102 protein-coding genes and 1 pseudogene (2 of these 103 running past the window's edge) are annotated in these 113,530 nt (G+C 66.8%); 49 read left to right on the top strand and 54 right to left on the bottom strand.

The window, feature by feature from the left end; genetic code table 11:
- Both ABRP17_RS17875 and ABRP17_RS17870 read right to left on the bottom strand, forming a co-directional pair.
- Positions 1 to 473 carry the beginning of a GMC family oxidoreductase gene (locus ABRP17_RS17875; protein WP_349984262.1) on the bottom strand. The gene continues 1,081 nt to the left of window position 1, outside the view, so only the first 473 of its 1,554 coding nucleotides appear in the window; it begins with the start codon at positions 471 to 473; its stop codon lies beyond the left edge, outside the window.
- Positions 470 to 1,819, bottom strand: coding sequence for an alpha/beta hydrolase (locus ABRP17_RS17870; RefSeq protein ID WP_349984263.1), 1,350 nt, complete (start codon positions 1,817 to 1,819; stop codon positions 470 to 472). The genes ABRP17_RS17875 and ABRP17_RS17870 overlap by 4 nt, the downstream gene beginning before the upstream one ends.
- A gap of 299 nt (positions 1,820 to 2,118) precedes the next feature.
- On the opposite strand from ABRP17_RS17870, the gene ABRP17_RS17865 reads away from it, so the two are divergent.
- Together ABRP17_RS17865 and ABRP17_RS17860 are read left to right on the top strand one after the other, a co-directional pair.
- The gene (locus ABRP17_RS17865; RefSeq protein WP_349984264.1) at positions 2,119 to 3,345 is read left to right on the top strand and encodes an MFS transporter; all 1,227 of its coding nucleotides are present in this window, start codon (positions 2,119 to 2,121) and stop codon (positions 3,343 to 3,345) included.
- 296 nt (positions 3,346 to 3,641) lie between these two features.
- Positions 3,642 to 5,693 carry a TonB-dependent receptor domain-containing protein gene (locus ABRP17_RS17860; RefSeq protein ID WP_349984266.1) on the top strand — a complete coding sequence of 684 codons (2,052 nt, stop codon included), beginning with the start codon at positions 3,642 to 3,644 and terminating at the stop codon, positions 5,691 to 5,693.
- Positions 5,694 to 6,004: 311 nt separating this feature from the next.
- Here ABRP17_RS17860 and ABRP17_RS17855 read toward each other — a convergent pair whose 3' ends face one another.
- The 4 genes from ABRP17_RS17855 to ABRP17_RS17840 all read right to left on the bottom strand — a co-directional run bounded on the left by ABRP17_RS17855 (position 6,005) and on the right by ABRP17_RS17840 (position 10,857).
- Complete coding sequence (locus tag ABRP17_RS17855; protein ID WP_349984267.1) at positions 6,005 to 7,273, bottom strand: carbohydrate porin; 1,269 nt, start codon at positions 7,271 to 7,273, stop codon at positions 6,005 to 6,007.
- Entirely contained in the window at positions 7,273 to 8,667 is a 1,395-nt protein-coding gene (locus ABRP17_RS17850) for a cytochrome c (protein WP_349984268.1), read from the bottom strand. The genes ABRP17_RS17855 and ABRP17_RS17850 overlap by 1 nt, the downstream gene beginning before the upstream one ends.
- Positions 8,664 to 10,304 (bottom strand): GMC family oxidoreductase, encoded by a 1,641-nt coding sequence (locus ABRP17_RS17845; RefSeq protein ID WP_188323994.1) that lies wholly within the window; start codon positions 10,302 to 10,304, stop codon positions 8,664 to 8,666. Before ABRP17_RS17845 ends, ABRP17_RS17850 begins: the two co-directional genes overlap by 4 nt.
- 64 nt (positions 10,305 to 10,368) lie before the next feature.
- On the bottom strand, positions 10,369 to 10,857 hold the full coding sequence (locus tag ABRP17_RS17840; protein WP_372486837.1) for a sugar dehydrogenase complex small subunit: 489 nt from the start codon (positions 10,855 to 10,857) through the stop codon (positions 10,369 to 10,371).
- Positions 10,858 to 11,455: 598 nt separating this feature from the next.
- Here ABRP17_RS17840 and ABRP17_RS17835 point away from each other — a divergent pair.
- From ABRP17_RS17835 to ABRP17_RS17820, 4 genes are all read left to right on the top strand, one after another.
- Positions 11,456 to 12,322, top strand: coding sequence for an SDR family oxidoreductase (locus ABRP17_RS17835; protein ID WP_349984270.1), 867 nt, complete (start codon positions 11,456 to 11,458; stop codon positions 12,320 to 12,322).
- A gap of 36 nt (positions 12,323 to 12,358) precedes the next feature.
- On the top strand, positions 12,359 to 13,258 hold the full coding sequence (locus ABRP17_RS17830) for an SDR family oxidoreductase (protein WP_349984271.1): 900 nt from the start codon (positions 12,359 to 12,361) through the stop codon (positions 13,256 to 13,258).
- The gene (locus ABRP17_RS17825) at positions 13,255 to 15,072 is read left to right on the top strand and encodes a glycoside hydrolase family 15 protein (protein WP_349984272.1); all 1,818 of its coding nucleotides are present in this window, start codon (positions 13,255 to 13,257) and stop codon (positions 15,070 to 15,072) included. Before ABRP17_RS17830 ends, ABRP17_RS17825 begins: the two co-directional genes overlap by 4 nt.
- A 502-nt stretch (positions 15,073 to 15,574) precedes the next feature.
- Positions 15,575 to 15,961 carry a DUF2628 domain-containing protein gene (locus tag ABRP17_RS17820; protein ID WP_192079546.1) on the top strand — a complete coding sequence of 129 codons (387 nt, stop codon included), beginning with the start codon at positions 15,575 to 15,577 and terminating at the stop codon, positions 15,959 to 15,961.
- A gap of 47 nt (positions 15,962 to 16,008) precedes the next feature.
- Here the strand turns inward: ABRP17_RS17820 and ABRP17_RS17815 are convergent, their stop codons facing one another.
- Both ABRP17_RS17815 and ABRP17_RS17810 read right to left on the bottom strand, forming a co-directional pair.
- Positions 16,009 to 18,558 carry a glycoside hydrolase family 3 N-terminal domain-containing protein gene (locus ABRP17_RS17815; RefSeq protein ID WP_349984273.1) on the bottom strand — a complete coding sequence of 850 codons (2,550 nt, stop codon included), beginning with the start codon at positions 18,556 to 18,558 and terminating at the stop codon, positions 16,009 to 16,011.
- Positions 18,559 to 18,769: 211 nt separating this feature from the next.
- Positions 18,770 to 19,435: a thermonuclease family protein gene (locus tag ABRP17_RS17810; RefSeq protein WP_223203060.1), complete on the bottom strand. Its 666-nt coding sequence runs from the start codon at positions 19,433 to 19,435 to the stop codon at positions 18,770 to 18,772.
- A gap of 219 nt (positions 19,436 to 19,654) precedes the next feature.
- Here ABRP17_RS17810 and ABRP17_RS17805 point away from each other — a divergent pair, with 219 nt between their 5' ends.
- From ABRP17_RS17805 to ABRP17_RS17770, 8 genes are all read left to right on the top strand, one after another.
- A complete protein-coding gene (locus tag ABRP17_RS17805; RefSeq protein ID WP_188323987.1) occupies positions 19,655 to 20,218 on the top strand; it encodes a fasciclin domain-containing protein in 564 nt (187 codons plus the stop codon).
- A 145-nt stretch (positions 20,219 to 20,363) separates the two neighbouring features.
- Positions 20,364 to 20,828 carry a DUF4126 domain-containing protein gene (locus ABRP17_RS17800; protein WP_188323986.1) on the top strand — a complete coding sequence of 155 codons (465 nt, stop codon included), beginning with the start codon at positions 20,364 to 20,366 and terminating at the stop codon, positions 20,826 to 20,828.
- Between the two features lie 242 nt (positions 20,829 to 21,070).
- A complete protein-coding gene (locus ABRP17_RS17795) occupies positions 21,071 to 22,663 on the top strand; it encodes an SDR family NAD(P)-dependent oxidoreductase (protein WP_372486836.1) in 1,593 nt (530 codons plus the stop codon).
- Positions 22,664 to 22,869: 206 nt separating this feature from the next.
- Entirely contained in the window at positions 22,870 to 23,151 is a 282-nt protein-coding gene (locus ABRP17_RS17790; RefSeq protein WP_188323984.1) for a hypothetical protein, read from the top strand.
- A 92-nt stretch (positions 23,152 to 23,243) separates the two neighbouring features.
- Entirely contained in the window at positions 23,244 to 24,395 is a 1,152-nt protein-coding gene (locus ABRP17_RS17785) for an SPFH domain-containing protein (RefSeq protein ID WP_349984275.1), read from the top strand.
- A gap of 21 nt (positions 24,396 to 24,416) precedes the next feature.
- Positions 24,417 to 25,751, top strand: a complete 1,335-nt coding sequence (locus ABRP17_RS17780; protein ID WP_349984276.1) for a TFIIB-type zinc ribbon-containing protein — start codon at positions 24,417 to 24,419, stop codon at positions 25,749 to 25,751.
- Entirely contained in the window at positions 25,748 to 25,999 is a 252-nt protein-coding gene (locus tag ABRP17_RS17775; protein WP_188323982.1) for a hypothetical protein, read from the top strand. The genes ABRP17_RS17780 and ABRP17_RS17775 overlap by 4 nt, the downstream gene beginning before the upstream one ends.
- A gap of 86 nt (positions 26,000 to 26,085) precedes the next feature.
- Positions 26,086 to 27,660 (top strand): carboxylesterase family protein, encoded by a 1,575-nt coding sequence (locus ABRP17_RS17770; RefSeq protein ID WP_349984278.1) that lies wholly within the window; start codon positions 26,086 to 26,088, stop codon positions 27,658 to 27,660.
- 6 nt (positions 27,661 to 27,666) lie between these two features.
- Here the strand turns inward: ABRP17_RS17770 and ABRP17_RS17765 are convergent, their stop codons facing one another.
- A complete protein-coding gene (locus ABRP17_RS17765; RefSeq protein WP_349984279.1) occupies positions 27,667 to 27,798 on the bottom strand; it encodes a hypothetical protein in 132 nt (43 codons plus the stop codon).
- A gap of 233 nt (positions 27,799 to 28,031) precedes the next feature.
- On the opposite strand from ABRP17_RS17765, the gene ABRP17_RS17760 reads away from it, so the two are divergent.
- On the top strand, positions 28,032 to 29,345 hold the full coding sequence (locus ABRP17_RS17760) for a VCBS repeat-containing protein (RefSeq protein ID WP_349984280.1): 1,314 nt from the start codon (positions 28,032 to 28,034) through the stop codon (positions 29,343 to 29,345).
- Here ABRP17_RS17760 and ABRP17_RS17755 read toward each other — a convergent pair.
- On the bottom strand, positions 29,324 to 29,818 hold the full coding sequence (locus ABRP17_RS17755) for a hypothetical protein (RefSeq protein WP_349984281.1): 495 nt from the start codon (positions 29,816 to 29,818) through the stop codon (positions 29,324 to 29,326). The genes ABRP17_RS17760 and ABRP17_RS17755 overlap by 22 nt on opposite strands.
- Before the next feature lie 210 nt (positions 29,819 to 30,028).
- Here ABRP17_RS17755 and ABRP17_RS17750 point away from each other — a divergent pair, with 210 nt between their 5' ends.
- The 3 genes from ABRP17_RS17750 to ABRP17_RS17740 all read left to right on the top strand — a co-directional run bounded on the left by ABRP17_RS17750 (position 30,029) and on the right by ABRP17_RS17740 (position 34,418).
- Complete coding sequence (locus tag ABRP17_RS17750; protein WP_349984282.1) at positions 30,029 to 30,637, top strand: TetR/AcrR family transcriptional regulator; 609 nt, start codon at positions 30,029 to 30,031, stop codon at positions 30,635 to 30,637.
- A 102-nt stretch (positions 30,638 to 30,739) separates the two neighbouring features.
- Positions 30,740 to 31,420 (top strand): type 1 glutamine amidotransferase domain-containing protein, encoded by a 681-nt coding sequence (locus ABRP17_RS17745; protein ID WP_349984283.1) that lies wholly within the window; start codon positions 30,740 to 30,742, stop codon positions 31,418 to 31,420.
- A 199-nt stretch (positions 31,421 to 31,619) separates the two neighbouring features.
- A complete protein-coding gene (locus ABRP17_RS17740; RefSeq protein WP_349984284.1) occupies positions 31,620 to 34,418 on the top strand; it encodes a PAS domain-containing protein in 2,799 nt (932 codons plus the stop codon).
- Between the two features lie 86 nt (positions 34,419 to 34,504).
- Here the strand turns inward: ABRP17_RS17740 and ABRP17_RS17735 are convergent, their stop codons facing one another.
- The 4 genes from ABRP17_RS17735 to ABRP17_RS17720 all read right to left on the bottom strand — a co-directional run bounded on the left by ABRP17_RS17735 (position 34,505) and on the right by ABRP17_RS17720 (position 37,596).
- Positions 34,505 to 35,803, bottom strand: a complete 1,299-nt coding sequence (locus ABRP17_RS17735; protein WP_192093584.1) for a sorbosone dehydrogenase family protein — start codon at positions 35,801 to 35,803, stop codon at positions 34,505 to 34,507.
- Complete coding sequence (locus tag ABRP17_RS17730) at positions 35,800 to 36,216, bottom strand: DUF2231 domain-containing protein (protein WP_349984286.1); 417 nt, start codon at positions 36,214 to 36,216, stop codon at positions 35,800 to 35,802. Before ABRP17_RS17730 ends, ABRP17_RS17735 begins: the two co-directional genes overlap by 4 nt.
- A gap of 119 nt (positions 36,217 to 36,335) precedes the next feature.
- Entirely contained in the window at positions 36,336 to 37,148 is an 813-nt protein-coding gene (locus tag ABRP17_RS17725; protein WP_192079571.1) for a glucose 1-dehydrogenase, read from the bottom strand.
- Between the two features lie 67 nt (positions 37,149 to 37,215).
- Positions 37,216 to 37,596, bottom strand: coding sequence for a response regulator (locus tag ABRP17_RS17720; protein ID WP_192079573.1), 381 nt, complete (start codon positions 37,594 to 37,596; stop codon positions 37,216 to 37,218).
- A gap of 454 nt (positions 37,597 to 38,050) precedes the next feature.
- Here ABRP17_RS17720 and ABRP17_RS17715 point away from each other — a divergent pair, with 454 nt between their 5' ends.
- Positions 38,051 to 38,737, top strand: a complete 687-nt coding sequence (locus ABRP17_RS17715) for a hypothetical protein (RefSeq protein WP_349984288.1) — start codon at positions 38,051 to 38,053, stop codon at positions 38,735 to 38,737.
- 1 nt (position 38,738) lies between these two features.
- Here ABRP17_RS17715 and ABRP17_RS17710 read toward each other — a convergent pair whose 3' ends face one another.
- Together ABRP17_RS17710 and ABRP17_RS17705 are read right to left on the bottom strand one after the other, a co-directional pair.
- Entirely contained in the window at positions 38,739 to 39,791 is a 1,053-nt protein-coding gene (locus tag ABRP17_RS17710; protein ID WP_349984289.1) for a nitronate monooxygenase, read from the bottom strand.
- 79 nt (positions 39,792 to 39,870) lie between these two features.
- On the bottom strand, positions 39,871 to 40,218 hold the full coding sequence (locus ABRP17_RS17705; protein WP_349984290.1) for a hypothetical protein: 348 nt from the start codon (positions 40,216 to 40,218) through the stop codon (positions 39,871 to 39,873).
- Positions 40,219 to 40,367: 149 nt separating this feature from the next.
- Here ABRP17_RS17705 and ABRP17_RS17700 point away from each other — a divergent pair, with 149 nt between their 5' ends.
- Together ABRP17_RS17700 and ABRP17_RS17695 are read left to right on the top strand one after the other, a co-directional pair.
- Entirely contained in the window at positions 40,368 to 40,862 is a 495-nt protein-coding gene (locus ABRP17_RS17700; protein WP_188323970.1) for a TspO/MBR family protein, read from the top strand.
- Between the two features lie 224 nt (positions 40,863 to 41,086).
- Positions 41,087 to 41,296, top strand: a complete 210-nt coding sequence (locus ABRP17_RS17695) for a DUF378 domain-containing protein (RefSeq protein ID WP_223202831.1) — start codon at positions 41,087 to 41,089, stop codon at positions 41,294 to 41,296.
- 99 nt (positions 41,297 to 41,395) lie between these two features.
- On the opposite strand, the gene glgX (ABRP17_RS17690) is transcribed toward ABRP17_RS17695, so the two are convergent.
- Positions 41,396 to 43,525 (bottom strand): glycogen debranching protein GlgX, encoded by a 2,130-nt coding sequence (gene glgX / locus ABRP17_RS17690; protein ID WP_349984291.1) that lies wholly within the window; start codon positions 43,523 to 43,525, stop codon positions 41,396 to 41,398.
- Between the two features lie 162 nt (positions 43,526 to 43,687).
- On the opposite strand from glgX (ABRP17_RS17690), the gene ABRP17_RS17685 reads away from it, so the two are divergent.
- Positions 43,688 to 44,098 (top strand): DUF350 domain-containing protein, encoded by a 411-nt coding sequence (locus ABRP17_RS17685; RefSeq protein ID WP_188323968.1) that lies wholly within the window; start codon positions 43,688 to 43,690, stop codon positions 44,096 to 44,098.
- A 60-nt stretch (positions 44,099 to 44,158) separates the two neighbouring features.
- Here the strand turns inward: ABRP17_RS17685 and cho are convergent, their stop codons facing one another.
- Positions 44,159 to 45,019, bottom strand: a complete 861-nt coding sequence (gene cho, locus ABRP17_RS17680) for an excinuclease Cho (RefSeq protein ID WP_349984293.1) — start codon at positions 45,017 to 45,019, stop codon at positions 44,159 to 44,161.
- A 160-nt stretch (positions 45,020 to 45,179) separates the two neighbouring features.
- Between cho and ABRP17_RS17675 the strand changes: the two genes are divergently transcribed.
- Both ABRP17_RS17675 and ABRP17_RS17670 read left to right on the top strand, forming a co-directional pair.
- Positions 45,180 to 46,457, top strand: a complete 1,278-nt coding sequence (locus ABRP17_RS17675) for a putative DNA modification/repair radical SAM protein (protein ID WP_349984294.1) — start codon at positions 45,180 to 45,182, stop codon at positions 46,455 to 46,457.
- Positions 46,458 to 46,459: 2 nt separating this feature from the next.
- A complete protein-coding gene (locus ABRP17_RS17670; RefSeq protein ID WP_349984552.1) occupies positions 46,460 to 47,905 on the top strand; it encodes a UdgX family uracil-DNA binding protein in 1,446 nt (481 codons plus the stop codon).
- On the opposite strand, the gene xth is transcribed toward ABRP17_RS17670, so the two are convergent.
- On the bottom strand, positions 47,883 to 48,686 hold the full coding sequence (gene xth / locus ABRP17_RS17665) for an exodeoxyribonuclease III (protein WP_349984295.1): 804 nt from the start codon (positions 48,684 to 48,686) through the stop codon (positions 47,883 to 47,885). The genes ABRP17_RS17670 and xth overlap by 23 nt on opposite strands.
- An 86-nt stretch (positions 48,687 to 48,772) precedes the next feature.
- On the opposite strand from xth, the gene ABRP17_RS17660 reads away from it, so the two are divergent.
- Positions 48,773 to 49,201 carry a YqaA family protein gene (locus ABRP17_RS17660; RefSeq protein ID WP_188323965.1) on the top strand — a complete coding sequence of 143 codons (429 nt, stop codon included), beginning with the start codon at positions 48,773 to 48,775 and terminating at the stop codon, positions 49,199 to 49,201.
- A 24-nt stretch (positions 49,202 to 49,225) separates the two neighbouring features.
- On the opposite strand, the gene ABRP17_RS17655 is transcribed toward ABRP17_RS17660, so the two are convergent.
- The gene (locus ABRP17_RS17655) at positions 49,226 to 50,317 is read right to left on the bottom strand and encodes an alpha/beta hydrolase fold domain-containing protein (RefSeq protein WP_349984297.1); all 1,092 of its coding nucleotides are present in this window, start codon (positions 50,315 to 50,317) and stop codon (positions 49,226 to 49,228) included.
- A 336-nt stretch (positions 50,318 to 50,653) separates the two neighbouring features.
- Between ABRP17_RS17655 and ABRP17_RS17650 the strand changes: the two genes are divergently transcribed.
- The 11 genes and pseudogenes from ABRP17_RS17650 (at position 50,654) to ABRP17_RS17600 (ending at position 63,871) form a co-directional block, all read left to right on the top strand.
- Positions 50,654 to 51,166, top strand: coding sequence for a biliverdin-producing heme oxygenase (locus ABRP17_RS17650; RefSeq protein WP_372486834.1), 513 nt, complete (start codon positions 50,654 to 50,656; stop codon positions 51,164 to 51,166).
- Positions 51,163 to 53,394: an ATP-binding protein gene (locus ABRP17_RS17645; RefSeq protein ID WP_349984299.1), complete on the top strand. Its 2,232-nt coding sequence runs from the start codon at positions 51,163 to 51,165 to the stop codon at positions 53,392 to 53,394. Before ABRP17_RS17650 ends, ABRP17_RS17645 begins: the two co-directional genes overlap by 4 nt.
- The gene (locus tag ABRP17_RS17640; RefSeq protein ID WP_349984300.1) at positions 53,391 to 53,864 is read left to right on the top strand and encodes a response regulator; all 474 of its coding nucleotides are present in this window, start codon (positions 53,391 to 53,393) and stop codon (positions 53,862 to 53,864) included. Before ABRP17_RS17645 ends, ABRP17_RS17640 begins: the two co-directional genes overlap by 4 nt.
- Positions 53,857 to 56,256, top strand: a complete 2,400-nt coding sequence (locus ABRP17_RS17635) for a PAS domain-containing protein (RefSeq protein ID WP_349984301.1) — start codon at positions 53,857 to 53,859, stop codon at positions 56,254 to 56,256. Before ABRP17_RS17640 ends, ABRP17_RS17635 begins: the two co-directional genes overlap by 8 nt.
- 351 nt (positions 56,257 to 56,607) lie before the next feature.
- Positions 56,608 to 57,069 (top strand): annotated as a pseudogene (locus ABRP17_RS17630) (M23 family metallopeptidase); the annotation flags it as partial.
- A gap of 142 nt (positions 57,070 to 57,211) precedes the next feature.
- Positions 57,212 to 58,351, top strand: coding sequence for a catalase family protein (locus ABRP17_RS17625; protein WP_349984302.1), 1,140 nt, complete (start codon positions 57,212 to 57,214; stop codon positions 58,349 to 58,351).
- 117 nt (positions 58,352 to 58,468) lie between these two features.
- On the top strand, positions 58,469 to 59,113 hold the full coding sequence (gene paoA / locus ABRP17_RS17620) for an aldehyde dehydrogenase iron-sulfur subunit PaoA (protein ID WP_188323960.1): 645 nt from the start codon (positions 58,469 to 58,471) through the stop codon (positions 59,111 to 59,113).
- Positions 59,110 to 60,060 (top strand): xanthine dehydrogenase family protein subunit M, encoded by a 951-nt coding sequence (locus ABRP17_RS17615; RefSeq protein ID WP_192079606.1) that lies wholly within the window; start codon positions 59,110 to 59,112, stop codon positions 60,058 to 60,060. The genes paoA and ABRP17_RS17615 overlap by 4 nt, the downstream gene beginning before the upstream one ends.
- A gap of 3 nt (positions 60,061 to 60,063) precedes the next feature.
- Entirely contained in the window at positions 60,064 to 62,262 is a 2,199-nt protein-coding gene (gene paoC / locus ABRP17_RS17610) for an aldehyde oxidoreductase molybdenum-binding subunit PaoC (RefSeq protein ID WP_349984304.1), read from the top strand.
- Positions 62,259 to 63,260 (top strand): XdhC family protein, encoded by a 1,002-nt coding sequence (locus tag ABRP17_RS17605; protein WP_349984305.1) that lies wholly within the window; start codon positions 62,259 to 62,261, stop codon positions 63,258 to 63,260. Before paoC ends, ABRP17_RS17605 begins: the two co-directional genes overlap by 4 nt.
- Positions 63,257 to 63,871 (top strand): nucleotidyltransferase family protein, encoded by a 615-nt coding sequence (locus tag ABRP17_RS17600; protein WP_349984306.1) that lies wholly within the window; start codon positions 63,257 to 63,259, stop codon positions 63,869 to 63,871. Before ABRP17_RS17605 ends, ABRP17_RS17600 begins: the two co-directional genes overlap by 4 nt.
- 552 nt (positions 63,872 to 64,423) lie before the next feature.
- On the opposite strand, the gene ABRP17_RS17595 is transcribed toward ABRP17_RS17600, so the two are convergent.
- The 4 genes from ABRP17_RS17595 to ABRP17_RS17580 form a co-directional block, all read right to left on the bottom strand.
- Positions 64,424 to 66,781, bottom strand: a complete 2,358-nt coding sequence (locus tag ABRP17_RS17595) for a GH92 family glycosyl hydrolase (protein WP_349984307.1) — start codon at positions 66,779 to 66,781, stop codon at positions 64,424 to 64,426.
- An 86-nt stretch (positions 66,782 to 66,867) separates the two neighbouring features.
- The gene (locus ABRP17_RS17590; protein WP_349984308.1) at positions 66,868 to 67,194 is read right to left on the bottom strand and encodes a thioredoxin family protein; all 327 of its coding nucleotides are present in this window, start codon (positions 67,192 to 67,194) and stop codon (positions 66,868 to 66,870) included.
- A gap of 4 nt (positions 67,195 to 67,198) precedes the next feature.
- A complete protein-coding gene (locus ABRP17_RS17585) occupies positions 67,199 to 67,618 on the bottom strand; it encodes a host attachment family protein (RefSeq protein WP_192079614.1) in 420 nt (139 codons plus the stop codon).
- 105 nt (positions 67,619 to 67,723) lie between these two features.
- Positions 67,724 to 68,416, bottom strand: coding sequence for a YjjG family noncanonical pyrimidine nucleotidase (locus tag ABRP17_RS17580; RefSeq protein ID WP_349984309.1), 693 nt, complete (start codon positions 68,414 to 68,416; stop codon positions 67,724 to 67,726).
- Positions 68,417 to 68,647: 231 nt separating this feature from the next.
- On the opposite strand from ABRP17_RS17580, the gene proP reads away from it, so the two are divergent.
- The gene (gene proP / locus ABRP17_RS17575; protein ID WP_349984310.1) at positions 68,648 to 70,135 is read left to right on the top strand and encodes a glycine betaine/L-proline transporter ProP; all 1,488 of its coding nucleotides are present in this window, start codon (positions 68,648 to 68,650) and stop codon (positions 70,133 to 70,135) included.
- A gap of 414 nt (positions 70,136 to 70,549) precedes the next feature.
- Here proP and ABRP17_RS17570 read toward each other — a convergent pair whose 3' ends face one another.
- The gene (locus ABRP17_RS17570; protein ID WP_349984311.1) at positions 70,550 to 72,544 is read right to left on the bottom strand and encodes an HWE histidine kinase domain-containing protein; all 1,995 of its coding nucleotides are present in this window, start codon (positions 72,542 to 72,544) and stop codon (positions 70,550 to 70,552) included.
- 7 nt (positions 72,545 to 72,551) lie between these two features.
- Complete coding sequence (locus tag ABRP17_RS17565) at positions 72,552 to 73,007, bottom strand: response regulator (protein WP_349984312.1); 456 nt, start codon at positions 73,005 to 73,007, stop codon at positions 72,552 to 72,554.
- 149 nt (positions 73,008 to 73,156) lie between these two features.
- On the opposite strand from ABRP17_RS17565, the gene atpC reads away from it, so the two are divergent.
- Positions 73,157 to 73,612, top strand: a complete 456-nt coding sequence (gene atpC / locus ABRP17_RS17560) for an ATP synthase F1 subunit epsilon (protein WP_349984313.1) — start codon at positions 73,157 to 73,159, stop codon at positions 73,610 to 73,612.
- 68 nt (positions 73,613 to 73,680) lie between these two features.
- Here atpC and glgX (ABRP17_RS17555) read toward each other — a convergent pair whose 3' ends face one another.
- The 16 genes from glgX (ABRP17_RS17555) to moaA form a co-directional block, all read right to left on the bottom strand.
- Complete coding sequence (gene glgX, locus ABRP17_RS17555; RefSeq protein WP_188327133.1) at positions 73,681 to 75,786, bottom strand: glycogen debranching protein GlgX; 2,106 nt, start codon at positions 75,784 to 75,786, stop codon at positions 73,681 to 73,683.
- Positions 75,773 to 75,991, bottom strand: a complete 219-nt coding sequence (locus ABRP17_RS17550) for a DUF2934 domain-containing protein (protein ID WP_192079624.1) — start codon at positions 75,989 to 75,991, stop codon at positions 75,773 to 75,775. The genes glgX (ABRP17_RS17555) and ABRP17_RS17550 overlap by 14 nt, the downstream gene beginning before the upstream one ends.
- The gene (gene treY, locus ABRP17_RS17545; RefSeq protein WP_349984315.1) at positions 75,981 to 78,548 is read right to left on the bottom strand and encodes a malto-oligosyltrehalose synthase; all 2,568 of its coding nucleotides are present in this window, start codon (positions 78,546 to 78,548) and stop codon (positions 75,981 to 75,983) included. Before treY ends, ABRP17_RS17550 begins: the two co-directional genes overlap by 11 nt.
- Positions 78,545 to 80,434, bottom strand: coding sequence for a 4-alpha-glucanotransferase (gene malQ, locus ABRP17_RS17540; protein ID WP_349984316.1), 1,890 nt, complete (start codon positions 80,432 to 80,434; stop codon positions 78,545 to 78,547). The genes treY and malQ overlap by 4 nt, the downstream gene beginning before the upstream one ends.
- Complete coding sequence (treZ, locus tag ABRP17_RS17535) at positions 80,431 to 82,173, bottom strand: malto-oligosyltrehalose trehalohydrolase (protein ID WP_349984317.1); 1,743 nt, start codon at positions 82,171 to 82,173, stop codon at positions 80,431 to 80,433. The genes malQ and treZ overlap by 4 nt, the downstream gene beginning before the upstream one ends.
- Positions 82,170 to 84,404 (bottom strand): 1,4-alpha-glucan branching protein GlgB, encoded by a 2,235-nt coding sequence (gene glgB, locus ABRP17_RS17530; protein ID WP_349984318.1) that lies wholly within the window; start codon positions 84,402 to 84,404, stop codon positions 82,170 to 82,172. Before glgB ends, treZ begins: the two co-directional genes overlap by 4 nt.
- Complete coding sequence (gene glgA, locus ABRP17_RS17525) at positions 84,401 to 85,837, bottom strand: glycogen synthase GlgA (RefSeq protein ID WP_192080108.1); 1,437 nt, start codon at positions 85,835 to 85,837, stop codon at positions 84,401 to 84,403. Before glgA ends, glgB begins: the two co-directional genes overlap by 4 nt.
- 429 nt (positions 85,838 to 86,266) lie before the next feature.
- Positions 86,267 to 86,749 (bottom strand): DUF421 domain-containing protein, encoded by a 483-nt coding sequence (locus ABRP17_RS17520; protein ID WP_188327126.1) that lies wholly within the window; start codon positions 86,747 to 86,749, stop codon positions 86,267 to 86,269.
- A 75-nt stretch (positions 86,750 to 86,824) separates the two neighbouring features.
- Entirely contained in the window at positions 86,825 to 87,493 is a 669-nt protein-coding gene (locus tag ABRP17_RS17515) for an ATP-binding cassette domain-containing protein (RefSeq protein WP_349984319.1), read from the bottom strand.
- Positions 87,483 to 88,166, bottom strand: a complete 684-nt coding sequence (modB, locus tag ABRP17_RS17510) for a molybdate ABC transporter permease subunit (RefSeq protein WP_349984553.1) — start codon at positions 88,164 to 88,166, stop codon at positions 87,483 to 87,485. The genes ABRP17_RS17515 and modB overlap by 11 nt, the downstream gene beginning before the upstream one ends.
- A 3-nt stretch (positions 88,167 to 88,169) precedes the next feature.
- Positions 88,170 to 88,910, bottom strand: coding sequence for a molybdate ABC transporter substrate-binding protein (modA, locus tag ABRP17_RS17505; RefSeq protein WP_349984321.1), 741 nt, complete (start codon positions 88,908 to 88,910; stop codon positions 88,170 to 88,172).
- A 25-nt stretch (positions 88,911 to 88,935) separates the two neighbouring features.
- Positions 88,936 to 89,457, bottom strand: coding sequence for a molybdenum cofactor biosynthesis protein MoaE (locus ABRP17_RS17500; protein WP_349984322.1), 522 nt, complete (start codon positions 89,455 to 89,457; stop codon positions 88,936 to 88,938).
- 2 nt (positions 89,458 to 89,459) lie between these two features.
- Positions 89,460 to 89,720, bottom strand: coding sequence for a MoaD/ThiS family protein (locus ABRP17_RS17495; RefSeq protein WP_188327122.1), 261 nt, complete (start codon positions 89,718 to 89,720; stop codon positions 89,460 to 89,462).
- Positions 89,717 to 90,988 carry a gephyrin-like molybdotransferase Glp gene (glp, locus tag ABRP17_RS17490; RefSeq protein WP_349984323.1) on the bottom strand — a complete coding sequence of 424 codons (1,272 nt, stop codon included), beginning with the start codon at positions 90,986 to 90,988 and terminating at the stop codon, positions 89,717 to 89,719. The genes ABRP17_RS17495 and glp overlap by 4 nt, the downstream gene beginning before the upstream one ends.
- Positions 90,985 to 91,983: a bifunctional molybdenum cofactor biosynthesis protein MoaC/MoaB gene (gene moaCB, locus ABRP17_RS17485; protein WP_349984324.1), complete on the bottom strand. Its 999-nt coding sequence runs from the start codon at positions 91,981 to 91,983 to the stop codon at positions 90,985 to 90,987. Before moaCB ends, glp begins: the two co-directional genes overlap by 4 nt.
- An 8-nt stretch (positions 91,984 to 91,991) precedes the next feature.
- Complete coding sequence (gene moaA, locus ABRP17_RS17480) at positions 91,992 to 93,011, bottom strand: GTP 3',8-cyclase MoaA (RefSeq protein WP_349984325.1); 1,020 nt, start codon at positions 93,009 to 93,011, stop codon at positions 91,992 to 91,994.
- A 321-nt stretch (positions 93,012 to 93,332) separates the two neighbouring features.
- Between moaA and ABRP17_RS17475 the strand changes: the two genes are divergently transcribed.
- The gene (locus ABRP17_RS17475) at positions 93,333 to 94,118 is read left to right on the top strand and encodes a DeoR/GlpR family DNA-binding transcription regulator (RefSeq protein WP_349984326.1); all 786 of its coding nucleotides are present in this window, start codon (positions 93,333 to 93,335) and stop codon (positions 94,116 to 94,118) included.
- A gap of 22 nt (positions 94,119 to 94,140) precedes the next feature.
- Complete coding sequence (locus ABRP17_RS17470; protein WP_349984327.1) at positions 94,141 to 95,301, top strand: MFS transporter; 1,161 nt, start codon at positions 94,141 to 94,143, stop codon at positions 95,299 to 95,301.
- A 147-nt stretch (positions 95,302 to 95,448) separates the two neighbouring features.
- Here ABRP17_RS17470 and ABRP17_RS17465 read toward each other — a convergent pair whose 3' ends face one another.
- Positions 95,449 to 95,736 (bottom strand): DUF3817 domain-containing protein, encoded by a 288-nt coding sequence (locus tag ABRP17_RS17465; RefSeq protein ID WP_349984554.1) that lies wholly within the window; start codon positions 95,734 to 95,736, stop codon positions 95,449 to 95,451.
- A gap of 162 nt (positions 95,737 to 95,898) precedes the next feature.
- On the opposite strand from ABRP17_RS17465, the gene mdcA reads away from it, so the two are divergent.
- The 9 genes from mdcA (at position 95,899) to ABRP17_RS17420 (ending at position 104,143) form a co-directional block, all read left to right on the top strand.
- Entirely contained in the window at positions 95,899 to 97,542 is a 1,644-nt protein-coding gene (gene mdcA / locus ABRP17_RS17460; protein ID WP_349984328.1) for a malonate decarboxylase subunit alpha, read from the top strand.
- A 12-nt stretch (positions 97,543 to 97,554) separates the two neighbouring features.
- The gene (mdcC, locus tag ABRP17_RS17455) at positions 97,555 to 97,878 is read left to right on the top strand and encodes a malonate decarboxylase acyl carrier protein (RefSeq protein ID WP_188327114.1); all 324 of its coding nucleotides are present in this window, start codon (positions 97,555 to 97,557) and stop codon (positions 97,876 to 97,878) included.
- Positions 97,875 to 98,771 (top strand): biotin-independent malonate decarboxylase subunit beta, encoded by an 897-nt coding sequence (locus ABRP17_RS17450; protein WP_349984329.1) that lies wholly within the window; start codon positions 97,875 to 97,877, stop codon positions 98,769 to 98,771. The genes mdcC and ABRP17_RS17450 overlap by 4 nt, the downstream gene beginning before the upstream one ends.
- On the top strand, positions 98,768 to 99,472 hold the full coding sequence (mdcE, locus tag ABRP17_RS17445) for a biotin-independent malonate decarboxylase subunit gamma (protein ID WP_188327112.1): 705 nt from the start codon (positions 98,768 to 98,770) through the stop codon (positions 99,470 to 99,472). Before ABRP17_RS17450 ends, mdcE begins: the two co-directional genes overlap by 4 nt.
- Positions 99,473 to 99,475: 3 nt before the next feature.
- Positions 99,476 to 100,129 carry a malonate decarboxylase holo-[acyl-carrier-protein] synthase gene (gene mdcG / locus ABRP17_RS17440; RefSeq protein ID WP_349984330.1) on the top strand — a complete coding sequence of 218 codons (654 nt, stop codon included), beginning with the start codon at positions 99,476 to 99,478 and terminating at the stop codon, positions 100,127 to 100,129.
- Positions 100,126 to 100,986: a triphosphoribosyl-dephospho-CoA synthase MdcB gene (gene mdcB / locus ABRP17_RS17435; RefSeq protein ID WP_349984331.1), complete on the top strand. Its 861-nt coding sequence runs from the start codon at positions 100,126 to 100,128 to the stop codon at positions 100,984 to 100,986. Before mdcG ends, mdcB begins: the two co-directional genes overlap by 4 nt.
- Entirely contained in the window at positions 100,983 to 101,900 is a 918-nt protein-coding gene (mdcH, locus tag ABRP17_RS17430; protein ID WP_349984333.1) for a malonate decarboxylase subunit epsilon, read from the top strand. Before mdcB ends, mdcH begins: the two co-directional genes overlap by 4 nt.
- Positions 101,901 to 101,988: 88 nt before the next feature.
- Positions 101,989 to 103,335, top strand: a complete 1,347-nt coding sequence (locus ABRP17_RS17425; protein ID WP_192079667.1) for an SLC13 family permease — start codon at positions 101,989 to 101,991, stop codon at positions 103,333 to 103,335.
- Between the two features lie 88 nt (positions 103,336 to 103,423).
- Positions 103,424 to 104,143: a GntR family transcriptional regulator gene (locus ABRP17_RS17420; RefSeq protein WP_349984334.1), complete on the top strand. Its 720-nt coding sequence runs from the start codon at positions 103,424 to 103,426 to the stop codon at positions 104,141 to 104,143.
- Positions 104,144 to 104,204: 61 nt separating this feature from the next.
- On the opposite strand, the gene ABRP17_RS17415 is transcribed toward ABRP17_RS17420, so the two are convergent.
- The 11 genes from ABRP17_RS17415 to ABRP17_RS17365 all read right to left on the bottom strand — a co-directional run.
- The gene (locus tag ABRP17_RS17415; RefSeq protein WP_223203022.1) at positions 104,205 to 106,121 is read right to left on the bottom strand and encodes a response regulator; all 1,917 of its coding nucleotides are present in this window, start codon (positions 106,119 to 106,121) and stop codon (positions 104,205 to 104,207) included.
- Positions 106,108 to 106,980: a sensor histidine kinase KdpD gene (locus ABRP17_RS17410; RefSeq protein ID WP_188327106.1), complete on the bottom strand. Its 873-nt coding sequence runs from the start codon at positions 106,978 to 106,980 to the stop codon at positions 106,108 to 106,110. Before ABRP17_RS17410 ends, ABRP17_RS17415 begins: the two co-directional genes overlap by 14 nt.
- The gene (locus ABRP17_RS17405) at positions 106,980 to 107,996 is read right to left on the bottom strand and encodes an ATP-binding protein (protein ID WP_349984337.1); all 1,017 of its coding nucleotides are present in this window, start codon (positions 107,994 to 107,996) and stop codon (positions 106,980 to 106,982) included. The genes ABRP17_RS17410 and ABRP17_RS17405 overlap by 1 nt, the downstream gene beginning before the upstream one ends.
- The gene (locus tag ABRP17_RS17400; RefSeq protein ID WP_192079675.1) at positions 107,987 to 108,388 is read right to left on the bottom strand and encodes an ATP-binding protein; all 402 of its coding nucleotides are present in this window, start codon (positions 108,386 to 108,388) and stop codon (positions 107,987 to 107,989) included. Before ABRP17_RS17400 ends, ABRP17_RS17405 begins: the two co-directional genes overlap by 10 nt.
- Entirely contained in the window at positions 108,385 to 108,747 is a 363-nt protein-coding gene (locus ABRP17_RS17395) for an STAS domain-containing protein (protein ID WP_188327103.1), read from the bottom strand. Before ABRP17_RS17395 ends, ABRP17_RS17400 begins: the two co-directional genes overlap by 4 nt.
- A 1-nt stretch (position 108,748) precedes the next feature.
- A complete protein-coding gene (locus ABRP17_RS17390) occupies positions 108,749 to 109,609 on the bottom strand; it encodes an STAS domain-containing protein (RefSeq protein WP_188327102.1) in 861 nt (286 codons plus the stop codon).
- Positions 109,610 to 109,777: 168 nt separating this feature from the next.
- Positions 109,778 to 111,322 carry a TerC family protein gene (locus tag ABRP17_RS17385; protein ID WP_349984338.1) on the bottom strand — a complete coding sequence of 515 codons (1,545 nt, stop codon included), beginning with the start codon at positions 111,320 to 111,322 and terminating at the stop codon, positions 109,778 to 109,780.
- A 44-nt stretch (positions 111,323 to 111,366) separates the two neighbouring features.
- Positions 111,367 to 111,594: a helix-turn-helix transcriptional regulator gene (locus ABRP17_RS17380; RefSeq protein WP_188327100.1), complete on the bottom strand. Its 228-nt coding sequence runs from the start codon at positions 111,592 to 111,594 to the stop codon at positions 111,367 to 111,369.
- Positions 111,594 to 112,064 (bottom strand): DUF2975 domain-containing protein, encoded by a 471-nt coding sequence (locus ABRP17_RS17375; protein ID WP_188327257.1) that lies wholly within the window; start codon positions 112,062 to 112,064, stop codon positions 111,594 to 111,596. Before ABRP17_RS17375 ends, ABRP17_RS17380 begins: the two co-directional genes overlap by 1 nt.
- Before the next feature lie 211 nt (positions 112,065 to 112,275).
- Positions 112,276 to 113,010 carry a copper homeostasis protein CutC gene (locus tag ABRP17_RS17370; protein WP_349984339.1) on the bottom strand — a complete coding sequence of 245 codons (735 nt, stop codon included), beginning with the start codon at positions 113,008 to 113,010 and terminating at the stop codon, positions 112,276 to 112,278.
- Positions 113,007 to 113,530: the 3' portion of a N(4)-(beta-N-acetylglucosaminyl)-L-asparaginase gene (locus tag ABRP17_RS17365; protein ID WP_349984340.1), read on the bottom strand. Its footprint extends 481 nt past the window's final position; only the last 524 of its 1,005 coding nucleotides appear in the window; its start codon lies off the right edge, out of view — the gene reads right to left on this strand; it ends in the stop codon at positions 113,007 to 113,009. The genes ABRP17_RS17370 and ABRP17_RS17365 overlap by 4 nt, the downstream gene beginning before the upstream one ends.

Genomic DNA, 113,530 nt, shown 5'->3' with positions numbered 1-113,530 from the left:
GAGGCATTGCGCAAGGGCGGCGGATAGGCATAGTGACGCGTGGTGTCCCACGGATAGTGGGCAGGTCCAGCCACGCCGATGAACGATTCCACGCGCTGGATGTAGGCGCTGAGGTCCGCGTGGGCGATGGGCCAGTCTTCGCCCTGTCCGGTCAACGTCTTCAGCTGCATGTCGCGGGCATCGGGTCGCGGACAGAACGCGCCCCAATGCAGCGTCGAACCCCCCAGTCCGGTGCCGGAATTGTTGGGGCCGAACGCGGTGGGCGTACTGCCGCCGCTCAGCCGTTCTTCCATCCAGTAGATGCCGGTGGTGAGTTCATCTGCCAGATGATCTTCAGAGTCGAATGCGGCGCCGGCTTCCAGCACGACGACCGACAGCCCGGCTTCCGCCAACCGTGCGGCCAGCGGCGCGCCCCCTGCCCCACTGCCGATGACCACTACATCGACCGGGTGCAACGGCGTGGCTTGCATCATGGGCGTGCTCCCCGCAGTTGCCAGTCCTCGCCGTGGTCGGCCTCGGTATGCGTGTAGCCCAGGCTGTGCCGGCCGTCGCCGCCCACCGCAAAGCCGTCGTAACCCATCAGCGCAAAGGTGGATGGCAGGCTGGTCCAGGTGCGCACAACGGTGGCGCGCGCGTCTTCGAACCAGTGCGCAAGCTGCGCCGTGCTGAACGCGCTGTCCGGCGCAAGAGGATGCGCACCCCGTGCTATCGCCGTCAGCAGCGCGGCCTGGCCGCTGGTCGGCAGGTCGCCGAAATCCATCTGCTGCAGCATGTCCAGCCCGGTTTTCCATGCGGCCACGTCGGCGGGCAGGTCGGCGAAACGCCAGCCGTCGCCTTCCTCGTTGGCCAGGGCGATGTCGATCCGGCGCGCCAGATCCAGGCCATCGGCCTGCCCATCCAGTACGGCCGCCGCCAATGCGCCAAGCACGGCACGCTGCCCGTCGGAGAGCACTCCGCGGGCATCCGGCGCTGGCCCGGCATGACGCTGCAACAGCCGACTGCGCATGCGCGGGACCACCCGGTTGCTGTTGAGCAGGCGCATGAAGTCATCGGGCAGGCGCCGTGCCTGGCTGTGCTCTACCTGCAGGGTGATCAGCCGCGCCACGTCGTGCGGAGCTTCATAGGGCAACAGGTGCGCCGCACCGGGGATGCACTCCAACGTGGCCGCTGGGTAGTGCGGTAGGTTGAGCCGACGTTGCGCGTCGGCACCCAGGTCACCGTCCTCAGCGCCGGCCATGATCAGTGCGGGTACGTGAAGCGTTCCTGCCGCATCGGCGACATCCTGGCGGCTGCCACGTAGCAGCCACGCCGCCCACGCCTCCGGCTGCGACCGCAGCACGTCGGCGATGGCACGTTCGCGCAACGCGGGCGGCAGCATGGATGCCGCGTTGTTGTCCACGAACGTCTCCGCATGCTGACGCTGGGGCGCACCGCTGCCAAACCAGGCCAGCATCTCCGCGCGCCGCGCCGGATCCATCGGCTCAGGCGACGGCGGGGAGGCTGCGATCAGGATCACACCTCCCAGTCCGGCCAATCCCAGCAGCCCATCGCGTGACCTCGCCGCCGCAAGCGTGGCGATCTTTCCGCCCATGCTGTGACCGATGGCGAACCAGCAGGGCGGCGCACGGTCTGCCACTTCCGCACAGAACCAGTCCGTCAGCGCAATCACATCCAGGCGCCCTGCGCTTGGCGTGGTTCCAAAACCGGGTACGTCCAGGGCCACGCACTCGAACTGTGGCTCCAGGGTGGCGATCACATCCCGCCATTCGTCTCGGCTTGCGCCCAATGAGTGCAGAAAAAAAAGAGTGGGCCGCTGCATGAAAAATCCGCCATATCCGGTTCCGGAGCATGCGTGGCATCGCGTCTTCTTTGCGTGCAGGAAAGCGTGTACGCGTTGCATGCGCAGCGGCTCGCCACCCTGCCGGAATCGAGCAACCGCATCACGCTCCACGGGCGCTCGTCGTAGGCCCTGCAAAAGTAGAACCGGTGCCTGCGGGCGAGGCGTAAGCAGATGCGGGGAGCGCTTGCCGAACACGCCACGCAGCCGTCACAGGCGTACGCGCATAACGTGCCAATGCCGTTGCAGCCGGGCAACCTGCCCCTCCCCGCGAGTCCCCCGTGACCCCAACGCCCTCTGCTCCCTCTGCTTCGCAAACGCCCGCACGGGCGCTCGATGGGCTGAACTTTTTCCTTGCCGACGTCCGCGACGGACTAGGGCCGTATCTGGCCATCTATCTGCTGGCGGTGCACAAATGGGAGCCGGCCAGCATCGGCGTGGTGATGACCGTTGCAGGGCTTGCTGCGTTGCTGACGCAGACGCCCGCCGGGGCGTTGATGGACCGGATCAACGGCAAGCGCGCGGCGGTAGTGATCGCCGCCTTGGTGGTGACGGTCAGCTGCGTGGTCTTGCCGTGGATCACCTCTTTCACGCTGGTCGCGCTTACCCAGGCAATCAGCGCGGTGGCCGGGACGATCTTCGCACCGGCCATTGCCGCGCTGTCGCTGGGCATTGGCGGCCAACGCGCGTTTGCCCGCCGCATGGGCCGGAACGAAACCTTCAACCACGCCGGTAACGCGGTCGCGGCCGTGCTGGCCGGTGGCCTGGCGTATGTCGGTGGGCCGGTGGTGGTGTTCTATCTGATGGCGGTGATGACACTGGCCAGTGTCGGCGCCGTGCTGATGATTCCGGCCGCCGCCATCGACCATCAGCAGGCGCGCGGCCTGTCAGCCGCGACGTCCGAGCCGGCTGCGCCCGCTGGGATCATGCAGCTGTTGCACAACCATACGCTGGTGATTCTTTCAGCGTGCTGTGCGCTGTTCCATCTGGCCAACGCGGCGATGCTGCCGCTGGTCGGGCAGAAGTTGTCGCAGTCCAGCCCGCACCTGGCCACCACCCTCACCGCTGCCTGCATCGTGGCGGCGCAGCTGGTGATGGTGCCGGCTGCCCTGCTGGTCGGCGCCCGCGCCGACCGGTGGGGCCGCCGCCCTCTGCTGCTGATCGCCTTCTTCATCCTGCCGATCCGCGGCGTGTTGTATCCCCTGTCCGATGCACCGTACTGGCTGCTGGGCGTGCAGCTGCTTGATGGCATTGGCGCCGGGATCTTCGGCGCACTGCTGCCGGTGATCGTCAGCGACCTGACCCAAGGAACCGGTCGCTTCAACGTCACCCTCGGCGCTGTCTCCACCGCGTTCGGCGTGGGTGCGGCCTTCAGCCCCGGTCTGGCGGGCGTGATCGTGCAGTTCGCCGGCTACGATGCCGCCTTCCTCAGCCTGGCCGCGATTGCAGCATTGGCGTGCGTGCTGGCCCTTGCGATGCCAGAGACCAGCCGGGTGGGTTCCGGGTAGCGCCGAGCCAGGCTCGGCGAGCGAGGCGGGCCGTTAGCGGGTAGCGCCGAGCCGTGCTCGGCGAGCGAAGCGGGCCGTCCGCGGGGAGCAGTCGAATGCGAAGAGCAGCCGGCTGAAGCCGGCTCTACCGTTGGCGCCGCCGTTGAGACCACCATCGCATTGCCGCACATGACAACGTAACGCTACGTGTCAAATGCGAATGGGTCGTGATACGATTGTTAAGGAAGCTTGAAATACCCCACACGGATGTCCCAGCCATCGCCAGCGGACCCCTTTCTTTCAGGAGTACTGCGTCGATGTCGTCCCCCTCCCCCCTTTCCCGCTTCACGGTGGCCGCCCTGTCGGTGGCCGTCGGTCTTGTCATCACCGCCCAGGCCCATGCCGAGGCCAGCGCCGACGCCGCGTCGGCCAAGCAGATGGACACCGTGGTGGTCACCGCTACGGGCGCCCAGCAGTGGATCCGCGATGCGCCCGCCAGCATCAGCGTGATCACCCGCGAGGAGATCGAACGCAAGCCGGTCAGCAGCATCGGCCAACTGCTCAGCACCGTCCCCGGGGTAACCGGTGGCTACGCGCTGTCGGGTGCGCAATCGAAGATCAAGCTGCGCGGCCTGCCCGAGCAGTACACCCTGATCCTCATCGACGGCCGCCGCCAAGGCAATTCGTCGGGCGTGAACTATCGTGACGACCTCGGACCGCAGGATCTCAACTGGCTCTCGCCGGACATGATCGAGCGCATCGAAGTGGTACGCGGGCCGATGTCCTCGTTGTACGGCTCCGATGCCATGGGCGGGGTGATCAACATCATCACCCGCAAGATCGCCAACGAATGGGGCGGCTCGGTCACCTACAACTACAGCAAGCCCGACTCGGACACGCGCGGCAACACGACCCAGATGGGCGCGCTGTTCAGTGGTCCGCTGACGCCGAACCTCGGCCTGCGCGTGGGCGCCAATGTCACCAACCGTGAATCCGACACCGGCGCGCGGCAGACACCCGGCAACAAGGCGCAGAACTACAACGCCCTGCTCAACTGGCGCATCAACGATGACCACACGGTGGGCGTCGAGGCATCGCGTGGCGAGCAGCGCAATACCGGGGCCGGTGCCGTCGGCGCATGGGGCTTGTCCAAGCTGGTGCAGACCGGCTACGTGGTGATGCACGACGGTCGGTACGGCGATGCGTCCACGTCCAAGACCACGCTGGTGCAGAACGACTACGAAGACAAGGGCAGCACAGTCGGCAACCATGCCAAGGAGACCGTGTTCGATACCGCTTTCACCCGCAGCTTCGACTGGGGCTTCGAACAGAACATCAACGTCGGGGGCCAGTGGAAGCGCGAGCAGCTTGAGAACAACAACACCATCGGCACCGTGCCGGTGACCTGGACCGGTACGGGACGTATCAGTCCGACCGCAGAAGCCGATTCGTGGGCGTTGTTCGCCGAAGACCACATCACCCTGCACGAGCGCTTCATCCTGACGGTGGGGCTGCGCTGGGACAACACCGACAACTACGACGACAACCTGAGCCCGCGCATCTACGGCGTGTGGCATCCGGCGGATGCGTGGACGATCCGCGGTGGTGTCTCGGAAGGCTTCCGCGCGCCCACCTTGAAGCAGGGCACGGCCGGTGCGGCGACCCAGAGCGGCGGCAATGGCTGCACCGCGCTGACCGCAGAGGGCTGGACCAACCGCTCGGTCAGTGCCGATGGCACTACCGGCTGCTATATGGCCGGCAACCCGGACCTGGAACCTGAGACCAGCACCAACTACGAGATCGGCGTGGGCTTCGACCAGGGCGGCTGGTCCGCATCGGCAACCTACTTCCTGACCGATTTCGACGACAAGATCCAGCAGGTACCGCTGCGCGAGATTCCCGGCCAGTCCACCAGCTTCGTCAACGGATTCTGGTGGACGGTGGCGCAGAACGTGCAGAAGGCACGCACCCGTGGCGTGGAAGCCAGCGTCACCGTGCCCCTGCATGAGCGCCTGAGCTGGACCACCAACGCCACGCGCATGTTGGAATCGAAGAACCGCAGCACCGGCGCCAGCCTGCTGGTGGTGCCCAGGATCACCGGCAACACCTCGTTGGACTGGCAGGTCACCGATGCGTGGTCGTTGAACCTGAGCGCGCAGCACATCGGCGAGCAGCTGGTGTCGGCCACCAGTGCGACCTTCGCCAAGGCCTATACCACGGTGGACCTGGTGACCGGGTTCGACGTCAATGAGAGTCTGACCCTGCGCGCCGGCGTACTGAACGTCGGCGACGTATCGACCATCGAAGAAGGCAACAACTACGACGGTGGCGCACGGACGTTCTTCGTGGGTGCCACGGCGCGCTTCTGACCGGGATCGGTGCCGCGCATGCGGTTTGGGTAGCGCCGAGCCACGCTCGGCGAGCGCACAGCGCGGCGCCTTTGCTTTCCCGCCGAGCACGGCTCGGCGCTACAACGGCAACGTGCGCGGTCGGGTAGCGCCGAGCCACGCTCGGCGAGCGCACAGCACGGCGCTTCTGTTCTCCCGCCGAGCACGGCTCGGCGCTACGACGGCAGCGTGCGCGTTCTGGTAGCGCCGAGCCACGCTCGGCGAGCGCGCAGCGCGGCGCCTTTGCTCTCCCGCCGGGCAACGCGGTGTCACGCCATCCGTGGCGACGACGACTACAGCGTGGCCTGCGCCTGCAGGGTGAACACCCAGGCATCGGGCCGCTCGGACAGGCCGGAAGGCCGGGTCACGTACTGCGCCGCCGGCCGCAGGATCAGCCACGGCGCAACCTGCACGCCGTAGTTCACCTCCAGCATCTGCTCACGGGTCTGCACGGGCTCACCGCTGCTGCGTTGCTGCGCCTGCAGCCGGTCGGAGAAATCCAGCCGGGTCCACCCGACACTGACGATATCGTCCTCGCGTGCGCGGAACGGGCCGCGCCAGCTTACGCCGAGCTCCCACGAACGCCGCAGCGACCCCGTCCGCACATCGGCCTGGGTGGCGATGACAAACGCGGACACGCCACGCACCGTCTCTGCTTCCGGCTTCCAGATGCGCTGTGCAAGCTGGATGTATTCGCCGCTGCGGTGCGAGGCCTCGCGTGCCGCAGGGTCGCCCAGCTGCACGGCGTTGGACGTGTCCCGGTAATAGCCGACCTTATAGGTGCCGCCGTAACCGCGCTGGCCGGGATCATGGACGAAGCCCAGCTCCACCGGGAAGAACAGGCCCGTGTTGCCATCCAGCGCGAGCTTGAACCCATTGTCGGCCTGCTTGCGCGAGGGGTTTACATCGAACACACCGGTCTGTGCGTACCAGCCGGAGGGGTCGGTCCATTTGGCACGCAGCCCCCATTGGCCGGTGGGATTATCCAGCCAGCCCGAGCTGTAGATCGGCCCCAATGGGTGGCCACACTGTCCGTTGTTGTTGAAATTGCAGGTATACGGCAGGCCACCGAAATCGTTGCCCATCGAGAAGAAGCCACCCTTCAGGCTGAGCCGCTTGTCCAGCAGCGAGCGTTCGTAGGACACCTCGTTGAGGCGGAAATTCTGGCCCTGTCCCCAGAACGCCTGGTTCTGGATGTAGCTGCCGGTGTAGCGGTCATGCACTGCCTGGCCGAAGCGGTCGGACAGCACGATCCTGACCGTGCCGTCGACGCCCAGGGCCTTGCCGGTATCGATGATGGCGCCAAGATCAAGATGCGTGGCCGTCGCGCTGCCCGAACCACGGTAGCCGCCATCCGCATACGCCGATGACACCACGGCGCGGGCAGTGGGAGTGATGCCGGCATCCTGCAGCCATGCACGCAATGGCAGGCCCGTGCTGAGCGGCACCTGCTTTACCGTGTCGACCGGCTTGGCGGCGGGCTCAAGGCGCGCCTCGGCGGCAGCGGCCTGCTGCGCGGCGAGCAGCGCAGCCAGCGACAGCACCACAGACGATGCGCGCATCACAGCCCCCTCTTCCTGCGCGCGGCGCGACGACGCCACAGCCAGTACACCAGCCCGATGAACAGCAGTCCGGCTGCCGGCAGGCCGTAGGTGGTGAGCGTCATCAGCAACGGCGCTGGACCGCCCGCGCGTGCGCGCTTGACGTCGTCCAACGATACGCTGTCACCGGGACCGAACTGCTGTCGTACGTAGGTCGCGACGTTGGCGATTTCCGTGTCGGTCAGCGGTTGCACGTACGAGCCCGTGGAGAAGTGCGGCATCAGCACGTGCTCACCCGCCACCTCGCGGTCTACGCCGCTCAGGATGGTCGCCAGCAGGTTCTGCGGGGTCGCTGCGCCCACCGTGCTGTTATGGGTTAAGGACGGGTAGTACTGATCCGTGCTGCCCTCGCCGCGACTGCCGTGGCAGCTGGCGCAGGAGCCGTCGTAGACCACCTGGCCGTTGTCCAGCGGCAGCGAGGTGCCGCGCAGGCGGGCCTCTCCGGCAGTCGTGGCGCCGCCCTCCCGCAGCGACCAGGAAGAGGCGCTGCGGGTCATGCCCGCGTCCGCCACCGGGGGCACCGTGCGCAGGTAGGTGACGATTGATGCGATGTCGTCATCGGTAAGGTGGGACAGGCTGTGGGTGATGGCCTCTGCCATGCCGCCGCCGGCCTGCGCCTTGCCGCTCACCTTGCCGGTTTTCAGGTACTGGGTGATCTCCTGATCGGTCCACGCCCCGATACCGCTCACCGGGGCAGAGGTGATGTTGGGGGCGTACCACAGCCCCAGCGAGCCTCCTGCCAACGGCTGGCTGGACTTTTCCTGCATCAGCAGCCCGCGCGGCGTATGACAGCTGCCGCAGTGCTCTAGGCCTTCGACCAGATAAGCGCCACGATTCCACTGGGCATCCTTGGCGGGCTCGGCGACGAACGGCGCGTCATCCAGGAACAGCAGGTTCCAGCCCGCCATCGAAAAGCGCATGTTGAACGGGAACGGCAGGTCGGTGGACGGGGACACCTCATCGACCGGTTTCACCTCGGCCATGAAGTAGGCGTACAGATCGTGGATGTCCTGCTCGCTCAGCTTGGCATACGCGGTGTACGGCATCGCCGGATACAGGCGGGCGCCATCCTTGCGGATGCCTTGGCGTACGGCGCGTTCGAAGTCGGCTTCGCTATAGCTGCCGATGCCGAACTTCACCGAAGGGGTGATGTTGCTGGCCCATATCTGCCCCATCGGCGAGGCGATGGCGTAGCCGCCGGCGTAGGCTTTGCCGTCGGTCGGCTTGGTGTGGCAGGCCATGCAGTCACCGGCCGTGGCCAGGTAACGTCCCCGCTCCACCGCATCGTCTGCATGGGCCGCGGGCACGCATAGCGCCCACACCGCCGCCAGCAGGACCAGCGCAGCCGCCCTCACAGCGCACGCTCGATGGCATCGGCCGTCTTCAGACCCAGCGCGGCCATGGTCAGGGTGCTGTTGACCACGCTTGCCGACACCATCGCACTGCCGCCGGGCAGCCACAGGTTGGCGTGGTCATGCGCGCGGCAGTTTTCATCCACCACCGAATCGCGCGGGTCGCTGCCCATGATGGTGGACCCCATGATGTGGTTGTTCGCATTGAGCGCGGTGGTGATGTTGAATTCTTCGGCGTTGAACAGCGAGCCGATGTGCCGCAGCTGCTCGCATGCCTTGTCATACCCCTTGCGGGCGTAGTCGCCGAGCGAATAGTGGATGTCCGGGCAGGCAAGGCCCAGCCCATCCACCCGGGATGTGGACAGGGTGAGGCGGTTGGTCGGGTCCGGCAAGGGTTCCAGGCTGATGGACAGATCCACGCCATACACGGCCCGTCTGCGGATTTCCGCGTCCAGGGCATCGCCGACCAGCCCCATCGCAAGCGCTTGTTGGGTCGCGACAGGCACGCGGCTGATGTTGTTGAGGATGATCTTGTTGGCCGAGTAGTCCGCCCGGAAACTGCCGTCACGCGGGCCGACCATGCAGCTGGACTGCGCAGGTCCCCGGCCAAGCCAGATCGGGCGGTCGGCAATGAAGGAGCAGTGGAAACCGGAGTGATCCATCATGTTGCGTCCGACCTGATCAGATCCATTGGCGATGCCGGTCGGGTTCTGTTCGTTGGCCGCCAGCAGCAGCAGACGCGGCGTTTCCAGGGCGTTGCAGGCGATGACGAACTGGCGGCCGGTGGCCTTGTGGCTGACCCGGTCACGGTCGTACCAGTGCACGGCGGTGACGGTGTTCTGCGCATCGGTGTCGATGCGGTAGACCACGGCCTCTTCCAGCACGACCGCGCCTTTCTTCTCGGCCGCGTCGACGGTGTGGATGCCGTTGTACATGGCACCGATCGGGCAGATGGGTTGGCAGTTGTTGTTGCCACAACAGGCGGGCCGCTCGTTCCAGGGCTGGATGGTGCGGCCCTGCGGGATCGGCACCAGGTTGTAGCCGTGCGGGTTGACGACCTCGGCGAAGGTGGCGTCGCCGTGCCCCCAGGGAATCATGTCTGCCACATAGGGCCGGGATCGTTCGCGCGGGCTCTGCCGCGTCGGATCATTGGGCCCCGATACGCCTAGCGCTTCTTCTGCCCGGCAGTAGTAGTCCTCGATGTCCGCGTAGGCGATGGGCCAGTCGCGGCCAACCCCATAGGCCGATTTCATCTTGAAATCCACCGGTAGGTGGCGCCAGCACGACGCCGCCCAGTGCCAGGTAGTGCCGCCGACCGCCTTGATGAAGCCTTGGCGGAAACTGCTGGCATCGGGGCCGCTCAGGGCGACGTAGTCGTTGGCTGGAAAGTACAGCGGTGCGGTGGCGTGCGGCGACTGCGGGTACGGGCCCTGGAAGTCACTGCCCAAGCGGCGTTCGAAGCTGGCGTTACGCCAGTTCTGCACGACCTCGGCCCGTTTCAGGCGCGGGCCTGCCTCCAGCATCACCACGCTGTGACCGGCGGCGACGAGCTGGTTGGCCACCAGCGCGCCAACGACGCCGGAACCGACCACGATGACGTCTGCCTCGACGTCACCGTTGTTGAATGTAGGTTTCTTCACGGAACAGCACTCCGGAGGCGCGGTGCATCAGCGCCGCGCGGCTATCGACAGGATCAGGATGTTTTCAGCGTGCGGCGACGGCCGGCGGAGGCGTAGCAACCCACCACGCAGGGCCACCTTTGGCGTAGGTTGCCGGGAAGATGCCGTCGGCGACCGGATGCTGCATGAGCGCATCACGGTAGCCCACGGTGACTGCGTCGGTGCCCTTGCCTACCGTGCCGGTGTACCAGGCCGCGACGATCACCAACGCAGCGTCGCGGACAGCCGGGATGGCAATGAACTCCTCCGGTGAGTCCACTGTGCCGGCCAAGCGCTGGAGCGCATCCAGCGTGGACGTGGCGGCCGGCTCATGGACGGCCATCGCAGCGCGGATGCGCCCGGACACGTAGGGGTCCAGATCGTGCTTGCCGGTCAGGGCACTGGACAACGCCAGGAACCTGGCATCTGCGGCCGCATCAGCGTCTGACGGGCCGGAGTCGGCTTGCTGGTTGGCGCTTGGCTGGGTGCCGACAGCAGCGGTATCGCTGCGACGGCAGGCTGCGAACAGCGCCATCGAGGCCGACGCCAGAAGAAATCTCCGACGTGACCACGCATGCGGTTGTTCAGAGCCCGCATCACCGTTGCTATCGTCCACGGAAACGTTCCAATGCGGCATGTGAGGGGGAAGCTCCGCATGATTGCAGGCTGCGGAGACACCATCAATTGGCGGAGCTATTAATTCAAATATGCAACTAATAGCGCTACCGACGCTTTAATTGATCGCATTCAACAACTTGATTGCGGATTGCACCGCCAGGTGAGCGTGGAGTGAAGCGCAGAACGATCTGTTTACACCGTCAACACGGTGTGCCGCGTGAAGTCAGGATCCCGCCGAGCACGGCTCGGCGCTACAACGGCTGCATGCACGGCCTGGTAGCGCCGAGCCACGCTCGGCGAGCGCGCCGCGCGGCGCCTTTGCTCTCCCGCCGAGCACGGCTCGGCGTTACAACGGCTGCGTGCACGGTCTGGTAGCGCCGAGCCACGCTCGGCGAGCGCGCAGCGCGGCGCTTCGTCCCGTGCCCTCTCCACATCACGCAGACATCCCGGGGCCACGCGCTTTACCGTCGCCCCGCCACACTCCGGCTTCCCTGCTGCCCCCGGAGTAAATGCTGATGCCAGTCCCCAACTACCCCAAGCCCCCGTTCAACACCCCTCAGCAGTCCTTCCCCGGCAAGACGGACAAGATGGAGCCGCGCCCCGACCACGGTGAGGACAGCTATGTCGGCCACGGGCTGCTGAAAGGCAAGAAAGCCCTGATCACCGGCGGCGACAGCGGCATCGGCGCTGCCGTCGCCATTGCCTACGCACGGGAAGGGGCCGATGTGGCGATCGCTTTCCTCAAGGGTGAGGAAAAAGATGCGGAGAGCATCGCCGCGCTGATCGAAAAAGCCGGCCAGAAGGCCGTGCTCTGCCCTTGTGACGTGAGCGATGACGCGCAGGCCGAAGCGCTGATCAAGCGCGTGACCGACGAGCTGGGTGGACTGGACATCCTGGTCAACAACGCCGCCTACCAGCGCTACTACGAATCCTTCGACGAGATCACGCTCGAAGACTGGCGCAAGACGTTTGAAACCAATGTGCACGCGGTATTCAACCTCACGCGTCTGTCGGTGCCGTACCTGAAGGACGGCGGTTCGGTCATCAATACCGCGTCGGTGAACTCGAAAAAGCCCACTCCGAACATCCTCCCCTACTCCAGCACCAAGGGCGCGTTGGCCAACCTCACCATCGGGCTGGCAGGACTGCTGGCCGAAAAAGGCATCCGCGTGAACGCGGTGCTGCCGGGCCCGATCTGGACCCCCTTCATTCCTGCTGGCATGGCCGCCGACGAAGTGGCGCAGTTTGGCAGCCAGACGCCGTTTGGTCGCCCGGGCCAGCCGGCGGAACTCGCCTCGGCGTACGTGATGTTGGCGGCTGACATCTCGAGCTACACCTCGGGCGCACTGCTGACGATCTCCGGCGGTGCCGCAACGCTGTAACGCTTTGGCTCACTCCCTCCCCCCAAAGGAACCGCAATGACCACCCGCAATCAGTACGACATGCAGAATCCGCTTACCCAGTTCCCGCAGCCGACCTATCCCGCGCAGGTGCAGACGGCGCCGGGCACCGTGCATGCACTTTCCCCCTCAGCCGATCATGGCGAAACGTCGTACGTCGGATTTGGCCGCATGAAGGGACGAAAGGCCTTGGTCACGGGCGCCGACTCGGGCATCGGACGCGCCGTTGCGATCGCGTTCGCACGCGAGGGGGCCGATATCGTGCTGAACTACCTGCCGGAGGAAGAACAGGACGCCGCCGAGGTGGTGGCGTTGATAAAGGCCGAGGGGCGCAAGGCCGTTGCGGTGCCCGGTGACCTGCAGGACGAGCAGTTCTGCAGCGCGCTGGTGGCCAAGGCGGTGGAGGCCCTTGGCGGTCTGGACGTCGTGGCCAACATTGCCGGCAAACAGGTCGCGGTGGAAAAAATCGAAGACCTGAGCACAGAACAGTTCGACGCGACCTTCCGCACCAACGTCCATGCGCTGTTCTGGGTGTGCAAGGCCGCGCTGCCGCATCTGCCGGCGGGCGCCACCATCATCAACACCGCCTCGATCCAGGCGTATCAGCCCTCCCCCAACCTGCTCGACTATGCGCCGACGAAAGCGGCCATCGTCAACTTCACCAAGGCGCTGGCGCAGCAGGTCGCGGAGCGCGGCATCCGGGTCAACGCGGTTGCGCCGGGTCCGGTCTGGACGCCGCTGCAGCCTGCTGGCGGACAGCCACCGGACGCGATCCCGGAGTTTGGTTCACAGACCCCACTGAAGCGTGCGGGCCAGCCGGTCGAGATGGCATCGGCGTACGTGCTGCTGGCAACGCAGGAATCGAGCTACATCACCGGCGAAGTGATCGGTGCAACGGGCGGGATGCTGCTGCCGTGACGTCTGCCGACGTTGCGGGCATCGACACCCGGCGCGATGCGGACGGCTATGCACCGATCAACGGGTACGCCGCCATCGGGGATGGCCGGTCCAGTGCGCTGATCGCACCCGACGGCAGCATCGACTGGTGGTGTGCACCGTGCATGGATGCCCCGCCGCTGCTGGACCGGCTGCTGGATGCACCGGAGGGCGGGCGCTTCGTCCTGCAGCCACGCGACAGCCAGCACGTGCAGCGACGTTACCGGCATAACAGCAACGTGCTGGAAACCGAGGTGCGGACGGCCAGTGGCACGGCGCGTATCACCGAATCGTTGAACAGCGGCCCGGCAGGTCGGCTGCCGTGGTCGGAACTCGCCCGCCGTGTCGACGTACTGGACGGCAGCGTCGCGTTCGATCTCTTGTACCAACCCGGTAACCGGGGCGGCACCTGCACGCCGTGGATGAGCGAAACGCCGAACGGCTGCGTGCACCACGTCGGCCCGGTGATGACCATGCTTCATTATTCTCCACGACTGCAGGTGGAGACCTGCGATGACCGACAGGTGCGCGGCGTTCTGGTCCTCGACGCGGGCGAGCAGGACATCGTCGCCCTGCTCGCCTCGCAGGATGAAGTCTTGCCGGTGCCGCCGCTGCAGGAGATCGACACGCGCATCGACCGCTCCGACCGGGAGTGGCGACAGTGGGTGGCGGATCTGAAGTGCACGAGCACCTACCGGGAAGAAGTGATCTGCTCCGCGCTGGCGCTGAAGTTCCTCTGGTTCGCGCCCACCGGTGCCATCGCCGCGGCGGTCAGCGCGTCCTTGCCGGAGCGCATCGGCGGTGACAAGAACTGGGATTACCGCTATGCCTGGGTACGCGATGCGGCCTATGTGATCAAAGCTTTCCTGCGCGTGGGCGCAACGCCAGATGCGAAGGCGGGTTTCAGTTGGCTGATGACCACCATCGGCCGCCACCGGCCTGGCTTGGCACCCTGTTTCACGCTGCGCGGCGAACGGGTGGAAGAGGAGCGTTACGTGGAGGTGCCCGGTTATCGCAACAGCCAGCCGGTGCGCGTGGGCAATACCGCAACCGACCAGTTGCAGACCTGTGGCTACGGTGACGTCATGGAGATGGCCAGCCGCATGATCGATGCTGGCCATATCTTCGACCCTTCCACCGCGCGTCTGCTGTTCGAGCTGGCCGAAGAGTGTGCCGACGGCTGGATGCGCAAGGACAGCGGATTCTGGGAGCTTGAAGACATGCAGCACTACACGATGTCCAAGGTCGAGTGCTGGATGGCGTTGCGACGTGCCTGCGAACTGGCCGAAAAAGGCCATATCACCACCGCGCGCTTGCCGCGATGGCAGCGGGAAAAAGAGCGCATCCTGGAATGGATCGATGCGCATTGCTGGGATGAAGCGCGCCAGTCGTATGTGATGCATGCCGGCAGCGATCGGCTGGATGCGAGCCTGATGCTGGCGTGCCGTTTCGGACTGGCAGACGTTCGGCGGGAGCGCTTCATCGCCACCCGTAATGCGATGCGGCGCGAGTTGTGCGATGCCAGCGGTGACCTGCTGTGGCGTTACAGCGGGATGCAGGAGTGCGAAGGCACGTTCATCAGCTGCGCGTTCTGGATGGTGGAGGCGTACGGGCTGCTGGGCGAGCCGGAAGAGGCCAAGCGGTTGTTCGAATCGCTGCTGGCACGGGTCCGCAACGATGTCGGGCTGATGCCCGAAATGTGGGACCCGGCGACCGAGCAGGGCCTGGGCAACACCCCCCAGGGATTGAGTCATCTGGCCCTTATCCATGCCGCCTTCGCCGTGGACTGCAAGTAACAGCATGGTCCGTGGTAGCGCCGAGCCACGCTCGGCGAGCGCACCGCGCGGCGCCTTTGCTCTCCCGCCGACCATGGGTCGGCGCTACAACGGCAGCGTGCACGGTCTGGTAGCGCCGAGCCACGCTCGGCGAGCGCACCGCGCGGTGCCTTTGCTCTCCTGCCGACCATGGGTCGGCGCTACAACGGCAGCGTGCGCGGTCTGGTAGCGCCGCGCCATGCTCGGCGAGCGCACCGCGCGGCGCCTTCGCTCTCCCGCCGACCATGGGTCGGCGCTACAACGGCAGCGTGCGCGGTCTGGTAGCGCCGAGCCACGCTCGGCGAGCGCACCGCGCGGTGCCTTTGCTCTCCTGCCGACCATGGGTCGGCGCTACAACGGCAGTGTGCACGGTCGGGTAGCGCCGAGCCATGCTCGGCGAGCGCACCGCGCGGCGCCCTCCAGCCCTACCCATTGGCGCAGACTATCGCTAACATGTAAACGATTACATGGAGCCTGAGAGTCAATGGAAACACGTACTACCTCCCCCGTCAGCCCGAAGTGGCAGTTCCGCTTCGACTTCTTCCAGCAGCACGGCGCGCCGAAGACCAAGGAATACCGCGAGGCCCTGAAGGCCCTGCCCTTCGGTGACAAGCTCAAGGTCAACGTCAACCTGTTCGCCCTGTTCTTCGGCTGGATCTACCTGGCCATCCTGGGCATGTGGCGCAAAGCCCTCGTGGTGCTCGGCCTCAACGTGATTCTGGTCGTGCTGTCGTTCGTGATGCCGGACATCGTCGCCCGTGCGCTGTGGGCTGCGCTCAACATCGCCGTCGGCATGAGCACCAACTACAGCTTCTTCATGGAGCGCGTCAAGGGCAAGGAAAGCTGGAACCCCTTCGAAGGGCTGTTCTAAGCAGCGCGCTGCGTCGACCCGGACCACCAGGTCGACGCAGCACCCGCTCAACCGGCGCAGTCGACCTTCTGGTCGTACTCCGTACCCACGGCCACTTTGGCCAATGACAGCTTCACGCCCTTGCTGGCACGCAGGCCCATCGGCACTTCCAGTCCTTTCATGTCCACGCCGACCTTCGCCAGGCAGCGCAGTGGCACGCCCATGCGGGTCCACTCGCCGGGGGTCGCCCGTGCCAGCGCCGTGGCGATCGGCACTTCACCGCGCGACGCCTTGCCGCTTGCCGCAACGTAGCTGACCGACGCCTTGGCCGGCAGCGCGTCAACGCGAAGCGTGGCGATGACCAGCACGTCACCATTGGTTTCCCGCAGCAGGTCCAGCGGCGTGTTGGAGCGCAGTTCAACCAGGCCCTGTCCGCTGAAATCAAACTGGCGCGCCCCCTCCTGCACATCGGTGTTGATCGCCGTCATGGTGATCGACGCGTCCGGTGTCGCCGCGTTGGGATGCACGATATCCACCGGCGCGCCATCGCTGCCGGTCAGGCGCAAGGTCAGCCCGGTGCTGGCAGCGCCGCGGTCGAACCATGTGCTGGTGCGGGTCTTGGTCGGGTCGATGCCGGGCTCTTCGGACAGCGCCTTCAGGTCGCCGTTGTCGGCGTAGCTGAGCCCATGGCCGAACGCGAACTGCGGGTCATAGCCGGGCTGCCCCACATTGTTGACGTACTGATCCGCACGACGGGGCCACGAGAAGCTGAGCTTGCCGCGGAAGTCATGCTGAGGCTTTTCGTCACGCCCGCGCAGCAGCACATCGGCAACGCCCTCGCCTTCCGAGCCCGGCAGCCAGGCCGCCACGAACGCATCGGCGGCGTTGATTTCGCGGTTCATCCACAGCGGCCGGCCGCTGATGAACACGGCAACTACGGGGATGCCATCGGCCTTCAGCTTCTTGATCAACTCCAGGTCGCCGGAACGGCCGCCCTTGAACATCAGGTCCGGCAGGTCGCCCTGGAATTCGGCATACGGCTCTTCGCCGAACACGACCACGGCAACGTCCGGCCTGGTTTCATACGACCCGTCCACCGAGAGGTGTGCCTTGCCGCCGGCCGCCGTCACCTGCGTCCTGATGCCATCCCACACGGTGTCGGCATGCGGGAAGTCTTCGCGCTTCGTGCCGTCGCCCTGCCAGGTCAGCGTCCATCCGCCGGTCTGCTTTGTCATGTTGTCCGCGCCATCCCCGGCCACCAGGATGGTCTGCTTCGGGGACAGGGGCAGCACCGCGTTCTGGTTTTTCAGCAGGACCAGCGACTCACGCACGGCCTGCCGCGCTACCGCACGATGCTCGGGCGATCCCAGCAGTTCGAACTTTCCGCCCAATGCGCGCGCCGACGGTTTGGGCTTTTCAAACAGCCCCATGCGCATCTTCGCCAGCAGGATCCGATGCACCGCATCGTCCAGCCGCGCCATGGGCAGCGTGCCGTCCTTTACATGCTTGACGGTGGACTCATACAGGCCTTTCCAGGTATCGGGGGCCATCGCCATGTCCATGCCCGCGATGAAGGTCTGCGCGCAATCGGTATTGGTGCAGCCCTTCACCTGGCCGTGGCCGTTCCAGTCGCCCACCACGAAGCCCCCGAAGTTCATCCGCTCTTTCAGTACGTCGGTGAGCAGCGGCTTGTGGCCGTGCATCTTTTCACCGTGGAAACTGTTGAACGAGGCCATGACCGATTGCGCGCCCGCCGCGATCGCCGGAATGTAGCCCGCGGCGTGGATGTCACGCAGCTGTGCTTCGGTCACCGTGGTGTCGCCCTGGTCCTTGCCATGGGTGGTGCCACCGTCGCCGAGGAAGTGCTTGACCGTCGTCATGACATGGTGATCGTCAAGGAAGTCCGCTGCCCCGGCTTTGCCCTGCAGCCCTTCGACGAACACGCCGGCATAGCTGGCCACCAGTGCCGGATCTTCCGAATAGCCTTCATAGGCACGGCCCCAGCGATCGTCCTGCGGCACTGCCACGGTCGGCGCGAAGGTCCACTCCATGCCGGTGGTGCGGGTTTCTGCCGCGGTGATGCGGGCGATCTCGCGCAGCAGTTCCGGGTTGCGCGTAGCGCCCAGCCCGATGTTGTGGGGAAACAACGTGGCGCCGACCACGTTGCTCTGACCGTGCATCGCGTCGATGCCCCAGATGATGGGGATCGCATGACCGCCCGCGCTGGTATCCATCGAGGCTTCCCAGTAGGCATCGGCCAAGGCCAGCCATTCGGCGGGCTTGGCGTTGTAGCGTCCACCAGGATCGGAGCCGCCGCCGGCCAGCACCGAGCCCAGCCGGTACTTTTTGACCTCCGCGGGCGTGATGCTGCCGATGTCGCCCTGCACGATCTGCCCGACTTTCTCTTCCACACTCATCGATGCCATCAGCGCGCGGATCCGCTGTTCCATGGCGGCATCGGTGGGCAACGGCCAGCTCGGCTGCGGCCACTGCGCGGGGTGGATCCGACCCTCGGCCGGCGCCGCAGCGGCGCTGGACATGCAGGCCAACGCCAGCGCAACGGACAACAGCACAGGCGTCAAACGACCGGCAGCGGGTGGGACGAAACGGGTAGTCATGCGCATCGGATTCCTGGTCGGATCAGAACGGGTCGCCTGGATGCAGGCCAGACGAGTGCGTCGCGTGCAGCAGCGATGCTGAACCGTTTCTAAGCCGGGTTTGACAGCGCTGTCAATGCCATGACGCCACCAGGTGCGAAAAGGCTTGCGCTACGGGGAAGCTGTTGGGGAATTCGCCCGATACGCGTTGCGGCGCAGCACGAAAGCGGCGCTACCGCTTTGCGGCGCGCCAGCCGGCTGCCCTCGCCTCTTCAGGCGAACAGAAGTAACGCTCGCCGTCCTCCAACTGGATCCGCGTCTGCGCGTAGTCGCGCTGGCCCGGCTGGTGGAAGATTTTCGCGCCGCCGCTGGAAATGTTTCCCTTGATCCGGCACCCCGTGGCAGGCGCCGATTCGGCCTGGGCGGGCCGTGCATGGGCGGCACGCTGCGCACGACGGTAATCGGCCGGCATCTGGAAGGCCCCTTGCCAGATGTTCCGCTTCTGCGCCTTGGCCCGTTGCTCGTCCTCGACATACCGGGTGGCGTACTCACGGTAGGCCACTGCCCAGCCGGACCGGACCATCCAGGCGTTCACCGATTCGTTCTGCACGAAACACTCACCGACCGACCTGCCGTAGCGGTCCACGTCGCGCTGCACGCAGCGCACGGTCCTGCCCTGCAGATGTGCATCCAGCGCATTGGCAGCGCGGCGTCCGCAGGGCCATCGCGCGCCCTGCGCGGTGCTGCAGTGCTGCGCGCTTTCAGGCGCATCCATCCCCCACAGCCGTACCCGTTTCTGGTTCACCGCCAGCGTGTCACCGTCCACCACGGTGGCACGGCCGACGATCTCAAGGGGGGCCGCCACGCTCAACGGCGACACAACCAGTGCTACACACATCACAACAGTCCGGCGCATACAGCGAACAACACCTTCGATCTCACAAGCGGCGCCTATTCTCGCTTACGCGTCGCGCTGAGGTCGCGCACCGACGACCGATGCGCGCCGTTTGTTCACGCCACCCTCATGCAGAAAAATAAATGCACTGCCCTGCATCCAGCCCGCTGCCGGCTGCGTACCTTCAGTACCCTCATCCGAGGGACGAACAGGAGATGCACCGTGCAAGCTACTTTCAAGAAGATTGCCCTCGCTACCAGCCTCGCCGTTCTGGGCGCCGTCGCGGCCCCCAGCTTTGCTGCCAACCCGCCGATGGTGGGTGGCGCGCCGATGTATCCGGCCAAGACCATCGTTGAGAATGCCAGTGCGTCGAAGGACCACACCACGCTGGTCGCGGCAGTCAAGGCGGCCGGGCTGGTGGACACGCTCAACAGCGCAGGTCCGTTCACCGTGTTCGCCCCCACCAATGCCGCCTTCAACAAGCTCCCGGCGGGCACGGTCGATACCCTGGTCAAGCCGGAGAACAAGGCCGCGCTGACCAAGATCCTGACCTATCACGTGGTGCCGGGCGTGCATACGGCTGCCCAGCTGACCGCTGCGGCCACCAAGCAGGGCGGCACCGCCACGATGAAGACCGTGGAAGGCGAGCCGCTTACTTTCAAGCTGCAGGACGGCAAGTTGTGGATCGTGGATGCCAAGGGCGGCAAGGCATCGGTCACTACTGCGGATGTGATGCAGTCCAACGGCGTGGTGCACGTCGTCGATTCGGTGTTGATGCCTAAGTAAGCTGGAAAAACCGGGCGGACGTCCAAGCGACGTCCGCTTTGGCCGAGTGACTGCACCTTTGCCCGACGTTCGCATTTTCTTGCCACGCTGCCTACGGGCGCGTGTCTAGCGTGGGGGTACACCTTCTCCGCTCAAGGACGCTCGCATGGCACTGATCCATTCCTTTCTGATGGGCGCCGTCGCGGGCATGCGCGCCATGACCCCGCTTGCCGCCGTCACCAACGCGGCGCGCAGCGGCAGGTTGCCCGCGGGCACTGCGGCGACGCGCCTGCTGGCCAATCGCGCCGCTGCGGCAGGCATGCTGGCATTGGCGGGCGGCGAGCTGATGGGCGACAAGATGAAAACAGCGCCGGACCGCATCGTACCGGCGGGCATGGTGGCCCGTGTAGCAACCGGACTGATTGTCGGCGCCGCGTTGGCGCCGCGTTCGCAGCGCGGTCTAGGGGCAGCGCTGGGCGCCGGCACCGCCGTGGCAGCGTCTTATCTGGCCTTCAACCTGCGCATGCGGGCCCTGCGGCGTTATGGGCAGACACCCACCGGCCTGGCGGAAGACGCGATCGCGGTGGGCAGTGCGGCCCTGATCACGCGCAGCGCCCTGGCTGGCCGCTGAAAAACCATTGCCTGATGGGGCTCCGCCGCTTCCTGTCGCGGGGCGAGGGCCAGCGCGTGCGCAACGGGGGTGAACGGGTCCCAGGCCACCGCGTGCCGCCCATCTAGCACAGGCCCGGCTGGATCAGGGACAATGGCGGCTCGTCCGGGTCCTGCCCGGCCCGTTACAGCATGGACCCGCATCGAGCCGGTCATCGCTCTGCTGTCCACTCCAGGCTTCATGCCGTTTCTTCCGGATCTGATGTGACTACCACTGCCCCTTCCTCTGTCGCCGTGGCCGACGATGCGCCCCTGACCGACCGCCTGCGCGCCGCGCTGGACCTGCTGGAATCCATCGAAGCGGACCGCAGCGTGCTGGACACCCTGCCCGAGGCCGACCGCGTGCGGCTGCACCAGGTCGTGGCCAAGGTCTACCATCCCGAGCCCAAGGCGCGCCGGCAGATGCTCAAGCAGCAGGCCAAGGTCCGCCACCAGGAGAAGGTCCGCAAGGCCGAAGCGTTGCTGGAACAGACCGGCATCCGTGCCCTGCGCCGCAAGCCGGTGTTCAGTACGCCGAACTACTTCCCGCCGCACGCGGCCGGCCTGCATGACGCCCGTAACGGCGAAGGCGCTGATGCCGGCCCGGAGCCGGTGCACTCACCCGAGCTGCGCCACTGTTACGTGTGCAAACAGAAGTTTACCCAGCTGCATCATTTCTATGACCAGATGTGCCCGGACTGCGCCGCGCTGAACTTCACCAAGCGCACGGAGACGGCCGACCTGCGCGGGCGCGTCGCGCTGCTGACGGGCGGCCGGGTCAAGATCGGTTATCAGGCCGGGTTGAAGTTGCTGCGCGCGGGTGCCGAATTGATCGTGACCACGCGGTTCCCGCGCGATTCGGCTGCCCGCTATGCCGAAGAGCCCGACTTTGCCGTATGGGGCCATCGCCTGCAGGTATACGGGCTGGACCTGCGCCACACGCCCAGCGTGGAGGCCTTCTGCACCGAGCTGCTGGCCACGCGCACGCGGCTGGACTTCATCATCAACAATGCCTGCCAGACCGTGCGGCGTCCGCCGCAGTTCTACGCGCACATGATGGCCGGCGAGACCGCTGCGCTGCACGACGTGCCGGAAACCCTGCGCAACCTGATCGGTGACTACGAGGGCCTGCGCAGCGCCGAACTGCTGGGTGCGACCCCGGCCACGGTGTTGCAGGTGACGCAGGAACAAGGCTTCAAGGGGGCCAACGGCCTGGTGCGTGCCGCCGAGCTTTCGCAGGTGCCGCTGCTGGCCGACGAACTGGTGGGCCAGCAGCATCTGTTCCCGGATGGCCGCCTGGACCAGGACCTGCAGCAGATCGACCTGCGCGACCGCAACTCCTGGCGCATGCAGATGGCCGAGGTGCCGTCGGTGGAACTGCTGGAGACCCAGCTGGTCAATGCCATCGCCCCGTTCATTCTCAATGCGCGCTTGAAGCCGTTGATGCTGCGTACGCCGGAGCGTGACAAGCACATCGTCAACGTATCGGCGATGGAAGGTCAGTTCTACCGCAACTTCAAGACCACCCGTCACCCGCATACCAACATGGCCAAGGCCGCGTTGAACATGATGACGCGCACCTCCGCGGCGGATTACCAGAACGACGGCATCCACATGAACAGCGTGGACACCGGCTGGGTGACCGATGAGGATCCGGCCGACCTGGCAGCGAAGAAGGTGGAGCAGGAGCGGTTCCACCCGCCGCTGGACATCATCGATGGCGCCGCGCGCATCGTCGACCCGATCATCCATGGGATCAACACCGGCGAGCACGTCTGGGGCCAGTTCCTGAAGGACTACGCACCCACCGACTGGTGAGCCCGCAGCCCACCCGGTAGCGCCGAGCCACGCTCGGCGAGCGCGCAGCGCGGCGCCTTCGCCTTTCGCCGAGCACGGCTCGGCGCTACCCATGCATTGCCTCCCGATCACCGTCGCCAGCCGGCCCACCCGGCCGGCACCCGCACGGCTTCTTAACCCTGCGTTCTTATCCTGTGGTTTCTTCCAGAAAGCACAGGATGTCGCACATGAAGAAGCTGCACGCCATGGTGTTCACCGTCTGCCTGCTGGGCCTGAGCCCGCTGGCATTCGCCGAGACCGTCAACCTGACCAACAGCGCCGACGGCGCAGATCGCGACGCCGGCATCGCGGCGGTGAAGAAGAAGCTGCAGCAAGCCTGCACGGACCGCCAAGGCACCGCAGACACCGGTTCGTTCGAAGTCGTGTTCGAAAAGACCAGTGCGAATCCGGATGTGCCCAAGCCGTATTACGTGGACGGGAAAATGCAATGCGAGCTGCCCGGCGCCTGATCCGCGGCAGCGCGGCCGGCCTCACCCGGCTGCTATAGTCGGCCGGGCATGGCAGGCACAGTGCCTGTCCACGAAATCACAGGGAGTGCGTCATGGGTCTTCGTCAGGCGGTGGCAGGTGCGGTGGGCGGTGTGCTGGCCGATCAGTGGAAGGATTTCTACACCGTTCCGGTTGGACTGCCTGCCACGGCTGCCCTGTTCGCGGCGGTCCCACGCGGCACCAACGCCGGGCGCGGCTCCAACACCAGCGCGTCGTCCAACATCATCACCAACGGTTCGAAGATCGTGGTGCCGGAAGGCTACGGCCTGCTGCTGATGCAGGACGGTGCAGTCACCGCGTTCGTCGCCGAGCCCGGCGGCTACGAATGGCGATCCGACGATGCCAACTCGCAGTCGATCTTCGCCGGCGACGGCCTGGTGACGCCGCTGATCCGCCAGACCTGGGAACGCTTCAAGTTCGGCGGCCAGCCCGGCTCGCAGCAGGCTGCGTTCTTCGTATCGCTGAAGGAACTGCCGGACAACCGCTTCGGCACCCAGTCGGAGATCTACTGGGACGACGGCTTCCTGGGCACGCAGGTGGGCGCGGTGACGCGTGGTTCCTATACGCTGAAAATCGTGGACCCGATCCTGTTCGTCAAGAACTTCGTGCCGGCCCGCTATCTGCAGCCGGGCGAGGTCTTTGATTTCACCGACCTGGACAATGCGGCCGCCAGCCAGTTGTTCAACGAAGTCGTGGGCTCGCTGGCGCCCGCTTTCAGCCTGTATACCAACGATCCCGGCAAGGGCAATCGCATCACCAAGCTGCAGCAGGACTCGCTGGGCTTCGCCAAGAGCCTGTCCGACGCAGTGGAGCAGGCGTACCAGTGGAACTCCGATCGCGGGCTTGCCATCGTCAAGACGGCCATCGTGTCGATCGAATACGACGCCAACACCCGTGAACTGCTGAAGACGGTGCAGCGAGCCGATGCCCTGTCCGGTGCGCGCGGCAATTCCAACCTGCAGGCCAGCATGGCCCAGGGCATCCAGTCGGCAGGCGAAACCGGCGGGGCAGCAGGCCTGGTTGGCGTGGGCATGGCATCGGGGATGTTCGGCGGGGTCGGCAGCATGCAACAGCCGGTCGCGCCGGCAACCCCGTCCGCCGACGATCCGATCGCCAAGCTGACGAAGGCCAAGGAGATGCTGGACCTCGGCCTGATCACCCAGGACGACTACGACAAGCTCAAGGCCAAGGCGCTGGGTCTGTAAGGCCAGGGACGCGCCGACCTCATGTCCGACTCCAGAACACCCCCGCCGCTGCCGCCCGCAGCCGCGGCCCCGACGCCTCCGCTGACCGGTCCGGGATCGCCGCGGGATGTGCCGCCCCTTCCCGGCAGCCTGCCCGTGGACGCGACCACCCTGCCCCCGCCGATCCGTGACGAACTGCTGGCACCGGATCCGGTGGCGCTGGATACGGCTGCCGCCGAACTGAAGGATGGCCTCAACCGCTGCCCCAGGTGTGGGTCGACCGACGTCCGGCTCAAGCTGGGCACGGACGTACTGGTGTGCCAGTACTGCCGCAACGAATGGCATGGCACGCGGGTCGAAGAAGCCTTCGGCCTGGGCGCCGGCATCGACCAGCTGCGCGGCCATGTAATCGCCTCCGGCGCCCGTGACATCGCCGCCGACAGTGCCAGCCTGATGAGCTTCAAGTGCACCGGCTGCGGCGCCGAGGTGACCATCAACACCGAAAGCACGATGACCGCACGCTGCCACTGGTGCCGTCATGTGTTCGGGGTCAATGAGCAGGTGGCCAACGGCGCCGTGCCCGATGCCGTGCTGCCGTTCCGGATCACCAAGGACGACGCGGTAGCGCGCATCCGCCAGTTCGTCGACAAGCGTCGCCTGTTCGCCCTGAAGGCGTTCAAGGACGAGTTCACGCCGGAGAATGTCATCGGCGTGTACCTGCCCTACATGATCGTGGACAGCAATGTCAGTGCGACGGTGTCGGGACGCGGCGAGATCAAGACCCGCGAGTACACACGAGGCACCGAGAAGAACAAGCAGACCTACTACGACGCCGATGTCTACGCCGTGGACCGCCACGTTTCGTTCACCGTGGACGACCTGCCGCTGGAGTCTTCCGTGGAGCGCGGCAACCTGGATACGCAGGCCAACACCAACAACATCATCAACACGATCCTGCCGTTCGATACCAAGAACGCGCTGCAGTGGAATGCCTCCTTCCTGACCGGATTCACGTCGGAAAGGCGCAACCTGGACGTGGACAAGATGCTGCCGCGCCTGGAGGACCAGCTCCTGTCGATCGCGCGGGCAAAAGTGGAAAGCTCGGTGCGTCGCTATGACCGCGGCGTCCGCTGGGAACAGGAACGCCTGGACGTGCATGGCACCCGCTGGGTATCGATGTACCTGCCGGTGTGGTTGTACTCGTACCACCAACCGGGCAAGAAGGGCGGCATGCTGCATTACATCGCGGTGAACGGGCGCACCGGTGAAACCATGGGCAGCGTGCCGGTACAGCAGTGGAAGCTGCTGCTGGCCGCGCTCACCACCGGCAGCGTCGTTGAAGCCATCGCACTCTGGATACTGGTGGCCGGATCATGAGCGAAGACAGTGGACTCTGGTTGTTGGCGGCTGGCCCTGCTGCGGCGACGGCGCTGTATTGGGGGCTGTACCGCTACTACCGCAACACGGACAAATCCCATGCGTTCGAGCGCGAAACGGCAGTCGATGCGAAGCCGGTGACCGGGTCGGACCGCAAGGTGGATACGGTGACCGGCACGCGGGAGCGGCAGATACGCGGCGACAACGTATCTGCGTATCGCAATCGGGTAAAGCGCGACATGGGCTGAGCGCCGCGCGTGGCGGTGTGGCGCCTCACATGGCTGTGCGCACGCGCGGCCTATCGTGGCGCGGACTGCCTTGATGAGTGCCGCCTGTGCCGCAGACCGACCTGGAGACACGCCGCCGCTTTCTGCGTGCGGGTGCGATGACGATGGCCGCTGCGCCGTTGCTGGCCTGTTCGACACGGCTGGGTGGGCGCGCCTCCAGCAGCGTGACGCCACCCGACGAAACGCGCAGGTCGGTTACCACTGCGGGCCTGCAGGCCGGCCCCTTTACCGGCCACCGCGACAATGGCGTGGCGGCGTGGCGGGGTATCCGCTACGCACGCGCGACGCGCTTCGGCTTGCCCGTCGTGGAGCCGCTGCCGGCCGCCCCCGTGGCCTGCACCACGTTCGGCGCGGCTGCCGCGCAGGAGAAAGGCGCGGGCGGCGCGCGCAGTGAATCCGATGACCCGTTCTTCCTCAACGTCTGGTCACCCGCAGCGGACGGCAAGCAACGCCCGGTGATGGTGTGGATCCACGGCGGTGGGTTCCGCACGGGTGCAGGGTCGGTGTATCCGGGCCACGAGTTGGCCGCTGGCGGCGATATCGTGGTGGTTACGCTCAACTACCGGCTGGGTGCGATCGGCTTCGCGGATTTCTCGGCACTGGGCATCCCCAACAACCGTGGGCTGCACGATCAGATCGCCGCCTTGCGCTGGGTGCAGGCCCATATCGCGCTGTTTGGTGGTGACCCGGCGCAGGTGACCGTGGTCGGTGAGTCGGCGGGGTCGACGTCGGTTGCCTTGCTGATGGTGGCCCGGGGGATCGAGCCGTTGTTCCGCGCTGCCATCATGCAGAGTGGATCGCTCAACCTGCTTCACGACCAGCAGATAGCAGCACGCCTGGCAGCGCGCTACCGCGAACTGCTGGGCACTGCGGCCGAGAGTCGTGCGGCGTTGGAGGCCGTGCCGGTCGCCCGCCTGCTCGACGCGCAGGCGCAGGTCGCCGACGCGTTCCCCGGCATGATCCCAGCCGCGCCGATCTATGACGGCGACCTGCTGCCCGCTTCGTTTGAATCGGCCTTGCTGGCTGAGACGCCCGACATCCCGCTGCTGGTGGGTGCGATGCGGGATGAAATACGTTTCTTCGAGATTCCGGGTGCACGCACCATGTTGCTGCGCGAGCGCGGTGAGCTGCTGGCCCAGGTGGGCTGGCTGCTGGGAAAAACCGCTGCTGGCCGCATCGCGGCCACCTATCCGGACACGCGGGCCGGCAACCGTGACCTGGGCACCGACGCCAACTTCCAGATGCCCACGCGGCATTTCGCCGAGCGGCACGTCGCTCGCGGACGCCGCGCATGGGTGTATCGCTTCGACTATGGCGGGCTTTTCCTTGGGGCCGCGCATGCAGTGGACCTGACGTTCCTGTGGCCGTTGGACGGTGTGGTGTTCGGTGCGCTCCGGGGTGGCCCGCTGACAGGCCGACGGCGGGCGCTCGCCGAGCGGATGCGTTCGCGCTGGATTGCGTTCGTCCGCGAGGGGGACCCTGGCAGCGAGTGGCCAACCTACGTGCTACCTCAGCGCCCTACCCTGATCATGGACCGGACCGATCGCGTGGAGCAGGATCCTGACCGTGCGCGTCGGGAAGCCTGGGGCGGGCAGGAAATCGAAATCGCGCGTCGCCCCTGATTGAGGTTATTTATGTGATGCGTCACGGGTGGCGGGTCGTCTGGCCTGCCGCCGCGCACGCAGCACGGCCCAGGTCACCACGATCACCTTCGGGATCACCACCAGCACTACCACCCACAACCATCCCGTGCTGCTCATCATGCGTGCTCCCGGTCCGTGCCCCATGGTAGCGCCGAGCCACGCTCGGCGAGCGCAGCGGGGTTTTCCGCTTGGTAGCGCCGAGCCGTGCTCGGCGAGCGCAGCGGACGTTCCGCAAGAAGCCGCCGAGCACGGCTCGGCGCTACCAGTGCCCGTCAGCCCTCACCCGCGGCCTTTCGCCTGCTTCCGTGACGCGTTACGGTGAACCCTGATTCCGCTACTGGAGAGCTGCCTTGCTCCGGATCGCATCCCCGTTCCATCTCGCGCCGTGCGTCGCCACCCTGCTCTTCACCGCGACCGCTGTGGCGCAGGATCGCCCCGATCACGCGCCGGCCACCCACGCCTTCAGCCTGATCCACGAAGCACCCTCGTCGGTCTTCGTCGACGCCACCGCGACCCACGTACCGCTGGCACCCGCGCTGCACTCCACCGACTCGGTCTTCGTGGACGTCGACAACGACGGCGACCTGGATGCGGTCGTATCGGTGGAGCACGGCGTCAACCGCCTGTACCTCAATGACGGAGGCGGCCGCCTGCGCTACGTGCCCGATGTGTTCGGCACGCGCAGGGCGGACAACGAGCATGTGCGCGCCGCTGATTTCAACGGCGATGGCCAGGTCGATGTGGTGTTCGTTGCCGAAGACGAAGCACGGCATCAACTGTTCTTTGGCAATGGCAAAGGCGGCTTCACCGAGGCCAGTGATCGCTTGCCCACCGGCCGCCAGGGCAATGGCCTGGCCGTGGGGGACCTCAACGGGGATGGCCTGCCGGACATCTTCATCGGCAGCACCGCCGAAGGCGGCTCCCGTGCCGAGGCTGCGCGTTCGCGCAACGTGCTGCTGCTCAACGATGCCAAGCGTCCCGGACATTTCATCGATGCCAGTAAAAGCCACCTGCCGCAGCGCGAAGACCAGACAGAAGGCGTGGCGTTCGCCGACATGGATGGCGACGGCGACCTCGACATCGTGCTCGCAAGCCCCGCCCACCCGAACCGCCTGCTGATCAACGATGGCAAGGGGCGTTTCAGCGATCAGTCGCAGCGCCTGGATCTACGGGTCCCGATGGAGACACGCGAGGTCCACGTGGCGGATGTCAACGGCGACGGGCGCCCGGACATCGTGTTCTTCAACATCACCAGCAACAATGCGGCGTGGGAGAAAGATCCGCAGACCCGCTTGCTGATCAACGACGGCAAGGGGCGGTTCTTGGATGAAACGGCTGTGCGGTTGCCCACGCATACGTTCTCCAGCTGGGCCGGCACGGTCGTGGATTTCAACGGTGATGGCCATCCGGACCTGCTGGTCGGCGCCATCCAGGTTCCGGGCTTCGTGCCGCTGCAGTTGCGTGCGTGGCAGAACGACGGCAAAGGCACCTTCACGGATGTCACGCTGGACGTGGTGCCAGGCATCACCGTGGGCCGCAGCTGGAGCATGGGACAAGGCGATCTGGATGGCGATGGGCGCACCGATGTGCTGATCGGCGGCTGGGGTACGCAGGCCCGCCTGCTGCTGACCGACACGCAGGGCTATGCGCGAGGATCCAGATAGCCGCGGATGGCCGCCTCCACCGCAAGGAAGCGGTGCCGTTGCACCAGATAGCTTGCAGCGAAAATCAGCGCAACCACCACGACGCCGCCGGGGGCCACCGCCAGCGCAGGAATGAAGCTGGCGACCACGAACAGGACCGTCCAGCTGGAGCGCCCCACGATCCGCAGTTCACGCCGCTGCACGTCGACGAGAATCAGTCCGCGCATCATCGGCGGATAGCGCCAGCCGAAATGGAATCCGAAGCTTTCGCGGAACGCAAAGGACCGTCGATCCAGTCGGCGCACCAGCAGGTCTGGCCATTGCTCAGACTGCAGGTCGGCCTGCAGCCGCGTGTCGGGGAAGTCGAGCAGCAGCGAGGGCGGCACCGGTATGCGTCGGCTGAACAGGGTCACGCCCCACGACCACCACGGTCGGCACCAGAGCACCAGCAGTACGCCTTCAAGCAGCACCAGCGCGAGCAGCGTTTGATACATCGTGAATCCCCCACTCTGGCGCCTGCACGCGTCTCGCTGCCGCAGGCAGGCATGAATGCGGAGTGCCCGGAGCGTAGCCTGCCGCTTTGTCTTTGTGCAATGTCGTCGGCATCGAGGGTGCTGACGGTGTCCGCCGAGCGTGGCTCGGCGCTACCGTGGCGCACAGAGTGCGACTAGACGACCGGTCTAATGTGGCGTAAGGTGGGTCCCATGAACTCCGCGCCCTCCCCTGCCAGTGTCGATGTCCGTGAAAAGATCCTGACCACAGGCAGGCGGATCATGGGTGGGAAAGGCTTCTCCGCAGTCGGACTGAATGAGGTATTGGTCGCTGCCGGTGTGCCGAAGGGCTCGTTCTATCATTACTTCGGGTCCAAGGAAGCCTTCGGCGAAGCGATGCTGGAGGATTATTTCAGCGCCTATCTGGGCGAAATGGATCTGATCTTTCATCAGCCGGGCCAGAGCAAGGCGCAGCAACTGGCGTCCTATTTCCAGGCGTGGCGGGCCAGCCAGGCGTCCGATGACTGCCAGGGCCGATGCCTGGCGGTGAAGCTTGGCGCCGAAGTCGCGGATCTGTCCGAAAGCATGCGGTCTGCCCTGTTGCGTGGCACCGCGGGCATCATCGAGCGGCTTGCTGCAGCGCTTGAGGCGGGTGTTGCGGACGGCTCACTCACCATCGATGGCAGTCCGCACTCGGTCGCGCAGGGCCTCTATCAGCTATGGCTCGGCGCCAGCATCATGGTGAAGATCGTGCGCACGGACCGCCCATTCGACGAGGCACAGGCCCTGACGGATCAGCTGATACATCGCCCCGCTTCCTGAGTCCGGCGATGGACTTCTTTGACGCTGCACGGTGCAGCGTTTTTTTCACGCCAGCGTACAAGACGACTGGTCTACTTTGCACATCTACAGTAGGAGATACGCATGAACGTTTTGATGGTTCTCACCTCACATGACCAGCTCGGCGATACCGGCAAGAAGACCGGCTTCTGGCTGGAAGAGCTGGCCGCGCCCTATTACACCTTCAAGGACGCTGGGGCAACGATCGTGCTCGCCTCACCGAAGGGGGGTCAGCCGCCCCTGGATCCGAAAAGCGACGAGCCGGATTCCCAGACCGATGACACCCGCCGCTTCCACGCCGACGCAGAGGCCAAGGCGCAGCTGGCCGCGACGGTGCGGCTGGACAGCGTGTCTGCGGCCGAGTTCGATGCGGTGTTCTACCCGGGTGGCCATGGCCCGCTGTGGGATCTGGCCGAAGATACCCACTCCATCGCTTTGATCGAATCCTTCATCGCAGCGAACAAGCCGGTTGCCCTGGTCTGCCATGCGCCGGGCGTGCTGCGCGAGGTCAAAGCAGCCGACGGACAACCATTGGTGAACGGCAAGCGCGTCACCGGCTTCACCAACACCGAAGAGGATGGCGTCGGGCTGACCGATGTAGTGCCGTTCCTGGTCGAGGACATGCTCAAACAAGCCGGTGGTGACTACTCCAAGGGTCCGGACTGGGGCTCCTACGTGGTGCGTGATGGGCTGCTGATCACCGGCCAGAATCCGGCATCGTCCGCAGAAACCGCAGCGGTGCTGATCAAGCAGCTCGGCAAATAACGCCCTCCCGGAAAACCGCGGCGACCTGGCTGGACAGCCAGCAAGGTCGCCGCGCCGGTCGCCCCGCGTGGCTACCGAAAACAGTTCCATCGCAGGGGGCGGCGGCGCTAATCTAGGCAGCCTGATTGCGACACCCCGGCCGGTCTGGCCGCAGGTGGGTGCGCGGGTCCCTGACGACAGCTGCCAGCGCGAGACCTTCTTGAATCCTTCCGACTCCCCCCAGCGCCGAAGCGAGCGCGACGCCGAGCATGTGAGGTTGGCACTGGCCGCCGGCGCCATCATCGGCACCTGGTTCTGGGATGTGCAGCGTGACCGGTTGACCGTCGACGCCGCGCTTGCGCAGGCCTTTGGCCTGGATGCTTCGTTGGCCGGCAGCGAGTTGCCGCTGCAGCAGATGGTGGAGCGCGTGCATCCCGACGATCAGGCCGGTCTGGAAGCTGCAGTCGCCGATGCGCTCGAGCGCGGCGGACGTTACATCCACCAGTACCGCACGCGCGGCGTGGACGGCACGTACCGCTGGATCGAAGCGGCGGGCCGTGTGGAGACGGACGCCGACGGCCGGCCCGTGGGATTCCCCGGCGTGCTGATCGACATCGAGGACCGCCGCCGGATGGAAATCGAGCGTGACCAGGCACAGACCCTGTTGCGTTCGTTCGTCGAAGCAGCGCCCGGTGTGGTGTACGCAAAGGACCGCCAAGGGCGGATCCTGATCGGCAACCGAGGCACGACCGAGTTGATCGGCCTGCCCCCGGAGCAGTACATCGGCCGCACCGACGCCGAGCTGTTGAGCGACCCGGCGCAGGCGGCCGCGCTGATGGCGACCGACGAGCGCGTCATGCGCAGTGGCCGCTCCGAGCAACTGGAGGAGGCGGTCAGTTTCCCCGACGGTCGGCGTGCGTTCTGGCTGTCGACCAAGGCCCCCCTGCGCGATGCGGACGGCGCGGTGGTGGGGCTCATCGGCACCTCCCTGGATATCACCGACCGCAAGGCGGCAGAGGAACGCCACCTTGAAGTCGAGGAGCGTTACCGCTTGGCTGCCCAGGCCACCAACGATGCGATCTGGGACTGGCGCATGCGCGATGGCCAGGTGATCTGGAACGAGGCGCTGGTGACGCTGTTTGGCCATGTGCTGAGCGAGACCACGGCGCAGTGGTGGATCGACCACATCCACCCCGATGACCGGGCGCGCGTCGATGCGGACATCCATGCGGTGATCGACAGCGATCGCTCCGCATGGTCCGGCGAGTACCGTTTCCAGCGAGCCGATGGCACGTATGCCTCCGTGCTGGACCGGGGCACGGTGCTGCGTGATGCCGCTGGCACGCCGCAGCGCATGATTGGCGCGATGCTCGATCTGACCAGCCGCAAGGCGGCAGAGGCCGCGCTGGCCGAGAGCGAGGAACGTCTGCGCTTCGCCACCGAGGCCGGCGACATGGGCTTCTGGGACGTGGACCTGATGCACGATCAACTGATCTGGCCACGACGGACCAAGGCGATGTTCGGCATTTCCGCCCACGTCGAGGTCACCCTGCGTGATTTCTACGAGGGCATCCACCCGCAGGACCGTGAAGCGACAACCGCGGCGTTCCACGCTGCCGCTGATCCCGAGAGACGCGCCCTGTACGACGTGGAGTACCGGACGGTTGGCAAGGAAGACGGCGTCGTCCGCTGGGTGGCCGCCAAGGGACGCGGCATGTTTGAGGGCAACCGCTGCGTGCGGGTGCTGGGCGTGGCCATCGAAGTCACCGCGCGCAAGCATGCCGACGCACAGCTGAAAGAACTGAACGAAGAACTGGAAAGCCGTGTGCTGGCGGAAGTGGCCGAGCGCACGCGGGTGGAGGATGCGCTGCGGCAGAGCCAGAAGATGGAAGCCGTGGGCCAGTTGACCGGCGGCATCGCGCACGATTTCAACAACATGCTGGCCACCGTGATCGGCCCCTTGGACCTGCTGGCGATGCGGGTGGGCGATGAGGATGAGCGCTCCAAGCGCTACATCGACATGGCGATCGAAGGGGCGCGCCGCGCGGCGCTGCTGACCCAACGGTTGCTGGCCTTCTCACGCCAGCAGCCGCTGCAGCCGGTGCCGGTGGACGCCAATCGACTGGTGGCGGGCATGTCGGACCTGCTGGTGCATTCGCTGGGCAGCAGCATCCGCCTGCAGACCGTGCTTGCCGCCGAGCTGTGGAGCACCTTCGCCGACGTCAACCAGTTGGAGAACGTCGTCCTGAACCTGGCCGTCAATGCGCGCGATGCGATGCCAGGCGGTGGCCGACTGACCGTGGAGACGTCCAACTGCACATTGCCGGACGATTCGTCGCAAGTGCATGCCGGCATACCTGCAGGCGACTACGTACTGATCAGCGTGGCGGACAACGGCAGCGGCATGTCGCCGGAGGTCATCGGCAAGGCATTCGATCCGTTCTTCACCACCAAGAAGGTCGGCCAGGGCACAGGGCTCGGGCTGTCCCAGGTGTACGGCTTCGTCAAGCAATCGGCTGGACACGTGCGCATCGTCTCGGCGCTGGGTGAAGGTACGACGGTGCGGGTGTACCTGCCCCGGCTTTCGGCGGTCGTCGATGCGGCGCCAGCTTCGCCTGTGCTGGTGAAGCCGCCGATGCCCGCTGGGCAGCAGCAGCGGGTGCTGGTGGTCGATGACGAGCCCGGCGTGCGCCAGTTTTCCATCGACGCGCTGACCGAGCTCGGTTATCAAGTGCTGGCCGCTGACGGCGCGAGCGCGGCGTTGAAGCATCTGGACGCGCACCCGGACATCGCGTTGCTGTTCACCGATGTGCTGATGCCGGAAATCAACGGACGGCAGTTGGCCGATGAAGCGCGCCGGCGGCGGCCGGCGTTGAAAGTCCTGTTCACCACCGGTTACAGCCGCAACGCACTGGTGCATGACGGCGTGTTGGATTCGGGGGTGCACCTGATCGGCAAGCCGTTCACGCTGGACGAACTGGCCACCCGGCTGCAGACCGTGCTGGACAGCCCGCACTGAGCGGACGGGCTGGCCAGGGTGTGGCGCCGAGGCGTGCTCGGCGGTATCCGGTTTCCGCGTCGCCGAGCATGGCTCGGCGCTACCGCTTACTGGGTCGGGGTGATGCGCCAGATGGTGTTGGCCAGATCATCGGCGACGATCAGTGCGCCGCGCGGATCCACCGTCACCCCTACCGGGCGACCGCGGGTCTTGCCGTCTTCGCCGAGGAACCCGGACACAAAGTCGATCGGCTCACCGGCCGGGCGGCCATCGCGGAACGGAACGAACACCACCTTGTAGCCGACCGGCGGGTTGCGGTTCCAGCTGCCGTGCTCACCCACGAACACACCGTCCGCAAACTTCGCGCCCATCGTGGCAGTGGAGAACGAGACGCCCAGCGCCGCGACATGCGAGCCCAGTGCGTAATCCGGTGTAAGCGCAGACGCGACCTTCTCAGGATTCTGCGGCATCACCCGGGTGTCCACGTTCTTGCCCCAGTAGCTGTAGGGCCAGCCGTAGAAGCCGCCTTCGCGCACGGACGTCAGGTAATCAGGCACCAGGTTCGGTCCGATCTCATCGCGCTCGTTGACCACCGCCCACACCGTGCCGGTGCCGGGCTGCACGGCCAGCGCCGTGGGGTTGCGAATGCCGGTCGCGTAGGTCTTGTGCGCGCCGCTCTGCGCGTCGATCTGCCACACCACCGCCCGGTCCACTTCGGCGGCCATGCCGCGTTCGGTGATGTTGCTGTTGGAGCCGATGCCCACGTACAGATACCGGCCATCGGCACTGGCGGTGAGTGACTTGGTCCAATGATGGTTGATCGCTGACGGCAGGTCGGTGACCTTGGTCGGCGCTCCGCTGGCCTGGGTCTGGCCTTCGCTGTACTCGAACCGCACCAGGGCATCCTGGTTGGCCACGTACAACGCGTTGCCGATCAGCGCCAGGCCATACGGCGCATTGAGCTTGTCGGCGTAAACGGTCTTGGTTTCGTAGACGCCATCACCATCGGCATCGCGCAGCAGCGTCAGGCGGTTTCCGCTCTTGACCTGGGTGTTGCCCTTCGCCTTGATCTTACCGGCGATCACGTCCTTCGGTTTCAGGTTGGGCGCACTGCCGCCGCGCCCTTCGGCCACCAGGATGTCACCGTTGGGCAGCACCAGCGTCTGCCGCGGAATATTCAGATCGGTCGCGATGGCGGCGATGCGATATCCCGCCGGCACGGTCGGCACGCGATCCCCCCACTGTGCCGGCTTGGCAATGGTCATGTCCGGCATCAACGTGCGGTTGGGCTTGGGCAGCTCAGGATTCTGGCCGTACTGGTCCATCTGCGGGGCTTTGCCACTGCAGGCGGCCACTGAAGCGGCAAGCACGGACACGCTGAGAATCTTCACGATCTGGCGGCTCATCGGACATCTCCCGCGCGCAGGGTGGAAAAGCCGATCCAGGTGGCCACGAAGGCCAGCAGGGTGGCGATGACGGTCATCACCAGAGCGCCGGGCATGATCGCCCACGCATCGCGCGCATGGTGCAGCGAATCGAAGAAGCCCACCAGCCAGGTCACCACCAGCACGATCACATAAGGCAGCTGGCGGCTGCCGCGAACCAGGCCGACGATGCCGGCCAGCAGTGCCAGGGTGGTCATCACCATCGCGCCCACCAGCAGCCACGCCGCGAAGTTGCTCCACTGGATCTCGTAAGTGCTCCAATAGGCGTAGTCGGCCAGCAAGGCGCCGAGGAACAGCGGAAAGACCCCGCCGAGCACGGCAGCGTGGACAGGATGGATGACCCGGGTTCGGGTCACGACGACGGTTGATTCCATGGCAGGCTCCTTGGGGAGAGGGTCTGGGAAGGTGCCCCATGCTGCCACTGCAGTTGTGACGGCAATGCCCTCTTCCGCGCCAACGTCCATCGCCAGCGCCGCGCCCTGCCCCATCGGTCTCAGCCGTTGTCGCGGAACTCCGGATACAGCGACATGCCACCGTCGACGAACAGCGTGGTGCCGGTGACATAGTCGGCGTCGTCCGACGCCAGCCAGACCGCTGCACGGGCGACGTCTTCCGGCTCGCCGATGCGACCGTAGGGCACCAGGCGCAGCAGTTTCTCCAGCGCGGCTTCGGTTTCCCACGCCTCTTTGTTGATCGGGGTGCGGATCGCGCCCGGCGCGATGGCATTGATGCGGATACCATCCGCGGCCACCTCCTGTGCCAGCGAACGGGTGAGCATCCGGCTGCCGCCCTTGGCGGAGGCGTAGTTGATATGACCCGCCCACGGGATGATTTCATGCACCGAACTCATGGCGATGACCGTGCCCGCACTGCGCGCCGGCCTGCCGCTGCGGGGCTGCCGACGGAAGTGCCGGACTGCTTCGCGCGCACAGAGGAATTGCCCCGTCAGGTTGACGTCGATGACCGTGTTCCAGTCCTCGAGCGTCATGTCCGCGATCGCCGCGTCTTTCTGCACGCCCGAATTGCACACCACGATATCCACGCGTCCGTACACGTCCACGGTCTCGTTGAACAGCCGTGCCACATCGGCTTCATCGGCGACGTCGGCCTGGATCACCGTGGCTCGTCCGCCTGCGGCGATGATGCGCTCGGCCAGGTCGTCTGCCGGCGCTTCCTGCGAGTGGTAGTTGATCACCACGGCGGCACCGGCGGCTGCCATGGCCTCGGCCACGGCGAGTCCGATGCCGGAACTGGCGCCGGTGACGATGGCCACGTGCTGGGCAAGCGGAGTGTGGGTTGCAGGCATGGGGGCACGTTCCAGGGAGATGGACTGATCGTGCCCGAGCCGATGTCTGCTGCGTGTGCGGGTGCTTTCAGTTGACGCCGCTGAGGCTTTCGGCGACGTAACGCTTCAGCTCTTCGATCTCATACGGCTTGCTGAGGAACCGCGCATCGCGATGTGCGCGCGGCACAAGGCCTTTGTAGACAGCCGACAGGAAAAAGTAGGGGATTCCGCGCGCTTTCAATGCATCCGCTACCGAAAACACGACGCCATCGCGCAGTTCAACGTCAAGGATCGCCGCATCGAAGGCTTCGTCATCGATGGAATGCAGCGCGTCTGAGAGCGAGTAGGCCTGCTCTACACCGTAACCCTCACCGGTGAGGATGGTCTGCATCAAGATCGAGAGCTCGATTTCGTCCTCGACCACCAGGATGCGCGGCGCATCGGGGCTTAGCGAAACATGTGTGTCCATGCGGACGAGTGTCCCGCATTGCGGTAGTTCATGGCGTGATGGCGTGCGGGAGTATCTTCACGCCTCGTTGTCGCTGGGTTCGGCGGTTGAACCGACGTGCGCCGGGTGCGTTTGCTTCCGCTCGGCTGCTTTCGCGCCCTGTTTCCGCGCTCGTTCGCGCTCTTTCGCGGTCTAGCGCGCTCTGGTGGAGCCGACTTCAGTCGGCTGCTTTTGCTCTCTGGTAGAGCCGACTTTAGTCGGCTGCTTTTGCGGTCTGGTAGAGCCGACTTCAGTCGGCTGTTTTTGCACGCAGCCGACTGAAGTCGGCTCTACCAAGGCGAGAGCAGCCGACTGAAGTCGGCTCTACCGTCGGTTCAACCCACGCGCGGACGCCGCCATCGGCGCTTTCTCCCTGCGAGCACGCCTGCCCTGCGTAGGATGTGGCTCTGCATCAAAATCAAGGTGGACGCTTCTGATGATGGGACAATCGCACACGGTGGCTGCCGGCCTGTTGATCGCCACGGCAACGGCGCTTGCCGGCTGCAACGCAGCGCCGGACCGCGTCAACGAGGAACCGGGCGATCAGGCTGCAGCGGCAAACGCCTCAACCCCCGCTGCGCCGGTTCCGGCAGTACGTCCGGCTGTCGTGCAGCCTGCGTTCGTCGATGAGGCGTCCGGGCTCGCGCTGCGCCCGGTGCCTGGCGCCCGCGTCGGGGCCGACGTGGAGTCCGGCGCGCTCACACCTGGCAGCTGGAAGCTCTTCGCCGAACCGGGAAGCGAAGGTCGCCGCGTGGTCGCGGTCGTACTGGATGGGTCCAACGAGGTCACTACCGCTGCCATGCGCATCGGCGTCAGTGCCGATCCATCATCGATGGCGGCCTGCCTGCAGCTGCCCGCCGAATCCACCGGCCCTGCCGCTGGGCAGGTCGAGATCGGCGGCGTCCCGTTCACCCACTTCCGCGCCGGTGATGCGGCGATGAGCCACTACGTGTCCGCTGACAGCTACCGTGCCGTGCACGGCGGACAGTGTGTTGCCATCGACCTGCTGGTCAAGGGGACCCGTCCGGAGGTGTACGATCCGCCCCTCACGCCACCGTTCACGATCGAGGAGGCGCAGCAGAAACTGCAGGCGCTGTTGCCTGCGGTGTACTGGCAGCGCTGAGTCAGCGTGTCATTTCCTCGGCCAGCAGGCTGACCAGGGCCTGCGCAGGCAGTTCGCGCGCCAATGGAGCCCCCCGCCCGGCCCAGAACGCGCCGACGTCCGTCCGTCCTTGGGCGGCGTAAGCAGCAAACAGCTGTTTTGCGATGTCGTAGGCCAGCGGGTAGTCCGCCGGGTCGGCGTCGGTGAGGGTGTCGGCGTAGTCGATGAGCGGGTTGACGATGCCGCGCGCCGGGCGCCCTGACAACGCCCGCGTCATCCGCGTGTGCGCGTTGCCCGGACCCTTCATCGCCGTCCGATAGCCTTCCGCAGCCGCACTCTCCGGGCACAGTACGAACGCGGTGCCGAGCTGCGCCGCCACCGCGCCGAGGTCGAGCGCCGCGCGGATGCCCTGCCCGTCCATGATGCCTCCGGCCGCGATGACCGGCCGTGTCGCGTCGCGCACCAGCCGGCGGACCAGCACCGGCATGCTGAGCGCTTCATCCAAGGCGTCAGGATCGAACATGCCGCGATGACCGCCGGCTTCGTGGCCCTGGGCCACCAGCACATCCACACCCGCGGCTGTCGCCTGCGCTGCTTCCTCGACACATGTCACCGACGCAAAGGTAATGATGCCTGCAGCGCGCAGCGCGCCGACCTGTGCGGGCGGGGGTACATTGAAATGGAAGCTCACCACGGCCGGCTTGAGGTCCAGCAGCAGCTGGAAGCTCTCCTCGTCGCCCAGGAAAGATCGATAGATCTCGCGCAACTGCGTGGGCGGCTCGCTCGACTGCTGCTTGAACAAGGGCGTCAGCGCGGCAATCCACGCCGCATCGCGCGCCGAGCCCGGCGTGGCCGGCGCATGACAGAACACATTGACGTTGAAGGGGCGCGAGGTCAGTTGCCGGGTAGCCTCGATGGCTTCGCGGGCCTGCGCCACGGTGCTTGCGCCGATCCCCAGTGAGCCCAGGCCGCCCGCGTTGCTGACTGCGGCGGCAAGCTGCGGCGTCGACACGCCCGCCATGGGGGACTGGATGATGGGATGGGTGAGGCCGAGCTGCGCGATCAGATCAAGCATGGGCGTCGGGTCCTTCGCTGCGTTGCGTTACGAAGGTCCTATTATTTCGCAGATGCGTCGCCGCCGCGACGTAGTCCCCTCAGCCTGCCATGGCCAGAGCGGGCTGCGTCGACGCGGCGCTGCGTGGGCGCGCTGACGAGGTCGAGCTGCTCGCGAAGCGCACCAGCTCGGTGTTCGCAACGGCCTGGCTGGCGGCACACTGCGGGCAACGAAGGACGCGCGCCCCGGTGACCGTGCTGATGCCGTGGCCATCACGGGCATCGAAGCCGTGCTGGCACTCCATGCACTGCACCTGCAGCGCGTACAGATGCACGATGCGCTGCGATGCCGGTTCCTGCAGGCAGGAGATGTCGAGGATATCGAAGGTTCCGGAATTGGGCCTGACGAACGTGCCCCAGCTCTTGCGCCAGTAGGAGGTGGGGATCATGGTCGGTCGGCCGCTGCGGTGGGTGTGGACAGAGCATAGGCAGCGTGCTGTGTAGTGCAGGTGGACACAGGCGTGCAGGCGGGGTGGAGGCGCCGCGCTGGCGCACGTGCGATGCTGCGCTGCCCTGCCCTCCTGATATTCGGTGCACCATGCGTCGACCGCCGAAACGTCCATTGCTGGCCCTGCTCGGCTGGCTCCTGCTGTGCTTCCTTGTCGCCGCCGTGGGCGCGGCCGCCTCGGTGTCGGCCAGTGAATTCTATGCGGCGCTGGCAAAGCCGTCGTGGGCGCCGCCCGCCGGTGTGTTCGGACCGGTGTGGTCGGTGCTCTACCTGCTGATGGGCCTCTCGGCGTGGCTGGTGTGGCGCCGAGGGGGCTGGCGTGCACAGCGTGGCGCCCTGCAGTTGTTCGTCGTGCAGTTGGCACTGAATGGGTTGTGGAGCTGGTTGTTCTTTGGCTGGCGGATGGGCGGTCCTGCCTTCGCCGACATCGTGCTGCTGATCCTCGTGCTGCTGGCGACCATGGCGGGCTTCTGGCGGGCAAGCCGGTTTGCTGCCCTGCTGCTGGTGCCTTACCTGGCGTGGATTTCGTTTGCCTCGGCCTTGAACTGGGCGGTCTGGCGCGCCAATCCGGGTCTGCTCGGCTGAGCAGAGGGTAGCGCCGAGCCACGCTCGGCGAGTGCGCTGCGCGGTCGGTGTCGGGTGTGCGCGGTGCCTGGATCGAAAGGCCGCCGAGCGTGGCTCGGCGCTACCGGTGCAGCGCGCTGCCCTGACCCCCCTGCGTTGGCAGCACGTGAAGCCCGGCTCACGACCCTGAGACATCCTGCCCACCACGATGGCCCCATCACACTGACATAACCGGGGACCCTGCCGTGCGAGCGTTCAACATCGCGACCTTGATCATGGTGCTGTTCGGCGCCATCTGCCTCGGCCTGCAGGGCCAGTTCCAGGTGGATCTGGTCGGGATGGTGTGCGGTGCGGAAAGTGCCTGGCCGCGCGCGGTGTATGCGCTGATCGGCCTGTCCGGGCTGTGGCAGACGGTGTGGCTGGCCACGCACAAACCGAAGGCGCAGCTGGTCTGAGACAGATCCGCCGAGCGTGGGCTCGGCTGTGATGGGGTTGCCGGTTCCGCTGCGCTCGCCGAGCGTGGCTCGGCGCTACCGGGTTCCGCGATGGTTTTTTCAGCTGCGGCACTCGAACACGGTGACGCTGCGCGGCGGGGCGAGGAATTCGGTCGAACCCTTCGGCACTGATGACCGGTCCAGCGCATCGTCGGTGGACAGCTCGAGTTTCCAATGCAGGGGCGTGGCCTCGTCGTCCGGCAGTTTGAAGGTCACCCCTTCGTGCCAGGCGTTGATCAGGATCAGCAGGGTGGCGTCGTGGGCATGCTCCCGTACGCCGGAATGCTGTGCCTTGCCTTCGAGAACAAGCCCGACCGAACGCGCACCCGCGTCTTCCCAGTTGCCCGGCTGCATTTCTTCGCCGCTCGGATTGAGCCACGTCAGGTCCTTGACCCCTGCCTGCTCGCTGTACTGACCGTTGAGGAATCGACCACGGGTCAGAATCGGGTAGCGCCTGCGCAGAGCGGTCAGTTCGCGTACGAAGTCAGCCAGGCGTCCGTCGCTCGCGTCCCGCTCCCAGTCGATCCACGCCGTCTCGTTATCCTGGCAGTACGTGTTGTTGTTGCCGCCCTGCGTCTGCGCGCGCTCGTCGCCGGCGAGCAGCATCGGCGTGCCCTGCGCCAGCAACAGCGTGGCGAGCAGATTCTTCATCTGCCGCTCGCGCACCGCATTGATGCCCGCATCGTCGGTCTGGCCTTCCGCGCCGTAGTTGCAGGACGCATCGTTATTCGAGCCATCGTTGTTGTCTTCGCCGTTGGCGACGTTGTGTTTTTCGTTGTAACTGACCAGGTCGCGCAGGGTGAAGCCATCGTGGGCGGTGATGAAGTTGACCGAGGACCACGGTCGGCGGCCGCGTCGGTCGAACAGATCCGCCGAGCCGGTGAAGCGCGTGGCGAACTCCGCCAGCATGCCCTCGTCGCCCTTCCAGAAGCTGCGTGCATTGTCGCGGAACTTGTCGTTCCACTCCGCCCAGCCCGGTGGGAAGCGGCCAACCTGGTAACCGCCCGGCCCGCAATCCCACGGCTCGGCGATCAGCTTGACCTGCGACAGCACCGGATCCTGCCCGCAGGCATCGAGGAAGCCGCCGCGCTGGTCGAATCCACTGGGTTCCCGCCCCAGGATGGTGGCGAGGTCGAAACGGAAGCCGTCCACGTGCATGTCTTCTGCCCAGTACCGCAGCGAGTCGTTGACGAAGCGCATGGCCTGCATGTTGCTCAGGTTGAACGTGTTGCCGGTGCCGGTGTCGTTGATGTAGAAACGCTTGTCATCGGCAAGGCGGTAGTACGTTGCGTTGTCGATGCCCTTGAACGACAGCGTGGGGCCCAGTTCGTTGCCTTCGGCGGTGTGGTTGTAGACCACGTCCAGCACCACCTCCAGGCCCTTCCGGTGCATCGCCTTGACCATGTCACGGAACTCATCGCGATGGCCGCTGGCGAGGTAGCGGCTCTTCAGGGCGAAGAATGCCAGTGTGTTGTAGCCCCAGTAATTGCGCAGCCCTTTGTCCAGCAGATGCTGGTCATCGAGGTAAGCCTGCACCGGCAGCAGCTCCACCGCGGTGACGCCCAGGCCCTTGATGTAATCGAGCACCGCCTCCGATGCGAGCCCGGCGCAGGTGCCCTGCAGCTCGGCAGACACGGCGGGATGGCGTTTGGTGAAACCGCGCACGTGGGTCTCGTACACCAGCGTCCTGTTCCACGCCGTCAGCAGCCGCTGGTCGTCTTCCCAGTCGTAGTCGTCGTGCACCACGACCGCCTTGGGCATGAACGGCGCGCTGTCACGCTCGTCGAAGCTCAGGTCCTTGTCGGGGTGTCCAATGGTGTAACCGTACAGTTCATCGGCCCACGTCAGGTCGCCGTCGATCTCGCGTGCGTACGGATCAAGCAACAGCTTGTGGTGGTTGAAACGATGTCCCTCGGCAGGCGCATAGGGTCCGTGCACACGGTAGCCGTAGCGCTGCCCCGGCTTCACGTCGGGCAGGTAGCCGTGCCAGGTTTCGTTGGTGAACTCGGGAAGCTCGATGCGTTCTTCGTTGCCGGATTCATCGAACAGGCAGAGCTCGACACGGGTTGCATGGGCACTGAACAGCGCGAAATTGGTGCCCTTGCCATCGAAGGTGGCGCCCTGTGGAAAGGGCCGGCCCTCACGGACACGTGATGGGGTGGCGTAACGGGCGTGGACGGTATCGCGCATGGGCTGCTCGCTGGGCAGGCGGCGGAAGTGCGGCCTGGGAGGCGCAAGATTCTGCTGTCGCGCGTGCAGGCTGCGTCATCGGTCGATGGCGCGCCGATCACGTGCTGCGTTGAAATACGGTAGGTTGGTTGCCTGCCTTTTCATCACCTCCCAAGGATATCCATGCCCTACGTCATCACCGGCCAGTCTTTCCTCGCGTTCGCCGCCTTCATGGGCATGGGGCTGTTGATCCTGCTGCTGGCCATCGCGCTGGTTGCGCTGATCACCCCGCACAAGGAAATCACCTTGATCCGCCAAGGCAACAAGGCGGCAGGCATCGGCCTGGCCGGCGCGCTGATCGGGCTGGCGCTGCCGATCAACTCGGTGATCAGCAATTCGGTGTCGTTGGTGGATGCCGCCATCTGGTGTGCGATCGCCGTCGTGATGCAGATGTTGGCCTTCGGCATCTCCCGCGCGATCATCACCCGCCGTGGCCCGGATCAGATCGATGCCGGCAACGAGAGTGCCGGCTGGTTCTCCGCTGGTGTTGCCATCGCGGTGGGGCTGGTCAATTCCGCTGCGATGGTGCCCTGAGCACCGCGGATCCGTGCGAGCGCCTGCTTGTCCAGCGGGCGCAGCGTGCGGCATCCGGTGTCACGCCAGCGGATGGACCGCCATCGTGGCACCTTCCAACCCCTGCTTGATGATGCGGTAGGTGTCCCGGTCGAACTCGCCGGGCTCCGCGCGAAGTCGCTTGGCCTTGGCCAGGCTGGGTGCACTGCCGTGGTAGCGCCACCCCTCGACGACGTGGAACTGGGTCATGGTCTCCCCCCTTTCTTCCACGGCCACCTTCCCGCCATACGGCCACGCCGATACTTCCAGCCGCTCCAGTGCGCCCCGCAGCCGCTGTTCGTGCGCGTCCAGCGGCTCGCGTCCACTGCACGCGCCCAGGCATTGCCCCAACATTGACCGGAAACAGGCGCGGCCGGCCGGCAACCGTTCCAGGCCCAGTAGTGCATAGCAGAGGCGGTGATCGTCGGCGAGCCGGCGCAGGGATTCCTTGGCGGCCCGTTCGCTGGAATACAGGCCATGCAGCATCGGTGCCGTGGCCAGATCGTGATCACCGGAGTGCACCACGCTCACCGTTCCGCGGTACAAGCGCAGGCTGAACTGGCGACGCAGCCGACGCAGCAGCCGGTTGTACAGCGGAAGGTCGCGCTTGATCAGATGGGCCTCCAGCAACCGCGCGCCGAAGTCGCCGGCCGTGGGCAGCGCGGTGACGTGCCGGGTCTGCCGCAGCAGATCGGCCTCTTCGGTCGTGCGCAGATGGTCCATCACCCGCCCACGGATATTGATGCTCTTGCCGATGTACAGCGGCAGGCCGCCGTCCTGTCCGTGGAAAACGTATACCCCCGGGGTCCGCGGCAGTTGCTGCACGACGTCGCGCAGGTGCTCGGGGTAGAGATAGGTGGCGGCGCGGGAGGCGCGGCGGGCGGTGGAAGCGGAGGTCGGCATATTGTATTGCGGTGATTTAGTAGGAATACTAACACCTGCCGGGTATTCGTGTTCCGATCAAAACGCGTGACGCCGGCATGGCGGCTGGTCAGCTGAAATATTCAGATTCATTGGTTCATCCGTCTCATCTGATGAGACCGGCCATTACTAGCGTGGTGTCATGGAAACCCTCCGCAAACTCGAGATTCTCGCCGACGCCGCGAAATACGATGCGTCCTGCGCCTCCAGTGGCGCGGGCAAGCGGGATTCGCGCAAGTCCGGCGGCATCGGCAGCACGGAAGGGTCCGGTATCTGCCACAGCTATACCCCTGATGGCCGCTGTGTGTCGCTGCTGAAGATCCTGCTGACCAACTTCTGCATCTACGACTGCGCGTACTGCGTCAACCGCGTGTCCAGCAACGTGCCGCGTGCGCGTTTCCGGGTGGCCGAAGTGGTGGCGCTGACCCTGGATTTCTATAAACGCAATTACATCGAGGGGCTGTTCCTTTCCAGCGGCATCATCCGCAGCGCGGACTACACGATGGAACATATGGTGGAGGTGGCGCGGCAGCTGCGCGAAGAGCACCGTTTCGCCGGCTATATCCACCTGAAGACCATTCCCGAAGCATCACCGGAGCTGCTGGCGGCAGCAGGAAAATATGCCGACCGCCTGTCGATCAACATCGAATTGCCCACCGAAACCGGGCTGGCCGCTTTCGCGCCGGAGAAAACCATGCCGTCCATCCGCGGTGCGATGGGCGAACTGCGCTGGCGGATCGAGGAATCCAAGGAAGAGCGCGCCCGCCCTGCCCTTGCGGCGGCAACGCGCAGCGTGCAGAAGAGCGCGCCGCGGTTCGCGCCGGCCGGGCAAAGCACGCAGATGATCGTCGGCGCGGATGGTGCCAGTGATCGCGACATCCTGACCACGTCCGACCAGCTGTACGGCAACTACCGCATGCGCCGGGTCTATTACTCCGCCTTCAGCCCCATCCCCGATGCCAGCAAGGCGCTGCCGCTGCAGCCGCCGCCGATGCAGCGCGAGCACCGGCTGTACCAGGCCGACTGGCTGCTGCGGTTCTACGGGTATGGGATCGAAGAGATCACCGATACCACGCAGGACGGGATGCTCGATCTGGACATCGACCCGAAGATGGCCTGGGCGCTGCGGCATCCGGATCGGTTTCCAGTGGATCTGAACATCGCCCCGAAAGAACTGCTGCTGCGCGTGCCCGGCCTGGGCGTGCGCAATGTGAAGCGGGTGCTGATGGCCCGCCGCCATGGCCGCCTCCGCGTGGCCGACGTGGCCCGGCTGCGCGCGCCGATGCGCAAGCTGCTGCCGTTCGTGCAGCTGCTGGACCACCACCCGCACCGGCGGCTGGACGATCCGGCCAGCCTGCGCGCAAGCCTGGCCCCGCCGCCTCGGCAGGGTTCGCTGTTCGGCGAGAATCTGGTCAGTTGAACGTGCAACGCTGGACCGCGCGCATCGATCCGCCGTGGTCGCTGGATGCATGGCGTGCGGCGGCCCGCATCGGGCTGGCGGCGGGGGTGGCACCGGAGCAGATCGACTGGCTGGAAGGCGGCGATGCCTCGTTGTTGGATGCCCCTGATCTTGCCGGGGCGCTGCCGTCGCATGACCCGGCCGCCGCCCCGGTGCTGCGCGTCTCGAAAGTGTTCCTGGAGCTCGCCGCCACGGTGCTGTGTCACCGGGATGCGCAACGGCTGCCTCTGCTGTACCGCATCCTGTGGCGCATCGGCCGCGGCCAGCGCGATGTGCTGTCCAATCCGACCGACGCCGACGTGCTGCGGGCCAACGCCCTGACCCAGGCCGTGCGCCGCGACTCGCACAAGATGAAAGCCTTCGTGCGTTTCCGCGAGGTCCCGGGCGAGGACGATGCCTTCATCGCCTGGTTCGAGCCCGATCACCACATCGTGGATCGGGTCGCTCCGTTCTTCGCGCGGCGCTTTGCCGGCATGCGCTGGGCGATCCTGACCCCGTCGCGCAGCGTGCACTGGGACGGCACCGCCCTGCACTTCGGTGGCGGCGCGAAGCGCAGCGACGCACCGGCGGATGACTCGCGGGAAGACCTCTGGCGGACGTATTACGCCAGCATCTTCAACCCCGCGCGCTTGAACGAACGAATGATGCGGCAGGAAATGCCGGTCAAGTACTGGAAGCACCTGCCGGAGGTCTCGCTGCTGCCCACGTTGGTGCGCGACGCCAGCACGCGTGTGGAAGAGATGCATGCGCGCCAGGCGCAGGAACCGCAGCGGCGGATCCCCCAGGCACCGGTTCCCCTGCCGCCAACGCCTGCCGAAGCCGGGTCGCTGGAGACGCTGCGCGCACGCGCCGCGGCCTGCCGCCAGTGCCCGCTGTGGGAGCCGGCCACGCAGACGGTATTCGGCGAGGGTCCTGCCGGTGCGCGGATCATGCTCGTCGGTGAACAGCCCGGCGACCGCGAGGACCTGAGCGGCCGCCCTTTCGTCGGACCGGCCGGACAATTGCTGGACCAGCTGCTGGCCGAGGCCGGCATTGAGCGCTCGGCGCTGTACCTGACCAATGCGGTAAAGCATTTCCGTTTCCAGCGGCGTGGCAAGGTGCGCGTGCACCAGCGGCCGGACCGCGAGCACGTCCAAGCGTGCCGTTCATGGGTAGCCGCCGAGATCGAACACGTGCGTCCGGATGTCATCGTCTGCCTGGGTGCGACGGCGGCATCGGCGCTGCTGGGCTCGGCCTTCCGCTTCAGCCAGGGGCGCGGGCAGTGGCATGCCCTGCACGATGGCACACGGGCGCTGGTGACGGTGCATCCCTCCTGGATATTGCGCCAGGGTGACGGGCCGGCGCGTGAGGCCGCCTATCAGGTGCTGCTGGAGGATCTGCGCAAGGTCAAGGACGCGCCGGCGCCTTGACGGTGATCCACGTAGGCGCGTGGTCGCTGGCTTTCTCCTGCAGCCGCACCCAGCGGTCCACGCCGGCCGCTTTCAGTCGGCTGGCCAGCACCGGGTTGAGCAGCAGGTGGTCGATGCGCAGGCCGCGATCACGTTCGGCATGCTGGCGAAAATAATCCCAGAACGTGTAGATCCGCTCCTCGCCGACGATCTGTCGCAGCGCATCGGTCCAGCCCTGCGCCAGCAGATCCGCGTAGGCATCGCGCACGGCCGGTTGGATCAGGGCATCTTTTTTCCATGACGTTGCGTCGTACACATCGTCGTCCGTGGGGATCACGTTGAAGTCGCCGATGATGGCCACCGGATGCTCGAGCGCCACCAGCGTGCGGGCATGGCGGGCCAGCCGCTGCATCCATGCCAGCTTGTAATCGAACTTCGGGCCCGGCTGTGGGTTGCCGTTCGGCAGATAGATTCCTGCGACGATCACCCCGTGGATCGCCGCTTCGATGTAGCGGCTCTGGGTGTCGGATGGATCTCCCGGCAGGCCGCGCCGGCTTTCGATGGGCTGCGTGTCGCGGCCCAGCAGGGCGACACCATTCCATGCGGCCTGGCCCTGCCAGATCGCCCCGTATCCCGCGCTTTCGATGGCGGCGCGCGGAAAGGCGGCATCGGTCGCCTTCAGTTCCTGCAACGCGACGATATCGGGCTGTTCCTTCTCCAGCCATGCCAGCAGATGCGGCAGCCGTGTCGTGATGCCGTTGACGTTGAAGGTGGCGATCCTGAGTGTGCGCGAGCGTGGCATGGCGGGCCTGTGCGGTAAGCGGCGATGGCAGCCTGACCCACTCCGCCTGAAGGTCACGCGATGACCCACGCGCTTAGAATGTGCGGATGCTTGCTCTCCTTGGCCTGTTCCTTGCGGCGCTGGTCGCCGCCACCCTGATCCCCGCCCAATCCGAAGCCGTGCTGGTGGCGTTGCTGCTGGATCGCAGCCACCCGGCGCTGCTGCTGGTGCTCGTGGCGACCGTCGGCAATGTGCTGGGCGCGCTGGTCAACTGGTGGCTTGGCCGGCAGGCACAGCGTCTGGAGAACCGTCGGTGGTACCCGCTTTCGGGGGCAAAGCGGGAACGTGCGCAGGCGTGGTATCGCCGTTACGGACGCTGGTCGCTGCTGCTCGCGTGGGCGCCGGTGATCGGTGATCCCATCACCCTGGTGGCCGGGGTGATGCGCGAGCCCCTGCGGGTGTTCCTGCCGCTGGTGATCCTGGCCAAGGGCGGCCGCTACACGGTGCTCGCGCTGGTGACCCTGGGACTGATGTAGCGCCGCATCGCACCTGGCGAACGGTCACGGCGTTGGCGCGGTCATGTCCAGGTGGCGGGCGAAAAATCGCGCCATCACGCGGTAAGCCTGCTGGCTCTCCGGCAGGCGCGCATCCAGATGGAAGGCATGACCCAGTCCGTCCCACACGTGCAGGTCCGACTCGCGACCCAGGTCGATCAGGCGCGAGTGGGTATAGGAAGTCGCGCTCAGCTCGGCTGCGCGGGTCGCGGTGATGAACAGGGTCGGCGGAAACTGCGCCAGCACCGCATCGGAGAAGACCGGTGACACCAGCGGATCACGGAAATCGACGTCGCCGTAGTAGAGGTCTTCCATGATCGGCAGGCGGCCGTCGGTGTCGGGTAACAGCGCATCGTTCAGTGCGGCGGCGACATACCGGGAGTCGCCGCCGTAGCGCGCATCACCGGCCGCACAGAACAGCCCCGCCGCGCCCGGCATCGGCAGGCCTTCCTTCGCGAACCAGGCCAGCGACTCGCCGGTCAACACGCCGCCGGCCGAACAGCCGAACACACCGATGTGCGCGGGTGAATAACGTTCCAGTGCGGCCCGGTAGACCGCGGCGACATCTTCGCTGGCGGAGGGGAAGCGATGCTCCGGCCCTTTGCGGTACTCGACGGCGACGACGGTAGCCCCGGTCATCGCCGCAAGCGGGATCGCTTCCAGCAACCCCAGGGTGTCCGCCCGGCCGAACACGAAGGCGCCGCCGTGCGGTTCGATCAGCAGACGCTGCCGTGCCGGATCCCTCGGCGCGTTGCGCGGCTGTACCCGCACCACCGGCACGCCGTTCCAGGTCTCCTCGAAGAGATCCACCGGATAGCGCTGGCGCAGGCCGATGATCTCACCGCGCGCCCACTCGTCGGCGCCCTTGCGCAGGCTGGCCAGACCGGCAAGGACCGCCGCATTGTCCATTTTCGCCGTGGGGTCCGGATGCGTGACCGAGCCGCGGACGGCCGCTTGCGCGGGTTCGCTGAGATACGGTGACACGGGCAGGTCGAAGGATTGCACCCTGCGCGTCCCTTCATCGGCATGCAGGGGCGATGCCAGCAGGCCAAGCAGGAGCAGTGAGGCAGCGGCGAATCGGGCGGCAGAGTCGTGCATCGGTGTCCTTTCCGGATGAGGCTGAGCACGCCATTGTAGAGCCGACTTCAGTCGGCTGGACGTAACGCAACGGGCAGGCTGACGTACCGCAAAGGGCCGAAGCAGCCGGCTGAAGCCGGCTCTACCAAGCAGATCCAGCCGATCCACTGGGCTGTTTCTGCATGAAATTCCGTTGACATGACGCGTTCAACCTCTCTGGTATTCTGCTCCGTCCCGCCCAAACGCCCCTGCCCGTCGTCGTCGATGCCAGTACCTGACCCGGCCCTGCCGCCCTCCCGTGCCGAGCGCCTCAAATGCGCTACTCATCAAACGCACGAGCGGCTGGACCAGCGCATCATGGCGGAACGGATCTTCGACAGCCGCGAGCGGTTTGCTGCGTTCCTGCGGGTCCAGCATCGCCTGCACCGGCACGTCGCCGGGGTCTATGCGCACGCGTCCCTGCACGCGGTGCTGCCTGACCTGCCTGCGCGCCAACGCCTGGCTGCCATCGAGCAGGATCTGGCCGATCTTGGCGTGCCCGCCCCCGCCCCGCTGCATCCGCCGTTGCGCGATGTGCCGTTCGCTGTAGCACTGGGTTGGCTGTACGTGGTGGAGGGCTCTGCCCTGGGCGGCGCGGTGCTGTACAAGATGGCCGCACGCCTGGGCCTGGATTCCGGCTTCGGCGCCCGCCATCTGGCACCTGCCGCAGAGGGCGTCGCCGCGCATTGGCGTCACTTCACGCTGGCCTTGAACGCCATCCGCCTCACCGCCGAAGAAGAGCAGTGCGTGGAAGACGGTGCCATTGCCGCGTTCGCCGCGGTCACGGGATTTGTCCTCCACGAGTTCGCCGCTGCTGAGGAATTTGCATGAACGACGTACCCCCTGCTGCACTGGACCTGTCGAGCTGCGCCCGCGAGCCGATCCATACCCCCGGTGCCATCCAGCCATACGGTCTGCTGCTGATCGTTGACCCGGTGTCGATGCACGTGGTCGAGCGCGCGATGACCCAGCCGGCGGTGCTGGAATTTTTTGGCGATCCCCTGGACCAGCCGGTCGATGCCGTGCTGGGCGGCGCGCTGGCGCCGTATCGACGCCATCTTGAACATATGGCGCCGGGTGGGTCGGTGTTCCTGGGCTCCATCCAGCTGGGCCGCTTTGGTCGCCACCATGCACTGGCGCACCGCAGTGATACGCATTTCATCATCGAACTTGAAGAGCCGGTGGCCGGCGAGCCGGGGTCGCTGGAAGACCTCTACCCGCAGATCAGCCGCTTCATGAGCGAGATCGAGACTGCGGCCAGTATCGTCGAGTTGTGCGGGATCGGCGCGCGACACGTGCGGGAACTCACCCGCTTCGATCGCACCTTGATCTACCAGTTCGACACGGACTGGAACGGTGCGGTGGTGGCCGAGGACCGCAACGAACAGCTGCCGTCCTACCTGGACCTGCGCTTCCCCGAATCGGATATCCCCGCGCAGGCCCGAGAGCTGTACCGTCGCAACCGCGTGCGACTGATCGCCGACAGTGACTATCAGCCGGTGCCGCTGCTGCGCAGCCCCGCGCATGCCGATGCGGCACCGACCGACCTCAGCCTGGCGATGCTGCGCAGTGTGTCACCGGTGCACCTGCAGTACATGCGCAACATGGGCACGGGCGCGTCGATGTCGGTGTCGCTGTTGACCGAGGGCACCCTGTGGGGCCTGGTGTCGTGCCACAACCACGTCGCCAAGCGCGTGCCGTACCACGTGCGTACGGCGTGCGAGTTCATTGGTCAGATCCTGTCGATGCAGATCGCGCTGAAGGACCGCGGTGCGGTGGTGGAAGCGCGCATCGCGCGTCGGGCGATCCAGATGCGTCTGCTGGGCCGCATGGCCGGCGATGAAGACTTCATGGCGGCGCTTGGCCGCGACGAACACAGCCTGCTGGCCCTGACCAACGCCCAGGGTGCGGCCATCATCCACCGGGGGCAGTGCGTGCGGCTGGGCGACTGCCCGGCAGAGGAGCAGGTCACCGCACTGGTGGCGTGGCTCACCGCCGAACACGCGGGCGACGATGTCTTCCAGACGGATATGCTGCCGGCCCTGTGGGAGCCGGCGCGCGGGTTCGCTGCCGTCGCCAGCGGGGTCATGGCCATCTCCATCTCGCAGTTGCATGACAGCTTCGTGCTGTGGTTCCGCCCGGAAGTCATGCGCACCGTGCGCTGGGGCGGTGAGCCGAAGAAGCAGCAGGTCGGTGACTCGTTGACGCCCCGCCTGTCCTTCGAGGCGTGGAAGGAAACCGTGCGCGAGCAGTCGTTGCCTTGGCAGGATGTCGATCGCGATGCGGCGCTGGAGCTGCGCACCGCCATCGTCGACATCGTGCTCCGCAAAGCGGAAGAAATGGCCGAGCTCAACGAGCAGCTGGTACGCAGCAACAAGGAACTCGAAGCCTTTTCCTATTCGGTCAGCCACGACCTGCGCGCGCCGTTCCGGCATATCGTGGGGTATTCCGAGCTGCTCGGCAGTTCGGCGGCGGACAAGCTGGACGACACCGAACGGCGCTATCTGGACACCATCATCGAGTCGGCCAAATCCGCCGGCACCCTGGTGGATGACCTGCTCAGCTTCTCGCAGATGGGCCGCTCCAGCATGGGCCTGATCGACGTGGACGTGGCCTCGCTGGTGAACGACGTGCGCCGCAGCCTGGCCATGGAACACGACGGCCGCAGCCTGGACTGGGAGATCGGCACGCTGCCGCGAGTCAAGGCCGATTCAAGCATGCTGCGCCTGGTGTGGCAGAACCTGCTGGGCAATGCGATCAAATTCACCCGCGACCGCGAGACCGCCGTCATCCAGGTCGGCAGTAAGCGCGGTAGTGGGGAAGATGTCTTCTTCGTGCGTGACAATGGCTGCGGTTTCGACATGCGCTACGTGGACAAACTGTTCGGTGTGTTCCAGCGCCTGCACCACGCCGATGAATACGAAGGCACGGGCATCGGGCTGGCCAACGTGAACCGCATCATCACTCGCCATGGCGGGCGTGTCTGGGCCGAAGGTGAGCTCGACAAAGGCGCAACGTTCTATTTCTCCATTCCCCATTCCCAAAGAGGCCAAGCATGAGGGACCTGCGACCGATCCTGCTCGTGGAAGACAACGCGAAGGACGCCGAGCTGACGTTGAACGCGCTGGAGCGCTGCCAGCTGCTGAACCAGGTCACGCATGTGCGTGACGGGGCGGAGGCGCTGGATTACCTGCGCCGCGAAGGGAGTTACCAGGATGCCAACCATGGCGGCCCGGTGGTGGTACTGCTGGACCTGAAGCTGCCGAAGGTGGACGGACTGGAAGTACTGGCCGCCGTCCGCGGTGACCCGCACCTGAGCCGCACGCCGATCGTCATGCTGACCTCGTCACGCGAGGAGCAGGACCTGGTGCGGAGCTACGAGTTGGGCGTCAATGCCTTCGTGGTCAAGCCGGTCGACTTCAAGGAGTTCTTCGATGCCATCCAGGGACTGGGCATGTTCTGGGGCATCACCAACAATCCCCCGCCGCATCCGCTGACCGCATCCGGGCAAGGCCGAACGAATGACTGAACCCCGCCGGGATGCGCCGACCCGCATCCTCATGCTGGAAGACAGCGCGCTCGATGCCGAACTGATCACGGCGCAGCTTTCGCGCGCGCGCCTGAACTTTACGGTGCAGCGTGTCTGGACCCGCGCCGCGTTCCTGGCGGAGCTGGATGACCAGCGCTACGACATCATCCTTGCCGATCATGTGCTGCCCGGCTTCGACGGGGACAGCGCACTGCAGCTTACCCAGGAGCTGATGCCGCGCATTCCCTTCATCTTCGTCTCGGGTACGTTGACCGAAGAGCTGGCGGTGCAGGCATTGACCCGCGGTGCGCGCGACTACGTGGTCAAGCAGCGCCTGCAGCGGCTGCCCGACGCCATCATCCGCGCCATCGAAGAGGGCCATGCGCGCTTCAAGCTGCTCAGCGCAGAGCATGAGCTCAAGCAGAGCCGCGACCGGCTGCAGCTGATCACGGACTCGATGCCGGCGCTGATCGCGCACCTGGATCCGGACCATCGCTACCAGTTCGCCAATACCGCGTACGAAGCCTGGCACGGACGTCCGCCAGCCGAATTGATTGGCCTGCAAGTGAAGGAAGTCGTCGGCTCGGCGCTGTTCGATGCCGCCCTGCCCCACCTGCAACAGGTGCTGGAAGGCCAGCGGGTCCGGTTTGAACTGGAAGTGCCGCGCGCCGACGGGACACCACGGCACGTGTTGCTGGACGGCGTGCCGGAGATCAGCGCGGATGGCCACGTTGCGGGGTACTACACGCTGGGTCGCGACATCAGCGACCTGAAGCAGGCCGAGCTGCTGCTGCGCGACGCGAACGAATCGCTGGAGCAGCAGGTGCAGCAGCGTACCGCCGACCTGCAGCAGAGCGAAAGCAGGCTGCAGGCCTTGTTCGAATCAAGTTTCCAGCTGCAGAACCTGCTCGACACCGACGGACGTGTGGTGGACGCGAACCGCGCCTCGCTGGCCGCCATCCTGTCCAGCAAGGACGCGGTGAGCGGTGAGCTGTTCTGCGATTCGGCGTGGTTCGCGGCATCCCCGGGAGCCGGCGACGTGGTCTGCGCTGCGGTGGTTGCAGCGGCGAGCGGCAATGAATCGCGGCATGAGCTTGAGCTGCAGTTGCCGACCGGCAAGCGGTCGTTTGATTTTTCGTTCCGGCCGCTGCTGGACCATCACGGGCGGATCACCGCCGTGGTGTCCGAAGCGGTGGAAACCACGGCACGCCGCCAGGCCGAAGAAGCCCTGCGCCAGAGCCAGAAGATCGAAGCGGTAGGCCAGCTGACCGGTGGCATCGCGCACGACTTCAACAACATCCTGACGGTGATCGCCGGCAACGTGGAACACGCCAAGCTGCTGGTGGATCGTCAGTCCGAGGCCAGCAACCCGGTAGCGCGTCCACTCGACAATGCGCTGAAGGGCGTGATGCGTGCGGCCAGCCTGACCCAGCGCCTGCTCGCGTTTGCACGTCGGCAGCCGCTGATGAACCAGGCAGTCAACCTCAACGAGCAGGTGCTCGGCATGCAGGACATGCTGCAGCGCGCCCTGGGGGAACTGGTCCGCCTGCAGATCGATGTCGCCCCGGACATGTGGTGCGTCGAAGTGGATCCGAGCCAGTTGGAAGCATCGATCCTCAATCTGGCGGTCAATGCGCGCGATGCGATGCCCGACGGGGGAACGCTGGTGCTGGAGACCGGTACCGGCGTGCTGGACGACGATTTCGTCGAACAGAATCCGGACGTGCCGCCCGGGCAATATGCGGTGCTGCGGGTGCGTGACAGTGGACACGGCATGGGGCCGGACACCATGGCGCGCGTTTTCGAGCCGTTCTTCACCACCAAGGAGGTCGGTCGCGGCACGGGCTTGGGGCTGTCGATGGTGTACGGCTTCGTCAAGCAGTCCGGCGGTCATGTGCAGTTGGAGTCGGTGCCTGGCGAGGGGACGGTGATCACCCTGCTGTTCCCGCGTTCCAGCCTGCCGCTCCCGGGCCCGCGTCCAGCGGAAGACAGTGGCTACGCGGAATACGAATCGCAGGATGAGACGATCCTGGTCGCCGAAGACAACGATGATGTGCGTGCCTATACCGTGGATGCACTGCGCCAACTTGGCTACCGTGTGCTGGAAGCACACGATGGGCCGTCCGCGCTTCGACTGTTGGAGCGGCCGGACGTGGAAATCGACCTGCTGTTTTCAGACATCGTGATGCCCGGCATGACCGGTTGGGAGCTGGCCAGGCAGTCGCGCGAGCGAAAGCCGGAGCTGCGCATCCTGTTCACCTCGGGCTACCCGCGCGACCATCAAGCCAACAACCAGCTCGGGCGGCCCATCGCCATCCTGCCCAAGCCGTTCACCCGCATCGATCTGGCCCGCGCGGTCCGCGGCAACCTGGACGAGCACGCGCCCCGCTGACGGGTCCGTGCCGCTGCCGGGCGGACGGCACCTGACCTCGACGGTACCTGCCCCTCGGATGGTACCTGCCCCCGGTAGAGCCGACTTCAGTCGGCTGCAGACGCGTCAACGATCGAACCTGCCGACACTCCGCGTTTACCCAACCGTTGCCACCCTCTTCGCCCCCTGCACGGGGCACAACGACAACGTGCCGTTGATGCAACGCCTGCCATGCTGACCTCCCTTTCCTCCTGACAGGCACACCGCTTGGCTCCCGACACCGCTCCTCCCGTGCAGCGCACGGCTGCCCGCACAGTCCGCCGCTGGCTGCTGCGCCTGTTCTGGCTCATCGCGCTGGTCGTGCTGGGTGGGATGTTCTGGAACAGCCGCTGGGCCGAGGTGCCGCGTGCGATGTGGGAGATATCACGGATGCCGCCACCCACGGCACTTCCGGTACCCGTGGAAGGTGTCGCCGCGCGGCGCATAGCCGACACGTTCGGTGCGCCGCGCGGCGCGGACCGCACCCATGCAGGCATCGATATTTTTGCGTCGCGCGGCACGGCCGTGCGCAGTGCCACGCGCGGTATCGTTACCGATGTGCGCGAAAGCGGCTTGGGCGGACGCCAGGTCTGGGTGCAGGGGCCGGCGCGCGAACGTTATTACTACGCCCATCTGGAGGGCTGGCGCGACGGGCTGGCGCGGGGTGAGGTGGTCGAGCCGGGTACGGTCCTGGGCTACGTGGGCGATACCGGCAACGCCAAGGGGACGCCCCCTCATCTGCACTGGGGTATCTACGGTGCCGACGGCGCTTACGATCCGTTGCCGTTGCTGCGCGCCGGTGCGGAGGGACCGCGGCGGGTTCAGCGGCAGCCGACTGAAGTCGGCTCTACCAGGCGGGTTTACGATGCGACCGACAGGGTGATGTGAAGCGGAGGTCGGGGTCCGGGCACGCGGCCTCCACCGGCGGTGCGGGAAGGTGTCGGCTGGAACGCCATCCACCGACAGCTCCTTCCATGCTGATGCAGGACACCCCATGAACCCCTTTGCGCCCCCTGTTGCCTTCGATCCGTCCGTTGAACAGCCTGAGAAGGACGAAGCCGAGCATATCGCCGCGCTGTCCGAGGTGTTCACCGGCATGGCGCGCACCGTCGCCGATGAAGAGGGCCACGCCCATCGCGCCGTGCATGCCAAGGGTCAGGGCTTGTTGAAAGGTGAATTTCAGGTCTTCGAGGGCTTGCCTCCCGAGCTCGCGCAGGGCCTGTTTGCCATCCCTGCGCGGCATCCCGCGCTGATGCGCCTCTCGTCCCCTCCCGCCGAACAGCTTCCGGACACCGTCTCCACCCCGCGTGCCGTCGCGGTGAAGGTGCTGGAGGTCGCAGGCGAGCGTCTACCGGGCGACGAAGAACAGCACACCCAGGATTTCCTGATGGTCAACGGGCCTGCATTCAGCACGCCGGGCGTAGCTGGTTTCCTGCGTGCGGCGCGTCTGCTGGCGTCGACCACGGAGCGCATGCCGCGCACCAAACGGGTGATCTCGGCGACGCTGCGCGCGGCGGAGGCGGCGTTGGAAGCCGTCGGCACGGAGAGTGCCACCCTCAAGTCGATGGGCGGCGAACCCCAGCATCATCCGTTGGGCGAAACCTTCTTCAGTCAGGTGCCATATCGCTACGGCGCCTGCATCGCCAAGTTTTCCTTGGCGCCGCTGTCGGACTCGCTGCTTGCGCTGAAGGATCAGTCGCTCACGGGCAATGAAGATGCTCAGCGCGACGCCGTCGTGGCGTTCTTCGCCACCCTGGAGGAGCCCGCGGTGTGGGCACTACGGGTCCAGCTGTGCCGCGATCTGGAACGCATGCCGGTAGAGGACGCGTCAGTGGCGTGGCCGGAAGAAGAAAGTCCCTGGCAGGAGGTCGCGCATCTCATCATGCCGCGCCAGGCCGCCTGGCAGGAGGGCGAATCACAGGCCGCAGAGGATGCGCTCGCCTTCGCGCCGTGGCATGCCCTCGCCGCGCACCAGCCACTGGGCAGCATCAACCGTGCCCGGCGCGTGGTGATGGCCGGCTCACGGCGCTTCCGCAGTGACTTCAACCGCTGCCCCATTCACGAGCCGCGCTCGTGAATCGCGCCGCCGGTTCACCCGATGACCACCCCGTGCGCGCCATGCTGGGGGCGTCGGCGGTGTCCGACCCTGCTCCCCTGAGCCATGTCTGCATCAGCCAAAGAGGAACTGTCCTGCATGAATACCCCTTCCGAATTCGCGCTCAGCCGGCGCGACCTGCTGAAACTGGGCGCGGGCTCGGCGTCCGTGATCGCGATACCCACGGCCATGGCTGACGTCCCCGGCGCACGTGAGCCGGCCCGCGCACCGGTCGTCGAAAAAGTGAACTTCCGCGTCAATGGCAAGAAGCAGTCGCTGCAGCTGGACACGCGCGTGACCCTGCTTGATGCGCTACGCGAGCACCTTCAGCTGACGGGCACCAAGAAGGGCTGCGACCACGGACAATGCGGTGCCTGCACCGTCATCGTGGATGGGCGGCGGATCAACGCCTGCCTGACGCTGGCTGTGATGCACGAAGGGGCCGAGATCACCACCATCGAAGGGCTGGGATCACCGGATGACCTGCACCCCATGCAGGCGGCCTTCGTCAAGCATGACGGCTACCAGTGTGGTTATTGCACCCCCGGCCAGATCTGTTCGGCCGTGTCGGTGCTGCAGGAAATCAAGGACGGCATTCCCAGCCATGTGACGGGCGACCTGCAGGCAGGCGCAACGCTCAGTGCCGAAGAAATCCGCGAACGCATGAGCGGCAACATCTGCCGCTGTGGCGCCTATTCCAACATCGTGGACGCGATCGAAGACGTGGGAGGCAAGCGCGCATGAGAGCCTTTACCTACGAACGCGCCCGCACGCCGGCCGAAGCGGCGGCTGCTGCTGCACGTACCCACGGCGCGCGCTTCATCGCTGGTGGCACCAACCTGCTGGATCTCATGAAGCTCGAAATCGAGATCCCGACCCATCTGATCGATGTGAATGGCCTGAAGCTGGACACCATCGAGGCAACCGACGACGGCGGCGTACGCATCGGCGCCCTTGTCCGCAATACCGACCTGGCGGCCGATGCGCGCATCCGTCGTGACTATGCGCTGTTGACACGCGCACTCGTTGCCGGTGCCTCCGGCCAGCTGCGCAACAAGGCAACGACCGCAGGCAACCTGCTGCAACGGACCCGCTGCCCATATTTCTATGACACCGCCCAGCCCTGCAACAAGCGCCTTCCCGGCAGCGGCTGTGCGGCTATCGGCGGTGTCAGTCGGCAGTTGGCGGTCATCGGCACCAGCACGGCCTGCATCGCGACCCATCCCAGTGACATGGCGGTGGCGATGATGCTGCTGGCGGCCGTGGTGGAGACCGTGCGGCCCGACGGCAGCACGCGGCAGATTGCGCTGGACACGTTCTATCGCGCACCGGGCAGTACCCCGCATATCGAAACCCTGCTCGAGAAGGGCGAACTGATTGCCGCCGTCAGGTTGCCTGCGCCGCTGGGTGGCACGCATCTGTATCGCAAGGTGCGCGACCGCGCGTCGTATGCCTTCGCATTGGTGTCTGTCGCGGCGGTGATCCAGGCCGACGGCAGTGGCCGTGTTGCGCTGGGCGGTGTCGCCTACAAGCCGTGGCGCAGTGACGCAGCCGACGCCCTGCTGCCGCAGGGCGCGCAGGCCGTGATCGGTGCGCTGCTCCAAGGTGCGGCGCCTACACCGGAGAACCAGTTCAAGGTCCAGTTGGCGCAGCGCACGCTGGCGTCGGTATTGATGCAGGCGAGGAGCTGATCCATGAAATTCGACACCCCTGCGGGACGCAATCCCATCGACCAGATGAAGGTGGTCGGCAAGCCGCTGGACCGTATCGACGGTCCGCTGAAGACCACCGGTCACGCGAAATATGCCTACGAGTGGCATGAGGCCGTGCCCTCGCCTGCTTATGGCTACGTGGTCGGTGCTGGCATCGCCAAGGGCCGCGTGACCTCGATGGAGCTTGACGCGGCGCGTCGCTCACCGGGCGTGCTGGCCATCGTCACCGCCGACAATGCGGGCACCCTGCACAAGGCGGGACGCAATGCGGCTGCGCTGCTCGGCGGCCCTGAGGTGGCGCACTACCATCAGGCGCTGGCGCTGGTCGTCGCGGAAACCTTCGAGCAGGCACGCGCGGCCGCTGACCTGGTGCGTATCCGCTACGCACCCGCGAAGGGCGTGTTCGACCTCGATGCCGCGAAGGCGGCCGGTGGGCCACTGCAGGACACCGATCCAGACGCGCGCGTGGGCAGTTTCGAAAAAGCGTTCGGCGAAGCGCCGGTGACGCTGGATGCCACGTACCACACGCCGGATCAGTCCCACGCCATGATGGAGCCGCATGCATCGCTGGCCGCGTGGGAGGGTGACCAGCTGACGGTGTGGACGTCCAACCAGATGATCGAGTGGGGCAAGAAGGACCTGGCCAAGACGCTCGGCGTGCCCGAGGACAAGGTCCGGTTGATCTCGCCGTACATCGGCGGCGGCTTCGGCGGCAAGCTGTTCATCCGCTCCGACGTGGTGCTCGCCGCACTGGGGGCACGGGCGGCCAAGCGCCCGGTGAAACTGGCGCTGTCGCGGCCGTTGATCGCCAACAACACGACCCATCGCCCCGCCACCATCCAGCGCATCCGCCTGGGGGCCACCGCAGAGGGCACGCTCACCGCGATCGGGCATGAGTCCTGGTCGGGCAACCTGCCGGGCGGCTCGCCGGAAGAGGCGATCCAGCAGACCAAGTTCCTGTACGCCGGTGCGAACCGCTTGGCCGGCCTGCGATTGCATACGATGGACTTGCCGGAAGGCAACGCGATGCGCGCGCCCGGCGAAACGCCCGGACTGATGGCGCTGGAAATCGCCATGGATGAGATGGCGGAGAAGCTCAAGCTGGACCCGGTGGAGTTCCGCATCCGCAACGACACGCAGGTGGATCCCTCCGATCCGAAGCGTCCGTTCTCCCAGCGCCAACTGGTGCAGTGCCTGCGTGATGGTGCTCAGCGCTTCGGCTGGGACAAGCGGTCCGCCGTTCCCGCGCAGCAGCGCGATGGGCGCTGGCTGGTCGGCATGGGGGTCGCTGCAGGCTTCCGCAACAATCTGGTGATGAAATCCGGTGCCCGCATCCGCCTGGATGGCAAAGGCCACGTCACCGTCGAAACGGACATGACGGATATAGGTACCGGCAGCTATACGATCCTGGGCCAGACGGCCGCTGAAATGCTCGGCGTGTCGCTCGATCAGGTGACGGTGAAACTCGGCGACTCGAGCTTCCCTGCATCGGCCGGGTCGGGTGGCCAGTGGGGCGCGAACAGTGCGACGGCAGGTGTATTCGCGGCGTGCACCAAGCTGCGCGAAACCGTGGCGGCGCGATTGGGCTTCTCCGCCGATACCGCCACCTTCGCCGATGGCACGGTACGCGATGGCACGCGTTCGGCACCGCTGGGCAAGGCCGCAGCCGACGGTGAACTGGTGGTGGAGGACTTCATCGAGTTCGACAAGCTGCAGGAGCAATACCAGCAGTCGACGTTCGCCGCGCACTTCGTCGAGGTGGGCGTTGACATGGCCACCGGTGAAAGTCGCATCCGTCGCATGCTGGCCGTGTGCGCGGCCGGCCGCATCCTCAACCCGAAAACGGCGCGCAGCCAGGTCATCGGTGCGATGACGATGGGCATCGGCGCGGCGCTTTCAGAGGAGCTTGCCGTGGATACGCGCCTGGGCTTCTTCGTCAACCACGACCTGGCCGGTTACGAAGTGCCGGTGCACGCCGACGTGCCACACCAGGAGGTCGTATTCCTGGACGAGGCAGACGCCGTGTCGTCGCCGATGAAGGCAAAGGGCGTGGGCGAGCTGGGCCTGTGCGGGGTGAGCGCGGCGGTCGCCAATGCGATCTACAACGCGACAGGGGTGCGCGTCCGCGACTACCCGGTCACCTTGGACAAGCTGCTGCCGGGCCTGCCGGATATCGCGTGACCCTGCCCTTCAATGAAACGGTGATGGAGGTGCACGACGCCGGGCTGCCGCAGGTGCTGGAGGCGTGCATCGGCGCGCTCGGCACCGGCGAACCGGCGGCCATCGCGGTGGTGCTGGAAACGCTGGGCTCGACCTACGCGCGTGCCGGCACGGTCGTGTTGTTCGCCCAGGATCAGCACGTGGGTTGGTTGAGCGGTGGCTGCCTGGAGCCGGAGATTGAACGCTGCGCGCTGCAGGCCGCGTCCGAGGGGCGCATCGACTGGATGGAGATCGACACCCGCGATGACGCCGCGCTGTTCAGCGGCAACGCCGTCGGTTGCCGGGGCTGCCAGCGCATCGCGCTGATTCCGCTGGGTGCGTTGCCGGGGTGCACGCCCGTGCTCCAGGCCTGGTTGGATGGGGCCGGCGCGCTGCGGCTGGCACTCGATGCGTCTGGGGGTGTCAGACTGGCCTGCGACACGCAGTGCAGCGAGGCACGTCTGCCAGTGCAGGCGGTGCCGTGGTCTGCCGAGCAGACCCGTTGGAATCTGCAGTGGGCGCCCCCGCCACGGGTTCTGCTGCTGGGTGCAGGGCCCGAGGCAACGCCTTTGGTTCCTGCGCTGCGCGGTCTCGGATGGCGGGTAACCGTCAACGACCCGCGTGTCGCATGGCGTGAGCGCTGCGCGCTGGCGGTGGCCTCGGACGGAGTCGAGGCGGCGCTGGCCGAAGGCGGTCCGTTCGATGCGGTGCTGGTCATGCACCACAACTTCGAACTGGACCTGCAGGCCTTGCACGCCCTTGCTGCAACGCAGGTACCCTTCGTGGGCCTGTTGGGCCCTGCACGGCGTCGCGATGACCTGTTCACGCTGCTTCCGCCAGCTGCCGTCGAGGCCTTGGGGGACCGCCTGCGTTCGCCGATTGGTCTGGATCTGGGCGGTCGCGGACCCCATGCGATCGCGTTGAGTATTGCCGCCCAACTCCAAGCATGGCGCCACGCGTCCGCGTTGCCCGTTTCATGACGACGCGTGCACCTGCCCACGCGGTCGTGGTGTTGGCCGCCGGCGGCAGCACGCGTCTCGGCCAGCCCAAGCAGTGGCTGTGCCGCGATGGAGAAACCCTGTTGCACCGCGCTGTGCGCCTGGCGACTGAGACGGCGCCGGACGCGGTGTGGGTCGTGGTCGCTGAGGCGAACGAGGCCACATCGCAGGCGCTGGCGGATCTCCGCTGCACGCAGCTGGTCAACACGAGTCCCACTGCGGACATGGCTGACAGCCTCCGTACGGCAGCCGATGCGGTGCGGGCAGTTCCGCAGGTGCTGGTGATGCTGTGCGATCAGCCGGCGCTGACGCGGGGGCACCTGCGGGCATTGCTGGACGGTGGACGCGGGTCCGCCTCTGGCTGCGCTGCAACGTTGCTGCACGGGCTGGCCGCCGTCCCAGCCGTGGTGCCGGGACACTGGTTCGACGCGGTGCCCTCGGGCACGGGCCGCGGGGGATTCCGCCAGCGGCTGCGCGCGCTTCCGCGCGAGACGGTGTTTCTGCTGCCCAGCACGGAACTGGAGTTGGATATCGACACACCGGACGACCTGCGCGCCGCGCGCCAGCAGGGGCTGATCGACGCCAAGGGTTGAGGCGTACCCGGCATCACGCACGACACCGATCCGGTAGCGCCGAGCCACGCTCGGCGAGCGCAGCGGCGCCTTCGTCACCCCGCACGTGGCCGGCATTCCGCCGAGCACGGCTCGGCGCTACCCGGTGTCGCACGGTGATGGCTTCCGCCGGTGGCCGGCGTAGCCGGGGCCGCGGGGCGTTGTGGGACGGTAGCGCCGAGCCACGCTCGGCGAGCGCAGCGGCGCCTTCGTCACCCCGCACATGGCCGGCATTCCGCCGAGCACGGCTCGGCGCTACCCGGTGTCGCACGGTGATGGATTCCGCCGATGGCCCGCGTTGCCGGGGCCGCGGGGCGTTGTGGAAACGGTAGCGCCGAGCCACGCTCGGCGAGCGCAGCGGCGCCTTCGTCACCCCGCACGTGGCCGGCATTCCGCCGAGCACGGCTCGGCGCTACCCGGTGTCGCACGGTGATGGATTCCGCCGATGGCCCGCGTTGCCGGGGCCGCGGGGCGTTATGGGACGGTAGCGCCGAGCCACGCTCGGCGAGCGCAGCGGCGCCTTCGTCCGGGACCTTACTCTGCCCGGGTCATCGAATACGGGGCGTCGGCGCCCTGCCCTGGCCATGCGGTGTTCGGCTCGGCCTGCATCACGAAACGCAGCTCGCCGCCTGCCAGGATCTCATCGTGACGCAGGAACGCTCGCTGCAGCGGCGTGCCGTTGAGCGTGACGGAACCGACGTAGGCGTGTCCGGCCTTCAGCCCATCGGCGACGATGCGGAACGTCTTGCCGTTAGGCAGATGCAACGCCGCCTTCGGCAGGAACGGACGGCCGATGATGTACTCGCCACTGCCCGGTGCCACCGGATAGAAGCCCAACGCCGTGAACAGGTACCACGCCGACATCTGTCCCAGGTCATCGTTGCCGGCCAGCCCGTCGGGACGATCGGCGTACTGCGTGTCCATGATCTGCTTCAGGCGTGCCTGCGTGCGCCAGGGCTGCCCTGCGTGGGCGTACAGGTAAGCCACGTGATGGCTGGGTTCGTTGCCGTGTGCATACCAGCCGATGAGACCGGTGATGTCCTCCATGTGCTCGAACACCGACGGATCCACCTTCGCCTCGAACACCTGGTCCAGCCGGGCCAGCAGGGCGTCGGCCCCGCCGTGTGCGTCGGCCAGACCCCGCACGTCCTGTGGCACATACCAGGAGTACTGCCATGCATTGCCCTCGGTGTAGTCGGTGCCGTAACCGCTGGCCGATGGATCAAACGGCGTACGGAAGCTGCCATCGCGCTTGCGCGCCCGCATGAAACCCGTCTCCGCATCGAACGCATGTTTCCAGTTGCCGGCGCGCTTGTTGAAGGTCGCGGCCACGTCGCTGCGGCCCATCGCCTCCGCCATGCGGGCGATGGTCCAGTCGTCGTAGGCATATTCCAGCGTCTTGCTGGCCGCCTCGCCTTCTTCGTCGATCGGCACCCACCCCAGCTCACGGTACTGTGCGATGCCATCGTAGGGGCCGTGGTTCGCGGTCGCGACCATCGCATCCAGCGCCTTGTCCGCATCGAAGCCACGGATGCCCTTCAGGTACGCGTCGGCGATCACCGGGACCGCGTGGTAGCCGATCATGCACCACGTTTCCTGGCCATGGAACGACCACACCGGCAGCATGCTGTAGGGGCTGTGCTGCTGGTGGGCCAGCAGCGAATTGATGAAATCGCTGTTGCGCTGCTCCGGCTGCACCAGGGTCAGCAGCGGATGCAGCGCGCGGTAGGTATCCCACAACGAGAACGTCGAATGGTGGCGGAAGCCTTCAGCGCGATGCACGGCATTGTCGGGGCCGCGGTACTGCCCATCCACATCCATCGACAATGTCGGGCCCAGCAGCGAGTGGTACAGCGCCGTGTAGGCACTGCGCTGGTCGGCGCGCGGTGCGTCGATGTCCAGGACGCCCAGCGCGTCGGTCCACTTCTTTTTGGCCTCGGCGCGCACGCGGTCGAAATCGTAATCCGGTACCTCCGCATCCAGGTTGGCGATCGCGCCGGCCTCACTGACCGAAGAAATCGCGACCTTCACCACCAGCGGGCCCTGAAGCGTGCCGAAGTCGAAGCTGGCCACCAGCTGCCGTCCTTCGATCTGCGCCCGCTGCAACGGCGACCCGTGGCCCGGCGGCGGAAACCCCTTGTAGGCGATGTCCGTTTCCGTATTGTGCAGCGCATGCGCCTGCAGGGGCCGCGAGAAACGCAGGGCGAAGTACAGCTGCCGACCCGGCGCCCAGCCCCGCGTTTCGCGGAAGCCGGTCACGGTGCCATCGTCGCGCACCCGCAGGCGCGACCACAGGATCTTGCCGGGGTAGTCGTACAGGCTGGTGCGAAGGTCCAACAGCACCTTCGCTTCATCGCCCTTGGCGAACGCATACCGGTGCACACCGACGCGCTCGCTGGTGGTCAGTTCGGCGCGTACGCGATAGTCGTCCAAGGTGACGGCGTAGTAGCCGGGCTCGGCTTTTTCGTCGTCGTGCGTGAAGCGGGAGGCATAGCCACTGCGCGGTTTCTCCGGATCGCCCCGCTCCAGGCCCGGATCACCGGTGTACGGCATCAACAGCACGTCGCCCAGATCGGAATGCCCGGAGCCCGAGAAATGCGTGTGCGAGAAGCCGACGATGCTGGTGTCGTCATGGCGGTAGCCAGCAGCCCAGTCATAGGCCTTCTCGCGGGGCTGGATGCGGGTATCCGGACTCAATTGCACCATGCCGAACGGCACCGTGGCGCCGGGGTAGGTGTGACCCTCACCCGCCGTGCCGATGAACGGGTCCACCGCGGCGAACGCGCGCTCCCCGATCGTGGCTGCGCTGGTGAGGCTTGAGCCGGTGACCAGGCAGATGCCCGCAGCCCAGGCCACCCAGTGACGCGTCACGCTGATTCCCATGGTCGGCATTTAGATCGATTCAGGAGAGTCGATCCTAGCATCACGAAAGCATGCCAGCATGTTGCAGTGCCGCGCCTGCGCGCGACATGCCAACCTCAACGCGCCAGCGTTGCCGCCAAGGCGTCGAGATCATCCGCGACAGCGGGACGCACTACCCGGCCTACTTCCTGCCCATCGCGCAGCAGAATCAACGTCGGCCAGAGCTTTACGCTGAAGGAGCGACCCAGTGGCCGCCCCTTCCCATCTTCCACCCACTGGTGCGGCACGCCGTGCTGCTGCACAAACGCTGCGACCAGCGGCTTGGCCAGCTGGCAGTGCCCGCACCAGGTCGCGCCGAACTCCAGCAGCAGCCAGCCGCTGCCCGCATCGATCTGCGCGCGGGACGGTTCGCTGGCCATCGCGGGGTCAGGCGCGGTCTGCATGCTGTCAGCTCAGTGCGCGCTGGATGTCTTCCAGCGGTGCGTTGGTGAAGTCCTTCGCCAGGTCGCGTACGAGTCGCGACTGCACTTCTTTGTGCAGCTGCGGACGGATACGTCCCAGCGTCTGCGGGTCGGCGATCAGTACCAGGTGCGCATAGCGGTTGTTCAACGCATCATCGTTGAGCTGCTCGGCCAACTGCTTGGCAAAGGTTGCTTCGTTGAGCTGCGAGATGGTCATGTCTTTCGGCACCGCGCCCGACGGGCCCTGCCCGGATACGCCGGCATCACTGACATCACGCAGCACCAGCTCATCCTGCTGCTTGAGCTTCAACTCCGTCTTGCTGCCGACGTTGGTGAACACGCGTGCAGAACCGCCGTCGGCCACGACGATCAGGGTACCTTCGGGAATGGGGGTGTGCTCGGTCATGGCGTGTGCTCCGCTTGAGGTGATCAGGAAAGTAGTCACCACCGTAGAGACACGGATGTAAGCATCCTGCGTGCCCGGTGTGTGCGTACCGTGCATTTCCCACCCTCAGCAGGCAGCGAAACGTGACGGGATGTCGCGCAGCGCGTGCACTTCAAGCGTAGGCGTCGCACTGCCGTCGTTCGGCAGCCGTGCGGGATTGAACCAGCAGCTGTCGATGCCGTAACGGTTCGCGCCCAGCACATCCGCCTCCAGGCGGTCACCAATGATCACCGTCTGCGACTTCACGAACCGGCGTGCCATCGCGGTGCTGAAGGCGAAGAAGCGTTCATCCGGCTTGGCATGTCCACAGGCCTCGGACGTGGCAACGAAACTGATGCGATCTGCGAGGCCGGATACGGCGATGCGCCGCGACTGCACCTGCTCGATGCCGTTGGTGATGATGCCGATCTCGCCCTGCGCGGCCAAGGCATCGCACAGCGCACGTGCGCCGTCGATCAGGACCACCGTCTGCGGCAGCCAGTCCAGATAGGAATCACTTGCCCTGCGCGGATCGGCATCGATGCCATGCAGCGCGAACAGCCGGCGGAAGCGCTCGACCTTCAGCACATCCTTGCTGATCTCACCTTTTTCCAGCGCGGTCCACAGACCCCGGTTTATCCCCTGGTAGTCCGCGAACACCGCCTCTGCCGTATCGGGCACACCCAGGCTGGCGAGCATGCGCTTGAAAGAAAGCCGCTCCGAGGCCCTGAAATCCAGCAGCGTGTCATCCAGATCGAGCAGGAACAGGTGGTATCTCATGCGGTGCAGCGTGGTTCGTGGGAGCTGCAGGCTAGCACCCCGGTGCGCGGGGTGCACAGGGCACCACCTACCACCGGGATGCCGCCGACGCTGTCAGATTTGCCCCTTGCTGGACGAGGACGCGCTCGTATCTGCTGTGCGCTGGATCACAGCCGACGCTGCGGTCCTGTCGCTCCCGTCCAGTGACCCGGTCGGCGGGCTGCTCCCTCCCCCCTTTCCCAGGAGACCTCCATGCAGGAGCACGCTAACGCTCATGCCCATTTCGGCTGGTTCAAGCGGCGACGCCACATGCGCGTTGGCGAAATCACCGTCGTCGACGCGCCGATGCTGCGCCGCGCGGTGGGTGCTGCGGCGCTGGGCAACGCCATGGAATGGTTCGATTTTGGCGTATATGGCTATCTCGCCGTCACGCTGGGCCAGGTTTTCTTCCCGGCCAGTAATCCAGCGGCACAGCTGATCGCGACGTTCGCCACGTTCACGGTCGCCTTCCTGGTGCGGCCACTCGGCGGGTTGGTGTTCGGACCCCTCGGGGACCGCTATGGGCGACAGAAAGTGCTGGCTTGCACGATGGTGCTGATGTCGCTTGGTACGTTCAGCATCGGCCTGATCCCGACCTACGATAAAATCGGTCTGTGGGCGCCCGCGCTGCTGCTGCTGGCGCGCTTGCTGCAAGGGTTCTCCACCGGTGGCGAATACGGTGGTGCGGCCACCTTCATCGCCGAGTATTCCACCGACCGCAACCGCGGACTGATGGGAAGCTGGCTCGAGTTCGGCACGCTGGGAGGCTATATCGCCGGTGCAGGGACCGTGACCACCCTGCACCTGCTGCTGAGCACGCCACAGATGCTCGACTGGGGGTGGCGCATCCCGTTCATCGTCGCCGGCCCGCTGGGGCTGCTGGGACTTTACATGCGGATGCGGCTGGAAGAGACGCCGGCGTTCAAGGCCTATACCGAAGAAGCCGAAAAACGTGACCATGAGCGACCAGGCCTGGGCGAGCTGCTGCGCGTGCACGGTCGGCAACTGCTGGTCTGCATGGGGCTGGTGCTGGTGTTCAACGTCACCGACTACATGCTGTTGACCTACATGCCCAGCTATCTCAGCGTCACCCTCGGGTACGCCGAGAGCAAGGGGCTGCTGCTGATCATCATCGTGATGCTGGTGATGATGCCGTTGAACATCGTCGGCGGCATCTTCAGCGACCGGCTCGGCCGGCGCCCCATGATCATCGGGGCCTGCATCGCGTTGCTGCTGCTGGCCATCCCCTGCCTGCTGCTGGTACGCAGCGGTCACGATGGGCTGATCTTCCTCGGTCTGCTGCTGCTCGGCGTGGCATTGGTGTGCTTCACCAGCTCGATGCCGTCCACCCTGCCCGCCTTGTTCTATACGCCCGTGCGCTACAGCGCCTTGTCGATCGCGTTCAATGTGTCGGTGTCGCTGTTCGGTGGTACCACGCCGCTGGTTACCGCCTGGCTGGTGCACCACACCGGTGATCCGATGATCCCCGCGTACTACCTGATGGGGGCAGCCGTGATTGGACTGGTCACCATGCTCTTCGTGCGCGAAACCGCCGGCCTGCCCCTGCGTGGCTCGCCGCCTGCCGTGGCCAGCAGCCAGGAGGCCAGTGCACTGCTGCGCAGCGATGCCAACGTGACCGTGGATGACCAGTTGCCATCCTTGCAGCCGGACGCTCCCGCTGCACCGCTCCGCGGGGGCTGACGCAGCTGCGTCTGATTGGACAAAAAAACACCCCGTCGTTGCCGACGGGGTGCCTGCGCGTTCGATGACCACGTGCGCTTGCGTGGATCAGGCCGCTTTAAGGACCTGACGATAATCGTCGTGATTGGCGATTATGGTTTTTGCGCCGGTAACGTCGGTCGCCTCCCGAGCCGTCCACGCTGATTCCTCGCCACGTCGAAACCAATACAGCCCCTTCAGCTGAGCATTGGCCCCCCAATACTCACGTGGTGGAGCTGGCGGGACTCGAACCCGCGTCCGCAACGCCTCCTCTTTGCTTCATACAGCCATAACCCCGTTGCCAACGACTGCGTGAGGGTGCGTCCCGATACCGGCGACGCAGGGCTATTGAAACAGGCGCGGACACACGCAGCTTTCAGGAATCGCGCATGCGGCTCAGTGGCGCCGCTGCCGGACCAGCCCGGCCAGGGCGCGGGCGGTGCTCGCCGCAGCGGCCGGCTTCTGCAGGCGCACGCAGGCGGCCTGCATCCCGCTTTCGACGGTGTCGTCATAGCCGGTGACCACCACATAAGGCAGGCCCGCCGCCTGCAGCGCCTTCACCAGGGACGCCTCTGCCCCCCGTCCGAGGTTGAGATCGACCACCGCAGCATCCACGCGGCCCGTGGACAATGCATGCAGCGCGGTGGCGGCCGCCGAATGGGGGCCATCGACCTCGGCACCGGCGCTGCGCAAGGCCGCTGCGGTGTCGTGCGCCAGATAGAAATCGTCCTCGACCACCAACACCCGGCAGCCGGCCAGCAGGGCTGCATCGCCCAGGTCGACCGACCCACCGCCCACGCCGGCACTGCTCGGCGCGTCGGTCTGCAGGATGCTGTCACGCTGGCGCAGGGGGAACGAAATCTGCGCCTCGGTGCCGTCCGGACTCATGCGCATGTGGCCCTCTCCGTCCAGCTCGTACGGAATGCGCTCTTCCACCAACGCCATCCCGAAACCACGGCGACATGGCTGCTGCCAGTCGTCGCGCGGCGCATGGGTCTCCCGCCAGCGTACGTCCAGCCAGCGTTCCGGCCCCCCTTCGCGCAGCGACCAGGTGACGTCGACCCGCCCGCTCGGCTCGCGCAATGCACCGTGGCGTACCGCATTGCTGGCCAACTCATGGATCGCCAGCGACAGCACTTCGGCGGCCTTCGGTGGCACCACGGTCGATGGCCCACGCAGCACCACCCGCGACTCGGTCGCCGCGTGCGAGCCCAGTTCGTCGGTCAGCAAGGTGCGCAGATCGATGCCCACATTCGCTGCACGCGTCAGCAGCGCCTGCGTGCGCGCAAGGGACATCACCCGGCCCGACAACCGCTGTGCATAGTCCTCCACGCTGGTCGCCGACTCGCGCGTCCGCAGCGTGATCGATCCGATGGTGGCCATGATGTTGCGGACGCGGTGCTGCAGTTCGGCCACCAGCACGCTCTGGTGCTCCGTCCAGCGGCGTTCGTCGGTCACATCACTGGATATTCCCGCGATGCGGGTCACCCGCCCCTGCGCATCGAAGAGTGGAAAAACGGTGTCGCGGATCCAACGGAACTGGCCATCGGACGGCCGTAACACGCGGAACTCATGTACGCGCCGGGTACCGTCGCGTACGTCACGCAGCGTGCCGATCGCGGCGTCCCGGTCGTCGGGCACCACGCGTGCCGCCCACTCCCGCAGTTCGCAGGCCGCTTCGTCAGCGGCGATGCCGTACACCGAATCGAAGGCGGTGCTCTGCAGCTCGGCAGCCAGCGTATCGGCGTCGCGTATCCACAGCACATCGGACGAGGCCGCAGCAAACTGCCGGAAGCGCTCTTCATTGAGGCGCAGGCGCTCGTTGCTCAGACGCAGCTCGGCCTCTGACCGTTCGCGCTCCACGCGTGCGACATGCTCGGCGGTGGTGTCGAACATGGTGACCAGCACGCCCTCGATGTCACCGTGGCCGTCGCGCAGCGGGCTGTAGGTGATGGTGAACCAGACATCCTGCAGCGCGCCACGCCGGTGCAACGGATAGCATTTGTCGGAGAATACGAGGGTTTCGCCCTGCCACACCCGGTCGTAGATCGGGCCGTTGATGTGCCACACCTCGGGCCAGCACTCGGCGGTAGGCTGCCCCAGGCCGGCCGGGTGTTTTTCCGCCATGATCTCGGCGTACCCGTCGTTGTAGATCTGCAGCAGATCAGTGCCCCACAGCACGATCATCGGGAAGCCATGGGCCGCCATGAGATCCACCGTGGCCTGCAGGTGGGGTGGCCATACGGCCTGCGGACCCAATGGGCATGCGGTCCAGTCATGCTGTCTGATGCGGTCGGCCATGCCGATACCGCTGAGGTCCTTCACCCGCGCGCCGGGCGCTCGTCGCTGGCCGTCGGTGCGGTACAGGGAGGGGTCCGTCTGGCTCGCCATGGGGGTGTCACCCACCGCGGATCGCAGTCGGCGGACCCATCGCGGTCTGCAGGATGCGCGTCAACGCTTCCAGCCGATAGGGCTTGCCGCAGCGCGGGGTGTCAGCGAAGCGCTCCGGCACGTTGTCGTCGTAGCCGGACGTGAGCACGAAAGGAATATTGCGTTCAACAAGCCGGTCCGCGAGCGGGTACACCAACTCACCGCCCAGGTTGATGTCCAGCAGGGCACCGTCGATCTCCTGCTCGTCCACCAGCTCGGCCAGTTTTTTAAGGTTTCCAGCCGGGCCTACTACATCCACACCCTGCATCTGCAGGTATTCCACGAGGAACATGGCGATGTTGTACTCGTCCTCGGCAACCAGCACCCGCTTGCCGTCCAGCCCGCCTGTGTCCTTCATCGTTCCCGTCACGCGTTCCTCCTGCTTGTGCGCGCGCTCGTTGAATGCGCTGCGCGGTGCTGCCATGGGTATGGGGTGGATGATGCTGCAGATGCAGGGCAACGCAACGTGAGGGATGGGTTCGGCAGCGGTGATTGCGCGATTTGCGTCAGATCACAGCGCCGTGGGCTCGAAACGAGGACGCTGTACGTCACCTCTGTCGAAAGGCGATATCCATGACTGCCGCCGCTCCGCTCGTGCCCGCCGCCGTCGCGAAGTCAACGACAAGCTTCCCCTTGCAGGTCATCAGCCTGACGGGCGCATGCTGGGAAGGGCGGGTGCGCGAGGCCAGCGTCCCCGGTGCAGAGGGGCGGTTGGGGATCATGGCAGGCCACCTGCCCCTGTTGGCGCCATTGCGCGAAGGTCTGGTCCGCCTGTTTCCGGAGCAAGGCGAAACGCCCGTGGACATCCATGTGACCGGCGGCTACCTGGAGGTCCAGCCTGACCAGGTCATCGTGCTGGCCGACCTCGCCTCACGCAGCAGCGCAGTGGACGCAGCACGTGCCGACGAAGCCCGCCAGCTGGCGACCTCCCCCCTGGCGGCGGCCCTCACCGACGACCGCTACAGTGCTGTGCACGCTGAACTGGTCGCCCACCTCGCCCACCTGCGCCGCCCGCTCCGCCATCGCTGAGCGGCCGCCAAGCCGATCACGACCCGCGGGCAAGGGCGGTGACCGGCTGGCGTGCCGATGCCGGTGGTTCAGCTGCTGCTGGCTGCGAGCAGGCAGAGGCTGTATGCGGGCATCAACCACACACCGGATTCGTCCGGCTGCAGCGCCACCTCCGGCGTCTGCAGCAGCACCTTGCGGAATTCGGCGTCGTGCAGGGTTGCGCGGAACGGCTGCGGCTCCGCCTCCGCATTGATCAGCAGGGCCAGGCTGAGATGGCGGCCGGTATCGCTCGCACCGTTGTCCACGCTGCGCCCGTCGAGCACGATCACCAGTCCCCTGCCCTCGCTGTCGTGCCAGTCGGCCGGCTGCATGGGCGCGCCGTCGGGGCGCAGCCAGTGGATATCACCCGCAAGGTCGCCTTCGCGCAGGAAGCGGTTCCTGCGCAGCAGGCCGTAGCGACGACGCAGGGCCAGCAGGCGACGCACGAACGCTGCCTGTGCCTGCGCCGGTGGCTGGCCTGCGCGTTCCCAGTCTATCCACGCCAGTTCGTTGTCCTGGCAATAGACATTGTTGTTGCCGCGTTGGGAGTGACCGAACTCATCGCCTGCCAACAGCATCGGCGTGCCCTGCGAAAGCAGCAGGGTGGCCAGCAGGTTGCGCATCTGCCGTGCACGCACGCCCCGGATCACCGGGTCGTCGGTTTCGCCTTCAACGCCGTGGTTGCTGGACAGGTTGTGGCCGTGGCCATCACGGCCCTGCTCGCCGTTGGCATCGTTGTGCTTGTGTGCGTAGCTGACCAGGTCATGCAGCGTGAACCCGTCATGCGCGGTGATGAAGTTGATGCTGGCCGACGGTCGTCGGCCGTGGTGGTCGAACAGATCGGCCGAGCCGGTGAAGCGCGCAGCGAAGCCGGGCAGCTGTCCGCCGTCGCCACGCCACAGGGCACGCGCCGTATCACGGAAGCGGTCGTTCCACTCTGCCCAGCCGGGCGCGAACGCCCCCAGCTGGTAACCCCCCGGGCCGATGTCCCAGGGTTCGGCGATGAGTTTCACCTGGCTGAGCAACGGGTCCTGTCGCACGGCGTCGAGAAAGCTGCATGACGGATCGAAGCCGTGCTTTTCCCGGCCGAGGATGGTCGCCAGGTCGAAGCGGAATCCGTCCACCCGCATCTCGGTGACCCAGTAGCGCAGGGAATCCATCACCATCCGCAAGGCGCCGGCATTGGTCAGATCGAACGTGTTGCCGGTACCGGTATCGTTGATGTAGAACCGTCGGTCGTCGGCCAGCCGGTAGTAGCTGGCGTTGTCGATGCCCTTGAACGACAGCGTGGGCCCCAGCTCGTTGCCTTCGGCGGTGTGGTTGTAGACCACGTCCAGGATGACTTCCAGGCCGGCGTGGTGCATGCGGGCGACCATCTGCTTGAACTCGGCCACCGTACCCTGCGACAGGTAGCGCGGGTGCGGGGCGAAGAAGCCGATGGAGTTATAGCCCCAGTAATTGCGCAGACCCTGTTCAAGCAGATGCTGGTCATCGATGAACGCATGGACCGGCAGCAGCTCGATGGCGGTGACACCCAGATGCTTCAGGTGATCGACCATCGCGTCGTGGCGCAGGGCGGAGAACGTGCCGCGGTCTTCAACGGGGATCGCAGGATGACGCATGGTCAGCCCGCGCACGTGGGCCTCGTAGATCACCGTGTGGTCCCACGCGGTGGCAGGCGCGCGTTCATTGCCCCAGCTGAAGGCCGGGTCGACCACCGCGCAGCGCGGCATGTAGGCAGCGCTGTCGCGCCGGTCGAAGCTGAGGTCACGGTCGCGGTGGCCGATCGTGTAGCCGAACAGATGGGGCGCCCACTTCAGCTCGCCGACGATCTGCTTGGCATAGGGGTCCAGCAGCAACTTGTTGGGGTTGAAGCGGTGCCCCGCTTCCGGCGCATACGGGCCATGCACCCGGTACCCGTAACGTTGCCCCGGCCGCGCATCGGGCAGGTAGCCGTGCCAGATCTCGTCGGTGTACTCGGGCAGCGCGATGCGTTCGCGCTCACGGCCGCGCGCATCGAACAGGCACAGCTCGACCCGCGTGGCATGCCGCGAATACAGGGCGAAATTGACACCGAGTCCGTCCCACGTCGCGCCCAGCGGATAGGGCCGGCCTTCGCGTACACGCGATGTCTGCGTCCACTTACGCGTGGCCATCTCCCGCCTCCGCCGTGACATCGGCGGGCGACGCAGCCGGATCGGGCTCGCTGTCGCGGACACCCTTCATGACGGTCATGTCAGCCTGGACCAGGCGCTGGGCCATGTGCCAGTGGCGCAGCTGCTGTCCATCAGGACGCCCCTCGGCTTCCCATATCTGGTGGGCCAGCGCCGCCGTGCGTTCGTCCCGTTCCTTATCGTCCACGTTCTTCTCCCGTTTCAGTTACCCATACCGCGACCGGGCCGCCATCCAGCAGCGCACCCGGTCGGTCAATGTCCGTCGACGCCAGGCGTCGCCCATCCAGCAGATTGCGCCACGGCCGTGCGCGCAACCGGTCGTCCATTTCCTGCAGTACCGCGTGGGACGATCGGGCGCAGCGCAGGCCGTCCATTCCCTCCGCGCGCTCCAGCGCACCGCATCGGTCCACCAGCAGCAGCACGGCCTCGCCGTCGTGCTCCCGGAGCAGCGCCATGACCGCGTCATCGCCCTTCACCGCCAGCTGGCGAAGCGGTGCATGGCGGTAAAGGTCAGGATGGCGCGCGCGATGCTGCAGCATCGCCGCCAGCATCAGCGCCTTGGGCGCTCCGTCAGTCCATTCCTGCAGGCCAGCGGCCCACGAGGTGGTGTCGGTCAGCCACTCCCTGCGCTGCGCGTGGTCCACGGCGCGTCGGTTGTCCGGATCGACCAGACTGAAATCCCATCCTTCGTTGCCCTGATACAGGTCGGGCACGCCGGGGCAGCCCAGCTGCAGGGCGAGCTGCGCCAGACCCAGCCGCGCGCCCATCGGCGCGATACTGCGCACGAAGGCGTCCATCGCTGAACGCAGTTCGCCCGCGGCAGGGTGGCTGCCCAGCCACTCGATCCACTGCAGCCCGGCCTGTTCGGCCACTTCATCCGGCGCAGACCATCGACTGACCCGTTTGCCCTCCCGTAACGCCTTGCGCAGCCAGTCAGCGACCCGCTCGAAGTACGCGGACTGCACGGCCTCGGCCCGCAGCGGCCAGCTGCCCAGCAGCGTCTGCCACAGCATCAGCGTCTCGGCGCCTGGCAAGGGACACGGGTGTCCCGCCTGTTCGGCCAGCGTGTTCCAGTGCGCCACCTGCTCCTGCCACACCGCCACATTCCAGCTGAGCGCGGCCAGCCGACAGCGCGCATCCGGGCCCCGTTTGTGATCGTGCGTGGCGACCGCCAGCAAGGCCTGTGGCCAGTGCGTGCCGCGCTCCTGCGCCAGGGCCGCGAAGGCGGCGGGCGGCAGCGCGATGCGCGCGGGATCGCTGCCCACCTCATTGCGTGACAGCATGCGCGCATGTCGATAGAAGGCCGTGTCCTCCACGGCCTTCGCGTTGAGCGGTGCTGCCACCTGTTCGAATCGGGTCCGCAGGGCGGCACTTTCCAGCGTGTCCGCCGCGAGCAGGCCGACGATGCGCTGCAGCGCACTGCGCTCGGCTTCATCCAGGCTGCCCGCTGCTGCCTCGCGGGCGCGTTGCATCCACCCGTGGTCGGCCTGCGAGCGCAAGCCGTGTGTCCGGTAGACCGGGAAGTGCACGAGCAGCGCGGATGCTGCCCGGGCGAACATGCCGGGGGTAAGGTCGGCAGCGGCTGCATCGTTTCCTGTCAGGGTCTGCAGTTGGCGCAGGAACCGATCCAGGTCGGGCCGCAACGAGCCGTCCAGGACCTGCTGCCGTGCCTGCCGTTGCACCGCATCGAAGTGACGCGCATCCTGGCTGGCGGACTGCCACAGCGCCTGCAGGGCGGGTTCACTCCCCTCGGCATGCAGCACCGCACCCACCTGGTCCATGAAGTCATAACCGGTGCTGCCGTCACAGCACCAGTCTTCCGGCAGGGCCTCGCCATCGGCGAGGATCTTTTCCACGTGCAGGGTCAACGTGCTTGGCGCCTGGCCTGCGGCCGCGCCTGCAGCGTCCAGGGCGAAGCGCAGCCGGCGCAGGTAGCCGGCGGGGTCGGCCAAGCCATCGACATGGTCGATGCGCAGGCCCTGCACGCGGCCCTCGCGCACCAGCCGGAGCGGCAAGGCATGCACTGCATCGAAGACCTCATCGCGCTCCACGCGCAGCGCTACCAGCCCGCTGATGTCGAAGAAGCGGCGATAGTTCACCACGTCCGCGCCCGTGCGCCACCACGCCAGCCGATACGCCTGGCGCTGCAGCAGGTCATGCAGCTGCGCCGGCGATCGCCTGCAGCGTTCGGTCCACGTCTCCCAGCTGTCCGCCGGTGCGGGATGGCTGAGCGGCGACAGCGGCAGCCGCAGGTCATGGTGCCGCAGTTCGGGGCCTTCGCTGCCCACCTCCAGGGTCACCGCGCCTTCTGCCAGGGCGGCCTCCAGCGGACGGTCCAGCACCGGCAACCACACCTTGCCTTCGCAGCCGGGCGCGTCCCACTCGATGTCGAACCAGTCGGCGTACGCGCTGCGACGACCGTGGCGAAGCACGTCGTGCCACCACGGATTCGCCGGGCTGGCCGCCATGTGGTTGGGCACGATGTCGAGCACGATGCCCATGTCGTGCGCCTGCGCGGCCTGGGACAAACGGGCGAACCCCGCTTCCCCGCCCAGCTCGGCGCTGACGCGGGTCGGGTCCGTATTGTCATAGCCGTGGGTCGAGCCGGCGGCAGCCTGCGCCACCGGCGAAAGATACAGATGACTGATGCCAAGACGGGCGTAGTAGTCGACTTGTGCCGCTGCCGCGTCGAAGTCGAAACCCGCATGCAGTTGCAGGCGGACCGTAGCGCGTAAGGTGTTCATGGGGTGCTCTCTTTGCCCCGCTGGCCCGCAAAGGCGGCGAGGCGCGCGCTGACCGCGCTTTCATCAAGGTGCAAGGGAACCCGTCGGCGCCAGTTCGGGTGTTCGCTGGTGGTGCCCGGCAGGTTCGGTTGTTCTTCCAGCCCCAGCGCATCTTCCAGCGGCAACAGGGCGAGGCGCGCCGGCGAGCGCGCCGTCAGCGCAAGGGCGTCGCGTTGCAGGTCGCCGCTGTCCAGGCCTTCGTCGGCGACCCGCTCGGCCAGCTGCTGCACGTCGCGTTGGCGTTGCTGCCGTGCCGTGCGGGTGGCGGATTCGTCGTTCCAGCCAAGCCGCTGTCGCCACGCCAGGTCGGTACCGCGCAACCAGCCGGCGAGCGGTGGCAGATCATGGGTCGAGGTCATCGCCACGGCGGTTTCGCGCCAGCGCGCTGGCGGCCACACGCCCTTCTCGTCACGGCTGAAGGCCAGCACGTCCAGACCCAGCACGCCCCGCGATGCGAGTGCGTCGCGGATGCCGGGCGGCACCACGCCCAGGTCTTCGCCGATCACCAGGCAACGGTGACGCCAGGATTCAAGCACCAGCAGGTTGAGCAGGTCGTCGAACGGCTGATCGAGGTAGACACCTTGGCCGGCGCCCGCCCCCCGCGGCACGACCCACAAGCGCCGCAGTCCCAGGATGTGGTCGATGCGGACCCCGCCCCGCTCCGCCATGACGGCGCGGAGCAGGCTGATGAACGGCGCGTAGCCCTGCGCGCGCAGGGTCAGCGGCGAATAGCCGGTGATGCCCCACGCCTGTCCGTGCGGATTGAAGGCGTCCGGTGGTGCCCCCAGTTCCAGGCCCCGCAGCACTGCATCGGCATTGGCCAGTGCCTCGATGCCGGACGGGTCGAAGCCCACGGCGAGGTCTGCGATCAGGCCGATCTGCATGCCCTCGCCGCGCACCTGCTGCTGCGCCTGCCGCCAGCTTTCCTGTGCCAGCCACTGCCCGAAAGCGAGCAGCGAAGCCGGCGTGCGCGACAACGCGGCCGTGTGCTGGCTCCATTGCAGCAGATCGTCACCGAGCGCCTGCATTCCGGCTTCGATGGACTGCCATTGCGCGGGCTGCTGCGTCTGCAGCCACGCAGGCAACCGGCCGATCCACTGCCATTTGGCTGCAGCGGCGGCTGGCCAGTCGATCAGCGTCGCCGCTTCATGTCGTGCCAGCGTCTGATCGAGAACGGGGTCGGCATGCCGGACTGCGGCGGCGGCCTCGGCAAGCACCTGGAGCGGTGACGCGTGCACGGGCTCTAGCCAGCGGCGGTCGCTGGGCGAATATGGGCTGTAGGCATCGGTGATCGGCATGCTGGCGTGGATCGGCGACAGAGCCATGGACGTAGCGCCGTGCAGGCGCAGCGCCCTGCCCCACGCAAGCGCGCCGGTGCTGTCGCCGATCCCGCCATCGTCCTGACCACGCAGGCCCTGCACCTGCAGCGCGGCGCCCCACGGCCGCATGGACGCACCGGCGTGCGGGAACCACGCCTGTGCTGGCGATACGGCAACGCGTTGCTGCCGTCCGCCCTGCAGCCACGTGTAGTAGCCGGGCTGCAGCGGCGCACCCCAGCGGCCACTGCGGTCACGCAGCGCCGGCTGCTCTTCACCGCTCTCGGCGCGCCAGAGGGCCGCAGCGTCGCCTGCACCCGGGATGATGAGCGGCTGACCGCATACCGTGGTCAGCAGCGGTGCGTCCGCTGTGCCCTGCTCTGCTCCCCCTCGCAGGGTGGCCAGGACGGCGCCCAGCACCTCCGGCGACACGGTCCGTTCGATGCCACTGACGTCGGTCCAGTGCGGATGCAGGCCGGCGTCCACCGCGTGGCGCTGGAGGTCAGCGTCGCCGGGTGCCGGGCGGCTCATGACGCCACCCAGTGCACGCGGATGCCGCCGCCGGCCGCCAGGTGCGCTGCCTGCGCATCACCCTGCGCATGCAGCACCTGGCCGTCGGGAAGGCTATGCGCAACGTCGGCTGGGCCGGCATTGAATGCGACCCACCACTGTCCTCCGGGCAGCTGCCAGCCGGCCTGGACGGCCTGCGGGCCCAGTACCCCGGCGCCCAGCGAGCGCGCATGCGCCAGCGCGGGTTGCAGGTAGCGCCTGCGCAGGGCCAGCAGCGCCGCGAAATCGTCGATATGCGCAGCGGCCAAGGCATCGTCCGCCGGCGGCAGCGCGACCCGCGAGCGTTCAAACGTAGCAATCGCGTTGGGATCCGGTATGCGGTCCCGCTCGGACTGCGAAGAAAACGCCGCGAATCCGGCGAACTCGCGACGCCTGCCCTCGCGCACGGCCTCGTCCAGCGGCGGCGCGAAGTCGGTGAAGAACTGGAACGGCTGCCGCGCGTGCCACGGCTCCCCCATGAAGACCAGCGGCACCATCGGGGTCAGCAGGGTCAGCGCCTGGACAGCGGAGGCGACCCCCGGCGTCACCTGCGTGCACAGGCGATCACCGAACGCACGGTTGCCGATCTGGTCGTGGTTCTGCGCGAAGATCACGAAATGATCGGCCGACACATCCGCACTCGGCTCGCCACGCATCTCGCCCTTGTGGTTGCGCTCACCCTGCCAGCCAAACCCTTCGGCGAGCGAGCGTGCCAGCAGCTCGGCCGCGCGATCCGCATAGTCCGCGTAATACCCCTCGCATTCCCCGGTCACCATCACATGCAGGGCGTTGTGGTAATCGTCATTCCACTGCGCCTGGAAGCCCGCGCGCAGCCAGTGGGCCTGGTTGCGCTCGTTCTCCAGCACCAGGTGGATCGGCCGGTCCGCACCGCAGTGCGTGCGCACGCTGTGCTGCAGATCGGCAAGGAAATCGTTGGGTACGATGGTGTGCACCGCATCCAGGCGCAGGCCATCGAAGCGATACTCCTGCAGCCACATCAACGCATTGTCGATGAAGAAACGGCGCACCTGCGGTTGCCGGAAGTCGATGGCTTCGCCCCAGGGCGTGGGCGCATCGGTGCGGAAAAACGCGGACGCGTAGCGCGACAGCAGATTGCCCTGCGGACCGAAGTGGTTGTAGACCACATCCAGCAGCACGGCCATTCCCTGCGCGTGTGCGTCATCGACCAGCGCCTTGAGCGCATCGGGATGGCCGTAGACTTCGGCCGGAGCGTACGGGAACACCCCGTCGTAGCCCCAGTTGCGGCGTCCCGGGAACTGCGCGACGGGCATCAGCTCCAGCGCCGTGATGCCCATCGCAGCCAGCGCAGGCAGTTGGGCGCGCAATCCCTCGATGCCCCCACTGCAGCCGAGATGCACTTCGTAGATCACCAGTTCGTGCCACGCGCGACCTGTCCACTCGCTTTTCCACGCATGCCCGTCGACGGGCAGCAGCGCACTGGCGCCCTCTACCCCGTGCGGCTGCCAGCGCGACGCCGGATCGGGCACCTGCTCGTCGCCATCGATCCGGAACCGGTATGGCGCACCGGCGCTGCCGGCGGCGTCCACGCTGAAGCACCCGTCACCCTCCCCGTGCATCTGCAGCAGCTCGCCGTCCAGCACGAGCGAGACCTCGCGTGCATCCGGTGCCCACACGCGGAACTGATAACACCCGTCACCGATCGGCCATGCGCCGAGGCGCCCCGCGACCGCTACGCTCATGCGTCGACCTGCAGGTACAGCGTTGACAGGGGCGGCAGTGTCAACTGCAGCGAGTGGGGTTGGCCGTGCATCGGCCGGGCCTGCGACTGCAGCACCCCGCTGTTGCCGAGATTGCTGCCGCCGTAGAACATGCTGTCGCTGTTGATGATCTCGCGCCAGCGACCGCCCTGCGGCACGCCGACCCGATACCCGTGGCGCGGTACCGGGGTCATGTTGCTGACCACCAGCAGGGGCGGCGCCAGACCGTGTGGATCATGACGGATGAAGGCCAGCACGCTGTTGCGGTGATCATCCCCCACACTCCACGCGAAGCCGCGCTCGTCCTGCTCGTCGCGGTGCAGCGCGGCCTGCGCCTGCAGTACCCGGTTGAGATCGCCGACCAGGCGGGCGACGCCCTGGTTAAGCGGCCTGCCCGCCTGTTCCCAGTCCAGCGATGCGTCGTGGTTCCACTCGTGGCTCTGGCCGAACTCGCCGCCCATGAACAGCAGTTTGCTGCCCGGGTGCGCCCACATGAGCGCGTAATACGCACGCAGGTTGGCGAAGCGCTGCCATTCGTCACCTGGCATCCGCAGCAGCAACGAGCCTTTGCCGTGCACCACTTCATCATGCGACAACGGCAGCACGTAGCGCTCGGAAAACGCATAGACCAGGCCGAAGGTCATTTCACTGTGGTGATGGCACCGGTGGATCGGATCGTGCTGCATGTAGTTCAGCGAATCGTGCATCCAGCCCATGTTCCACTTGTGGCTGAAGCCCAATCCGTCCTGCGCTACCGGCGCGGTCACGCCCGGCCACGCAGTGGATTCTTCGGCGATCACCATCACCTGCGGATGGCGCTCCAGCAGCGTGGCATTCATCCGCTGCAGGAAGGCCTTCGCCTGCAGGTTCTCGCGCCCGCCGTACTCGTTGGCGACCCACTCGCCCTCGTTGCGGCTGTAATCGCGGTACAGCATCGAGGCCACTGCATCCACGCGCAGGCCATCGATGTGGAAACGTTCGATCCACTCCAAGGCACTGCCCAGCAGGTAGCCGGCTACTTCATTGCGGCCGTAGTTGTAGATCAGCGTGTGCCAGTCCTGATGGAAGCCTTCGCGCGGGTCAGCGTGCTCGTACAGCGCCGTGCCGTCGAAGCGTTCCAGTCCGTGCGCATCGGTCGGGAAGTGGGCACTCACCCAGTCCACGATCACGCCGATCCCGGCCTGGTGGCAGCGGTCGACGAAGCGGGCGAAGTCGGCAGGGCTGCCATGGCGCGCGGTCGGCGCATAGATGCCCAATGGCTGGTAACCCCACGAACCGCCGAAGGGATGCTCGCTGACCGGCAACAGCTCGATATGGGTGAAGCCGAGATCGTGTACGTGCGGAATCAGGCGATCGCCCAGCGCGTTCCAGTCGTACGAACCGCCGTCGGTGTCGTGCTGCCAGGAGGCTGCATGCACTTCATAGATGGACAACGGGCGATGTTCGTTGCGGCTGCGCTGCTGCATCCAGGCATCGTCGTTCCAGCCGTGCGGCTCCATCGGGGCGACGCGTGAAGCCGTTGCGGGTGGCAGCTCGGCCCAGCGCGCCATCGGATCCGCCTTGTCCGCCAGCACATGGCCGTCCGCGCCGGTGATGCGGAACTTGTAGCGCGCGCCGACCTGCACCCCGGGGATGAAGATCTCCCAGACGCCGGCCTCATGGCGCAGCCGCATGGGATGGCGACGTCCGTCCCAGCTGTTGAATTCCCCCACCACGGCGACACGCCGTGCATTCGGGGCCCACACCGCGAACCGCACGCCATCGATGGCATCGACCTGCTGCGGCAGCGCACCGAGCGCGCGCATCGCCTCACCGTCACCGGCCGCGACACCGCGCAGCGTGGCATCACTGAGCAGCGGCCAGAAGCCATACGGGTCATGGACGATCTGCTCGCCATCGGGCCACTGGATGCGCAGCAGGGCCAACCCCGCGTTGGGCACCTCTGCATGGAACAAGCCGTCGCCCTGCACCGCGGACAGGGGAACCTCGGTCGCCTGGCCGGCGATGCGCGCATGCACCGCGCGTGCGCCCGGCAGCAACACGCGCAGTACATGGCCGCCGCGCCCGTCACCATGCACGCCGAGCCAGGCAAAGGGGTCCGCCGGCTCGCCCCGCAACAGCGCGGTCAGCTCGGCCGGCAGGTGCGCCGCGGGCTCGTTCGGTTCATCGGGCTGCGGGTTGGCAGGATGCAGGGTCGCGTCCAGCGCCATCATGCAGCCACCTGCCGGGCCTGGCGGTACAGATCCAGGTATTGGCGCCCGGCGATGTCCCAGCCGCTGGGCCGCAGCATCGCGGCGCGCTGCATGGACTGCAGCAACGCGGGCATGCGGAACGTACGCAGTGCGCGCTCGACGCAGCGGCGCATCACGTTGGCCGTCGGCTCGTGGAACAGGAAGCCGGTCACCCCGTCATCGACGGTATCCACCAAGCCGCCGGTAGCGTGGGCGATGGGCAGGCAGCCGAAGCGCTGGGCATACATCTGGCTGAGGCCGCAGGGTTCGAAGCGGGAAGGCATCAACAGGAAGTCCGCGCCCGCGAACATCTGCCGCGCCAGTTGTTCATCGAAGCCGATCCAGGCGCCGACCTGGCCGGGAAAACGCTGGGCCAGCGCGCGCACTTCGTCCTCGACCTGCGGCTCGCCGCCGCCGATGACGACCAACTGGCCACCGGCCGCGACGATCTGCGGTGCGACATCGCAGGTGATGTCCAGGCCCTTCTGGTGCACGAGGCGACTGACCACCGCGAACAGCGGACCGTCACTGTCACGCAGGCCGAAGGCCCGACGCACGCTGGCCGCGTTCTCCGCCCGGCCGTCGCAGGCCTGCACGCTGAAATGCGCGGACAAGTGCCGATCCGAGCGCGGATCCCAACTGGCGTCGATGCCGTTGACGATGCCACTGAGGTGCCCGCCTGCCGCGCGGCGTGCCAGCAGTTCGTCCAACCCGCAGCCATCGGCCGGCGCGGTGATCTGCTCGGCGTAGCGCAGGCTGACGGTGTTCAGGCGCGTGGCATTGACGATGCCCGCCTGCAGGTAGGACATGTGGCCGAAGAAATGCATTTCTTCCAGATGTTCAGCCGGCACGCCGATGGCCTCGGCCAGCGCATACGGGAACAGTCCCTGGTAAGCGAGGTTGTGGATGGTCAGCAGGGTTGCCACCGGCGTGGCGTCCCAGCGCACATACGCCGCTGCAAGCGCCGTCGGCCAATCGTTGAGATGCAGCAGGCCCGGCGTCCAGTCCATGCCTGTGCGGCCGGCCGCGATCTCCGCGGCAGCGTGCGACAGGGTAGCGAACCGGATCGCATTGTCTTTCCACTCCTTGCCGGCTTCATCCACGTAAGGCGAGCCTTTGCGATCGAACAGCGGCCCGTTCAGCAGCACGTAGATCGGCAGGCCATCGGACTGCAGGGCCCGACCAATCCGACTGGCCGGCAGATGGCCACGCGGTGCCACGCTGCCGACCACCTCGATCGTCGGCAGCCGCGCCAGGACGTCCGGGTAGCCCGGAATCAGGACGCGCACATCACACGCGCCCCGCAACGCGCGCGGCAGCGAAGCGGCGACATCGCCCAAGCCGCCGGCCTTGATGAAATCAGCCATCTCCGAGACAACGAACAGGACCGGCTCACCGCATTCCACGACCGTCATGGCCGGGGTGAAGCGTCCACGCAGGTCGCGCTGGCGCGAGCGCTGGCTCGCCTTGCGCGCGCTGGAGAGGGATTGCGGGCGTTTGAACGGGGGAATGCTGCTCATGGGGCGTGCTCGATGGGGCGTGCAGGTGGGTGCACCCTGCAGCCCGGGGGAGCTGCGTGGTGGTTATCGGAATCGGCGCGGGCGTGGGGGACGCTGGCGAAGCTCGTGGGTTGAATCTATACCCCCTATCAATCAACCCTCCGTGAAAACAAAGAGTTGTCTTTGTGACATTGTGTGATGTGCGCCGAAGCGGGACGCATGAGCACGCCACATCGCCCTGAATGGCGCGCTGTCACAGCGCGCTTTTCAAGTGGATTCCGTGCGATCGCGACCCTCCGCCGTGCCGTGGCGCGGATCACTTAACCGTTCATGCGGAGGCGCCGGTTATGCGTCGTCGCGATAGGTGGTGATGCTGATCTTGCCCGACGTTTCCAACATCGCCAGTTCGATGTCCGCATGCGCGCGACATCCCTGCGCGCGCATCGCCACATCCAGGTCGGCCGGCGACAGGTTGCTGTGCTTGAGCTGATTCCAGAACACCTGGCCGTTGCGTACCAGCACCACGGGGGCGCCCTCGACCAGCCGGTCCAGCCCGCGGCTGCGTGCGGTCGCGAAGCCGACCAGCCAGTTCAGCGACAACAACGTGGCCGCGAGGATCAATCCCCCCAGCAGTGAGCTGTCTTCGCCGATCAGCGAGTTCTGCACGGCGTTGCCGAGCAGCACGATCACCAGTACATCGAACGCGGTCGACTGGCCGAGCGAGCGTTTGCCGCTCAACCGGGTCATCAGCAGCACCACCACGTAGACCGCCACGGCACGCAGGATGAACTCCCACCACGGCATCGTCAGGTGCCACAGATCGTCCACGTGTATCGCTCCCGCACCTTGGTGATGCAGGTGTTCTAGAGCAACGGATGTGCGCGCGCCGTGCACGCGCCGGGCTCAGTCAGCGGTGACCGAGCCGTCTGCCAGGTGCACGACCTGCTGCCCGAACATCGCCACATCCTGGGGATCGTGGCTGATCAGCAGGAGCGGAATGCCGGTCTGCGCCAGCACGCTCTTCAGTTCACTGCGCAGGTGGTCGCGCAGGTCGTGGTCCAGGGCCGCGAACGGTTCGTCCAGCAACAAGGCGCGTGGCCGGGTGACCAGTGCGCGCGCCAGCGCGATCCGCTGCCGCTGCCCGCCGGACACCTGCGCCGGATACAGATCGCCCAGCCGCTCTATCCGCAGCAGGCGCAACCAGTGCGCAACGTCGGCATCGCGGGTACTGCGGCGCGGGTTCAACCAGCCACGCTGGAGCCCGAAGGCGACGTTCTGGCGCACGGTGAGATGGGGAAACAGCGCATAGTCCTGGAACACGTAGCCCAGGCGGCGCTCGCGGGCCGGCAGGCAGATCGATGCGGCCGCATCGAACACCACCTGCCCATCGAGCACGATGCGTCCGGTGTCGGGCCGCAGCAGGCCGGCGATCGCCTTCAGCGTCAGGCTTTTGCCCGCACCGGACGGTCCGAACACCACCAGCTGCCGCTCGCTGGCCTGCACCTGCACCTGCAGGTGGAAATGCTGCCCGGCCGACTGCAGGTGGCGCTGGATGTCCGCCTCAAGCCACATCACGCATCTCCTGCCGGCGGCTGCCCACCAGCCGCGCTGCCAGTAGCAGCACGACAATGCACACCACCGACGTCAACAGCACCAGCGCGTTCGCACGGCCATCCTGTCCGGCCTGCACGGCTTCGTAGATTGAAATGGACAGGGTCTGGGTGCGACCCGGAATGCTGCCTGCGATCATGATGGTGGCGCCGAATTCCCCCATTGCACGGGCAAACGCCAGCAGCAAACCGGCGAGGATGCCGCGCCACGCCAGTGGCAGGGTGATCCGAAAAAACACGGCTGCCTCGCTTGCGCCCAGCGTGCGTGCGGCCTGCTCCAGCTGCCCGTCGACCCCCTCAAAGGCCGCCCGCGCCGGCTTGAACACCAGCGGCAGCGCGGCAACGGCCGCGGCGATCACCGCCGCCTGCCAGGTGAACACGAGGTTGATGCCGAAGGTCGATTGCAGCCAGCCACCCAGCGGCCCGTTGCGGCCGATCAGCACCAGCAGGTAATAGCCGAGCACAGTCGGTGGCAGCACCATGGGCAGGGTCAACACGGTGTCCAGCAGTTCGCGGCCGAAGAAACGGGGGCGCGCCAGCAGCCACCCCAGGCCCACGCCGAGGAAGAGGTTGATCGCGGTTGCCCAGCCTGCCACCTTCAGCGACAGACCCAGCGCACTCCAGTCCAGGTCGATCATTCAGGGCGTGCTGAAGCCATGCCGGCGCAGGATATCCACGCCCTGGGGCGAACGCACGAAGGCAATGAACCGGAGTGCCTCGTCACGCTTGCCACTGGTCTTCACCACCGCCAGCGGATAGGTGATCCCGCCCTTGACCGGCACCTCGAAGGCGCGCTTCACCCGGTCCGGCATGGCCTGCGCATCGGTGGCATAGACGAACCCGGCATCCACTTCGCCGCGCGACACGTAATCCAGAGACTGCCGCACGTTCTGCGTGGTGATCGCCTTGGCCTGCACCGCAGGCCATAGCCCCGCTGCCTGCAGCGCGCCCCGCGCATAGCTGCCTACCGGCACGCTGTCCGGATTGCCTACCGCGATACGCTTCACCGCGGGCTGCGCCAGCGATGGCAGGCCGGTCAGGCGCGCCGTGCTGCGGGTCGGCACGATCACCCACAAAGCGTTGCGCGCGAACATCTGGCGCGTATCGGCGTCCACCTCGCCCCCCTGCACGGCCTTGTCCATCGTGGCTTCATCGGCGGAGGCGAATACATCCACCGGCGCGCCGCGCACGATCTGCTGCAGCAGCACGCCGGACGCGGCGAAGTTCAGGTCCACCTTGCTGCCGGGATGCGACTTCTCGTACGCGCCGGCGATCTCGCGGAAGCTTTCGGTCAGGCTGGAGGCAGCCGATACAGTGAGGTCGGCCGCCGCCAACGGCGCACTGGCCAGCAGCAGCAACGTCGCGATCAGGGTTTTCATGCGGGGCTCCTGCAGCATGCGGGTATCAAGGCCCGCGCGCAGCGGTTGCTGCGGCGGCGTCTGCGGTGAGGGCACCGGGCGTCGCCGGTTCGTGACCAAGTTCGCACAGCGAGCAGCCTTCGCTCCAGACACTGTCGCCTCCCTCGTAGTGTTCCTGTTTCCAGATCGGGCTGCGGTGCTTCACCGCTTCGATCAGCGCACGGCATGCCTTGAAGGCCTCGTCGCGATGCGGGCTTCCTGCGGCCACCACGACCGCGACGTCGCCCACCGCAAGGCGGCCCTTGGCATGGGCGACATACAGCTTCAGCAGCGGCCCGTGGGCAGCGCGCACCTCGGCCACCAGGCGCTCGAACTCCGCCAGCACCAGCGGATCGAACAGGTCATAGCTGATGCCCAGCACCGCGCGTCCATGATTCAGATCGCGCACCTTGCCGATGAAGACATCGATGCCACCAAAACCGGGGTCAGAAACGAAGCCGATACCCTCTGCCGGATCAATCGCACCGCGTTCGCGCTCGACGATCTTCCAGGTGTCCTGTCGCTGCATGCTCAGCCTCCACTGACCGGTGGCAGGATCGCCACCCGGCCATCCTCGGGCAGCGCATCCTGGTCACGTAGCACGCGCTGCTGATCGGCGAAGGCCGAATACTCCAGCAGCCCCGCACGGAACGCCGGCCAGCGCGTCGGCAACAGATCGCGCAGCGCGCTGCGCAGGTCCGCCACACGGTCGCCGCTGACCTGCAGCCGGATCTCCCGCGCCGCATCCAGTTCCGAAAACGCGCCAAACAACTGCACGGTCATTTCTCTCATGTGATCTCCTGCGGGGCAGGCACGTACGCTGCAAACCGCAGCGCGTCGGCATGCCCCCAACTGAATACCTGCACCGCGCTGCCCGCCGCGGCCTGCTCGCCCGCCCCGTCCAGCACTGCCCAGCCCGTTGCCTGTACCGTCGCCTGCAGCCGGAACGATTCCTGGCCCGCCAACGGCCGTGCCGTCAGCCGCCCGCTGGCATCTGCCTGGATGACCGCACGCGTGTGGAAGCGCAGCCCGTGCGGCGTGGCCGTGTCGGTGGCCAGTGCCACCTGCACGCCCTGCTCATCCACCAGGCCCAGCATGCGGCGCAGCATCGGCTCGACGAAGAAACGCTGACCGACGGCGGTCGACGCCGGATTGCCGGGCAGGCCGAAGTACGCCGTGCCGTCCGCCAGCACGGCGAACAGCAACGGTTTGCCCGGCCTGACCGCCACCTTGTGGAATACGATCCGTGCGCCGCGCACACGCAGGGCATCGGGGATGAAATCGTAGCGACCAGCCGATACCGCGCCGGTGCTCAACACGATCTGCGCGCCCGCGGCCAGCGCCTCGTCCAGGGCTCGGTTGAAGCGTTCCACCTCATCGCCGACTACGACGTCGGCGACCACCTCGGCACCCGCCGCAGCGAGCCGGGCCACCAGATACGGTCGGTTGCTGTCGCGGATCTGGCCGGACTGGAGTGCCTGTGCCGCATCGCTGACCAGCTCTTTACCGGTGGCGATGATGGCCACACGGGGCCGTGCCCGCACGCTCACCGTACCGATGCCGATCGCGTGCAGCAGCGTCACCGCGTTGGTATCGAGCAGTGTGCCGCCCGCCAGAATCTGCTCGCCGGTCGCCACGTCCTGGCCACGGCGGCGCACGAACTGGCCGGGCGTCACGACCGCGCGCAGGCGGATCCGGGTGGGGCGACCGTCCGCTGTCTGCAGTACCTCTACGTCTTCGATCGGCACCACGCTGTCCAGCCCCTCCGGCAGCCGGGCACCGGTCATGATCTCCCAGGCCCCCGCGTCGGCGACCGCGCCGTCATCGCCCGCCGCCTGCCAACCACGGATATCGAACTCGGCGCCCTGATCGGCGGCATCGCCGGCCAATCGAAGCGCGAACCCATCCATGGCCGAGTTGTCGAACGGTGGAAGGCATTGCCCACTGCGGACGGCATCCGCCAGCACCCGGCCGGCGGACGCTGCCACCGTCACCGTTTCGGCCGGCTGCAGCACAGCGGCATCGCGCACCCATCGCACCGCCTGGTCATAAGGCATCATCGGTGCGGCCCGCCCTGCACCATCGCCAGCGCGTGGCCGAGCAACGGCGCCAGCATGTCCAGGCATTGCGCCGCGGCGCGCGGGCTTCCGGGCAAGGCGAAGACCAGCATGCCGCCCACCTGCACCACCTCGGCACGGCTCAGCCACGCGGTCGGCGTGTGCTGCGCACTGAGTGCGCGCAGCATCTGCGCCAAGCCGGTAACCGGCCGTCCGCCCAGCGACTGCAGCGCTTCCGGCGAAAGATCGCGCGGACCCAGCCCGGTACCGCCCGTGCACAGACACAAGTGCACACCGGCGTCGGCCAGCGCCCTCACCTGCGCGGCAAGCGGTTCGATTCCATCCGGAAGCACCTCACTGGCCACCACGTCGGCGCCCAGCGCCTGCAGGCCCGCCACCAGGATCGGGCCCGACCGGTCTTCGTACTGACCCTCGCTGGCGCGGTCACTCAGAGTCAACACCGCACTGCGCGCACCGTCCAGCCGATACGCCGCACGCGGCGCATAGCGCTGGGTTTCCCGCTCATCCATGCCCTGTGGGTGGACCCACAGGCCGCGTTTGCCGCCTTCCTTGAACAACAGGCGGATGCCGCTGATCTCCAGCGCAGGTTCCACCGGTTTGCTCAGGTCATACAGGGTCAGCAGCGCTGCGTTGACGCCCGCCAGCGCTTCCATCTCGACGCCGGTACGCGCCTCGCTGGCACATTCGCACCAGACCCGGATCGCGTTGCGCTCGGACACGGCGGCGCAGTGCACACGTACCAGTTCCAGCGGCAGCGGGTGGCACAGCGGCATCAAGGCCGAGGCCATCTTCGCGCCCTGCAGACCGGCTATCTCGGCCATCACCAGCGCGTCGCCCTTGGGCAGGCGGCGCTCGACGATCAGCGGGTAGGCCACCGGCCCGGCAAGCAGTTCACCCACGGCAACCGCGCGACGACGGGTGACGCGCTTGTCGCGCACGTCCGCCATGTGGAAGGCCGCGCTCATGTCCTCACTCATTGTCTTTCTCATCCTCCAATGGAGGCCAGGTGCGGGATCAACCCCGTCTGGCCCCGGTGCAATCCGTGTCCGGCCGCCTTCAACCCGAGCTGGGTGGTGATGCGGGCCAGCAGGGCATCGAAATCGTCGTCGGACTGCAGGAGCGGGCGCAGCGGCACACCGAACTCGCCGAACAGGCACAGCCGCAGGTCGCCACGCGCGGTCACCCGCAGGCGATTGCAGCCGGCGCAGAAATCACGCGCGTACGGGGCGATGATGCCGACCGTTCCACGATGTCCGGGATGGCCGAACTCTCGCGCCGGGCCGGCATCGGCTCCACGCGGCCGTTCGCTCCAGCCTGCCGCCAGCAGTTGCGCGATGATCACATCGGCGCGCAGGTGATGGCGTTCGAAATAGGCTTCGTTGTCGCCGGTGCGCATCAGCTCGATGAAGCGGATGCTGACCGGGCGCTCGCGCAGGAAGTCCATCCACTGCGGCAGCTCGTCATCGTTGAGGCCGCGCAGCAGCACCGCGTTGAGTTTCACCGACGGCAGCTCCAGCGCCTGCGCCATCTGCAGCCCCTGCAGGATCTCGGGCAGCCGGTCGTGACCGGTGATGGCCTTGAAGCGATCGCGCTGCAGGCTGTCCATGCTGACGTTGAGCGCGGTCAATCCCGCCCGGTGCCATCCAGGCAGCCGCCTCGGCAGCTGGGTGCCGTTGGTGGTGATCGCCACCTTGCGGATACCCGGCACGGCCGCCACGGTTTCGATGATCGCATCGAGATCCTTGCGCAGGCTGGGCTCGCCGCCGGTAAGCCGGATCTTGTGCATGCCCAGCGCCGCGAACGCGCGCACCAGCCGGCCGATTTCGTCCAGCGCGAGAAAGCGCGGACGCCCATCCGCCTGGTAGCCGTCCGGCAGGCAATAGCTGCAGCTGAAATTGCAGGCTTCGGTCAGCGAAAGACGCAGGTACGGGAAGCGCCGGCCAAAGCCATCGCTGAGCGGCGGCGCCGCCGCTGATCCTGCTGCTGTGTCTGCGCGATGCGCCATGTCCTGACCTTGCCTGCGTTCTTCATGCATAGCGATCAAGGCTAACCGCCGCCGCGTCGACAGGGCATGACTGAGTCGCTTCAACCCTGCCGCGCAGAGGCCTGTTCGGCCGGCGCCGCGTGTCGCCGCCGGGTTCATCGTCTGTAGGAGCGCGCGCGACGACTGCACGCATCTGCACGAACATGCACGCAATCACGGCTTTTGGGCTAGGATGACGGGCTTGCCATGTCCTGGATGCCCCATGTTCCCTCTCCCTATGCTGATTGTTTCCCTGCCCGCTGGCGGAGGCGGGACGGTGTCGACGACGACGGCCGCCGCCCGATGAGCGGCCCTGACACGCTGCCGGGCGAACGCCAGCACTACATCCTGCGCGTGTTGCGCGACGAAGGTCGCGTGCTCGCCGCGCCACTGGCCGCGCATTTCGGCGTGTCGGAAGACTCCATCCGCCGCGACCTGCGTGAGCTGGACCAACGCGGTCTGTGCCGTCGCGTCCATGGCGGCGCATTGCCGCTGACGCCGGCGTTTCCGCCCCTGGCCGAGCGACAGCAGCATCAGTCGTCACGCAAACACGCGCTGGCGCTGAGCGCCGTCAGCCTGCTGCAGCCCGGCAACGTCGTCGCACTGGATGCGGGCTCGACCAACAGCGCGATTGCGGCTGCCCTGCCCGGTGACCGCGCCTTGCGCGTGGTGACCAACGCGCCGGACATCGCCCTGGTGCTGATGGGGCGCGGCGACATCGAGGTCACCCTGATCGGTGGACGCCTGGATGCGCGGTCCGGCGCAGTGCTTGGGGCGCAGGCGCTGGAGCAGTTGGCCACGCTGCGGGTCGATGTGGGCTTCATCGGTACCTGCGCCCTGGACAGCGAAGGGGAGGCGTGGGCCATCGACGGCGAGGAGGCCGCTTTCAAGCGCGCGTTGCTGCGCTGCTGTGATCGTTTCGTGGTGGTGGCCATGACGGAAAAACTGGGTGCCGTGGGCGCGCACCGTATCGGCCGGCGTGATCAGGTCGACACCGTGCTGGTCGAAGCCGATGCGCCTGCCGCCTTCATCGACGGCCTGCGCCAGCGTGGCGTGGCGGTCGTGCCCTGCCCTGACACCGCTGCCTGACTCCTGCCTGGAAAACGTCACGATGAACGATCTGTCCCGCCCTGCCGCCTTGCGCCAGCAGCACGCTACACGCGCGGTGTTCTTGCTGCCCGGCTTCGCCATCGCGGCGTGGGCACCGCTGGTGCCGTTCGCCAAGATGCGTACGGGGTTGGACGAGGGCACGCTGGGGCTCGCCCTGCTCTGCCTCGGCGCAGGCTCGCTGCTGGCGATGCCGGTCGCCGGTGCGTTGGCCGCGCGTTTCGGCTGCCGCGCCCTGATGTTGGCCACGCTGGCACTGGCTTGCCTGGCGCTGCCCTTTCTCGCCGTGGCACCGAATGCCTTTGCGCTGGCTGGCGCGTTGTTTGTGTTTGGTGCGGGCGTGGGGGCCTGCGACTGCGTCATGAACCTGCAGGCGGTCATGGTGGAGCGCGATGCACAGCGGCCGATGATGTCGGGCTTCCACGCGTTCTACAGCATCGGCGGCGCGGTGGGTGCAGCGGCGATGACGGCGCTGCTCGCGCTGGGTGCGGCGCCGTGGGTCGGCGCGTGCCTGCTGGTCGCGGTGATGGGGGTGGTCATCCTGCAGGCCGCGCCGCACTGGCGCCGTGAGCGCGCCCCCGCTGATGCGCCGATGTTCGCCATCCCGCGTGGAGTGGTGCTGCTGATCGGCGCCCTGTGCTTCGTCGCCTTCCTGTGCGAAGGGGTCATGCTGGACTGGAGCGCGGTGTTCCTGCATGAAGTGCAGGCGGTGCCGGCAGGTCGCGCGGGGCTCGGCTTCCTGGTGTTTTCGGTGGCGATGACCGTCACCCGCCTGTTCGGTGACCGGGTGGTTGCCCGGCTGGGCGCCCTGCGTGCGGTACTGGCGGGGGCGGCACTCGGCGCGGCGGGACTGCTGATGGCCACGTTCGCCGACACGCTGCCGCTGGCGTTGTCGGGCTACGCGTTGGTGGGCCTGGGGTGCGCGAACATCGTGCCGGTGCTGTTCACCCTTGCCGGCAACCAGAAGGCCATGCCGGAAAGCCTGGCGATTCCGGCGGTGACCACGCTGGGCTATGCGGGCGTCCTGGCCGGACCGGCGCTGGTCGGGTTTGTCGCGCACCTGAGCAGCCTGGTGGTCGCCTTCGTACTGGTGGCCATCGCCTTGCTGCTGGTCGGCGTCGGCGCGCGCGCAATCGGTGCGGGCTCACGGCGACTCTTTCTGTAGCGCCGAGCCATGCTCGGCGGCTGTTCGTTCCGTGCCCCGGATACGTTCCGCCGAGCGTGGCTCGGCGCTACCGGGGGCGCGTCTCGCGACGGAGCCTGTGCCCGCCGAGCGTGGCTCGGCGCTACCCGTGCGGGGCGTGCGCCGGCGTTACCGGAGCAGGCCGCGGCGGCGGAACCACCATTCCAACGGCAATGTGGCCAGTGGTGGCACGGCCGCGACGATGGCGAGCAGCGTGGCCCACCATGGCCAGCGTAGTCGCAGCGCAGCGATCACAGTGACGGCCAGATAGGCCATGAACGCCACGCCGTGCAGCCGGCCGAACCACCACACCACCGACTCGGTGGCCTGCGGGCCGTATTTCAACCACATGCCCAGCAACAGGCCGGCCCACGTGAGGGCCTCGAAAAACGCCGTCCAGGCGAACACGCGGCCCATCGGACTGATCGGGGGTAAAGGCTTCAACAGGAACTCCAGGGCCGCTTGCAGGAATACGGATGATACGCATCCGCAGCCGAGGCTCATGCTGCACCGACGCTTGCAGGCTCTGGAATCCGGTGATAGCGTCGTAATTACTCCGTAATTACAAAGGTCATCGGCATGACCCGTGTCTGGAATACCCTTGAGCAGCAGCGCCAAGCGCGCCTGCAACGCGCCGCCCAAGCCGGCTTGGCGCGCGAGGTGCCGCACGCCCGCGTGATCGACCTGTTCGAAGCCGTCATCGAGCCTGGGGACCGCGTCTGTCTGGAAGGCAACAACCAGAAGCAGGCCGACTTTCTGGCCGAATCGCTGGCCCAGGTCAATCCGGAACGGGTGCGCGACCTGCACATGGTGCAGTCCGTGCTCTCCCTGCCCTCGCATCTGGACGTGTTCGAGCGCGGCATCGCCAAGCGCCTGGACTTCTCCTTCTCCGGCCCACAGGGCGGTCGCCTTGCGGGCCTGGTGGCTGAAGGACGCATCGACATCGGCGCGATCCACACCTATCTGGAACTGTTCGGCCGCTACTTCATCGACCTCACCCCGAAAGTCGCCCTGATCGCTGCCCAGGCAGCGGACCGCCATGGCAATCTCTATACGGGTCCAAACACCGAAGACACCCCGGTCATCGTCGAGGCCACTGCTTTCCGCGGCGGCATCGTCATTGCCCAGGTCAACGAGATCGTCGACACCCTCCCCCGCGTCGACATCCCGGCGGACTGGGTCGATTTCGTGACCCTCGCGCCGCGCCCCAACTACATCGAACCGTTGTTCACCCGCGATCCGGCACAGATCTCCGAGATCCAGGTGCTGATGGCGATGATGGCGATAAAAGGCATCTACGCGGAGTACGGGGTGCAGCGCCTCAACCATGGCATCGGCTTCGATACCGCGGCGATCGAACTGCTGCTGCCCACGTACGGCGAATCGCTGGGGCTGAAAGGCAAGATCGGCAGCCACTGGGCACTCAATCCGCATCCGGCGCTGATCCCGGCCATCGAATCCGGCTTCGTCAAATCCGTGCATTCGTTCGGCTCGGAACTGGGCATGGAGAAGTACATCCAGGCGCGTCCCGATGTGTTCTTCACCGGTGCCGACGGCAGCATGCGCTCCAACCGCGCGTTCTCGCAGACCGCCGGCCTGTATGCCTGCGACATGTTCATCGGATCCACCCTGCAGATCGACCTGCAGGGCAACAGCTCCACCGCCACCCGCGACCGCATCGCCGGCTTCGGCGGCGCGCCCAACATGGGATCGGATGCACGCGGCCGTCGCCACGCCAGTCCAGCCTGGCTGAAGGCGGGCGCGGAAGCGGCACTGCCCGGCCAGATGCCGCGCGGTCGCAAACTGGTGGTGCAGATGGTGGAAACCTTCCGCGAACACATGGCGCCAGCCTTCGTCGACCGGCTGGATGCCTGGGAGCTGGCCGAGCGCGCGAACATGCCCCTGCCGCCGGTAATGATCTACGGCGACGACGTGACCCACATCCTGACCGAGGAAGGCATCGCCAACCTGCTGCTGTGCCGCACCCCGGAAGAACGCGAACAGGCGATACGCGGTGTCGCCGGCTACACCGCCGTGGGCATGGGCCGCGACAAAGCGATGGTGGAGAACCTGCGCGACCGCGGTGTGATCCGCCGCGCCGAGGACCTGGGCGTACGCAGCCGCGACGCCACGCGCGACCTGCTCGCCGCCCGCTCGATCAAGGATCTCGTGCACTGGTCCGGCGGCCTGTACGACCCGCCCAAACGCTTCCGCAACTGGTAAGGGACAGCATTCATGGAAACCCTCCGTTATCGTTTTCCCGGTGAGCGCCTGCTGGGCGCCGCCGATCTGCACGCCCTGGTCGGCGTGGTCGCCTCGGGCAATCTGGAAGTACTGGTCGAAGCGGTGCCGCTTGATGGCGCCATGGAGATCGACGTGATCACGTCGGCCCGCGGCTTCGGTGAGATCTGGCAGGCGGTGCTGGCCGACTTCGCCGCACGCCATCCGCTGCGCGATGTCCGACTGTCCATCAATGATGCGGGGGCGACGCCGGCCGTGGTGAGCCTGCGCCTGCAGCAGGCACTGGAAGCGCTCGACGAGCGGGGACAGCAGCCATGAGCCAGCGCAGCTACTACGAAGCCGATGCCCGCGAGCGCATCGCTGGCCTGCTCGATGCCGGCAGCTTCACCGAATACTACGGCCCGCGCCGGCGCACCATCAGCCCGCACTTGGCCCAGCTGGACGTGCCCGGGGCGTTCGACGATGGCATCGTCGTCGGCGCAGGCACATTGCGGGGTCGCGCGGTGCTGGTGGCCGCGCAGCAGGGCGCCTTCATGGGCGGCGGCGTGGGCGAAGTGCATGGCGCCAAACTGACCGGCCTGCTGGAACGCGCCCGCAGCGAGCGCCCGGACGCGGTGCTGTTGCTGTTGGACAGCGGTGGTGTGCGCTTGCACGAGGCCAACGCGGGCCTGATTGCGATTTCCGAGATCATGCGCGCCGTGCTGGCGGCACGGGCGGAAGGCATCCCGGTGCTGGCGCTGGTCGGCAGCGGGAACGGGGCCTTCGGTGGCATGGGCATCGTTGCCCGCTGCTGCACCGCGGTGCTGATGTCCGAAGAAGGCCGCTTGTCATTGTCCGGCCCTGAAGTCATTGAAACGGTGCGGGGCGTGGAAGAGTTCGACTCGCGCGACCGCGCCCTGGTGTGGCGCGTCACCGGCGGCAAGCACCGTTACCTTATCGGCGAGGCAGACCAGCTGGTCGCCGACCGGATGGACGCGTTCGTCGACGCCGCCGTGGCGGCCCTCGATGCCGGCGATACGGCAGGAACCGACGACCCGCTTGCGTCCCTGGAACAGGCCCAGCGCGTGCTGGAGGCCCGCATCGCCGCCTATGGCGCGTGCCGCGATGGCCTGGAGATCTGGACCCTGCAGGGCATCGCCCATCCCGAGCGACTGCCCCTGCTCGATACCCCCGCCTTCCTCGATGCGGTTGCCGCGCGGAGCCTGCCATGAAGCTCGATCAGCTGCTGCCTGCCCTGTTCCCGGCCGGCCACGCCATTGCCCGCAACGATGACGTACTGACCGGAACCGCCACCACCGGCGTGGGCGAGATCACGGTCATCGGCACCGCCAACAAGCTCGAGGTGGGCGTTGATCACGCGCTGGCGCTGTCGGCCTGCGTCCTGGCCAGCACCCGTGCGCATCCGCAGCGCCCCATCGTGATGCTGGTCGATACGGCGGGCCAGCGGCTGGCGCGCCGCGATGAACTGCTGGGCATCAACGGGTGTTTCGCGCACCTCGCGCGCAGCCTGGAGCTCGCGCGTCGCCGCGGTGCGCCATTGATCAGCCTGGTGTATGGCGAATCCGTGAGTGGAGGATTCCTGTCCTTCGGCCTGATGGCGGACCGCATCTTCGCGCTTCCCGAGGCCCAGGTCCGGGTGATGGATCTGCGTGCGATGGCGCGGGTCACCAAGCAGCCGCTGGAGAAGCTGCAGGCGTTGAGCACCAGCTCCCCGGTGTTCGCGCCCGGCGTCGACAACTATGTGCGGATGGGTGCGGTGGAAGCGGTGTGGGAGGGCGATCTTGCGGTCGCGCTGGAAGCAGCGCTCGCTGCGCCACCGACCCGCGACCTGCGCCGCGAACGCGGCCTGCAACGCGGCGGACGCCTGCTGGCACACGACGTCGCCCGCGCCGTAGCGGCGGGCGAGGCCTGAGCCATGCAGCGCCACGATCTGGCCTGGATCGACCCGCAGGCGGACTTCACCGCGCTGACCCCGCAGGCCGAAGCCCGTCTGCGCGCCTGGTTGCAGGCACGGCTGCCGGCGGTCATTGCGCGACGTGATCCGGCAACCGATGGCGACCAGCTGCGGCTGGGCGTGCCCTTGCCACTGGCCGAACAGCGCCAGCGCCTGGCCTTGCGCGCGCCGCGCGGTGCGGTCCTGCGCCACGCGCCGCCGCCGCCGCTGCAGGCGGTGCTGGAAACCTGCAGCGGCAGCTGGCGGGCCGCCCTGCACGCGCTGCATCAGCAATGCAGCGGGCGGGGGCTGGCACCGCGCGTGTTCGGCAGCCACGGCTGGCAGGCGGTCACCGGCCGTGAGTACGTACATCCTGGCTCGGACCTCGACCTGCTGTGGGAGGTCGACGATCAGCATGCTGCGACAGCGATCTGCACGCTGTTGCAGCACTGGGAATCCGTGCATCGGCTGCGTGCCGATGGCGAACTGCGGTTCGCCGGTGGACAGGCGGTGAACTGGCGCGAATATGCAAGCGATACACCGCGGGTGCTGGTGAAGGCCGATGCGGCCTGCTGGCTGGCGACGCGCGACGCGCTGGGCGCAGATGCGTGCGCCGACAGGCGGCAGCCTGCATGAACGCGCTCGCGATCCCCTGCCCTTCCCCCCTTTCGCGCGCACCCGCGCACCGGTTGGGCCGCATGGCCATCGCCGCGCTGCACGCCGAGCTGGCGTGCAGTCCGAAACCCGGCCTGGTGACCCCCTTCAGTCGTGGCAGCCACCACGACATGGATGCCGGCACCTTCATGCGCAGCCTGTTCGCGCTGCGCGGATATTTCGTGGCGATTGCCGCACAGGGGCCCACCGCGCAGCGATTCGCGTCGCTGCGACAGCTCGGCCTCAGCGCGGAACAGGCGATGGGCGCAGCGACCGGCGGCATCAACACCCACCGCGGCGCCATCTTCAGCCTGGGCCTGCTGGTCGCACACGCATCGCGGCTGTACGTCCAACAGGGCCGCCCGGCGCCGGCCGAGGCGGTGTGCGCCGATGTTGCACGGTGGCGCGATGACCTGCTGGACGCCCCCTTGGACCCGCGCAGTCCGGGGCAGCGTGCGCGTGCCCTGCACGGCGTCGCCGGTGTCCGCGAACAAGCCGCCGCTGGATTTCCCCTGCTGCAGGAGGTTGGTGTGCCAGCGCTCCGCGCGGCCTTGGCCCACGGGCTGGATCCCGCAACCGCGCATGTGCAGACCCTGATGCAACTGATCGCAGTGGCGGACGACCTCAACCTGCTGCATCGCGGTGGACGTGAGGGACTGGCGTTCGCGCAGGCGAGCGCACGGGAATTCCTGGCCAGCGGTGGCGTCCACGCGGCGGGCTGGTCGGCACGCCTGCGGCGCCTCGGTCAGGCATTCGAGCAGCGCCGGTTGAGCCCGGGCGGCAGCGCAGACCTGCTTGCCTGCAGCGTGTTCCTGCTGATGCAGGAGCGCATGCCATGACGCTCGCGTTCCTGTGCCCCGGCCAGGGCGGACAGCAGCCCGGCATGTTCGATCGCCTTGCCGCGTCGGCGGCCGCCGCGCCGATGCTGCAGGTGCTTGCGCAGCTGCTCGGTGCGGCACCGGCCACGCTGGCGGCGGACCCGGACCGGTTCCGCAATGCCATCGCTCAACCCCTTGTCTGTGCGGCGGCGCTGGGCCACTGGCTCGCCCTTCGCGATCACCTCCCTCCCCCACGGGTGGTGGCCGGCTACAGCGCGGGCGAACTCGCCGCCCACGCGGTGGCTGGCAGCCTGGAGCCGGCGCAGTGCCTGCAACTGGCCATCGACCGCGCGGCGACCATGGACGCCGCAGCGCCCGCCGACGGCGGACTGCTGGCGGTGATCGGGCTGGAGCGCGCCGTCATCGACGTGCTGTGCCGCGATCACGGTGTCTTCGTCGCCATCGTCAACGGCGACGACCACGTCGTGCTGGGCGGGCAACGCCCTGCGCTGGATGCCTTGCAGGCCGCAGCCGAGTCCCGTGGCGCGCGCAGCGTGCCGCTGCCGGTGTCGGTGCCGGCGCACACCCCCCTGCTGGCCAGCGCGGCGGCGGCGTTCGCCCAGCGTCTTGCGGTGACCGAGCTGCATGCGCCGCGCACCCGGTTGTTGGCCGGCATCGACGGTCGCAGCGTGGTCACCGTGGAACAGGTCCGCCGATCACTGGCGAAGCAGATCGAACAGACCGTGCAGTGGCAGACGGTCATGCAGCAGGCCGTCGAACACGGTGCCCGCGTGTTCCTGGAGCTCGGCCCGGGCAGTGCATTGAGCCGGCGCGCCCGTGAGCTGCATCCGCAGCTGCAGGCACGCTCGGTGGAAGAGTTCCACACGCTGGAGGGCGTGCTGGAGTGGGTGGAGGCGGCCTGTGCGCGCGCATGAGCGCACGCACCGGTCAGAACGTACACGCAGTACCCCTGGATGGCGGGCCGCCATCCGAGCTGGTTGACCAGGTGTCTCGGGAGGGCGCATGAGTCCAGAAATCGCAACGATCATCGGACTGGTGATCATGTTCATCGTGGCCACGGCCCTGCCCATCAACATGGGCGCCGTCGGCTTTGCATTGGCGTTCATCGTCGGCGGCATATGGGTCGGGATGGACGGAAAGGAAGTGCTGGCCGGCTTCCCGGGTGACCTGTTCCTGACCCTGGTCGGCATCACGTATCTGTTCGCGATCGCGCAGAAGAACGGCACCATCGACCTGCTGGTGCATTGGGCGGTGAAAGCCGTGCGCGGCCACATCGTGGCCATTCCCTGGGTGATGTTCGTGGTCACTGCGGTGCTGACGGCCTTCGGCGCCCTGGGCCCCGCTGCGGTCGCGATCATCGGGCCGGTCGCGCTGCGCTTTGCCAAGCAGTACCGGATCAATCCGCTGATGATGGGCCTGCTGGTGATCCATGGCGCGCAGGCCGGCGGTTTCTCACCGATCAGCGTGTACGGTGGCATCACCAACCAGGTCGTGCAGAAGGCCGGGCTGGAAGTCACGGAAATGGCCGTGTTCCTGACCAGCCTGGGCTTCAACACCCTGATGGCCTTCATCTGCTTCTTTGCGTTCGGCGGCATCGCGCTGATGCGCCGCGGACCCGAGCTTGCAGCCGAGCCGATGGTCGCCGGCGTGCAGGCGTCGTCGCGCCAGTTCGCCATTGAAGGCCATGGCGCGGTGGTCAGTGCCGGCGGTGGCACGCTGTCCAACGATCCCCTGGCACTGGAAGAAGTGCGGCTCAACCGCGACCGCCTGATCACTTTGATCGGCCTGCTCGGCCTGGGTGTTGCCGCACTGGTCTACGACCTCAACGTGGGCCTCGTCGCGATCACCGTAGCGGTGGCCATCGCGTTGGCTTCGCCGAGTGCACAGAAGGGCGCGGTGGATGGCATCAGCTGGTCCACGGTGCTGTTGATCAGCGGTGTGGTCACCTACGTTGCGGTGCTGCAGAAGGCCGGTGCGGTCGATTTCGTGGGCCATGGCGTGGGCGCCATCGGCATCCCGCTGCTCGGCGCGCTGCTGGTCTGCTACGTGGGTGGCATCGTCTCGGCATTCGCCTCGTCGGCTGCCGTGTTGGGTGCCACCATCCCGTTGGCGGTGCCGTTCCTGATGCAGGGCCATCTCAGCGCGGCGGGTGTGATCTGTGCGCTGGCGGTGTCTTCCACGGTGGTGGATGTCAGCCCGTTCTCGACCAATGGTGCGCTGGTGGTGGCATCGGCCGCGAAGGAAGAACGCGAAGCCCTGTTCCGCCGCTTCCTGGTGTACAGCGGGCTGGTCGTGGCCTTCGGTCCGCTGCTGGCATGGCTGTTGTTCGTGGTGCCGGGCTGGATGTAAGGCCCACCGGTGCATCGAGGGTGGCGCAACCGCGTCACCCTCGGTGGCAGCGATTAAACTATCCCTTCCTGCATTCGATCACCTGACCATGCCCTTGGCCCCCGGCCCCCGCAGAAGCAACCGTCGCGTGCCGCTCTACGAAGAAGTCGCCGAACAGCTGCGGCAGAAGATCTACGACTATCTGCTGCCACCGGGTGAGTGGATCGACGAACCGGCGCTGGCGGAAGAGCTGGGCATCAGCCGTACGCCGCTGCGCGAAAGCCTGAAGCTGCTGGCTGCCGAGGGCCTGGTGCAGATCGACGCGGGCCGTGGCAGCCGGGTGACGCGGCTCACGCTGGAAGATCTGAATCAACTGTTCCCGGTGATGGCGATGCTGGAAGGCCGCTGCGCACACGACGCCGTGCGGCGCATCGACGATGACGGCATCGCGCATCTGCAGGCACTGCACGACGCCATGGAAAGTGCTGCGGCAAGCGGCGACCTGGCGGAGTACTACCGCAACAACTACCTGATCCACGAATCATTGCAGACCCATGCCGGCAACCCCTGGCTTATCCGGGTGACCCATGATCTGCACCGCATCCTGAAGATGCACCGGGGCCGGCAGTTGCTGACGCCCGGGCGCATGGCCCAGTCCTTGGCCGAGCATCGCGAACTGATGGCCTGCATCAGCCGCCGCGACGCGCAGGCGGCGGAAGCGATGATGAACCGTCACCTGCTCAGCCAGGGTGAGGCACTGGCCGCCTATGTGGCCGCAGGGGGCCAACTCAATGTGCCCGCCCCGCTGCCACGCGAAGGCGGCATCTGAAGGGTAGTGACGGCCGCTGGCCGTCAAGCTCCAGCTGGCCGTCAAGCGTCCAACCTGGCCGTCAGCGCAACGCGACACTCACCGCACGCAGCAGCTCGGACAGGTTGAACGGCTTCGGCAGCAACGCCATACCCGGCCCCAGGAACTCATTGCGGACTGTCGCGCGCTCGGTATAGCCGGTGATGAACAGCACCGGCAGGCGTGGCCTGAGCTCCCGCGCGGCATCGGCCAGCTCGCGTCCATTCATGCCCGGCAGGCCGACATCGGACAACAGCAGTGCGATGCTATCGTCATCGCGCAGTTCGCGCAGCGCCTGGCGTGCATCACCTACGGCCACCACGTCATAGCCGGCCTCGCGCAGCATGTCCTGCACCATCTGACGCACAGAGTCGGTATCGTCCACCACCAACACGCGCTCCAGCCGTCCGCTGGGTGTATCGCGGTGCGCGTCCACCGGCAGTATCCGCGCGGCATCGCCCAACGGCAGCAGCAGCTCCACTTCGGTACCCACGCCGGGCTCGCTGCTGATGCGCGCCACGCCGCCACTTTGTCGTGCGAAACCATACGTCATCGACAGGCCCAGCCCGGTGCCCTCGCCCTGCGGTTTGGTGGTGAAGAAGGGCTCGAACACCTTCTTCAGCAGATGCGCCTCGATGCCACTGCCGTTGTCCATCACCTTGACGCTGATGTAGTCACCGGCCGCCAATGCGTAATCGCCGTCCACCCGCGCGCGCTCGCCGCGGATGCGGATCAGCCCGTTCCCGCCCAGCGCATCGCGCGCATTGATCACCAGGTTCAGCACCACGCTTTCGAACTGGTTCGGATCGGCCAGCGCGACCAACGGCTCGTCACCCAGCTCGAACTCGAGCTCGATGTTCTCGCCGATGGTCCGCCGCAGCAGGTCTTCCAGCGAGTGGATGCACGCACTGACATTGAATGGACGCGGATCCAGCGGCTGTTTGCGGGCAAACGCCAGCATGCGCTGGGTCAGCGCCGCCGCGCGCGTGGCGGAACTGGACGCTGCTTCGGTATATCGCCCCAGGCGCTCCAGCTTGCCGGTGCTGGCCGCCAGCTCGATCATGTCCAGGCCGGAAATGATCGTGGTCAACAGGTTGTTGAAATCATGCGCGATGCCGCCGGTCAGCTGGCCCAGCGCATCCATTTTCTGCGCTTGCAGCAGCTCGGCTTCGGTCCGTTCGCGCTCGGCGATCTGGTAGGCCAGTTCGCGGCGCTGTTCGCGGTCGCGCTCATGGTGGGCGGTGATGTCTTCCACCACCACCAGGCCAAGGTCCGGCTGTTGATACGGGGTCAGCCGCCACTGGGTCATGCGCGGGTTGCCCGCCGGATTGGGCAGCGCCACGGTGCCTTGCCAGCGTTCGCGCCGATGCAGCGCGTCACGCAGGCCATCGATGAACTCGCCTGCATTGCCCAGCCGTTCCAGCGGCATGCCCGTCGCCGCCTGGCTTCCCAACAGCCGCACGAACGCCTCGTTGGCGTCGTGCACTTTCAGTTCCGCATCCAGCACGGCGATCGGTGCATTGATCTGGCGGAATATCTCGCCGAAACGCGCCTCGGCCTCGCGCAGGGCATCTTCGGCACGCCGTGCCCGCAGCAGGCTGCGCAGTGTGGCGAGCAGCACATCCGGGTCCACCGGGTGCACCAGATAGCCGTCCGCGCCGGCGTCCAGGCCGGTGATCATGTCACCGGTGCTGATCGAAGCCGCGGACACATGCACGATCGGCAGCAGCGCGGTACGCGGCTGCGCACGCAGTTCGCGCACCACGTCGAAACCGCTCATGTCCGGCAGGTTCACATCCAGCACCAACGCCGCGTAGTCGCTGGCGGCCACGGCATCCAGTCCCTCCTGGCCGGTGCCTGCTTCGTCTACCTGGTAGCCGTGGTGTTCCAGCACGCGTCGCACCGAATAGCGCGTGGCGATGTTGTCGTCCACCACCAGCAGCCGGTCACTCTGCTGCACGGGGCACCTCCGCGCTGGCCACCAGCTTCACCGGCAGCACCACGAAGAACTCCGAGCCCTCCCCCGGCACGCTGTTCATGCCGACATGGCCACCGAGCAGGGTGGCGAAACGCTTGCACAGCGACAGCCCCAGGCCGGTGCCACGCAGGCGCTTCTGCAACGGCGAATCCACCTGCATGAAGTCTTCGAACAACGCCGCCTGCATGTCGAGGGGGATGCCGATGCCGGTGTCATGCACGCTGAAGCGCACCGCATCGGTTCCCTCCATCTGCGCGGAAACCACCACCCGGCCACGCGGGGTGAACTTCAAGGCATTGGAGATGTAGTTGCGCAGGATCTGCGCCAGCTTCTTGTCATCGGTGTACAGCATCGGCAGCCGCGGCGGGGCAACGAACTCCAGGTCGATCTGGTTGCCCTCCAGCAGCGGCCGGAACATGCCGCGCAGCGCGGTGAACAGATCCATCAGATCGAACCAGCCCGGCGAGATGGTGATCCGCCCCGCCTCGATCTTGGCCAGGTCCAGCAGGTCATCGACCATCTCGCGCAGCTCGCTGGCCGCGTTGCTGATGAAGGTCACCTGCTGCCGCTGGCCGCTGCTCAGCTCGCCGTCCATGCCATCGGTCAACAGCCGGGTCATGCTCAGGATCGACCCCAGCGGGGTGCGGAATTCATGGCTCATGTAGGACAGGAAACGGCTTTTCAGCTCGGACACCTGGCGCAGTTGTTCGGCCTGCTGGTCCAGCTCGCCATACAGCGCGACCACGCCCTGGTTGGTTTCGTCCAGCTCTGCGCGCAGCGCTTCGTTTTCCTGCCGCAGCCGCTCGAGCTCCTGCGGGTCCGGCACGTCGTTGACGGTCATTAAAACGCTCCTGCACGCAGCGCGACGACGCAGACATCGTCGCGACCACGATCAAAATCACGGTGCAGCACGGCCACCACCAACGCGGGGTGGCGATGCTGCAGCCCCGGGTAATCACGCATGCTCCAACGCGCCTGGACCCCGTCGCTGTGCATCACCATCAGCGTGCCAGCCGGTGCGTGAAGGGCAAATGCCTGGGCCTTGCGGTACTGCACGCCGACGATGCCGGGCATGGACGCCATGCCGCGCGACGTGTCGGCGATCAGCAGGCTGCCGGCGATGTTGCCCACGCCGGCGAAGTCGATCGCGCCGTTGTCCAGCGACAGGCAGGCCACCGCCGCCGCTCCCCCGCGCGAGCCGGAAAGCCCGGCATGCAGGCGTGCGATGCGATCCACGGCACCCTCGCCCGCTGGCGCCAGTGCTGATGCGCGCACCCCGGCTTCAGACGCCGCGGCGGCCAGTACGCCGTGGCCCAGCCCGTCGATCATGGTCAAGGTCAGCTGGCGGGCCTGCACCTGCAGGTGCCATGCATCGCCGCAGGCGTCTTCGTGCTTGATCGGCAGGCGAACGGCACCGTAGGCAAGGTCCGCATCGCGTGGGGCGCGCTCGGCATGGATGCGTGCTAGCACGACCGTGCCGCGGTCATCGCTCCACACGTCCATGACCCGTGACTGACGGGCGATCACGCCCATGCCCAAGCCTTGGCTGCCACCGGTCGAGTAGCCGTCCTGCAGGGCCTGCGCGAGCACGAACCCCGGGCCGCGATCGATCGTGCACAGCTCCACGCCAGGGCCGTCGTGGCCGGCGATCACGGAAAGATACATGCGGCCACCGCCGCCATGGCGCCACAGATTCGTGGCCAGTTCGGTAGCGGCCAGCGCAACGCGTCCGGCATCCCCCTCGTTGAATCCGGCCTGGCTCGCCAGCGACAGTGCTTCGCGTCGTGCCTGGCCGACCTGGGTGGTTTCTTCGATGGTGACAACGCGGGTGACAGGGCCGGAAAAGTTCAGGTCCATTTGGTGATCGTAACCCGTGTGCCTTCGCCGGGCGCGCTGTCCAGCGCGAAATCATCCACCAGCCGCCGCGACCCGGACAGGCCGAGGCCCATTCCGGAACCCGACGACCAGCCGTCGGTGAGTGCCTTCACCTGGTCCGGGATGCCCGGGCCCTGGTCGGCGAATACCAGCTGGATGCCTTTGCGGACGCCGCGCTCGACGGTGGTCCAGTGCATGTCGCCGCCGCCGCCGTAGATCACCGCATTGCGTGCCAGCTCGCTGGCGGCGGTGACCAGCTTGGTCTGGTCGACCAGCCGCAGACCGAACGCCACGGCCAGCTGGCGGACCGTCTGCCGGGCCACGACCACGTCCTGTTCGATGCGCACGGGAATGGAACCGCTGTCGGCGATCATGAGTCGGCGTCGCGTTGCTGGAGCAGCTTCATCCCGCGCTCGACGTTCAGCGCGGTACGCACACCGCGCAGGTCCAGGCCCAGCTCCACCAGGGTGATCGCCACCGCCGGCTGCATGCCTACCACCACGGTGGTCGCATCCATGATGCGGGCCAGCGCGGAGATCGTTGAAATCATGCGGCCGATGAACGAGTCGACGATATCCAGCGCCGAAATGTCGATCAGCACGCCACGTGCGGAGGTGCGCTGGATCTTCTCGGTGAGGTCATCCTGCAGGGTCAGCGCCAACTGGTCGTGCATGTCCACCTGGATGGTCACCAGCAGCAGATCGCCCATCTGCAGGATCGGGATGCGATCCATTTCAGCCGGCCACCTTGGTCACGGTCTGGCCGGTACGCTTCAGCGCCAGCGCCAACGCATCGGCCAGGTTGGCCTTGGTGACGATGCCCTGCAGGTCCAGCCCCAGATGCACGATGGTCTGCGCGATCTGCGGACGCACGCCGCTGATGATCGCGTCGGCGCCCATCAGGCGGATGGCGGTGACGGTCTTCAACAGGTGCTGGGCCACCAGGGTGTCCACGGTGGGCACGCCGGTGATGTCGATGATGGCAATTTCCGAACCGGTATCAACGATGCGCTGCAGCAGCGATTCCATCACCACCTGGGTGCGCTGCGAATCCAGCGTGCCGATCATCGGCAGTGCCAGTACGCCCTCCCACAGCTTGACCACCGGCGTCGACAGTTCCAGCATCTCTTCCTGCTGGCGCTGGATCACTTCCTCGCGCGACTTCTGGAACGCCTTGACCGTGTGCAGGCCCAGCAGATCCAGCAGTTCGGACAGCGCCCACATCTGGTCGCCCAGCTGCTGCGGGTTATCCGCGAAGCCCGCCTGCACCTGCTCGAACAACGGGCGCTTGAGCGAGAACACGAACTGCGCGGTCTCCGACGAGTTGAAGCCGCGACGCGCGCGGTCCGCACTCAGCTCTTCAAGGAAACGCCGCAGCGACAGCCACTCCGCTCCCTGCAGAGAGCCCGCATCGGCGGCGGAGATCGCCTGCTGGAACAAGCGCCAGTACTCGCGCAGCTGACCATCCAGCTCCAGCGGTGAAATCCGGTTGTCCAGCCCCTGCCCACCGGCGGCAAGCGTCTGCTGCCACTGCGCGAGGATCTGCTCCTCGTTGCGGCGGATGAGGTCGAGGGTGCGCTGCTGCAATGCCGCCATGAAAGTATCCTGGAATGTTCGGGGGGCGCCTGTACCGACATGCGGTCAAGTCAATCGTCCGTGCCAGACAAGGCGCTGCATGCCTGCATTAAGGTCATACGCGGCATTCCCTGTCCAACACAGCCCCGTCATTACGCAATCAGCAATGTGTTCGCGGCGTGAAGATGCTCAGCCGTCGACGGGAACGTTGCGCTGCAAAGAGATGCGTCCGACCCGGCGCTTTTCCACGGACAGCACGCGCAGGCGGACGTCTGCGTGCTCGACCACGTCACCCGGCACCGGCATCCGGTCAAGCGCGTGCAGCACCAGCCCGGACAGCGTCTGGTAATCGCCCTCACGGGTAAAACGGATGCCTGCATGACGTTGCAGGTCATCCAGCGTCAGCCTGCCGTCGGCCTCCCAGTGACCCGCTCCGATTTCCTGGATGCCGTACTCCTCGCCCTGCGTATCGGCGAGGTCACCGGCAATGGCGGCCAGCAGGTCGTTGGCAGTCACCAGGCCCTCCACGCCACCGTACTCGTCCACCGCCACCGCCAGCGGCACCGGGTGCTGGCGTATCAGCTCCAGCACCTGCAGCGCGCTGGCCGTGGACGATACGAACTGCGCGTCGCGCAGGCTGGCCTCCAGCTGCAGCGGCCTGCCCTGCAGCAGATTGGCCAGCAGGTCGCGGCTCTGCACCACGCCACGCAGGCGATCCAGGTCGCCGTCTGCGACCAGCAGCCGGGTGTGCGGGCTGGCGATCAGCCGGGCGATCACGTCCTCCTGGCCGCGGCTGATGTCCAGCCACTGCACGTCGGTGCGCACGGTCATCACGCTGGACACCGGTCGCTCGGCCAGTGTCAGCACGCTGCGGATCATGTCCTGTTCGGCCGGCTGCAGACGCTCGCTGGCATCGCCATCGCGGTCCGGATCATCGTCACGCGGCGAGCCGGCATCGCGTGCGCCGAACATGCGCATCACCGCGTCGGCCGTGCGCTGGCGGAACGGGACCAGCTGGGCGTCCCGCTCGCGGTTGAAGCCCACCCATTGGTTGAAGGACTCGACCAGGATGGAGAACGCGATCGCGGCATACAGATAGCCCTTCGGAATCTTGAAGCCCAGCCCCTCGGCCACCAGGCTGAAGCCGATCATCAGCAGGAAGCCCAGGCACAGCACCACCACCGTGGGATGCTTGTTGACGAAGCGGGTGAGCGGTTTGCTGGCCAGCAACATCAACGCCATCGCGATGGTCACTGCCGCATACATCACGCCCAGGTTGTCCACCATGCCGACGGCGGTGATCACCGAGTCCAGCGAGAACACCGCATCGAGCACCACGATCTGGGCGACGACGGTGCCGAAGCTCGCATAGACCCGGTTGCCACCGTCCTCATGCGTACGTCCTTCCAGCCGTTCATGCAGCTCCATGGTGCCTTTGAACAGCAGGAACAGGCCGCCGGCCAGCAGGATCAGGTCGCGGCCGGAAAAATCATGGCCGAGCACCGCGATCAGGGGCTCGGTGAGTTTCATGATCCACGACAGCGCGGCCAGCAGGACAAGCCGCATCAGCAGCGCCAGCGTCAGCCCGATCACCCGCGCGCGGTCACGCTGGTGCGGCGGCAGCTTGTCGGCCAGGATCGCGATGAAGACCAGGTTGTCGATGCCGAGCACGATCTCCAGCACCACCAGGGTTGCAAGCCCCATCCATATCGAGGGGTCAGCCAGCCATTCCATGATTCGTTCTTTTCAGTCGTTGAGGGGGGTGAAGCGTTCGAAGCTCAGGGGCCTTCGTCCTGCGCGCGCGCCGGATCGTGGCCCAGCAGGTCGCCTGGCGTGCAGCGCAGCTCGCGGCAGATCGCATCCAGGGTGGAAAACCGAATCGCGCGCGCCTTGCCGGTCTTCAGGATCGACAGATTGGCCAGGGTGATGTCGATGCGCCCGGCCAGCTCGGACAGGGTCATGCCGCGTTCCAGCAGCATGCGGTCGAGGGTGATGACGATCGCCATCAGACCACGCCGTCCAGGTCCTCGCGCATGGCCGTGCCAACCGCGAACACATGCGCGATCACGAACAGCATCAGGACCGCGATAAGCCCGGTGATGGACATGCCGCCCCCCACTTCCATCCATGCGAACTGCGGGCCCATCCAGCTGGCGTAAAGGCCGATGAGGATCGACAGCAGCTCCATCGCCAGCATCAGCCAGGCCATGCGCTGCAGGCGTGTCACGTTGCCGCGGGTGAACGGCTGCTGCTCACGCACCGAGCGCACCAGCCGCTGCAGGTGGCGCAGGAAGACCAGCCCCAAGGCCAACAGCACCACGATCGCCAGCAGGCCGGCGCTGAAGTGCAGCAGCAGATGGGGGACGTCGCCGTGTTCGGCAACGACGCGGGCATCGACTGCATCCAGCAGGCGCGCGGGGCGATGGAACACCAGCGGAACAGCACACAGGGCGCCCAGGATGCCCAGCCAGCACATTGCCATGACGGCGTGGATGGCGGCATGGGTCAGGTTGAAGATACCGCGCGATCTCGGCGCACGGTGGGTACGGCTTGGCACGAAGCCTCCGGCAGATGGTCACCGGAAGAGTGACCCGCCTTATTGATAAACGATAAACGCGATCGTGTCCAGCGTCCCGCACGACGATCCCATGACGGGGACTGCCGCGAGGAGGGGCGGCTGCGGGGCGCTACATCCGGTCCAGCGCCGCGCGCAGTGCCGCCACCTGCTCTGTGCCGGACTGCAGGTGGTCCGCCTCCAGCCCGGCCAACGCAGGATTGTAGTGGTGCATCGTGGAGCTGACCCGCACCTTGGCCGAGGCGTGCAGCTCCCGGCAGCCGGTGCGCAGGGCAATCGCCGCGATGCGATCGGCGGTGATGCCGGCACCGGCCATCACCGCGATGCGTCCGTCCGCCTGGTGCACGGTCGCGGCCAGCGCATCGGCGCCCTGCTCCGCCGACGCCTGTCCGCCCGAGCTGAGGACCCGGCTGCAGCCGAGCGCGATCACGTCCTCCAGCGCCCGCGACAGATCGCGGGCGGCGTCGAAGGCGCGGTGGAAGGTCACCTGCATGCCGCCTGCCGCTTCGACCAGGCGCTGGCACAAGGGCATATCGACATCGCCATCGGCGGTCAACGCGCCCAGCACCACGCCATCCACGCCCAGCGTCCGGCAGTGCAGGATGTCTTCCCGCATCACCTGCGCTTCCCAGTCGCCGTAGCGGAAGTCGCCGGCCCGCGGCCGGATCAGCACGAACAGCGGCAGCTGCACGCGCTCGCGGGCGACCGCAAGCGTGCCATGCGACGGCGTGAGACCGCCGGACGCAAGGTCGGCGAACAGTTCCACACGGTCCGCTCCCCCGGCCTGCGCGGCCAGTGCCGAGCCCACCCCATCGCAGGCGATTTCAAGTACGTGCGGGGCGCTCATGTCTGTTCGCTGCGGTAGACCGACGCCGCATCGTGCAAGGCATCCTGGCGCTGCGTATCGCACACCGCGTACACGAACCCACGGTGCAGCGCGTAGGCGCCAACGTCGCCATCCCGGTTCATCGCCAGGAAACAGACCTGCAGCGTGCGGCTGGCTTCGGGACGCTTGCGCACGACCCGCGCGATCGCTTCGCGACAGGCCTCGGCCGGACTGCGGCCCTGGCGCATCAGTTCGACTACCAGGAACGAGGCCGCGTTGCGGATCATCTCTTCGCCCACGCCGGACGCGGTGGCCGCGCCGACCTCGTTGTCGACGTACAGCCCCGCTCCGATGATCGGACTGTCGCCCACGCGGCCCTGCATCTTCCACGCCATGCCACTGGTGGTGCAGGCCCCGGCCAGCCGTCCCTGTGCGTCGAGGGCGAGGATCCCGAGGGTGTCGTGGTTGCTGCTGTCGCCCGGAATGCTGCGTCGTTCGGCATTGATCTGTGGCGCGTACTCTGCGGTCTTCTGCCACGCCT

Source organism: Stenotrophomonas sp. WHRI 8082 (assembly GCF_040223995.2).
GTDB lineage: Bacteria > Pseudomonadota > Gammaproteobacteria > Xanthomonadales > Xanthomonadaceae > Stenotrophomonas.
Note: the sequence above shows the minus strand (reverse complement) of the source record. Positions and strands in the feature narration are given on the sequence as shown.

Excerpts from the sequence above, each read along its gene's own strand:
- ABRP17_RS17870 (WP_349984263.1), bottom strand. The coding sequence starts at position 1,819 with ATGCAGCGGCCCACTCTTTTTTTTCTGCACTCATTGGGCGCAAGCCGA.
- ABRP17_RS17860 (WP_349984266.1), top strand. The coding sequence starts at position 3,642 with ATGTCGTCCCCCTCCCCCCTTTCCCGCTTCACGGTGGCCGCCCTGTCG.
- ABRP17_RS17855 (WP_349984267.1), bottom strand. The coding sequence starts at position 7,273 with ATGCGCGCATCGTCTGTGGTGCTGTCGCTGGCTGCGCTGCTCGCCGCG.
- ABRP17_RS17840 (WP_372486837.1), bottom strand. The coding sequence starts at position 10,857 with ATGGCGCTGTTCGCAGCCTGCCGTCGCAGCGATACCGCTGCTGTCGGC.
- ABRP17_RS17835 (WP_349984270.1), top strand. The coding sequence starts at position 11,456 with ATGCCAGTCCCCAACTACCCCAAGCCCCCGTTCAACACCCCTCAGCAG.
- ABRP17_RS17830 (WP_349984271.1), top strand. The coding sequence starts at position 12,359 with ATGACCACCCGCAATCAGTACGACATGCAGAATCCGCTTACCCAGTTC.
- ABRP17_RS17820 (WP_192079546.1), top strand. The coding sequence starts at position 15,575 with ATGGAAACACGTACTACCTCCCCCGTCAGCCCGAAGTGGCAGTTCCGC.
- ABRP17_RS17815 (WP_349984273.1), bottom strand. The coding sequence starts at position 18,558 with ATGACTACCCGTTTCGTCCCACCCGCTGCCGGTCGTTTGACGCCTGTG.
- ABRP17_RS17810 (WP_223203060.1), bottom strand. The coding sequence starts at position 19,435 with ATGTGTGTAGCACTGGTTGTGTCGCCGTTGAGCGTGGCGGCCCCCCTT.
- ABRP17_RS17800 (WP_188323986.1), top strand. The coding sequence starts at position 20,364 with ATGGCACTGATCCATTCCTTTCTGATGGGCGCCGTCGCGGGCATGCGC.
- ABRP17_RS17790 (WP_188323984.1), top strand. The coding sequence starts at position 22,870 with ATGAAGAAGCTGCACGCCATGGTGTTCACCGTCTGCCTGCTGGGCCTG.
- ABRP17_RS17785 (WP_349984275.1), top strand. The coding sequence starts at position 23,244 with ATGGGTCTTCGTCAGGCGGTGGCAGGTGCGGTGGGCGGTGTGCTGGCC.
- ABRP17_RS17780 (WP_349984276.1), top strand. The coding sequence starts at position 24,417 with ATGTCCGACTCCAGAACACCCCCGCCGCTGCCGCCCGCAGCCGCGGCC.
- ABRP17_RS17775 (WP_188323982.1), top strand. The coding sequence starts at position 25,748 with ATGAGCGAAGACAGTGGACTCTGGTTGTTGGCGGCTGGCCCTGCTGCG.
- ABRP17_RS17765 (WP_349984279.1), bottom strand. The coding sequence starts at position 27,798 with ATGAGCAGCACGGGATGGTTGTGGGTGGTAGTGCTGGTGGTGATCCCG.
- ABRP17_RS17755 (WP_349984281.1), bottom strand. The coding sequence starts at position 29,818 with ATGTATCAAACGCTGCTCGCGCTGGTGCTGCTTGAAGGCGTACTGCTG.
- ABRP17_RS17750 (WP_349984282.1), top strand. The coding sequence starts at position 30,029 with ATGAACTCCGCGCCCTCCCCTGCCAGTGTCGATGTCCGTGAAAAGATC.
- ABRP17_RS17745 (WP_349984283.1), top strand. The coding sequence starts at position 30,740 with ATGAACGTTTTGATGGTTCTCACCTCACATGACCAGCTCGGCGATACC.
- ABRP17_RS17735 (WP_192093584.1), bottom strand. The coding sequence starts at position 35,803 with ATGAGCCGCCAGATCGTGAAGATTCTCAGCGTGTCCGTGCTTGCCGCT.
- ABRP17_RS17730 (WP_349984286.1), bottom strand. The coding sequence starts at position 36,216 with ATGGAATCAACCGTCGTCGTGACCCGAACCCGGGTCATCCATCCTGTC.
- ABRP17_RS17725 (WP_192079571.1), bottom strand. The coding sequence starts at position 37,148 with ATGCCTGCAACCCACACTCCGCTTGCCCAGCACGTGGCCATCGTCACC.
- ABRP17_RS17720 (WP_192079573.1), bottom strand. The coding sequence starts at position 37,596 with ATGGACACACATGTTTCGCTAAGCCCCGATGCGCCGCGCATCCTGGTG.
- ABRP17_RS17715 (WP_349984288.1), top strand. The coding sequence starts at position 38,051 with ATGATGGGACAATCGCACACGGTGGCTGCCGGCCTGTTGATCGCCACG.
- ABRP17_RS17710 (WP_349984289.1), bottom strand. The coding sequence starts at position 39,791 with ATGCTTGATCTGATCGCGCAGCTCGGCCTCACCCATCCCATCATCCAG.
- ABRP17_RS17705 (WP_349984290.1), bottom strand. The coding sequence starts at position 40,218 with ATGATCCCCACCTCCTACTGGCGCAAGAGCTGGGGCACGTTCGTCAGG.
- ABRP17_RS17700 (WP_188323970.1), top strand. The coding sequence starts at position 40,368 with ATGCGTCGACCGCCGAAACGTCCATTGCTGGCCCTGCTCGGCTGGCTC.
- glgX (WP_349984291.1), bottom strand. The coding sequence starts at position 43,525 with ATGCGCGATACCGTCCACGCCCGTTACGCCACCCCATCACGTGTCCGT.
- ABRP17_RS17685 (WP_188323968.1), top strand. The coding sequence starts at position 43,688 with ATGCCCTACGTCATCACCGGCCAGTCTTTCCTCGCGTTCGCCGCCTTC.
- cho (WP_349984293.1), bottom strand. The coding sequence starts at position 45,019 with ATGCCGACCTCCGCTTCCACCGCCCGCCGCGCCTCCCGCGCCGCCACC.
- ABRP17_RS17675 (WP_349984294.1), top strand. The coding sequence starts at position 45,180 with ATGGAAACCCTCCGCAAACTCGAGATTCTCGCCGACGCCGCGAAATAC.
- xth (WP_349984295.1), bottom strand. The coding sequence starts at position 48,686 with ATGCCACGCTCGCGCACACTCAGGATCGCCACCTTCAACGTCAACGGC.
- ABRP17_RS17660 (WP_188323965.1), top strand. The coding sequence starts at position 48,773 with ATGCTTGCTCTCCTTGGCCTGTTCCTTGCGGCGCTGGTCGCCGCCACC.
- ABRP17_RS17655 (WP_349984297.1), bottom strand. The coding sequence starts at position 50,317 with ATGCACGACTCTGCCGCCCGATTCGCCGCTGCCTCACTGCTCCTGCTT.
- ABRP17_RS17650 (WP_372486834.1), top strand. The coding sequence starts at position 50,654 with ATGGCGGAACGGATCTTCGACAGCCGCGAGCGGTTTGCTGCGTTCCTG.
- ABRP17_RS17645 (WP_349984299.1), top strand. The coding sequence starts at position 51,163 with ATGAACGACGTACCCCCTGCTGCACTGGACCTGTCGAGCTGCGCCCGC.
- ABRP17_RS17640 (WP_349984300.1), top strand. The coding sequence starts at position 53,391 with ATGAGGGACCTGCGACCGATCCTGCTCGTGGAAGACAACGCGAAGGAC.
- ABRP17_RS17635 (WP_349984301.1), top strand. The coding sequence starts at position 53,857 with ATGACTGAACCCCGCCGGGATGCGCCGACCCGCATCCTCATGCTGGAA.
- paoA (WP_188323960.1), top strand. The coding sequence starts at position 58,469 with ATGAATACCCCTTCCGAATTCGCGCTCAGCCGGCGCGACCTGCTGAAA.
- ABRP17_RS17615 (WP_192079606.1), top strand. The coding sequence starts at position 59,110 with ATGAGAGCCTTTACCTACGAACGCGCCCGCACGCCGGCCGAAGCGGCG.
- paoC (WP_349984304.1), top strand. The coding sequence starts at position 60,064 with ATGAAATTCGACACCCCTGCGGGACGCAATCCCATCGACCAGATGAAG.
- ABRP17_RS17600 (WP_349984306.1), top strand. The coding sequence starts at position 63,257 with ATGACGACGCGTGCACCTGCCCACGCGGTCGTGGTGTTGGCCGCCGGC.
- ABRP17_RS17595 (WP_349984307.1), bottom strand. The coding sequence starts at position 66,781 with ATGCCGACCATGGGAATCAGCGTGACGCGTCACTGGGTGGCCTGGGCT.
- ABRP17_RS17590 (WP_349984308.1), bottom strand. The coding sequence starts at position 67,194 with ATGCAGACCGCGCCTGACCCCGCGATGGCCAGCGAACCGTCCCGCGCG.
- ABRP17_RS17585 (WP_192079614.1), bottom strand. The coding sequence starts at position 67,618 with ATGACCGAGCACACCCCCATTCCCGAAGGTACCCTGATCGTCGTGGCC.
- ABRP17_RS17580 (WP_349984309.1), bottom strand. The coding sequence starts at position 68,416 with ATGAGATACCACCTGTTCCTGCTCGATCTGGATGACACGCTGCTGGAT.
- proP (WP_349984310.1), top strand. The coding sequence starts at position 68,648 with ATGCAGGAGCACGCTAACGCTCATGCCCATTTCGGCTGGTTCAAGCGG.
- ABRP17_RS17570 (WP_349984311.1), bottom strand. The coding sequence starts at position 72,544 with ATGGCGAGCCAGACGGACCCCTCCCTGTACCGCACCGACGGCCAGCGA.
- ABRP17_RS17565 (WP_349984312.1), bottom strand. The coding sequence starts at position 73,007 with ATGGCAGCACCGCGCAGCGCATTCAACGAGCGCGCGCACAAGCAGGAG.
- atpC (WP_349984313.1), top strand. The coding sequence starts at position 73,157 with ATGACTGCCGCCGCTCCGCTCGTGCCCGCCGCCGTCGCGAAGTCAACG.
- glgX (WP_188327133.1), bottom strand. The coding sequence starts at position 75,786 with ATGGCCACGCGTAAGTGGACGCAGACATCGCGTGTACGCGAAGGCCGG.
- treY (WP_349984315.1), bottom strand. The coding sequence starts at position 78,548 with ATGAACACCTTACGCGCTACGGTCCGCCTGCAACTGCATGCGGGTTTC.
- malQ (WP_349984316.1), bottom strand. The coding sequence starts at position 80,434 with ATGAGCCGCCCGGCACCCGGCGACGCTGACCTCCAGCGCCACGCGGTG.
- treZ (WP_349984317.1), bottom strand. The coding sequence starts at position 82,173 with ATGAGCGTAGCGGTCGCGGGGCGCCTCGGCGCATGGCCGATCGGTGAC.
- glgB (WP_349984318.1), bottom strand. The coding sequence starts at position 84,404 with ATGATGGCGCTGGACGCGACCCTGCATCCTGCCAACCCGCAGCCCGAT.
- glgA (WP_192080108.1), bottom strand. The coding sequence starts at position 85,837 with ATGACGGTCGTGGAATGCGGTGAGCCGGTCCTGTTCGTTGTCTCGGAG.
- ABRP17_RS17515 (WP_349984319.1), bottom strand. The coding sequence starts at position 87,493 with ATGTGGCTTGAGGCGGACATCCAGCGCCACCTGCAGTCGGCCGGGCAG.
- modA (WP_349984321.1), bottom strand. The coding sequence starts at position 88,910 with ATGAAAACCCTGATCGCGACGTTGCTGCTGCTGGCCAGTGCGCCGTTG.
- ABRP17_RS17500 (WP_349984322.1), bottom strand. The coding sequence starts at position 89,457 with ATGCAGCGACAGGACACCTGGAAGATCGTCGAGCGCGAACGCGGTGCG.
- ABRP17_RS17495 (WP_188327122.1), bottom strand. The coding sequence starts at position 89,720 with ATGAGAGAAATGACCGTGCAGTTGTTTGGCGCGTTTTCGGAACTGGAT.
- glp (WP_349984323.1), bottom strand. The coding sequence starts at position 90,988 with ATGATGCCTTATGACCAGGCGGTGCGATGGGTGCGCGATGCCGCTGTG.
- moaCB (WP_349984324.1), bottom strand. The coding sequence starts at position 91,983 with ATGAGTGAGGACATGAGCGCGGCCTTCCACATGGCGGACGTGCGCGAC.
- moaA (WP_349984325.1), bottom strand. The coding sequence starts at position 93,011 with ATGGCGCATCGCGCAGACACAGCAGCAGGATCAGCGGCGGCGCCGCCG.
- ABRP17_RS17475 (WP_349984326.1), top strand. The coding sequence starts at position 93,333 with ATGAGCGGCCCTGACACGCTGCCGGGCGAACGCCAGCACTACATCCTG.
- ABRP17_RS17470 (WP_349984327.1), top strand. The coding sequence starts at position 94,141 with ATGAACGATCTGTCCCGCCCTGCCGCCTTGCGCCAGCAGCACGCTACA.
- ABRP17_RS17465 (WP_349984554.1), bottom strand. The coding sequence starts at position 95,736 with ATGGGCCGCGTGTTCGCCTGGACGGCGTTTTTCGAGGCCCTCACGTGG.
- mdcA (WP_349984328.1), top strand. The coding sequence starts at position 95,899 with ATGACCCGTGTCTGGAATACCCTTGAGCAGCAGCGCCAAGCGCGCCTG.
- mdcC (WP_188327114.1), top strand. The coding sequence starts at position 97,555 with ATGGAAACCCTCCGTTATCGTTTTCCCGGTGAGCGCCTGCTGGGCGCC.
- ABRP17_RS17450 (WP_349984329.1), top strand. The coding sequence starts at position 97,875 with ATGAGCCAGCGCAGCTACTACGAAGCCGATGCCCGCGAGCGCATCGCT.
- mdcE (WP_188327112.1), top strand. The coding sequence starts at position 98,768 with ATGAAGCTCGATCAGCTGCTGCCTGCCCTGTTCCCGGCCGGCCACGCC.
- mdcG (WP_349984330.1), top strand. The coding sequence starts at position 99,476 with ATGCAGCGCCACGATCTGGCCTGGATCGACCCGCAGGCGGACTTCACC.
- mdcB (WP_349984331.1), top strand. The coding sequence starts at position 100,126 with ATGAACGCGCTCGCGATCCCCTGCCCTTCCCCCCTTTCGCGCGCACCC.
- mdcH (WP_349984333.1), top strand. The coding sequence starts at position 100,983 with ATGACGCTCGCGTTCCTGTGCCCCGGCCAGGGCGGACAGCAGCCCGGC.
- ABRP17_RS17425 (WP_192079667.1), top strand. The coding sequence starts at position 101,989 with ATGAGTCCAGAAATCGCAACGATCATCGGACTGGTGATCATGTTCATC.
- ABRP17_RS17420 (WP_349984334.1), top strand. The coding sequence starts at position 103,424 with ATGCCCTTGGCCCCCGGCCCCCGCAGAAGCAACCGTCGCGTGCCGCTC.
- ABRP17_RS17410 (WP_188327106.1), bottom strand. The coding sequence starts at position 106,980 with ATGACCGTCAACGACGTGCCGGACCCGCAGGAGCTCGAGCGGCTGCGG.
- ABRP17_RS17405 (WP_349984337.1), bottom strand. The coding sequence starts at position 107,996 with ATGGACCTGAACTTTTCCGGCCCTGTCACCCGCGTTGTCACCATCGAA.
- ABRP17_RS17400 (WP_192079675.1), bottom strand. The coding sequence starts at position 108,388 with ATGATCGCCGACAGCGGTTCCATTCCCGTGCGCATCGAACAGGACGTG.
- ABRP17_RS17395 (WP_188327103.1), bottom strand. The coding sequence starts at position 108,747 with ATGGATCGCATCCCGATCCTGCAGATGGGCGATCTGCTGCTGGTGACC.
- ABRP17_RS17390 (WP_188327102.1), bottom strand. The coding sequence starts at position 109,609 with ATGGCGGCATTGCAGCAGCGCACCCTCGACCTCATCCGCCGCAACGAG.
- ABRP17_RS17385 (WP_349984338.1), bottom strand. The coding sequence starts at position 111,322 with ATGGAATGGCTGGCTGACCCCTCGATATGGATGGGGCTTGCAACCCTG.
- ABRP17_RS17380 (WP_188327100.1), bottom strand. The coding sequence starts at position 111,594 with ATGGCGATCGTCATCACCCTCGACCGCATGCTGCTGGAACGCGGCATG.
- ABRP17_RS17375 (WP_188327257.1), bottom strand. The coding sequence starts at position 112,064 with ATGTGCTGGCTGGGCATCCTGGGCGCCCTGTGTGCTGTTCCGCTGGTG.
- ABRP17_RS17370 (WP_349984339.1), bottom strand. The coding sequence starts at position 113,010 with ATGAGCGCCCCGCACGTACTTGAAATCGCCTGCGATGGGGTGGGCTCG.